Annotated in this window: 87 protein-coding genes, 6 tRNA genes and 3 rRNA genes (2 of these 96 cut by a window edge); 58 read left to right on the forward strand and 38 right to left on the reverse strand. The window is 34.8% G+C overall.

All coding sequences use genetic code 11. The annotated features are described in order from the left end of the window. The 3 genes from HYN56_RS10315 to HYN56_RS10325 form a co-directional block, all read right to left on the reverse strand. A protein-coding gene (locus HYN56_RS10315) for a urocanate hydratase (RefSeq protein ID WP_109192097.1) crosses the window boundary here: on the reverse strand, nucleotides 1–1,040 show its 5' portion. 940 nt of this gene lie to the left of the window's left edge; only the first 1,040 of its 1,980 coding nucleotides appear in the window; the start codon lies at nucleotides 1,038–1,040; the stop codon falls past the left edge of the window. A 564-nt stretch (nucleotides 1,041–1,604) separates the two neighbouring features. Then, nucleotides 1,605–2,582: a 2-hydroxyacid dehydrogenase gene (locus HYN56_RS10320; RefSeq protein ID WP_109192098.1), complete on the reverse strand. Its 978-nt coding sequence runs from the start codon at nucleotides 2,580–2,582 to the stop codon at nucleotides 1,605–1,607. A 15-nt stretch (nucleotides 2,583–2,597) separates the two neighbouring features. Next, nucleotides 2,598–2,780 (reverse strand): DUF5522 domain-containing protein, encoded by a 183-nt coding sequence (locus tag HYN56_RS10325; protein WP_012023986.1) that lies wholly within the window; start codon nucleotides 2,778–2,780, stop codon nucleotides 2,598–2,600. A gap of 114 nt (nucleotides 2,781–2,894) precedes the next feature. Between HYN56_RS10325 and HYN56_RS10330 the strand changes: the two genes are divergently transcribed. The 5 genes from HYN56_RS10330 (at nucleotide 2,895) to HYN56_RS10350 (ending at nucleotide 9,066) form a co-directional block, all read left to right on the forward strand. After that, a complete protein-coding gene (locus HYN56_RS10330; RefSeq protein WP_109192099.1) occupies nucleotides 2,895–3,230 on the forward strand; it encodes a hypothetical protein in 336 nt (111 codons plus the stop codon). Beyond that, on the forward strand, nucleotides 3,227–4,135 hold the full coding sequence (locus tag HYN56_RS10335; RefSeq protein ID WP_109192100.1) for a 1-aminocyclopropane-1-carboxylate deaminase/D-cysteine desulfhydrase: 909 nt from the start codon (nucleotides 3,227–3,229) through the stop codon (nucleotides 4,133–4,135). The genes HYN56_RS10330 and HYN56_RS10335 overlap by 4 nt, the downstream gene beginning before the upstream one ends. Next, complete coding sequence (locus HYN56_RS10340; RefSeq protein WP_109192101.1) at nucleotides 4,128–5,030, forward strand: glucosaminidase domain-containing protein; 903 nt, start codon at nucleotides 4,128–4,130, stop codon at nucleotides 5,028–5,030. The genes HYN56_RS10335 and HYN56_RS10340 overlap by 8 nt, the downstream gene beginning before the upstream one ends. Nucleotides 5,031–5,140: 110 nt before the next feature. Continuing rightward, on the forward strand, nucleotides 5,141–6,427 hold the full coding sequence (gene hemL / locus HYN56_RS10345) for a glutamate-1-semialdehyde 2,1-aminomutase (RefSeq protein WP_109192102.1): 1,287 nt from the start codon (nucleotides 5,141–5,143) through the stop codon (nucleotides 6,425–6,427). A 164-nt stretch (nucleotides 6,428–6,591) separates the two neighbouring features. Continuing rightward, the gene (locus HYN56_RS10350; protein ID WP_109192103.1) at nucleotides 6,592–9,066 is read left to right on the forward strand and encodes a zinc-dependent metalloprotease; all 2,475 of its coding nucleotides are present in this window, start codon (nucleotides 6,592–6,594) and stop codon (nucleotides 9,064–9,066) included. Between the two features lie 47 nt (nucleotides 9,067–9,113). Here HYN56_RS10350 and HYN56_RS10355 read toward each other — a convergent pair whose 3' ends face one another. Next, entirely contained in the window at nucleotides 9,114–9,554 is a 441-nt protein-coding gene (locus HYN56_RS10355) for a hypothetical protein (RefSeq protein ID WP_109192104.1), read from the reverse strand. Between the two features lie 195 nt (nucleotides 9,555–9,749). Here HYN56_RS10355 and HYN56_RS10360 point away from each other — a divergent pair, with 195 nt between their 5' ends. Continuing rightward, on the forward strand, nucleotides 9,750–10,751 hold the full coding sequence (locus tag HYN56_RS10360) for a 2-hydroxyacid dehydrogenase (protein ID WP_109192105.1): 1,002 nt from the start codon (nucleotides 9,750–9,752) through the stop codon (nucleotides 10,749–10,751). A 16-nt stretch (nucleotides 10,752–10,767) separates the two neighbouring features. Beyond that, nucleotides 10,768–11,364 carry a hypothetical protein gene (locus HYN56_RS10365; protein WP_109192106.1) on the forward strand — a complete coding sequence of 199 codons (597 nt, stop codon included), beginning with the start codon at nucleotides 10,768–10,770 and terminating at the stop codon, nucleotides 11,362–11,364. 89 nt (nucleotides 11,365–11,453) lie between these two features. On the opposite strand, the gene lysS is transcribed toward HYN56_RS10365, so the two are convergent. Beyond that, the gene (gene lysS, locus HYN56_RS10370; RefSeq protein ID WP_109192107.1) at nucleotides 11,454–13,157 is read right to left on the reverse strand and encodes a lysine--tRNA ligase; all 1,704 of its coding nucleotides are present in this window, start codon (nucleotides 13,155–13,157) and stop codon (nucleotides 11,454–11,456) included. A 304-nt stretch (nucleotides 13,158–13,461) separates the two neighbouring features. On the opposite strand from lysS, the gene HYN56_RS10375 reads away from it, so the two are divergent. From HYN56_RS10375 to HYN56_RS10390, 4 genes are all read left to right on the forward strand, one after another. After that, complete coding sequence (locus HYN56_RS10375; protein ID WP_109192108.1) at nucleotides 13,462–14,187, forward strand: hypothetical protein; 726 nt, start codon at nucleotides 13,462–13,464, stop codon at nucleotides 14,185–14,187. A 100-nt stretch (nucleotides 14,188–14,287) separates the two neighbouring features. Further along, nucleotides 14,288–15,040: a hypothetical protein gene (locus HYN56_RS10380; RefSeq protein WP_109192109.1), complete on the forward strand. Its 753-nt coding sequence runs from the start codon at nucleotides 14,288–14,290 to the stop codon at nucleotides 15,038–15,040. Between the two features lie 5 nt (nucleotides 15,041–15,045). Then, nucleotides 15,046–15,744 carry a lipoyl(octanoyl) transferase LipB gene (lipB, locus tag HYN56_RS10385; RefSeq protein ID WP_109192110.1) on the forward strand — a complete coding sequence of 233 codons (699 nt, stop codon included), beginning with the start codon at nucleotides 15,046–15,048 and terminating at the stop codon, nucleotides 15,742–15,744. Nucleotides 15,745–16,039: 295 nt separating this feature from the next. After that, a complete protein-coding gene (locus HYN56_RS10390; protein ID WP_167398298.1) occupies nucleotides 16,040–16,891 on the forward strand; it encodes a nuclear transport factor 2 family protein in 852 nt (283 codons plus the stop codon). Nucleotides 16,892–16,935: 44 nt separating this feature from the next. Here the strand turns inward: HYN56_RS10390 and HYN56_RS10395 are convergent, their stop codons facing one another. Next, nucleotides 16,936–17,601: a ribonuclease HII gene (locus tag HYN56_RS10395; protein WP_109192112.1), complete on the reverse strand. Its 666-nt coding sequence runs from the start codon at nucleotides 17,599–17,601 to the stop codon at nucleotides 16,936–16,938. Between the two features lie 169 nt (nucleotides 17,602–17,770). Here HYN56_RS10395 and HYN56_RS10400 point away from each other — a divergent pair, with 169 nt between their 5' ends. The 5 genes from HYN56_RS10400 (at nucleotide 17,771) to HYN56_RS10420 (ending at nucleotide 23,375) form a co-directional block, all read left to right on the forward strand. Then, nucleotides 17,771–19,753 carry a putative porin gene (locus HYN56_RS10400; protein ID WP_109192113.1) on the forward strand — a complete coding sequence of 661 codons (1,983 nt, stop codon included), beginning with the start codon at nucleotides 17,771–17,773 and terminating at the stop codon, nucleotides 19,751–19,753. A 45-nt stretch (nucleotides 19,754–19,798) separates the two neighbouring features. Next, nucleotides 19,799–21,160: a pyridoxal-phosphate dependent enzyme gene (locus HYN56_RS10405; RefSeq protein ID WP_109192114.1), complete on the forward strand. Its 1,362-nt coding sequence runs from the start codon at nucleotides 19,799–19,801 to the stop codon at nucleotides 21,158–21,160. 79 nt (nucleotides 21,161–21,239) lie between these two features. Further along, nucleotides 21,240–21,722: a 3'-5' exonuclease gene (locus tag HYN56_RS10410; protein WP_109192115.1), complete on the forward strand. Its 483-nt coding sequence runs from the start codon at nucleotides 21,240–21,242 to the stop codon at nucleotides 21,720–21,722. Nucleotides 21,723–21,796: 74 nt separating this feature from the next. Further along, entirely contained in the window at nucleotides 21,797–23,068 is a 1,272-nt protein-coding gene (locus tag HYN56_RS10415; RefSeq protein ID WP_109192116.1) for a DUF2851 family protein, read from the forward strand. A 79-nt stretch (nucleotides 23,069–23,147) separates the two neighbouring features. Further along, complete coding sequence (locus tag HYN56_RS10420) at nucleotides 23,148–23,375, forward strand: PspC family transcriptional regulator (RefSeq protein WP_008466940.1); 228 nt, start codon at nucleotides 23,148–23,150, stop codon at nucleotides 23,373–23,375. Nucleotides 23,376–23,427: 52 nt separating this feature from the next. Here the strand turns inward: HYN56_RS10420 and HYN56_RS10425 are convergent, their stop codons facing one another. Next, the gene (locus tag HYN56_RS10425) at nucleotides 23,428–24,900 is read right to left on the reverse strand and encodes an APC family permease (protein ID WP_109192117.1); all 1,473 of its coding nucleotides are present in this window, start codon (nucleotides 24,898–24,900) and stop codon (nucleotides 23,428–23,430) included. A 339-nt stretch (nucleotides 24,901–25,239) separates the two neighbouring features. Here HYN56_RS10425 and HYN56_RS10430 point away from each other — a divergent pair, with 339 nt between their 5' ends. From HYN56_RS10430 to HYN56_RS10525, 20 genes are all read left to right on the forward strand, one after another. Further along, nucleotides 25,240–26,064 carry a ComEA family DNA-binding protein gene (locus HYN56_RS10430; protein WP_317047938.1) on the forward strand — a complete coding sequence of 275 codons (825 nt, stop codon included), beginning with the start codon at nucleotides 25,240–25,242 and terminating at the stop codon, nucleotides 26,062–26,064. Nucleotides 26,065–26,078: 14 nt separating this feature from the next. Beyond that, the gene (locus tag HYN56_RS10435; protein WP_109192119.1) at nucleotides 26,079–27,221 is read left to right on the forward strand and encodes an acyl-CoA dehydrogenase family protein; all 1,143 of its coding nucleotides are present in this window, start codon (nucleotides 26,079–26,081) and stop codon (nucleotides 27,219–27,221) included. Between the two features lie 160 nt (nucleotides 27,222–27,381). Then, nucleotides 27,382–27,576 (forward strand): 30S ribosomal protein S21, encoded by a 195-nt coding sequence (gene rpsU / locus HYN56_RS10440; protein WP_026730435.1) that lies wholly within the window; start codon nucleotides 27,382–27,384, stop codon nucleotides 27,574–27,576. A gap of 91 nt (nucleotides 27,577–27,667) precedes the next feature. After that, complete coding sequence (locus tag HYN56_RS10445; RefSeq protein ID WP_109192120.1) at nucleotides 27,668–28,561, forward strand: tyrosine-type recombinase/integrase; 894 nt, start codon at nucleotides 27,668–27,670, stop codon at nucleotides 28,559–28,561. A 32-nt stretch (nucleotides 28,562–28,593) separates the two neighbouring features. Then, nucleotides 28,594–28,896, forward strand: coding sequence for a ribosome hibernation-promoting factor, HPF/YfiA family (gene hpf, locus HYN56_RS10450; protein WP_008466930.1), 303 nt, complete (start codon nucleotides 28,594–28,596; stop codon nucleotides 28,894–28,896). A gap of 90 nt (nucleotides 28,897–28,986) precedes the next feature. Next, nucleotides 28,987–29,060: transfer RNA gene (locus HYN56_RS10455), tRNA-Thr, on the forward strand. 63 nt (nucleotides 29,061–29,123) lie between these two features. Further along, nucleotides 29,124–29,204 (forward strand) — tRNA-Tyr (locus HYN56_RS10460). A gap of 79 nt (nucleotides 29,205–29,283) precedes the next feature. Beyond that, nucleotides 29,284–29,355 (forward strand) — tRNA-Thr (locus tag HYN56_RS10465). A 55-nt stretch (nucleotides 29,356–29,410) separates the two neighbouring features. Beyond that, nucleotides 29,411–30,598 (forward strand): elongation factor Tu, encoded by a 1,188-nt coding sequence (gene tuf / locus HYN56_RS10470; RefSeq protein ID WP_109192121.1) that lies wholly within the window; start codon nucleotides 29,411–29,413, stop codon nucleotides 30,596–30,598. A gap of 55 nt (nucleotides 30,599–30,653) precedes the next feature. Then, a tRNA-Trp gene (locus tag HYN56_RS10475) sits at nucleotides 30,654–30,724 on the forward strand. Between the two features lie 18 nt (nucleotides 30,725–30,742). Next, a complete protein-coding gene (gene secE / locus HYN56_RS10480) occupies nucleotides 30,743–30,940 on the forward strand; it encodes a preprotein translocase subunit SecE (RefSeq protein ID WP_008466927.1) in 198 nt (65 codons plus the stop codon). 10 nt (nucleotides 30,941–30,950) lie between these two features. Continuing rightward, nucleotides 30,951–31,502, forward strand: coding sequence for a transcription termination/antitermination protein NusG (gene nusG, locus HYN56_RS10485; protein ID WP_008466925.1), 552 nt, complete (start codon nucleotides 30,951–30,953; stop codon nucleotides 31,500–31,502). 67 nt (nucleotides 31,503–31,569) lie between these two features. Next, nucleotides 31,570–32,007, forward strand: a complete 438-nt coding sequence (gene rplK, locus HYN56_RS10490) for a 50S ribosomal protein L11 (RefSeq protein ID WP_008466923.1) — start codon at nucleotides 31,570–31,572, stop codon at nucleotides 32,005–32,007. Nucleotides 32,008–32,020: 13 nt separating this feature from the next. Continuing rightward, the gene (gene rplA, locus HYN56_RS10495) at nucleotides 32,021–32,710 is read left to right on the forward strand and encodes a 50S ribosomal protein L1 (RefSeq protein ID WP_025572415.1); all 690 of its coding nucleotides are present in this window, start codon (nucleotides 32,021–32,023) and stop codon (nucleotides 32,708–32,710) included. Nucleotides 32,711–32,732: 22 nt separating this feature from the next. Further along, a complete protein-coding gene (gene rplJ, locus HYN56_RS10500) occupies nucleotides 32,733–33,236 on the forward strand; it encodes a 50S ribosomal protein L10 (protein ID WP_091492767.1) in 504 nt (167 codons plus the stop codon). Nucleotides 33,237–33,329: 93 nt separating this feature from the next. Then, nucleotides 33,330–33,701 carry a 50S ribosomal protein L7/L12 gene (rplL, locus tag HYN56_RS10505; RefSeq protein WP_008466917.1) on the forward strand — a complete coding sequence of 124 codons (372 nt, stop codon included), beginning with the start codon at nucleotides 33,330–33,332 and terminating at the stop codon, nucleotides 33,699–33,701. Nucleotides 33,702–33,968: 267 nt separating this feature from the next. Continuing rightward, the gene (rpoB, locus tag HYN56_RS10510) at nucleotides 33,969–37,781 is read left to right on the forward strand and encodes a DNA-directed RNA polymerase subunit beta (protein ID WP_026730428.1); all 3,813 of its coding nucleotides are present in this window, start codon (nucleotides 33,969–33,971) and stop codon (nucleotides 37,779–37,781) included. Between the two features lie 287 nt (nucleotides 37,782–38,068). After that, entirely contained in the window at nucleotides 38,069–42,379 is a 4,311-nt protein-coding gene (gene rpoC / locus HYN56_RS10515; protein ID WP_109192122.1) for a DNA-directed RNA polymerase subunit beta', read from the forward strand. Between the two features lie 10 nt (nucleotides 42,380–42,389). Then, on the forward strand, nucleotides 42,390–42,701 hold the full coding sequence (locus tag HYN56_RS10520; protein WP_109192123.1) for a DUF3467 domain-containing protein: 312 nt from the start codon (nucleotides 42,390–42,392) through the stop codon (nucleotides 42,699–42,701). Between the two features lie 359 nt (nucleotides 42,702–43,060). Next, entirely contained in the window at nucleotides 43,061–43,795 is a 735-nt protein-coding gene (locus tag HYN56_RS10525; protein WP_109192124.1) for a hypothetical protein, read from the forward strand. Nucleotides 43,796–43,881: 86 nt separating this feature from the next. Here the strand turns inward: HYN56_RS10525 and HYN56_RS10530 are convergent, their stop codons facing one another. Next, complete coding sequence (locus tag HYN56_RS10530; protein ID WP_091492772.1) at nucleotides 43,882–45,474, reverse strand: peptide chain release factor 3; 1,593 nt, start codon at nucleotides 45,472–45,474, stop codon at nucleotides 43,882–43,884. A gap of 307 nt (nucleotides 45,475–45,781) precedes the next feature. On the opposite strand from HYN56_RS10530, the gene HYN56_RS10535 reads away from it, so the two are divergent. Both HYN56_RS10535 and HYN56_RS10540 read left to right on the forward strand, forming a co-directional pair. Then, nucleotides 45,782–47,215: a peptidylprolyl isomerase gene (locus tag HYN56_RS10535; RefSeq protein WP_109192125.1), complete on the forward strand. Its 1,434-nt coding sequence runs from the start codon at nucleotides 45,782–45,784 to the stop codon at nucleotides 47,213–47,215. Between the two features lie 78 nt (nucleotides 47,216–47,293). Next, on the forward strand, nucleotides 47,294–48,247 hold the full coding sequence (locus HYN56_RS10540; RefSeq protein ID WP_109192126.1) for an AAA family ATPase: 954 nt from the start codon (nucleotides 47,294–47,296) through the stop codon (nucleotides 48,245–48,247). A gap of 34 nt (nucleotides 48,248–48,281) precedes the next feature. Here HYN56_RS10540 and xrtN read toward each other — a convergent pair whose 3' ends face one another. After that, nucleotides 48,282–49,523: an exosortase N gene (xrtN, locus tag HYN56_RS10545; protein ID WP_167398299.1), complete on the reverse strand. Its 1,242-nt coding sequence runs from the start codon at nucleotides 49,521–49,523 to the stop codon at nucleotides 48,282–48,284. Next, nucleotides 49,523–52,021, reverse strand: coding sequence for an XrtN system VIT domain-containing protein (locus tag HYN56_RS10550; RefSeq protein WP_109192128.1), 2,499 nt, complete (start codon nucleotides 52,019–52,021; stop codon nucleotides 49,523–49,525). Before HYN56_RS10550 ends, xrtN begins: the two co-directional genes overlap by 1 nt. A gap of 422 nt (nucleotides 52,022–52,443) precedes the next feature. Here HYN56_RS10550 and HYN56_RS10555 point away from each other — a divergent pair, with 422 nt between their 5' ends. The 3 genes from HYN56_RS10555 (at nucleotide 52,444) to HYN56_RS10565 (ending at nucleotide 59,071) form a co-directional block, all read left to right on the forward strand. Next, on the forward strand, nucleotides 52,444–55,215 hold the full coding sequence (locus tag HYN56_RS10555) for a bifunctional aconitate hydratase 2/2-methylisocitrate dehydratase (RefSeq protein ID WP_109192129.1): 2,772 nt from the start codon (nucleotides 52,444–52,446) through the stop codon (nucleotides 55,213–55,215). A 125-nt stretch (nucleotides 55,216–55,340) separates the two neighbouring features. Continuing rightward, complete coding sequence (locus tag HYN56_RS10560; protein ID WP_109192130.1) at nucleotides 55,341–57,605, forward strand: aconitate hydratase; 2,265 nt, start codon at nucleotides 55,341–55,343, stop codon at nucleotides 57,603–57,605. 299 nt (nucleotides 57,606–57,904) lie between these two features. Then, complete coding sequence (locus HYN56_RS10565) at nucleotides 57,905–59,071, forward strand: C40 family peptidase (RefSeq protein WP_109192131.1); 1,167 nt, start codon at nucleotides 57,905–57,907, stop codon at nucleotides 59,069–59,071. A gap of 3 nt (nucleotides 59,072–59,074) precedes the next feature. On the opposite strand, the gene HYN56_RS10570 is transcribed toward HYN56_RS10565, so the two are convergent. From HYN56_RS10570 to HYN56_RS10585, 4 genes are all read right to left on the reverse strand, one after another. Beyond that, the gene (locus HYN56_RS10570) at nucleotides 59,075–59,458 is read right to left on the reverse strand and encodes a response regulator (protein ID WP_109192132.1); all 384 of its coding nucleotides are present in this window, start codon (nucleotides 59,456–59,458) and stop codon (nucleotides 59,075–59,077) included. Continuing rightward, complete coding sequence (locus tag HYN56_RS10575) at nucleotides 59,448–60,872, reverse strand: sensor histidine kinase (protein WP_109192133.1); 1,425 nt, start codon at nucleotides 60,870–60,872, stop codon at nucleotides 59,448–59,450. Before HYN56_RS10575 ends, HYN56_RS10570 begins: the two co-directional genes overlap by 11 nt. A gap of 379 nt (nucleotides 60,873–61,251) precedes the next feature. Further along, a complete protein-coding gene (locus HYN56_RS10580; protein WP_109192134.1) occupies nucleotides 61,252–62,010 on the reverse strand; it encodes a methyltransferase domain-containing protein in 759 nt (252 codons plus the stop codon). 97 nt (nucleotides 62,011–62,107) lie between these two features. Next, entirely contained in the window at nucleotides 62,108–62,506 is a 399-nt protein-coding gene (locus HYN56_RS10585; RefSeq protein ID WP_109192135.1) for a DUF5958 family protein, read from the reverse strand. Nucleotides 62,507–62,775: 269 nt separating this feature from the next. Here HYN56_RS10585 and HYN56_RS10590 point away from each other — a divergent pair, with 269 nt between their 5' ends. Continuing rightward, entirely contained in the window at nucleotides 62,776–64,185 is a 1,410-nt protein-coding gene (locus HYN56_RS10590; RefSeq protein ID WP_109194774.1) for an APC family permease, read from the forward strand. 253 nt (nucleotides 64,186–64,438) lie between these two features. Here the strand turns inward: HYN56_RS10590 and HYN56_RS10595 are convergent, their stop codons facing one another. The 7 genes from HYN56_RS10595 to dinB form a co-directional block, all read right to left on the reverse strand. Further along, nucleotides 64,439–65,185, reverse strand: coding sequence for a hypothetical protein (locus tag HYN56_RS10595; RefSeq protein ID WP_109192136.1), 747 nt, complete (start codon nucleotides 65,183–65,185; stop codon nucleotides 64,439–64,441). A gap of 166 nt (nucleotides 65,186–65,351) precedes the next feature. Beyond that, nucleotides 65,352–65,753, reverse strand: a complete 402-nt coding sequence (locus HYN56_RS10600; protein WP_109194775.1) for an MFS transporter — start codon at nucleotides 65,751–65,753, stop codon at nucleotides 65,352–65,354. 136 nt (nucleotides 65,754–65,889) lie between these two features. Then, nucleotides 65,890–66,351 (reverse strand): DUF1810 domain-containing protein, encoded by a 462-nt coding sequence (locus HYN56_RS10605; protein WP_109192137.1) that lies wholly within the window; start codon nucleotides 66,349–66,351, stop codon nucleotides 65,890–65,892. Nucleotides 66,352–66,508: 157 nt separating this feature from the next. Next, nucleotides 66,509–67,135 (reverse strand): alpha-ketoglutarate-dependent dioxygenase AlkB family protein, encoded by a 627-nt coding sequence (locus HYN56_RS10610; RefSeq protein ID WP_109192138.1) that lies wholly within the window; start codon nucleotides 67,133–67,135, stop codon nucleotides 66,509–66,511. 40 nt (nucleotides 67,136–67,175) lie between these two features. Continuing rightward, nucleotides 67,176–68,555, reverse strand: coding sequence for an exonuclease domain-containing protein (locus tag HYN56_RS10615; protein WP_109192139.1), 1,380 nt, complete (start codon nucleotides 68,553–68,555; stop codon nucleotides 67,176–67,178). A 109-nt stretch (nucleotides 68,556–68,664) separates the two neighbouring features. Continuing rightward, entirely contained in the window at nucleotides 68,665–71,718 is a 3,054-nt protein-coding gene (locus HYN56_RS10620; RefSeq protein WP_109192140.1) for a DNA polymerase III subunit alpha, read from the reverse strand. After that, nucleotides 71,718–72,899 carry a DNA polymerase IV gene (gene dinB, locus HYN56_RS10625; RefSeq protein ID WP_109192141.1) on the reverse strand — a complete coding sequence of 394 codons (1,182 nt, stop codon included), beginning with the start codon at nucleotides 72,897–72,899 and terminating at the stop codon, nucleotides 71,718–71,720. The genes HYN56_RS10620 and dinB overlap by 1 nt, the downstream gene beginning before the upstream one ends. An 88-nt stretch (nucleotides 72,900–72,987) precedes the next feature. Here dinB and HYN56_RS10630 point away from each other — a divergent pair, with 88 nt between their 5' ends. Continuing rightward, a complete protein-coding gene (locus tag HYN56_RS10630; protein ID WP_109192142.1) occupies nucleotides 72,988–73,761 on the forward strand; it encodes an XRE family transcriptional regulator in 774 nt (257 codons plus the stop codon). 205 nt (nucleotides 73,762–73,966) lie between these two features. On the opposite strand, the gene HYN56_RS10635 is transcribed toward HYN56_RS10630, so the two are convergent. The 11 genes from HYN56_RS10635 to HYN56_RS10685 all read right to left on the reverse strand — a co-directional run bounded on the left by HYN56_RS10635 (nucleotide 73,967) and on the right by HYN56_RS10685 (nucleotide 89,412). After that, nucleotides 73,967–74,728, reverse strand: a complete 762-nt coding sequence (locus HYN56_RS10635; protein ID WP_109192143.1) for a phosphatase PAP2 family protein — start codon at nucleotides 74,726–74,728, stop codon at nucleotides 73,967–73,969. Nucleotides 74,729–75,219: 491 nt separating this feature from the next. Continuing rightward, nucleotides 75,220–76,938 (reverse strand): ATP-binding protein, encoded by a 1,719-nt coding sequence (locus HYN56_RS10640; RefSeq protein WP_109192144.1) that lies wholly within the window; start codon nucleotides 76,936–76,938, stop codon nucleotides 75,220–75,222. Nucleotides 76,939–77,188: 250 nt separating this feature from the next. Beyond that, a complete protein-coding gene (locus HYN56_RS10645; protein ID WP_109192145.1) occupies nucleotides 77,189–78,313 on the reverse strand; it encodes a histidine kinase in 1,125 nt (374 codons plus the stop codon). A 217-nt stretch (nucleotides 78,314–78,530) separates the two neighbouring features. Further along, nucleotides 78,531–79,610 carry a porin gene (locus HYN56_RS10650; protein WP_109192146.1) on the reverse strand — a complete coding sequence of 360 codons (1,080 nt, stop codon included), beginning with the start codon at nucleotides 79,608–79,610 and terminating at the stop codon, nucleotides 78,531–78,533. Nucleotides 79,611–80,051: 441 nt separating this feature from the next. After that, the gene (locus HYN56_RS10655) at nucleotides 80,052–80,603 is read right to left on the reverse strand and encodes a K(+)-transporting ATPase subunit C (RefSeq protein ID WP_109192147.1); all 552 of its coding nucleotides are present in this window, start codon (nucleotides 80,601–80,603) and stop codon (nucleotides 80,052–80,054) included. Nucleotides 80,604–80,673: 70 nt separating this feature from the next. After that, nucleotides 80,674–82,731 (reverse strand): potassium-transporting ATPase subunit KdpB, encoded by a 2,058-nt coding sequence (gene kdpB / locus HYN56_RS10660; RefSeq protein ID WP_109192148.1) that lies wholly within the window; start codon nucleotides 82,729–82,731, stop codon nucleotides 80,674–80,676. A gap of 291 nt (nucleotides 82,732–83,022) precedes the next feature. Further along, nucleotides 83,023–84,744, reverse strand: a complete 1,722-nt coding sequence (kdpA, locus tag HYN56_RS10665) for a potassium-transporting ATPase subunit KdpA (RefSeq protein WP_109192149.1) — start codon at nucleotides 84,742–84,744, stop codon at nucleotides 83,023–83,025. Nucleotides 84,745–84,838: 94 nt separating this feature from the next. Next, nucleotides 84,839–84,916 (reverse strand): K(+)-transporting ATPase subunit F, encoded by a 78-nt coding sequence (gene kdpF / locus HYN56_RS10670; RefSeq protein ID WP_073099479.1) that lies wholly within the window; start codon nucleotides 84,914–84,916, stop codon nucleotides 84,839–84,841. Nucleotides 84,917–85,036: 120 nt separating this feature from the next. After that, complete coding sequence (locus tag HYN56_RS10675; protein WP_109192150.1) at nucleotides 85,037–85,318, reverse strand: DUF7674 family protein; 282 nt, start codon at nucleotides 85,316–85,318, stop codon at nucleotides 85,037–85,039. Between the two features lie 263 nt (nucleotides 85,319–85,581). Continuing rightward, complete coding sequence (locus tag HYN56_RS10680) at nucleotides 85,582–86,922, reverse strand: sigma-54-dependent transcriptional regulator (RefSeq protein WP_109192151.1); 1,341 nt, start codon at nucleotides 86,920–86,922, stop codon at nucleotides 85,582–85,584. A 48-nt stretch (nucleotides 86,923–86,970) separates the two neighbouring features. After that, the gene (locus HYN56_RS10685; protein ID WP_109192152.1) at nucleotides 86,971–89,412 is read right to left on the reverse strand and encodes a sensor histidine kinase; all 2,442 of its coding nucleotides are present in this window, start codon (nucleotides 89,410–89,412) and stop codon (nucleotides 86,971–86,973) included. A gap of 205 nt (nucleotides 89,413–89,617) precedes the next feature. On the opposite strand from HYN56_RS10685, the gene HYN56_RS10690 reads away from it, so the two are divergent. Next, nucleotides 89,618–91,594 carry a sigma 54-interacting response regulator gene (locus tag HYN56_RS10690; RefSeq protein WP_109192153.1) on the forward strand — a complete coding sequence of 659 codons (1,977 nt, stop codon included), beginning with the start codon at nucleotides 89,618–89,620 and terminating at the stop codon, nucleotides 91,592–91,594. Between the two features lie 175 nt (nucleotides 91,595–91,769). Here HYN56_RS10690 and HYN56_RS10695 read toward each other — a convergent pair whose 3' ends face one another. After that, nucleotides 91,770–92,555 (reverse strand): alpha/beta fold hydrolase, encoded by a 786-nt coding sequence (locus tag HYN56_RS10695; protein ID WP_240622689.1) that lies wholly within the window; start codon nucleotides 92,553–92,555, stop codon nucleotides 91,770–91,772. Between the two features lie 363 nt (nucleotides 92,556–92,918). On the opposite strand from HYN56_RS10695, the gene HYN56_RS10700 reads away from it, so the two are divergent. Next, nucleotides 92,919–94,118: a polysaccharide deacetylase family protein gene (locus HYN56_RS10700; protein ID WP_109192154.1), complete on the forward strand. Its 1,200-nt coding sequence runs from the start codon at nucleotides 92,919–92,921 to the stop codon at nucleotides 94,116–94,118. A gap of 188 nt (nucleotides 94,119–94,306) precedes the next feature. Here HYN56_RS10700 and HYN56_RS10705 read toward each other — a convergent pair whose 3' ends face one another. The 4 genes from HYN56_RS10705 to HYN56_RS10720 all read right to left on the reverse strand — a co-directional run bounded on the left by HYN56_RS10705 (nucleotide 94,307) and on the right by HYN56_RS10720 (nucleotide 99,577). Further along, nucleotides 94,307–97,846 (reverse strand): ABC transporter permease/M1 family aminopeptidase, encoded by a 3,540-nt coding sequence (locus tag HYN56_RS10705; protein ID WP_109192155.1) that lies wholly within the window; start codon nucleotides 97,844–97,846, stop codon nucleotides 94,307–94,309. A 4-nt stretch (nucleotides 97,847–97,850) separates the two neighbouring features. Beyond that, the gene (locus tag HYN56_RS10710) at nucleotides 97,851–98,735 is read right to left on the reverse strand and encodes an ABC transporter ATP-binding protein (RefSeq protein ID WP_109194777.1); all 885 of its coding nucleotides are present in this window, start codon (nucleotides 98,733–98,735) and stop codon (nucleotides 97,851–97,853) included. A 117-nt stretch (nucleotides 98,736–98,852) separates the two neighbouring features. Further along, nucleotides 98,853–99,059, reverse strand: a complete 207-nt coding sequence (locus HYN56_RS10715) for a helix-turn-helix domain-containing protein (protein ID WP_012024053.1) — start codon at nucleotides 99,057–99,059, stop codon at nucleotides 98,853–98,855. Between the two features lie 2 nt (nucleotides 99,060–99,061). Then, a complete protein-coding gene (locus HYN56_RS10720; RefSeq protein WP_109192156.1) occupies nucleotides 99,062–99,577 on the reverse strand; it encodes a DUF2975 domain-containing protein in 516 nt (171 codons plus the stop codon). Between the two features lie 176 nt (nucleotides 99,578–99,753). On the opposite strand from HYN56_RS10720, the gene HYN56_RS10725 reads away from it, so the two are divergent. The 6 genes from HYN56_RS10725 to rrf all read left to right on the forward strand — a co-directional run bounded on the left by HYN56_RS10725 (nucleotide 99,754) and on the right by rrf (nucleotide 106,975). Then, the gene (locus HYN56_RS10725; RefSeq protein ID WP_109192157.1) at nucleotides 99,754–100,770 is read left to right on the forward strand and encodes an LLM class flavin-dependent oxidoreductase; all 1,017 of its coding nucleotides are present in this window, start codon (nucleotides 99,754–99,756) and stop codon (nucleotides 100,768–100,770) included. Between the two features lie 1,012 nt (nucleotides 100,771–101,782). Beyond that, nucleotides 101,783–103,296, forward strand: a 16S ribosomal RNA gene (locus tag HYN56_RS10735). Nucleotides 103,297–103,422: 126 nt separating this feature from the next. Next, nucleotides 103,423–103,496 (forward strand) — tRNA-Ile (locus HYN56_RS10740). Between the two features lie 92 nt (nucleotides 103,497–103,588). After that, nucleotides 103,589–103,662 (forward strand) — tRNA-Ala (locus HYN56_RS10745). Nucleotides 103,663–103,797: 135 nt separating this feature from the next. Continuing rightward, nucleotides 103,798–106,678: ribosomal RNA gene (locus HYN56_RS10750) — 23S ribosomal RNA — on the forward strand. 187 nt (nucleotides 106,679–106,865) lie between these two features. Then, nucleotides 106,866–106,975, forward strand: a 5S ribosomal RNA gene (rrf, locus tag HYN56_RS10755). Together the 16S, 23S and 5S rRNA genes with 2 tRNA genes alongside form the textbook arrangement of a ribosomal RNA operon. A 221-nt stretch (nucleotides 106,976–107,196) precedes the next feature. On the opposite strand, the gene HYN56_RS10760 is transcribed toward rrf, so the two are convergent. After that, nucleotides 107,197–108,213: a proline-specific peptidase family protein gene (locus tag HYN56_RS10760; RefSeq protein WP_109192159.1), complete on the reverse strand. Its 1,017-nt coding sequence runs from the start codon at nucleotides 108,211–108,213 to the stop codon at nucleotides 107,197–107,199. A gap of 180 nt (nucleotides 108,214–108,393) precedes the next feature. On the opposite strand from HYN56_RS10760, the gene HYN56_RS10765 reads away from it, so the two are divergent. From HYN56_RS10765 to uxuA, 7 genes are all read left to right on the forward strand, one after another. After that, complete coding sequence (locus HYN56_RS10765; RefSeq protein WP_109192160.1) at nucleotides 108,394–108,840, forward strand: PepSY-like domain-containing protein; 447 nt, start codon at nucleotides 108,394–108,396, stop codon at nucleotides 108,838–108,840. 84 nt (nucleotides 108,841–108,924) lie between these two features. Then, nucleotides 108,925–109,953 (forward strand): LacI family DNA-binding transcriptional regulator, encoded by a 1,029-nt coding sequence (locus HYN56_RS10770; RefSeq protein WP_109192161.1) that lies wholly within the window; start codon nucleotides 108,925–108,927, stop codon nucleotides 109,951–109,953. Between the two features lie 78 nt (nucleotides 109,954–110,031). Beyond that, nucleotides 110,032–110,868: a helix-turn-helix domain-containing protein gene (locus tag HYN56_RS10775; protein WP_109192162.1), complete on the forward strand. Its 837-nt coding sequence runs from the start codon at nucleotides 110,032–110,034 to the stop codon at nucleotides 110,866–110,868. Nucleotides 110,869–110,954: 86 nt separating this feature from the next. Further along, a complete protein-coding gene (locus HYN56_RS10780) occupies nucleotides 110,955–111,497 on the forward strand; it encodes a YbhB/YbcL family Raf kinase inhibitor-like protein (protein WP_109192163.1) in 543 nt (180 codons plus the stop codon). Between the two features lie 276 nt (nucleotides 111,498–111,773). Next, the gene (locus HYN56_RS10785; RefSeq protein WP_109192164.1) at nucleotides 111,774–113,927 is read left to right on the forward strand and encodes an alpha-glucuronidase family glycosyl hydrolase; all 2,154 of its coding nucleotides are present in this window, start codon (nucleotides 111,774–111,776) and stop codon (nucleotides 113,925–113,927) included. A 148-nt stretch (nucleotides 113,928–114,075) separates the two neighbouring features. Further along, nucleotides 114,076–114,813 carry an SDR family NAD(P)-dependent oxidoreductase gene (locus HYN56_RS10790; protein WP_109192165.1) on the forward strand — a complete coding sequence of 246 codons (738 nt, stop codon included), beginning with the start codon at nucleotides 114,076–114,078 and terminating at the stop codon, nucleotides 114,811–114,813. A 184-nt stretch (nucleotides 114,814–114,997) separates the two neighbouring features. Further along, nucleotides 114,998–115,343 carry the 5' portion of a mannonate dehydratase gene (gene uxuA, locus HYN56_RS10795; protein ID WP_109192166.1) on the forward strand. It continues 818 nt past the right edge of the window, so only the first 346 of its 1,164 coding nucleotides appear in the window; its start codon is at nucleotides 114,998–115,000; its stop codon lies off the right edge, out of view.

Consider the following 115,343-nt stretch of genomic DNA (forward strand, 5'->3'; position numbering starts at 1 on the left):
TAATAACCACCAGCCCAAGGATTATGAAGTGAAGTCTGATCTGAACCTAAATCAATTTTAATGTTTTCCTGATCAAAACGTTCCCAAACATCCACTACATTTCCTAAATAAGCAATCGAAACGGTTTCTTTATTCGCTTTCGCTAAAGCTACTCTTGCAACCAATTCGTCTGTAGAAGTTACGACTTCGTTAATCCATCCTTGTTCGTGGCGGATTTTGGTGATTTTCGGATTTACTTCGGCGCAGACCGTAATACAACCCGCAATATTTCCGGCTTTTGGCTGTGCGCCGGACATTCCACCAAGCCCGGAAGTAACAAATAAACTCCCTTCAGGATTTTGTTTTATTTTTCTAAAACCGTTTAAAACAGTAATCGTAGTTCCGTGTACAATTCCCTGCGGTCCAATATACATATAACTTCCTGCAGTCATTTGTCCATATTGAGAAACTCCAAGTGCGTTCATTTTTTCCCAATCGTCCGGTTTTGAATAATTTGGGATTACCATTCCGTTTGTTACCACAACTCTTGGTGCTTCTTTATGAGAAGGAAATAATCCCATTGGATGACCGGAATACATCGTTAGAGTCTGCTCATCTGTCATTTCAGACAAATATTGCATTGTCAATAAATATTGCGCCCAGTTTTGGAAAACCGCTCCGTTTCCACCATACGTAATCAATTCGTGCGGATGTTGCGCCACGGCATAATCCAGATTGTTCTGAATCATGTGCATAATGGCCTTTGCCTGCAATGATTTTCCAGGATATTCTTCGATTGGTCTTGCGTACATTCTGTAATCCGGACGAAGACGATACATATATATACGTCCGTATTTTTCTAATTCTTCTGAAAATTCAGGAATTAGTTCCGCATGATGCTTTGGATCAAAATAACGTAAAGCATTTTTAAGTGCCAGCTTTTTTTCTTCTGCCGAAAGAATTTCTTTTCGTTTCGGAGCATGATTAATCGCCGGATCGTATGTCGCCTTTGGAGGTAATATAGAAGGAATTCCTTGTTGTATTTGTTCTTTGAAAGTCATTTTTTTAGAGATGCTAAGGTTCTAAGATGCTAAGGTATTTTAGCAAGATTAACAACAGATTAATTTTTTTGTTTTTTATTATGTCGCCCCGCTGGGGCTTATATATCGTGAACGAATAAACGATTCCTATAAATATTTCGCTCCTCTGGAGCTAAAATCTGAACGGCTTATTCTTTCTATAAATATTTCGCTCCTCTGGAGCATTATTAAATTTAAATAAATCAAGAAAAGCCTTGGAAAGGCGTAATATTTATAGAAAACAATAATCACCCAATACAAAAGCTCCAGCGGAGCGAAATATTCGTTTAGGCAAAATATCTAATTATCCACTTTGTCACATTTTCTAATTAAAAAAACTAAGGATAACGGATATCCGACCTATGATACGATTTGTGGATCTTGATCCTAAATTTTCGTGAATGGATATCCATATATGATATTTTAGATTGTTGATTTCAGATTTCAGATTGGAATTTGGACCCGAGCGATAGCGAACAGGCGAAGCAATTTAAAAATTTGAGATTTCCTCAATTATCTAATTTTCAAATTATCCCATTATCTCATTTAAGAGTACACTTCTTCGTTAACACAAAAAGGCATTTTTTTGTTTTCAAAAAGCGCTATAATATTTTGTGCAGCACAAACCGCCATTCCGTTTCTCGCTTCGTAAGTTGCTGAACCAATATGCGGTAAAACACAACAATTTGGCAGAGCTAATAACGGATTGTCAGATTTCATAGGCTCTGGATTGGTAACATCCAGTCCGGCTCCCCAAATTATATTATTCGTTAATGCTTCAAATAAATCGGCCTCATTTTGAAATTTTCCTCTTGCTGTATTGATGAAAATCGAATTTGGTTTCATTTTGGCAAAAGTATTTCTATTGAAGAGTTCGTTATTTTCTGCTGTGTAATTTGCGTGAACACTTAAAACATCACTTTCAGCAAGTAAGGTTTCAAAATCTACAAATTTAGCATCCAATTCTTTTTCTGCATCTTCTTTTCGGGAACGATTATGGTAAATAATGTTCATTCCAAATGCGGCTTTGCATTTTTGAGCCATTTCGAAACCAATTCGTCCCAAACCGCATACTCCTAAAGTTTTGCCATACAGTTCCTGTCCTAAATTGGCCAACGGATTAAAACTTCCCCATTGGTCATTTAAAATTCTTTTATGATTAAAAAATGACTTTCTGGCTACGCTTTGCATCAATAAAAAAGCAACGTCAGAAGTGGCTCTGCTTAAAACATCAGGTGTATTTCCAACTGGGATTTTTCTACTGTTTGCCGAAGGAATATGAACCGAATCAAATCCCACAGAAAACAAAGCGATTCCCTTTAAATTAGGACATTGCTGAAAAAAATCTTCATCTAAAAGAGTATTGGTTCCAACACTTAAAAGCGCATCATTTTCCTGACAGATTTTTATAAACTTTTCTCTGGATAATACATTCTCTGTTGGATTTATAGTCAGATTAATCCCTTTTTCCTGAAGCAGTTTTATGCCAGCTTCCGGTATATTTTTATTGATAAAAACGTTCATTTTGTTATTCTAATTTTATGAAGGTTTATTTATTCTTCCTGTTTTTTTATCATATCCGTACGGACAATGACGACATCCGCTCTTGCAGCAATAACCACGTTTTAAATGATGTTTTTCAGTAAAGCATTTATAACCTTCGGGCGTATAGTAAAAATCTTCTCCTTCGATTAATTTATTTTCATTACTTTGCTCTTTCATAAATCTGCTTCGCGTTCTTTTTCGAATAATTAAAATCAAAAATATAAATATTTGATTGTGATTTTGTTGAAATCGAACAATTTTATAGTTACAAATTTATAAATTTTACAGCCAATGTTTCTGATTGTTGTCAAATATTTAATTCCAAAAGGATATAGGGGAATGGCTGTATTTCCTTTCGTAATTGCAAAATATGATTTTGATAAGACCAATGAAGTTTTTGTGAATCATGAAAAAATTCATTTAAGACAACAATTAGAACTTTTAGTGATTCCGTTTTTTGTTTGGTATTTTTTAGAATATCTCATTCGTCTTATTCAATATAAAAATGGTGCTTTGGCCTATCGAAATATTAGTTTTGAAAGAGAAGCTTACGCTAAAGAAAGAGACTTAAATTATTTGAAAAACCGATCTTTTTTTCAGTTTCTACATTATATCAAATCAAAATGAATCCAGTTTTTAATCAACCTATAAATATTGATTTTCCAAATGCTATTTCTTTGACCATAAAACGTGAAGATTTAATTCATCCGTTTGTTTCGGGAAATAAATTTAGAAAATTAAAATACAATTTACTTCAGGCGAAAGCCGAAAACAAAAATACTTTACTGACTTTTGGAGGCGCATTTTCCAATCATATTGCTGCTGTTGCTTATGCAGGAAAAGAGCAAGGTTTTAAAACAATTGGAATCATTCGAGGAGACGAATTGTTGGATAAAATCCAAGAAAACCCAACCTTGAAATTTGCTCAGGAAAACGGAATGCAGTTTGAATTTGTGTCGAGAGAAGACTATCGTTTAAAGAATGAAACCTCTTTTATAGAAAAGCTGAAAAACAAGTTTGGAGATTTCTATTTGGTTCCAGAAGGCGGGACAAATGAATTGGCTGTAAAAGGTTGTGAAGAGATTTTAACAGATGAAGATTCAGTTTTTAATTACGTTTGTTGTGCAGTTGGAACAGGTGGTACGATTTCTGGATTAATTAAGAGTGCATTGCCAAATCAGAAGATTTTGGGTTTTCCGGCGTTAAAAGGTGACTTTTTAAAAGATGAAATTCGTATTTTTGCAAAAAAAGATAACTGGAATTTAATTTCTGACTATCATTTTGGAGGTTACGGCAAGATAAATTTAGAATTAATTGAATTTATTAATTCTTTTTTCGAAAAGACAAAAGTGCCCTTAGATCCAATTTATACAGGAAAGATGGTTTTTGGCGTTATAGATTTAATCAGCAAAAATTATTTTTCCGCACATTCAAAAATTTTACTCATTCATACTGGTGGATTACAGGGAATTGATGGAATGAATATAAAATTGAAGCAGAAAAAATTACCAATACTCAAAACCAATGATTAAAAAAATTGTATTACTTGTCGTAATATTAGCTTTAGCAAGCTGCTCTTCCAGTAAGCCTGCAATCGCGACGACTAAAAAAGCGGCAGCAGTTCAAACCAGAACGGCAGCAGCAAAAAGAACTACTCCAGTAAAACCAATTGGCAAAAATTATCCTTCTACAAATAACACAACTGAGGTTATTCAATCTACATCAAAAACAGTTGTTACCAGCGATTTGATCAATAATTATGTTTTGCAATACAAAGACATTGCAATGGGAAACATGAAAACTTATGGAATTCCGGCGAGTATTATTCTGGCTCAGGGAATTTTAGAATCGGGTGCGGGTAGAGGAGATTTGGCTTTAGAAGCTAATAATCATTTCGGAATAAAATGTCATAAAGACTGGTTAGGCGAAAGTGTTCGTCATGATGATGATGCCGCTCAGGAATGTTTTAGAAAATATCCTCAGGCCTCAGAATCTTACAGAGATCACGCTTTGTTTTTGGTTGGTAAGAAGAGATATGAGTCTTTGTTCACTTATGAAAAAGACGATTACAAAGCCTGGGCAAAAGGACTTAGAGCCTGCGGTTATGCAACAGATCCAAAATATCCGGATAAGTTAATTAGTTATATTGAAAGATACAATCTGCATCAATATGATTGTCAGGTTACAGGAAGAAATTATGTGCCGATTAATACTTCGACGGCTCCCCCTAAAAAATCATCTTATGATGTCGCTTCTGATCCAAAGATCAATATGAATCAATACGATCCGAATCTATATGAGGTTCAAAAAGGAGATACACTATATTCGATTTCAAAGAAATTCAATTTATTGGTTGAAGATTTAAAAAAGAAAAATAATCTAACTGATAATGCCATTTCGATCGGGCAGAGGTTGAAAGTTAAGTAATCAGTGCTCAGTTTTTTTAGTGTTCAGTCTCAGTTTTCAAACAATCTAAAAATCCAAAAAAATAAGTTTTCAGTGAATCTAAAATCTGAAATCTAAAATCAAAAATAAGAATGTTATATAAAAGAAGTAGTCAGCTTTTTGCTGAAGCAGAAAAAGTAATTCCGGGAGGAGTAAATTCACCAGTAAGAGCATTTAAAGCGGTTGGTGGAACTCCAATTTTTGTTAAAAGTGCTAAAGGTGCTTATTTATATGATGAAGACGGAAACAAATTAATAGATTACATCAACTCTTGGGGACCAATGGTTTTAGGTCACGCTTATCAGCCGGTTGTTGATGCTGTAATCGAAAAAGCAAAACTGGGAACTTCATTTGGAATGCCTACAGAACTGGAAACAGAAATTGCAGCTTTGGCAGTTTCTATGGTTCCAAATATTGATAAAATACGTTTTGTAAATTCAGGTACAGAAGCTTGTATGAGTGCGATTCGTTTGGCTCGCGGATTTACAAAAAGAGATAAAATTATCAAATTTGCTGGTTGTTATCACGGACATTCTGATTCATTCCTGATTCAGGCGGGAAGCGGTGCTGTGACTTTTGGTTCGCCAAATAGTCCGGGAGTTACTCAAGGAACTGCAAAAGATACTTTGTTAGCAAAATACAATGATTTAGAAAACGTAAAAACATTGGTGGAAGCGAATAAAGGAGAAATCGCAGCAATTATTATCGAAGCAGTAGCCGGAAATATGGGGTGTATTGTGCCTAAAGAAGGTTTCTTGCAAGGTTTAAGAGACTTGTGTACCGAAAATGGAATCTTATTGATTTTTGATGAGGTAATGACAGGTTTCCGTTTAGCACGCGGAGGAGTTCAGGAATTGTATGGAATTGATGCTGATATTGTGACTTTCGGAAAAGTTATTGGTGGCGGACTTCCAGTTGGAGCTTTTGCGGCGCGCGAAGAAATCATGAACTATTTAGCGCCTCTTGGACCAGTTTATCAGGCAGGGACATTATCAGGGAATCCGTTAGCAATGGCTGCGGGATTAGCAATGTTAAAAGCTTTGGATAGCGATAGAGAAATCTTCACTCGTTTAGAAGAAAAAACAGCTTATTTAGAGGCTGGAATTCACAGAGTTTTAAAAGCGAATAATGTTGTGTTTACAATCAACAGAGTTGGTTCTATGATTTCGGTTCATTTTGACGCAGATCCGGTTACGGATTTCCAAACGGCTGCAAAAGGAGACAATGAAACATTTAAAAAATTCTTCCATGGATTATTGCAGGAAGGTGTTTACATTGCGCCATCGGCTTATGAAACGTGGTTTATTACAGACGCTCTGACTTACGAAGATTTAGATTTTACAATTAATGCTATTGATAAAGTTTCGAAAACATTCTAGAATCAATAAATAATAAATCAGAAAGGCTCACTTTTAATAAGTTGAGCCTTTTTTTAGGTCTGATTTTTTTTAGTTAATAAAAAGTTAATGCAAGCATGCTTTGTTGTACGATTGTAAGTAAAATTTATTTTTGTTTGTCAAATAACTAACTAAACCAACGTTAAATGAAGAAATTTTTCATTTTATCTACGATAGCTGTTTTTGCGCTATTTCCTTCAAAACAATTTGCTCAGAGCAAAAAGAAAAAAGATCAAAAAGAGGTTCCGGCAGCTCCACCAGAAAAGAAACCGGAATCTTCAATCAAAGATTATAATAAAGTAATTACCAAAGATGCCATTTCGGACGACGGTCTTTTTACCGTTCATAAAGTCGATAAAAAGTATTATTTCGAAATTCCGAATAAATATTTAAACAAAGACATGCTTTTGGTAAGCCGACTGGCAAAACTTCCTTCGAATTTAGGAGGAGGTTATGTTAACGCAGGTTCTGAAACCAATGAGCAGTTAATTGTCTGGCAGCGTTTTCAGGATAAAATCTTAATCAAATCAAAATCGTATAATTCGGTTGCTAATGATACTTTGCCGATTAGTATTTCGGTTAAAGCTAATAATTATGAGCCTACTTTATACGCTTTTGATATTGTTGCCTTTAGTAAAGATTCAGCAAATACAGTTATTGACGTTACTAAATTTTACAGTACAGATGTAAAAGCAATAAGTGGAATTTCAGCAGAAATGCGTGACACTTATAAAGTAAGAGGTTTGGATGATTCAAGAACTTTTATTACCGCAATGAAAAGTTTTCCGATGAATATTGAAGTAATTCAAGACATGACATATAATGCTTCAAAACCTTCCATGTTAGAAGAATCGGAATCCATTAGTATACAAATGAATCAGTCGATGATTTTACTGCCTGAAGTTCCAATGAAACCAAGATTAGCGGATCCGCGTGTGGGCTGGTTTACAGTGAGTCAATACGATTACGGAAGCAATGAACTAAAATCTGATTTGAAAACTTATATCAGAAGATGGAGATTAGAACCAAAAGATCCGGAAGCTTATAACAGAGGTGAGTTGGTAGAACCAATAAAACCTATCGTGTATTACTTAGATCCTGCAACCCCTGAAAAACTGAAAAAATACATCAAACAAGGAATTGAAGAATGGCAGAAACCTTTTGAAACGGCAGGATTTAAAAATGCCATAATTGCAAAAGATGCCCCGACAAAAGAAGAAGATCCGGATTTTAGTCCTGAAGATGTGCGTTATTCAGTGATTCGATATGTAGCAAGTACAACCCGAAATGCAGTTGGACCAAGTGTTTCAGATCCAAGAACCGGAGAAATTATAGAAAGCGACGTAATTTGGTATCACAATCATTTGCGTTCTTATAGAAATAGATATTTACTGGAAACCGGAGCAGCAAATCCTTCAGCTAGAACTTTACAGACTAGTGACGAAGAAATGGGCGAAATGATGCGAATGGTTATTGCTCACGAAGTTGGTCATGCTTTAGGGTTTCCGCATAATATGGGAGCAAGCTGTGCTTATGATGTTGAAAGTTACAGAAACGGAGATTTTACGCAGCAAAACGGAATTTCAGCCAGTATAATGGATTATGCCCGTTTCAATTATATTGCGCAGCCTGGAGATAAAAACATTCGTTTTATTCGAAAAATGGGAACTTATGATCATTATGCTTTGAATTGGGGATACAGAGTTATTCCAACTGCAAAATCTCCTGAAGCAGAAATTCCAACTCTGGATAAATGGATTTTAGAAAAAGCAGGAAATCCTGTTTATAAATTCGGGAAACAAAGTAGCGCTTTTGATCCTACTTCGCAGACAGAAGATATTGGAAATAATTCAATGAAAGCAAGTTCGTATGGACTTAAAAATCTGGAATATGTGGCAAGTCATCTTAGCGAATGGACAAGTACAGCCACTAATAATTATGAAGATTTAGATGAACTATATAAAGAATTACTGGATTGCTGGAGTCGTTATGTTGGGCATGTGGTTACGAATGTTGGTGGAATTTACGAAAATACCAAAAAGCCCAATCAGGCAGGAAGCGTTTATGAAGTAGTTCCAAAAGCCAAACAGACCGAAGCAATGAACTGGCTTCAGAAAAATGCTTTTGAATCACCAACCTGGATTGTGAATACGAAAACTTTACAAAATACCGAATTTGCCGGTTATACAGAAAAGTTTAGAAATCTTCAGGTAAGACAGCTTTATAGTTTAATGACTTTAGGAAGAGTTGGAAGATTAATGGACAATGAAATTTTAAGCGGCGATAATTACAAAGCTTTGGATTTCTTTAAAGACATTCGTAAGGGAATCTGGAAAGAAACTGCAATTGTTTCAAATGTAACGGTTTATCGCAGAAACTTACAACGCGCTTACATTGACAGAATGGCCTATTTAATGACGGAAGAAATTAAATCGACCGATAGATCTGCAATATACTATAATGTATCACAATCTGATTTAAGAGCGTTAGTTCGTGGAGAATTAAGTACCTTGAGAAAATCAATTGTTACAGCAAAAGCTGGAGCTGTAAATACGGAAACAAAATACCATTACGAAGATTGTATCAAAAGAATTGATTTGATATTGAATCCGATTAAATAGTAAAAAACAAAAAGAGGCTTATTTAAGCCTCTTTTTTTTAAATCAGATTAGATTTTATCTTTTCTGTGCTCACTCATTTTTTCTCTTGCTTTGTCTTTTTTCTCTTCCTGCAAAGCTTTCCATTTAGTATATTGATCGGCTTTTAAAATTGATTTCATTTTAGCATCATTTGCGGCTACTTCATCTTCCATTTGTTTTTTGAAAGCTGCTTTTTCTTCAGCAGTTGGTTTAGTACTGCTGTCTTTTTTGTCTTTTCGGGCTTCTCTGAATTTTTCAGCTTTAGCACTTCTGTCTGCCAGCAGCTGTTTTACTTGTGCTTGTTGACTTGCATCCAGATTTAGTTCTGTAGTTAACTTTTTAAGTTGTTTTTCATTTCGTTGTTCAGGAGTCATTCTTTCTCTTGGCTCACGAGATGGATTTTGGTCTGCGTCTTGTGCAAAACTTGCTATTCCAATAAATAGCATAGCTGCAATAAATAATTTTTTCATATCTAAGTTTCTTTTATTGTTTATAATGATTAGACTTTATCTAATTCAAATGGTTTAAACTAATATTTAGATTTATAATTTATTTAACAGATTGAAAAGTAGTGGATTAATAGTTTAATTTCTGCTCTATTGAAGATAATTTCTTATTTTTAAGGTATAAACAAATTTGAAACTGAGAATTTAATCTAATCATTTATGAATAAAATAGCCTTCTTTTCTACGCAGCCTTACGATAAAACATTCTTTAATAAATATAATGCAGATTTTGGCTTTCAACTAGATTTCTTTGAAACACAATTAAATCCGCAGACTGTGGCTTTAATTGAAGAATGCGAAATTGTTTGTGTTTTTGTAAATGATATTGTAAACGAAACAGTTATCAAACAATTAGCAGAAAAAAATGTAAAAATCATTGCTTTACGTTGTGCCGGTTTTAATAATGTAGATTTAGAAGCTGCAAAAAAATACAATATAAAAGTCTGCCGTGTTCCTGCATATTCTCCGCAGGCAGTTGCAGAACATGCGATGGCTATGATTTTGACTTTAAACAGAAAAACACATAAAGCGTACAACAGAGTTCGTGAACAAAATTTTTCTTTAAACGGATTATTAGGTTTTGATTTATTCGGAAAAACAATTGGAATTATTGGAACGGGAAATATCGGAAAAGCATTTTCTAAAATTGCATTAGGTTTTGGCTGTAAAGTCCTGGCTTATGATATTGTAGAAAGCGAAGAAATGAAAAAAGACGGCGTTTCTTTTGTTGGTTTAGAAGAGATTTTTAAATCAGGTGATATTATTTCGCTTCATTGTCCATTGAATGATCAAACGAAACATGTGATTAATAAAACTTCCATTTCTTTTATGAAAGATAGTGTTATGATTATCAACACAAGTCGGGGCGGATTAATCGAAACTGCATCAGTTATTGAAGGTTTGAAAGAAGGAAAAATAGGTTATTTAGGAATCGATGTTTACGAACAGGAAGAAAAACTATTCTTCAGAGATTTATCAGCAGATATTATTCAGGATGATGCGATTCAGCGTTTAATGAGTTTTCCAAATGTTTTGGTAACGGCACACCAGGCATTTTTTACCAATGAAGCTTTGACGCAGATTGCTTTAGTGACTTTTAATAATATTAAATCATTGTTGGCGAAAAACGATATCAAAAATAAGGCGGCGTTGTTAGTGTAATTTAAAATATTGGATTATGAAAAATAAAATTCTAATTCTAATCGGAATCCTGACATTGTATTCTTGTCAGGATAAAAAGGATTCAAAAAATATTGTCAAAACGATTGTTCAGGATACTTTATCAAAAACAATAGGAGGAACGGCAGATTTAAGCGATGCACCACCAAGAGACGATAAAGCAGTTGCGTTAATTAGAAAACAATTGAATGTTTTATTGAAAAGTGATTTACCCGCGTTAACAAAAGACGATCGTTACTTTTATTATGAAGAATTTGATTTAAATAACGATAAGAAAAACGAGTATTTTGTTGGTTTCTCCAATTCGTATTTCTGCGGAAGCGGAGGTTGTTCTGGCTATATTTTGAATAATGACGGAAGTGTAATTAACAAATTCACTGTAACCGATTTTCCTATTTATGTAACCACTTCTTCAACTGAAAAATTTTACGATCTTATATTTGAAAGCGGAGGGAAGTTTTATCTTTTAAAAATGAAAAGTGGAAAATATCCGTCCAATCCATCTGTTCAGGAACTTGTGAAAAAAGATGTTTTGAAAGGAAGTACAAAGGTTTTGGATATTAGCGATAAGAAGTTTGAGAAGTATTCTTTTTAAGAAATAAGAAACCCGACAGTCTTTTTTAAGTCTGTCGGGTTTGAATATTAGAAATTTTAAATTGGAATTTGGAATTTAAATTTTGGAATTTACCCCACCAATTCCACAAATTTAAACTCACCGTCAACAACAACTTTAGTTAAACCGTGTTTAGATAAGTTTTTCATGGAAGCATCCCATTTTTTACCGCTTAAGTTAGCTGTAATTTTTAGTTGCGTTAAATCCATTCTATTTTCATTTTTTGTAAGCAAGTCAATGATGAATTTTTCTTCATCAGAAAGTTCGATCTGAGCTTGTTTTTTCTCCGGACGCATTTGAGGAAACAATAAAACTTCCTGAATCGAAGCGTTGTTTGTTAAATACATAATCAAACGATCCATTCCAATTCCCATTCCGGAAGTTGGAGGCATACCGTATTCAAGAGCTCTTAAGAAATCTTCATCGATAATTCCGTTTGCTTCATCATCACCTTTTTCAGAAAGACGCATTTGATCTTCAAAACGCTCTCTTTGATCAATCGGGTCATTTAATTCAGAATAAGCATTTGCGATTTCTTTACCACAAACCATTAATTCAAAACGTTCCGTCAAATCCGGATTATCGCGGTGCTCTTTACAAAGCGGAGACATTTCTTTTGGATAATCTGTAATGAAAGTTGGCTGAATATAATTTCCTTCACATTTTGCTCCAAAAATCTCATCAATCAATTTTCCTTTACCCATTGTTTCGTCAACCTCGATTCCCATTCCTCTTGCAGCTTCAAACAATTCTTGTTCTGTTTTTCCGGAAATATCAAAACCAGTAAAATGTTTGATAGAATCAGTCATTGTTACACGAGCGTAAGGCGCTTTAAAGTTGATTTTGTGTTCGCCAAAAGTAACTTCGCTTGTGCCATTTACAGCAATCGCGCAATGTTCAAGCAAACCTTCAGCAAAATCCATCATCCAGTTGTAGTCTTTGTAGGCTACATATATTTCCATTGCAGTAAATTCAGGATTATGCGTTCTGTCCATACCTTCGTTACGGAAGTTTCGAGAGAACTCATAAACACCTTCAAATCCACCAACAATTAATCTTTTTAAGTATAACTCATTTGCAATACGCATATAAAGCGGAATATCAAGCGAGTTATGATGCGTGATAAATGGTCTTGCCGAAGCACCACCAGGAATGGATTGTAAAACCGGAGTATCTACTTCAAGATATCCAGCATTGTTAAAATACTCTCTCATCGCAGTGAACAATTTAGTTCTCTTAAGGAAAGTTTCTTTAACCTGTGGGTTTACTGTCAAATCTACGTAACGCATTCTGTAACGTAATTCAGCATCGTTGAAAGCATCGTGTACATTTCCTTCTTCGTCAACTTTTGGCAACGGAAGCGGACGTAATGTTTTGCTTAAGAAAGTAAAACCATTAACACGAATACATTTTGCACCAACCTGAGTCGTAAACAATTCACCTTCAATACCAATAAAGTCACCTAAGTCAGTAAGTTTTTTGAATACTTGGTTGTATAATGTTTTATCATCGCCTTCACACAAAACATCGCGATTTACGTACAATTGAATACGTCCTTCACTGTCTTGTAATTCAGCAAAACAAGCTTTACCTTGATCTCTAACACTCATCAAACGACCAGCTACGATAACCTTCTTACCCTCTTCAAAAGATTCCTTTATCTGTTTAGAAGTATGATTTACAGGAAAAAGATTTGCGGGATACGGATTGATTCCTAAGCTTCGTAAGCTTTGAAGTTTTTCTCTTCGGATGATTTCTTGTTCTGATAATGCCATTTTGTGCTATTTTTTTAAGTGTGCAAAGATAAAATTTTTGTTTCAAGTTTCCACTCAAACTGTTAAGGTTTTTTGTAGCAGAAATTTAAGGTTTTTCAGGAACGTTTTGTCCCGCTATCCGCTTGTATCTTTTTCCTGCTAAAGAAGCAGGAAAAAGGATACCGCTTCTATCGGGGCTAGACAAGAGGTTTTTGTTTTCATAAGAGGTTTTAGCCGGAGTGTATTTGTAATGTTTCTGTAAGAAATAAACGAAAAAAAACTTAGTATCTTAGCCTCTCAGAACCTTAGTGTCTTTAAAGAAAAAATGAAACACATATCAATCTTATTGCTGATAATTTTATGTACAGGCTGTCAAATTACAGAAACACTTACAATCCATTCAGACGGAAGCGGCACAATAGAAATAGAGCAACTTAGAGAGGAGAATAGTTATATGCAGTTGGCCGGTGAGGAATATTCTAAGGAAAATGTATTTCAGGACACCACTTATGTTTTTAAAGAATATATTGAAAAATACAAAGAAAACTTTGTGAAATATAAACCAGAAGAACAACAGTTGTTTCAAAAATATGCCAATGTAAAAACACAGATCAAACGAAGTTCTTATGAAAAAGAATTCCGAACTGTTTTTGCGCTTCATTTTAATGAAGTATCCGAAATTCCGGATTTGTTCAAGACAGAAGATTATGCATCAGATATTCAGCATAATTATGCTTTAACAGCAGAGGAACATTATTTTAGAATAGGATATGCATTTGACGGAAAAATATTCAAACGTTCAGTCACAATTATCAATACAGCTGAATTAGAAAAAGCAAAATTGCAAGCCGAAAATTTTGAGAAAAAGTATGGTTCTTCAAAACTGACTCAATTGTATGTTTTGAAATATCATTTCCCAAAAACGATAAAATCGATTTCCAATTCAAAAGCTATAATCAATTCAGATAAAAAATCTTTAACATTAGAATTTAAATTGTCGGATTGTTTACGTGATCCGGAAATAACAAATTTGGAAGTAGTTTTGGAATAGAATAAAAAGAAAGTCGAAAAACCCAGCATCTTATCAACTTACAATCTTAGAATCTCAGAACCTAAAAAACTTCGTATCTTTGATGAAAAATTGTACTCTTATGAAATTATATAAATTACTTAGTTTTTCTTTTTTAATCGCAACTTTAACGAGTTGTACTTTTACCGAAAACATTACAATCAATGAAAACGGAACAGGAAAATTTTCTGTAGATATGGATGGTTCTGCTCTGATGGAAATGGCTGGTGATCAAATTGGAAGCCAAATGGGAGCTGATGCCAAAAAAGATATCGATTCTACTTTTACTTTCAAACAACTATTTGAAGAGAAAAAAGACAGTATTGCCAAAATGACACCCGAAGCTCAAAAAGAATTGAAAAAACTGGAGAATTTTGTGGTTACGACTAAAATGAGTGCAGAGAAAAAACAGTTTTTAATGACAATGGCCACTGATTTTAAAAATGTAAACGAACTACAGGATATTCTACAAACGGCGAGTACGCTTCAAAAGTTAGAAGGAGGAGCTAATGCCGGGCCGTTAGGAAGTGGTTTTGGTAATAACAACAGTAAACTAAGTTATACTTACGACGGAAAGAAATTTACGAGAAAAGCCGTAATTGATAAGCAAAAACTAGCTGAGATCAAAAAAGATTCAACGGCAGATATGTCTAAAATGATGTTTGCTTCGTCTAATTATGTTATCAAATATAATTTCCCTAAAAAGATCAAGAAAGTCTCTAATCCAAATGCATTGTTTAGTGACGATCGAAAATCAATTACAATTCAATATTCTTTTACGGATTATATGGAGAATCCAGACAAACTTAACTTCGATGTTGAGTTTGAAAAATAATTAAAATGAACAAAAAAATCCAACTTCAGGATCTGGGCAATAAAGATTATAAATCAACCTGGGAATATCAGGAAGACCTTTTCAAAGATATAGTCGATTTAAAAATCAGGAACAGAAGAGAAGAACTTGATCTGCCAACTCCAAATTATTTATTGTTTGTAGAGCATCCGCATGTTTATACTTTGGGCAAAAGCGGCGATTTTGAGAATCTGTTATTAAACGAAAAACAGCTCGAAGCCAAAGGAGCAACTTTTTATAAAATCAATCGTGGTGGCGATATTACGTATCACGGACCAGGACAAATTGTAGGTTATCCTATTCTTGATTTGGAAAATTTCTTTACAGATATTCATAAATACTTACGTCTATTGGAAGAATCTATTATTCTGACTTTGGCAGAATACGGTTTAGAATCGGGCAGAAGCGAAGGAGAAACAGGAGTCTGGTTAGGTGTTGGAACTCCGTTTGCACGTAAAATATGCGCTATGGGAGTTCGTGCTTCACGCTGGGTAACCATGCACGGGTTTGCTTTAAATGTCAATGTAGATTTAGGTTATTTTGATAATATAATTCCTTGCGGAATTCGAGGAAAAGGCGTAACATCTTTAAACGTCGAACTTGGAGTAGAAAAGGTAGATGAAGAAGAAGTAAAATCTAAAATTGTCAAACATTTTACTGAGCTTTTCGAAGCAGAATTTGTTTAAAAAATGCCAATAAAGAATTAACCCGTTTCAGATAAACATTTGAAACGGGTTTTTATTTTGAAAAATAAGACTGTTTCCGTGATAAGGATGACATTGTTGATGATGTAATTCTAAAATTATTTTTAGACAGAAAGCGGTTTTTTATGAAAATGTATTCAAAATAAGCAAAAAACATTTTACAAAAGGTAAGATTTTGAGAGGTTGGCAAATTACATAAAGAAGCCGGTTTTATCCTGTATTTACGTTATATTTGACTTTGTTGATTTGTATTTCTAATTATTTAATGAAAATGCTTATGAGAAAAATTTACTTACTCTGTTTCCTTTTTTTACTTAACGGTCTTTCTGCTCAAAAGAAAGATAAATTATATCCAATTACGATTTATGAAAAAGTCTGGTCAGAAAAGAATAGTGAAACTCGATTAAAACTTATAAAATCAATTTGGCTGGAAGACAGCACTTTTGAAGATCCATCTGCATCTGTAAAAGGAATTACAGCATTCAATAATGTTATCAATGAATTCTACAAAAAAAATCCTGATGTTGTTTTGACTTCGGGTTCAAAAGTTATTAAAGATAATTATGTGACCTGGGAATGGAAAATTACCGATTCAAAAAGTAATGTTATTATGACCGGACGTGATTTTGCCAGGTTAAACGGTAAAGGTCAGGTAAGTAAAATAATAGGTTTCTGGGATAAAGAGGTAAGCGTGTCTGAAGCCGATAATTTGAAAAAGCTGGAATCGGATAATTTTAATGTTGTGGCACAATATTTTGAATGCCTTTTTAAAACAAAAGATTTCATTAAAATGTCAACATTAATTGAAGACGGAGCTGTTTACAATCAGGCAGAAGGACTTCCATATGGTGGTACTTACAAAGGATTTAGCGAATGGACAAAAATGTTTACAAAATCAGCCGAATTTTCTAGTTTTGAAATAGAAAAAGAGCCGGTTTATTTTAGTGATGCTTCTAAAAATGAAGTGATTATTTATTTCACAATAAAAAGCACTGCGAAAAAATCCGGAAAAAGCATTTCGATGCCAATTTCAGAACATTTTGATTTAAAGAATGGGAAAATTGTCGCGATAAGAGCATTTTATTTTGATACCAAACAGTTTGCAGAATTCTTAAAGAGTAGAAAATAATATTGAGATTTTAAATGAAAAAAAGACCTTTTAAAGGTCTTTTTTTATTCGAAGAAATTAAGTTCCAGTTGTTCAGGTAAAAGTCTAAAACTCATTCGGTGGTATTTTGTAGTGCCATACTTTTTAATGGCTTCACGATGTTCTTTAGTTGGATAACCTTTATTTTTTTTCCAATTATACATCGGGAATTCCTCATGAATTTGATCCATATATTCGTCTCGATACGTTTTAGCCAAAACAGAAGCGGCTGCAATGCTCAGATATTTTCCGTCACCTTTTATAATACTCTGGTTTGGGATTGATTTTAACAATGCAATTTCATCATCAGAAAATTGTTTGCCAAATGTATTTTTGAGTCCCAGCTTAGCATTTAAGGATCGGTTTCCGTCTACAATAATAAATTCGGGAACGTGTTTGAGTTTTAAAATACATTCCTGCATGCCTTTCATTGAGGCATTTAGAATGTTTATTTCGTCTATTTCATCTGGAAATAAATGAGTTACTGAATAACATAAAGCTTGTTCTTCTATTACTGGTCTTAAAAGCGCTCTTGTTTTTTCAGACAATTGTTTACTGTCATTTAAAATTATATTCTCAAAATTTTCAGGAAGGATTATGGCTGCAGCAGTAACAGGACCTGCAAGACATCCTCTGCCGGCTTCATCTGTTCCGGTTTCTAAAACAAATCCTGAGTAATTTTTTTCGAGCATTTTTTTAATTTTTAAATAACAAATTAGATGAAATTTTCAGCAAAAATATTCGTTTTGACACTGTAAGACAAGGCAATTGTATAAAATGAACTGTTTTTTTATTTATTTGTTTTTATAATTTACCTTTGCTTAGCAAATTTTGTCAAATAAATTTATACAAAGCCATCAAATGAGAATATTCATTTTTTTATATCTATTAGTTGTACCAACTTTATTGTTTTCTCAAGTAAAACCAGCTCCTAAAAATAATTTAGATATGAATACGGAATATTCAAGTATAACGGATACCGTAAAAAAGAAAAAAGCTAAGATTGCAACTATAGATCAATATAAAATTGTAACGCTTGAACACGATACAATTTATGCAGATACTTCGCTTACTCTTAAAAGCGCTTACAGACAAAATCATCTTAGAAAAGATCTGTTTGGTTATCAGGAATTTTCAAATATTGGACAGCCTTTAAATACTTTGCAGTATAGTTTAACGAGTTTTTCTCCATATCCTGAAATTGGTTTTAACGGAAAACATTTTAATTATTTGCAGGCAGATCAAATTAGATATTATTCTGCAGCTACACCTTTTACAGAGTTGTTTTTCAATACAACAATTAATAAAGGTCAAAATGTTGATTCGTTCATTACGTTGAACGTTTCTAAAAATCTTAACTTTTCGATTGCTTATAGAGGTTTGAGGTCTGAGGGTGATTATATTAACCAATTAGTTAGTGCAGGTAATTTCAGGTTTACAACCAGTTATGCTACAACCAGCCGACGTTATTCCTTAAACGCTCATTATACCTTTCAGGATATAATGAACGAAGAAAATGGCGGTATTACGAATGATAATAATTTTGAAAGTGATAATAAAGACTATAAAAACCGACAAAGATTGCAGGTGTATTTAACCGATGCGGAATCTATGTTAAAGGGAAGAAGAATCTTTTTTGATCATGCATTTAGAATAAATCCAACCGATGGAAGTAATAATCTGTATGTAACACATCAGCTTAATTATGAGAATAAAAGTTACGAGTATAAACAACCTACAGTGCTTTCTACGGTAACAGATGATAATAATGTGAGCACCAGAGTGCAACGTTTTGGTGATTCGTATGCGTCCAGTAGTATAAATGATCAGACCAAGTATGAAAGACTTTATAATAAAGCGGGACTTACTTACGAAAATTCTTTATTAGGAAAGTTTAACTTTTTTATAGACGATTACAGATCCAATTATACCTACGAACGAATTATTATTCGTAATGACGGAACAGCTGTGCCGGGAAACTTATTTCTACAGTTTAATAATGTAGGCGGACAATACGAATATCAAAAAAATAAATGGAACGGTAGGTTTTTGTATTCAAGATCGATTACGAATCAGTCATTATCTGATTTAGATGCAAAGTTGAGGTATAATTTAAACGATGATATTAAATTTGATTTTAGATATCGTAATATCAATAAACTGCCAAATAATAATTATAATTTATACCAAAGCAGTTGGGTAGAATACAACTGGTCAAATGATTTTAAAAACGAAAAAATAAATTCTCTTAGTGCTGAGATTCAGACTCCCTGGTTAACAGGACAAGTACAATATACGGTTCTTAAAGATCATTTATATTTTGCTGATGCTGCTACAGATGTGCAAAAAGCATCAAATATTCAAATTGTAAATCCATTTCAATATGCAAACGTGATTAATTATTTGGAAATTAAAGCAAGCCGCGAATTTAAATTTGGACCATTTGCATTAGACAATACACTTTTGTATCAGAAAGTAGATCAGTCCGATTTGATTTTAAATGTTCCTGATTTTGTAACAAGAAATACGTTTTACTATTCTGGCTACTTTTTTAAGAAGGCATTATATTTACAGACAGGGCTTGTATTTAATTATCTTACTAAATATTACGGAGATGATTATAATCCTGTTATTGCTGAATTCTTTGTGCAGCAGGATAAAAAGATTGGCGGTTTTGCAACATTCGATTTTTTCGTAAATGCAAGAATTCGTCAAACGAGATTTTATTTAAAAGCGGAACATTTCAATGCTGCTTTTACACAAAGTAATTATTATGCGACGCCTAATAATCCTTATCGTGATTTTGTGTTGCGTTTTGGTTTAGTTTGGAATTTCTTCCAATAAAAAGACTTACTTTATTTTAAACCACTTATTAAAACTTAAATAAAAATGGACTTTTCAAATAACATTTTAGAAACAATTGGTAACACACCATTGGTAAAACTCAACAAAATTGTTGCTGAAATTGATGCGTTGGTATTGGCAAAAGTCGAAACTTTTAATCCTGGTAATTCTGTAAAGGACAGAATGGCCGTAAAAATGATTGAAGATGCGGAGGCTGATGGAAGATTAAAACCAGGAGGAACTATCATTGAAGGAACTTCCGGAAATACAGGAATGGGACTTGCTCTTGTTGCTATTGTTAAAGGGTATAAACTGATTTGTGTTATCTCAGATAAGCAGTCAAAAGAAAAAATGGATATTCTTCGTGCTGTTGGAGCAAAAGTTGTGGTTTGCCCTACAGATGTGGAACCAACCGATCCCCGATCTTATTATTCGGTTTCAAAACGTTTAGCCGAAGAAACACCAAATTCATGGTATGTAAACCAATATGATAATATGTCAAATTCCTTGGCACATTACGAACAGACAGGGCCGGAAATCTGGAAACAGACAGATGGTAAAATAACTCACTTTGTTGTAGGTGTTGGAACGGGAGGAACTATTTCGGGAGTTGGGAAATATTTAAAAGAAAAAAATCCAAATATTAAAATTTGGGGAATTGATACATATGGTTCTGTTTTTAAAAAGTATCATGAAACCGGAATTTTTGATGAAAACGAAATCTATTCTTATATAACAGAAGGAATTGGTGAAGATATTTTACCTAAAAATGTTGACTTTTCTTTAATTGACGGTTTTACAAAAGTGACCGATAAAGATGCTGCTGTTTACACAAGAAAAATTGCACTGGAAGAAGCCATTTTTGTTGGAAATTCTGCTGGAGCTTGTATAAAAGGTTTATTACAGTTAAAAGAGCATTTTAAACCTGATGATGTTGTGGTGGTTTTATTCCATGATTCCGGAAGCCGTTATGTAGGTAAAATGTTTAATGATGACTGGATGCGTGAACGTGGATTCCTGGAAGAAAACGTTACCAAAGCAGAAGATGTTATTAAAGATCATATTGACAAGGAATTAATTGTTGTTCGTACAGAAGAATTGGTTTCGCATGCAATTGAGCGTATGCGTAAATATAAAATTTCTCAAATTCCGGTTGTAGATATTAATGGTTTTGTAGGCTCTGTAGACGAAACAGACTTATTTAGAAGTTATGTTGCAGATAAAAACGTGGCCGAAAAACCAATAAAAGATGTAATGGGAAAACCTTTTCCAATTGTAAAATTAGGAACTCCAATCGAAGAAGTATCAAAGCTTTTTACCAAAGAAAATGATGCTGTTTTGGTTGATCTAGGAAACGGACATCATCACATTATTACAAAATATGATATTATTGGCTCAATAAAATAAGCTTTTACAAATAAATTTTATCCATAAATCTTGTTACTTTAGTAATTAGATTTATGGATTTTTCTTTTAAAAACACAAAATGAATTTTACTGCTATAGACTTTGAAACGGCTACGGGATATCATCCGTGTTCTGTAGGAATTGTGACGGTTCAAAACGGAATCATTGTCGACGAATTTGTAACGTTAATAAAACCGCCAAATAACGAATACAATCCGTTCACAACTCGTGTACATGGAATTTATCCTAAGGATACTGTTAATTCTAAATCCTTTTTTCAGATTTATCCTGAGATTGAAAAGCGATTAAAAAACCGTGTTGTTGTTGCTCATAATGAAAGTTTTGACCGCAATGTTTTAATGAAATCAATGTTGCTTCATGGTTTGAATTATGAAGATCTTAATATTGCTTCGCAATGGGAATGCACTGTTAAAATATATAAAGCGAAAGGAGTAAAACCAACCAAACTAAGTGACTGCTGTCGTGAAATGAAAATTCAGCTCAATCATCATGAAGCTTTATCAGACGCAAGGGCTTGTGCAAAGTTGTACATGTTACGTTAAATAAATTTTATTTGTAAGAATATTTTTAAATTTTTATTATTTTTAGATTTTGTAAAACAGTATAAAATCTAAAAATGAAAGAAGACTTTCTTCATTATCTCTGGAAATTCAAGAAGTTTAATACTTTGAATTTGAAAAGTGCTCAAGGCGAATTAATTACTATTCTAAAGTCAGGTGATTATTTGGAGCTTTCGGGGCCTGATTTTTTTAACGCTCACATAGAAATTGGAAATCAAAAATGGGCAGGCAATGTCGAAATTCATTTAAAATCTTCAGATTGGTATCTTCACAATCATGAAAAAGATCCTGCTTATCAAAATGTAATTCTCCATGTCGTTTGGGAAAATGATACAGCTATTTTCAGAGAAGATAATACAGAGATTCCGGTTTTAGTTCTCAAAGATTTTGTTGACAAAGAAGTGCTTGCTAATTATACGGCGTTGGTCTCTCCTAAAACTTGGATTTCATGTGAAAAACAAATTAAAGACATTGACAATTTTGTTTTTAAAAGCTGGCAGGAAAGGTTGTTTTTTGAACGTTTAGAGCGTAAATCAAAATTTATTTATGAATTATTGGAAGAAACAAATCAAGACTGGGAAGCGGTTTTGTTTTTTCTTTTGGCAAAGAATTTTGGTTTAAATACAAATGGAGTTTCTTTTCTTCAAATTGCTAAATCAATTCCGTTTTCTATTATCAGAAAAGAAAGTTTTGAAAACGAAAATCTGGAAGCATTATTTTTCGGAACTGCTGGTTTACTTAATTCAGAGAAAGAAGATGTCTATTTTAAAGATTTAAAATTCAGGTATTTTTATTTGTTGAATAAGTACCAATTGGAAAGAACATTTGTGGAACCAGTACAATTTTTTAAATTACGTCCGGATAATTTTCCAACCATACGACTTTCTCAATTAGCAGGGCTTTATCATAAATATCAAAATTTATTTTCTAAGATAAATGAATTAAAGTCTCTTGAGAGCGTATATGATCTTTTTAATGTTTCGGCAAGTAATTATTGGCAGAACCATTATCAGTTTGATAAAGAAAGCCCAAAGAAAGCAAAGCCGCTTTCTAAGTCATTTTTAGATTTGATTGTAATAAATACAATTATCCCAATCCGTTTTGCTTATTCTGTAGGGCTAGGAGAGTCTGTTATAGAAGATTTAATTGATTTTATGAATGAGGTTCAATCTGAGAAAAATACAATAATAGATAAGTTTATTTCTTTTGGAATAAAGCCAAAAAATGCATTTGAAAGTCAAACCTTGTTAGAACTTAAAAATGAATATTGTAATCAAAAAGCTTGTTTGAAATGTACGATAGGAGTAGCGCTTTTGAAAAATAATTAGATAATAGATTAATTAGAAAATTAGGTAATTGTAAAATCAGTACTTTTGTAATCTAAAGTCTGAAATCTAAAATTTAATTATGTCAGCAATTTTAAAACTTAAATTCTTTTTTGAAAAATATGGTTTTCATGTTTCTTCAAGGCTAGCAGATAAACTCGGAATGCGTGTAACAAGTGTTAGATTGTTTTTTATCTACATTTCTTTTGTTACGGCAGGTTTAGGATTTGGAGTTTACCTGACACTGGCATTTTGGATAAGATTGAAAGATTTAATCCGTTCAAAAAGAACATCAGTATTTGATTTATAAAAAAAAGCTCCAAAGTTTAATTTGGAGCTTTTTTTATAACTAGAATTGAAATTTATTCAACATCCGCATCGGTATTATTAAGTCTAGATCTTTTCTTGCTATATCCAAAGTATACAATTATACCAAGAATAAGCCATCCAAAAGATAATAGCTGTGCATCTTTACTTAAATTAAAAATTAAATAAGAGTTGATTGCAATTCCTAATACCGCAATAACTGGTAAAGCAGGAACTTTAAATGTTCTGGTTAATCCAGGTTGTTTTACTCTTAAAATCCAAACAGCGATACAAACCATTGTAAAGGCAAACAAAGTACCAAAACTTGTCATATCTGCCAATTTGTTGATTGGAGTAAAAGCAGCAACAGTTGCGATAATAATACCAAGAATCATTAAGTTCGTTTTGGGAGTTCCGGAAATAGGGTTTACTTTAGAGAAAACTTGTGGAATCAAACCATCTTTAGACATTCCAAGGAAAATTCTGGATTGTCCCATAATCATTACCATTAATACAGAAACTAAACCAATAGTAGCAGCAACTGTAATAATAAATCCTGCCCAACCTTGTCCGGCAATATCAAATGCATAAGCAACAGGAGCTTTAATAGCTTCAGGGTATTTTCCTAGTGGGTTAAAGTCTTGGTAATTCATCATTCCTGTTAATACTAAAGAAACAAGAATATATAAAGTAGTACAGATTAATAAAGAAGCAATGATCGCAAAAGGAACATCTTTTTTAGGATTAATAGCTTCTCCCGCTTGTGTAGAAACAGCATCAAAACCAACATAAGCAAAGAAAATAGCTGCAGCTCCAGAGATAACACCTCCTATTCCGTAAGCATTGTGAGTAGTTTCTTTTTCAATAATCTGAGTTGCTTCAGGAATAAATGGGCTCCAGTTTGCTGTGTTAATGAAGAAAAGACCAGCAATAATTACGAAAATAACTGCAGATACTTTAAGAATTACAATTGCGTTATTTGCTTTAGCAGCGCTTTTTGTTCCTTTAATAAGTAATGAAATAACTAAAAGAACGATCAGGAAAGCGGGAAGATTCATAGAGAAACCTTCTCCAGTATAACTTGCAGGATCTGTTGTAAGCCAATCAGGAAGTTTGATATGAAATAATTTGAGCAATTTATTAAAGTACCCGGACCAGGAAACTGCTACAGTCATTGATCCCATTGCATATTCGAGAATTAGTCCCCATCCAATAATCCAGGCAAAAACTTCTCCAATCGTACCGTAAGCATATGCGTAAGCAGATCCTTCAACAGGTAAAATAGAGGCAAATTCAGAATAGCAAAGTGCCGCAAAAACACAAGCAATACCTGCGATAATAAACGAAATTGCTAATGCCGGACCTGCATGATAATAAGCCCCTGTACCAGTAAGTACAAAAATTCCTCCACCGATAATGGCACCAACACCAATGGCAGTAAGACTCCATTTTCCAAGGACTCTCTTTAAATCACTTTTTTTCATATCGGCCTCAAAAGCTGATATAGGTTTAACTCTCCAAATTGACATACTATTTTATTGGTTTATTTGTTATTAAGTGCCAAATGTATTGTTTTTTATAAAAAATAAAAACAATTATCATGTTTTAAGTTATAAAATATTCATTTTTTTTACAGGACTCTCAAGAAAAAATCTTTAAGTATTGATATTCATTAAATTAATTGAGGTTTTGTGAAATATTTAATAATTTTTTGAAAACTACTTTTCTTACTAATTTTATTGATAAATTTGAAGGTTTTTTCTTTCTTTTAGTATAGATAATAAATTAGAACATCTTTTTGGGTTATGAATTTTAGTTATTTAAAGAAGTATTTGTATTTTACAAAGTATCAAAGAACAGGAATTTTTATGCTGTTCATAATTATAATAATTTTACAGTCTATTTATCTGTTTTCTGATTTTTCAATTACTAAAATAAAAAGTCCTGATGCAGAAAAATGGCTTGCTCTTCAATCGGAAATAGATAACGAAAAAAACTTAGAGAGAAAAAGTAAACCGGTTAATTATCTTTTTAATCCAAATTTTATTTCAGATTATAAAGGTTATAAGCTTGGAATGTCTGTTGAGGAGATTGATAGGCTTTTTGCATTTCGCAAACAGAATAAATATGTAAACTCTGCAATGGAGTTTCAGAAGGTGACCGGAATTTCAGATTCGTTGCTAGATAAAATGGCTCCCCTATTTAAATTTCCGGATTGGGTTCAGCATAATACGAAGCCTGACTTTCAGAAAAATGATTACATTAAAAAGGAGTTTCATAAAAAAGAAAAAATAGAAATAACAGATATAAATCAGGCGACTCAGGAAGATTTAATTAAGATTTACGGAATAGGAGAAGGTTTGTCAACTCGAATATTGAAGCAAAAAGAAATTTTGGGATGTTTTGTTTCAATGGATCAAATGGAGGATGTGTGGGGGCTTTCGCTCGAAGTAATAAATGAATTAAAGACTCATTTTAAAGTAGTAATTCCTGCAACATTAAAAAGAATAAATGTAAATGAGGCTTCATTAAAAGAATTATCTCAGTTCCCTTACTTTAAATATGCACTCGCAAAACAAATCGTAACATATAGAAGTATGAATGGAGATTTTAAAAATATTGAGGATTTAGCAAAAATTAAAGATTTTCCTGTTGAAAAAGCAAAAATAATTAGTTTATATTTGGAGTACTAAAAAGAAAGCAACTAATGAATTTTGAATATAACGAAACACAGTTAATGATTGCGCAATCTATAAAAGATTTTGCAGAGAAAAATATAAGACCCTATATAATGGAGTGGGATGAGTCGCAAATTTTTCCAGTTCCTTTATTTAAGAAATTGGGTGAAATGGGATTTATGGGGGTTTTAGTTCCTGAAGAATATGGAGGTTCTGGTTTAGGTTATCATGAATATGTTACTATAATTGAAGAAATTTCAAAAGTAGATCCGTCAATTGGGTTGTCGGTTGCGGCACATAATTCTTTATGTACAAATCATATTTTAACCTTTGGAAACGAAGAACAAAAGAAAAAGTGGCTTCCTAAACTGGCAACAGCAGAATATATTGGTGCCTGGGGTTTGACAGAACACAACACAGGTTCTGATGCGGGCGGAATGAATACCACTGCCGTAAAAGATGGCGATTATTGGGTAGTAAACGGAGCAAAAAATTTTATAACTCATGCAATTTCCGGAGATATCGCAGTTGTTGTGGTACGTACCGGTGAAAAAGGAGATTCTAAAGGAATGACTGCTTTTATTTTTGAAAAAGGAATGAAGGGTTTTTCATCAGGAAAAAAAGAGAATAAATTAGGAATGCGTGCCAGTGAAACTGCCGAATTGGTTTTTGATAATTGCCGGGTACCTGATCAAAATAGATTAGGAGAAGTTGGGCAAGGGTTTATTCAGGCGATGAAAATTCTGGATGGTGGTAGAATTTCTATAGGAGCTTTGTCTTTAGGAATTTCTAAAGGTGCTTATGAAGCAGCATTGAAGTACTCAAAAGAAAGACATCAGTTTGGGCAGCCAATCAGTAACTTTCAGGGAATCTCATTTAAGCTAGCAGATATGGCTACAGAAATAGAAGCCTCAGAATTATTACTTCATAAAGCCGCTTTTTTAAAACAGCAGCATAGAGAGGTGACAACGTTGGGGGCAATGGCAAAAATGTATGCTTCGGAAGCCTGTGTTAAAATTGCTAACGATGCAGTTCAAATACATGGAGGATATGGTTATACTAAAGATTTTCCTGTAGAAAAGTTTTATAGAGATTCTAAGTTGTGTACAATAGGAGAAGGTACTACTGAAATTCAAAAAGTGGTTATTTCTAGAAATCTGTTAAAAGAGTAGGTTTTGTGAAAAAGTGAAAAGTACGCCATACCAAACATACAAAGTGCATCTCGTTTTTTACATCAAAATATTTTAATTTAAAAATAATTCTCAATTTATAATTCATAATTCAAAATTAATATATACTTTTGCAGCCTTAACGAGAGGAGGTGTCTATATTATGTTAATTATACCAATTAAAGACGGAGAAAATATCGATAGAGCATTAAAGCGCTATAAAAGAAAATTTGATAAAACAGGAACTGTTCGTCAATTAAGAGCACGTACTGCTTTTATTAAGCCTTCTGTTATCAAAAGAGCTCAAATTCAAAAAGCGGCTTACATTCAAGGTTTGAAAGATAGCTTAGAAAGTTAGTATTTAGCTTTTCAAAAATAATTACCGTTAGTGGTCAAAATGTTTTAATTTTGGTGCTAACGGTTTTTTTTATGCTTAATTTTTAGATTTTATGAAAACGAATAAAGAAGCTTTTTCGGATTATCTTTTATTGGAAAAAAAATATTCTACCCATACTGTTGGTGCTTATTTAAATGATATAATATCTTTTGAGTCGTTTGTAAAAGAGTCTTTTGAGCAGGATGGTATTGATTTGGTGAATTATAGTCAGGTGAGGAGTTGGATTGTTTTTTTGGTGGATCAGAATATTTCTAATGTTTCGATTAATAGAAAAATGGCTTCGTTGAAAGCTTTTTATAAGTTTCTTTTAAAGTCAAAACAAATAGAGCTTAATCCGATGCTGAAGCATAAGTCTTTGAAAACGCCTAAAGTGGTTCAGGTTCCTTTTTCGGAAAAAGAACTAAAGGATTTGCTTCATGAGGTGGAGGCGCCTGTGGGTTTTGAGGAAGTTCGGGATAAGCTTATTGTGGAGATGTTTTATGTTACCGGGATGCGTCGTGCGGAGTTGATTCATTTAATGATTAAAAATGTTGATTGTTCTAATAATACAATTAAAGTATTAGGGAAAAGAAATAAGGAGCGAATTATTCCTGTTTTGCCAATTATTGCTGATCAAATTGATTTGTATATAAAGGAACGGGGAGGTTTGGAGGGTTTGGTTGATTTGGACTATTTTTTTGTTTCAAAAAAAGGATTAAAATTGAGCGAATCTTTTGTTTATCGTTTAATAAATTCATACTTTAGTAGGGTCTCAGAAAAGGTAAAGAAAAGTCCGCATGTGCTTCGTCATACTTTTGCAACTCACCTTTTAAACAATGGGGCAGATTTGAATTCAGTTAAGGAATTGCTAGGGCATTCTAGTTTGGCGTCTACACAGGTTTATACTCATAATAGTCTTGCGGAGCTTAAAAAAGTATATGGAGGTGCGCATCCAAGAAGTAAATAGTGGTTCTAAATGTTAATCCTAAAATTTTTATTATGAAGGTAGATGTTCATGCAGTTAATTTTACTGTCGACAGAAAATTGGTCGATTTTATCCAGGAAAGAATGGGTAAGCTAGAAAAATACTACGATCGAGTGGTTTCATCAGATGTTTTTTTAAAAGTTGAAAGAACAAGTGATAAGGAGAATAAGGTGGTGGAGATAAAAATTAATGTTCCTGGTGATGATTTTTTGGTAAAAAAACAGTGTAAAACATTTGAAGAGGCGGTTGAGCTTTCGGCTGAATCGTTAGAACGTTTGCTTGTAAAAAGGAAAGAAAAAATAAGAGCGCATATTTAATTGAAATTTTTTTTGAAAAATGTTTTGATTAAAAGATAAAATACCTACATTTGCAGTCCGTTAGAAATAGCGGACTTTTTTAATGCATTCGCCGATGTAGCTCAGCTGGCTAGAGCAGCTGATTTGTAATCAGCAGGTCGTGGGTTCGAGTCCCTCTATCGGCTCAAAAATGCTTCAAATGCGATTTGAAGTTTAGGTTCTTTAAAATATTAGGATTTTAAAAATTAGGGGAGATACTCAAGCGGCCAACGAGGGCAGACTGTAAATCTGCTGTGTGAACTTCGCAGGTTCGAATCCTGCTCTCCCCACAAAAAAAAGAGGTAAGATTGTGGTTTTTAGATTTTTAAATTATGAAATCTAAATTCGAAAACCTAAAATAAGAACTCTGCCGGTGTAGCTCAGGGGTAGAGTGCTTCCTTGGTAAGGAAGAGGTCTCGGGTTCAAATCCCGACATTGGCTCAAGTAAGTAGGAAATTGAAAATTAATATATAACTAAGATTAAAAATTAAGTAAAATGGCAAAGGAGAATTTTAATCGTTCCAAACCGCACTTAAACATAGGTACAATTGGACACGTAGATCACGGAAAAACTACATTAACTGCTGCAATCACTAAAGTATTGTCAGATGCTGGTTACTGTCAAGCAAAATCGTTTGATCAAATCGATAACGCTCCAGAGGAGAAAGAAAGAGGTATTACTATTAATACATCTCACGTAGAGTACGAAACAGCTAACCGTCACTACGCTCACGTTGACTGTCCAGGTCACGCGGATTACGTAAAGAACATGGTTACTGGAGCTGCTCAAATGGACGGAGCTATCTTAGTAGTTGCTGCTACAGATGGTCCAATGCCACAAACTCGTGAGCACATCCTTTTAGGGCGTCAGGTTGGTATTCCAAGAATCGTTGTTTTCATGAACAAAGTGGATATGGTTGATGATGCTGAGTTATTAGAGCTTGTTGAGATGGAAATTAGAGATTTATTATCTTTCTACGAGTACGATGGAGATAATGGTCCTGTAGTTCAAGGTTCTGCTTTAGGAGGATTAAACAATGATCCAAACTGGGTACCTAAAATTATCGAATTAATGGAAGCTGTTGACAACTGGATCGAAGAGCCAGTACGTGACGTTGCTAAACCATTCTTGATGCCAGTTGAGGACGTATTTACAATTACAGGTCGTGGAACTGTTGCTACAGGTCGTATCGAAACTGGAGTTGCTAACACTGGAGATCCTGTTGAAATCATTGGTATGGGAGCTGAGAAATTAACTTCTACTATCACTGGAGTTGAGATGTTCCGTAAAATCCTTGACAGAGGTGAAGCTGGAGATAACGTAGGTTTATTGTTAAGAGGTATTGATAAAGCTGATATCAAAAGAGGTATGGTTATTATTAAGCCAGGTTCAGTAAAACCACACGCTAAATTCAAAGCTGAGGTTTATATCTTGAAAAAAGAAGAAGGTGGACGTCACACTCCATTCCACAATAACTACCGTCCACAGTTCTACGTACGTACAACTGACGTAACAGGAGTTATTACTTTACCAGCAGGTGTAGAGATGGTAATGCCAGGTGATAACTTAACTATTGAAGTTGCTTTATTAAGCCCAATCGCTATGAACGTAGGTTTACGTTTCGCTATCCGTGAAGGTGGTAGAACAGTTGGTGCTGGTCAGGTTACTGAAATCGTAGAGTAATTCTATTAAAATAAATAAAAAGCCAGTGATTATTTTTTAATCACTGGCTTTAATTACGGGCGTAGTTCAAGGGTAGAATAGCGGTCTCCAAAACCGTTGATGGGGGTTCGAATCCCTCCGCCCGTGCAATAAAAAATATATCAAATGACAAAAGTTACTAATTATTTATCAGAGGCTTTCGAAGAGTTAAAGTCAAATGTTACTTGGCCAGCTTGGGCTGAAGTACAGAAATTGACAATTGTTGTGGCTGTATTTTCGATCTTATTCGCTTTGGCAACTTGGGGAGTAGACGAATTTTTTGCAAAAGCTTTGGCTGGATTTTTTAACTGGTTAAAAGGATAATTTTTTTGTGATGGCAGATAATAATGTGAAAAAATGGTACGTAGTTAGAGCGGTTAGCGGTCAGGAGAATAAAGTGAAAGCTTATATTGAGACTGAGATTGCGAGATTAGGTATGGAGGATTATGTTTCTCAGGTTTTAGTTCCTACTGAAAAAGTAGTTACTGTAAAAGATGGGAAAAAATCATCTAAGGATAAAGTATATTTTCCTGGATATGTTATGATCGAAGCTAACTTAGTTGGTGAGATTCCTCATATTATTAAGTCTATTACTAGTGTTATTGGATTTTTAGGAGAGACTAAAGGCGGAGAACCTGTTCCTTTAAGACTTTCTGAAGTAAACCGTATGTTAGGTAAAGTGGATGAACTAGCTGTAAATACAGATACACGTTCTATTCCATTTAGTGTTGGGGAAACGGTTAAGGTTATTGATGGACCTTTCAACGGATTTAATGGATCTGTTGAGAAAATCAATGAAGAGAAGCGTAAACTTGAAGTAATGGTTAAGATTTTCGGAAGAAAAACTCCGTTAGAATTGAGTTTTATGCAAGTAGAAAAAGTATAATTTTTTGTTACACTATAATAAACCATTGTGATCGCTTCCATTGATCACAGTGTTAAATTTTTTAAAAATGGCTAAAGAAATTAGTAAGGTAGTTAAACTACAAGTTAAGGGAGGTGCTGCGAACCCGTCGCCACCGGTTGGACCTGCTTTAGGAGCTGCTGGGGTTAACATCATGGAGTTCTGTAAGCAATTTAATGCTAGAACTCAGGATAAACCTGGCAAAATTTGTCCAGTGCAAATCACTGTGTACAAAGACAAATCATTTGATTTTGTTGTTAAGACTCCTCCAGCAGCAGTTCAGTTAATGGAAGCTGCAAAGCTAAAATCTGGTTCTGGTGAGCCTAATCGTAAAAAAGTAGCTAGCGTTACTTGGGAACAAATTAGAACTATTGCTGAAGACAAAATGCCAGACTTAAACGCTTTCACAATTGAGAAAGCTATGAGTATGGTTGCTGGAACAGCTAGATCTATGGGTATAACTGTATCAGGAGATGCTCCTTTTTAATTAAGAAAAAGAAATGGCAAAATTAACAAAAAAGCAAAAAGAGGCTGCTTCAAAAATTGAAAAGAACAAATTATACTCTTTAAAAGATGCTGCTGCATTAATTAAAGTTGTTGCTTCTGCAAAATTTGATGAGTCTGTTGATATCGCAGTTCGTTTGGGTGTTGATCCAAGAAAAGCGAATCAAATGGTTAGAGGTGTAGTTACTTTACCTCACGGAACAGGAAAAGACGTTAAAGTATTAGCATTGGTTACTCCAGACAAAGAAGCTGAAGCAAGAGAAGCTGGAGCAGATCACGTTGGTCTTGACGATTACTTACAAAAAATTAAAGACGGTTGGACAGATGTTGATGTGATCATTACTATGCCTGCTGTTATGGGTAAATTAGGTCCATTAGGTCGTATTTTAGGGCCTAGAGGTTTAATGCCAAACCCTAAAACAGGTACTGTAACTATGGATGTTGCTAAAGCTGTTCAAGAAGTTAAAGCTGGTAAAATTGACTTTAAAGTTGATAAAACTGGTATCGTACACGCAGGAATCGGTAAAGTTTCTTTTGGAGCTGAGCAGATTGTTGACAACGCACACGAAATTATTCAAACATTAATAAAACTTAAACCAACTGCTGCTAAAGGTACATACATTAAAGGTATTCACCTTACAAGCACAATGAGTCCTGCTATCGCATTAGACCCAAAAGCAGTATAATTGGTAGTTAAAAATTTTTAGTATGACTAGAGAAGAAAAATCAATCGCGATTGAAAATTTAACTGCGCAGTTAGCTGGTACAAATATCATTTACATTTCTGATATTTCTGGTTTAAACGCAGAGACAACTTCAAACTTACGTAGAGCTTGTTTCAAAGCAGGTATCAAATTAGAAGTTGTAAAGAACACTTTGCTTGCAAAAGCAATGGAAGCTTCTGATAATGATTATGGTGATTTACCTACAGTTTTATCAGGTAACAGTGCTATCTTTATTTCTGATGTTGCTAACGCACCTGGAAAAATCATCAAAGATTTCCGTAAGAAATCTGATAAACCAGTTTTAAAAGGAGCTTACATCAATTCTGAAGTATACATTGGGGATAACCAATTAGATGCATTAGCTACAATTAAATCTAAAGAAGAGCTTATCGGAGAAATCATTGGATTATTACAATCTCCAGCTCAAAGAATTATTTCTGCTTTACAAAACAAATTCGCAGGTAGCGAAGAAGAAGGAGCAGAGTAATTATCAACGTAAGAAAGAATACTTTCTTACTGCTTAATTAGCGCACAATAAATAAATTATATTTTTTACAAATCATTTTAAACGATAGAAAAAATGGCAGATTTGAAACAATTCGCAGAACAATTAGTTAACTTAACAGTTAAAGAAGTTAACGAATTAGCAACAATATTAAAAGACGAGTATGGTATCGAGCCTGCTGCTGCAGCTGTAGTAGTTGCTGCTGGTGGTGGAGACGGTGCTGCTGAAGAAGCACAAACTGAATTTACAGTTGTATTGAAAGATGCAGGAGCTTCTAAATTAGCTGTTGTAAAATTAGTTAAAGAATTAACTGGTTTAGGTCTTAAAGAAGCTAAAGACGTAGTTGACGGTGCACCAAGCAACGTTAAAGAAGGTGTTTCTAAAGAAGAGGCTGAAGGTCTTAAAAAATCTTTAGAAGAGGCTGGAGCTACTGTTGAGCTTAAATAATTAAACTCAGTTTAAGAACTAGGTTTAGGTCTTGAGTTAACACTCAAAGGCCTAAACCATTTTTCGTATAATAAAATATACCAAATTTTATTATCCCATAGTTTAAAATACGAAAAAGTTTTTGATCAATACGAAGAAAGAAAATTAGACTTAATTTATAGAATTAATTTTTAAAGATGTATTGATTATAATAAGAAAGTATAGATTAAACAGTGTGTATTTACACAAAAATAAATTACTTTTTTTTAATCAAAATTTTGTCCATTGATGATAACAAATCAGACTGAAAGATTGAATTTTGCCTCTACAAAAAATATCCCTGACTATCCGGATTTCTTGGATGTTCAGGTTAAATCTTTTAAAGATTTCTTTCAATTAGAAACGAAATCTGACGAAAGAGGCAACGAAGGGTTATACAATACCTTCATGGAAAACTTCCCAATTACAGATACAAGAAACAACTTTGTATTGGAATTCCTGGATTATTTTGTTGACCCACCACGTTATACAATTCAAGAATGTATAGAGAGAGGTCTTACTTATAGTGTGCCTTTAAAAGCCAGGTTAAAACTATACTGTACAGATCCAGAACACGAAGATTTTGAAACTATTGTACAAGATGTTTATCTTGGAACAATTCCTTACATGACTCCTAGTGGTACTTTTGTTATTAATGGTGCCGAGCGTGTTGTAGTATCTCAATTACACCGTTCTCCAGGGGTTTTCTTTGGACAGTCATTCCACGCAAATGGAACTAAACTTTACTCTGCAAGAGTTATTCCTTTTAAAGGATCTTGGATAGAGTTCTCTACTGATATCAACAGCGTAATGTACGCGTATATCGATAGAAAGAAAAAATTACCTGTAACTACTTTATTCCGTGCTATCGGTTTCGAAAGAGATAAGGATATCCTTGAAATTTTCGACTTAGCTGAAGAAATTAAAGTTTCTAAAACTGGTATTAAGAAATATATTGGAAGAAGACTTGCTGCGCGTGTATTGAATACATGGCATGAGGATTTCGTAGATGAGGATACAGGAGAGGTAGTTTCTATCGAACGTAACGAAATTATCCTTGATCGTGATACTATTATCGACAAAGATAATGTTGAAGAAATCATTGATTCTAATGTAAAATCTATTTTGTTACACAAAGAGGATAATAACCAAGCAGATTATGCTATTATCCACAACACGTTACAAAAAGACCCTACAAACTCTGAAAAAGAAGCTGTAGAGCACATTTACCGTCAGTTGCGTAACGCTGAACCGCCTGATGAGGAAACTGCTCGTGGTATTATAGATAAATTGTTCTTCTCTGATCAACGTTATAACTTAGGTGAAGTTGGTCGTTACAGAATGAACAAAAAATTAGATTTAGATATCCCTATGGATAAGCAAGTGCTTACGAAAGAGGATATCATTACAATCGTTAAATATTTGATCGAGTTGATCAACTCTAAAGCAGAGATTGATGATATCGATCACTTATCAAACCGTCGTGTTAGAACAGTTGGTGAACAATTGTCTCAACAATTCGGTGTTGGTTTAGCACGTATGGCTAGAACTATTCGTGAGAGAATGAACGTTAGAGATAACGAGGTGTTTACACCAATTGATTTGATTAATGCTAAAACATTATCATCAGTTATCAACTCTTTCTTTGGTACTAACCAGTTATCTCAATTTATGGATCAAACGAATCCATTAGCTGAGATTACGCACAAAAGAAGACTTTCTGCACTTGGACCTGGTGGACTTTCGAGAGAGAGAGCTGGTTTCGAGGTTCGTGACGTTCACTATACTCACTATGGTCGTTTATGTCCGATTGAAACTCCAGAGGGACCAAACATTGGATTGATTTCATCTCTTGGTGTTTATGCAAAAGTAAACGGAATGGGATTCATCGAAACTCCATACCGTAAAGTAACAAATGGTGTAGTTGATTTAGAAAGTACTCCAGTTTACTTAAGTGCTGAAGAAGAAGAAGGTAAAATGATTGCTCAGGCAAACATTGAAATGGACGCTTCTGGTAAAATTACGGCTAGCAATGTTATTGCTCGTGAGGAAGGTGACTTCCCAGTTGTTGAGCCATCAGTAGTTCATTATACAGACGTTGCTCCTAACCAGATCGCTTCGATTTCTGCATCTTTGATTCCTTTCTTGGAGCATGATGATGCGAACCGTGCGTTGATGGGATCAAACATGATGCGTCAGGCAGTTCCTTTGATCCGTCCTGAAGCACCGATTGTTGGTACAGGTTTAGAGCGTCAGGTAGCTTCAGATTCAAGAGTATTGATCAATGCTGAAGGGCATGGAACTGTTGAATACGTAGATGCTAACATCATTACTATTAAATACGATCGTACTGAAGACGAGAGAATGGTTAGTTTTGATGCTGATGAGAAAACGTACAACCTTATTAAATTTAGAAAAACCAATCAAGGTACAAGTATCAACTTGAAACCAATCGTAAGAAGAGGTGACAGAGTTGTTCCTGGCCAAGTATTGTCTGAAGGATATGCTACTCAAAATGGAGAATTAGCTTTAGGTAGAAACTTAAAAGTTGCGTTCATGCCATGGAAAGGGTACAACTTCGAGGATGCGATTGTAATTTCTGAAAAAGTAGTTCGTGATGATATTTTTACTTCTATCCACGTTGATGATTATTCATTAGAGGTTAGAGATACTAAGTTAGGAAACGAAGAGTTAACAAACGATATTCCTAACGTTTCTGAAGAAGCTACTAAAGATTTAGATGAAAACGGTATGATTAGAATTGGAGCAGAGGTTAAACCTGGCGACATTTTGATCGGAAAAATTACACCAAAAGGAGAATCAGATCCAACTCCAGAAGAGAAATTGCTTCGTGCAATCTTCGGGGATAAAGCAGGTGATGTAAAAGATGCTTCATTAAAAGCTTCTCCATCTTTACATGGTGTAGTTCTTGACAAAAAATTATTTGCAAGAGCCGTAAAAGATAAACGTAAACGTACTCAGGATAAAGATGCTTTAGGCGCTTTAGAAATGGAATTCGAAACTAAATTTGTCGAATTAAAAGACAGATTGGTTGAAAAATTATTCTTGATCGTTAACGGAAAAACATCTCAAGGTGTAATGAACGATTTGGGTGAAGAAGTTTTACCAAAAGGTAAAAAATATACTCAAAAAATGCTTTACGCAGTAGAAGATTTTGCTCACTTAAGTAAAGGTCAGTGGGTTGCTGATGACGCTACAAATAAAATGGTTAATGATTTAATTCATAACTATAAAATTAAGCTGAACGACTTACAAGGAGCTTTAAGAAGAGAGAAATTCACTATTACAGTTGGAGATGAATTACCATCTGGAATCTTGAAATTGGCTAAAATCTATATCGCTAAAAAACGTAAGTTAAAAGTTGGTGATAAAATGGCGGGACGTCACGGTAACAAAGGTATTGTTGCTAGAATCGTTCGTCACGAAGATATGCCTTTCTTAGAAGATGGAACACCAGTAGATATCGTATTGAATCCACTTGGGGTACCTTCACGTATGAACATTGGTCAGATTTATGAAACTGTTCTTGGATGGGCTGGTATGAACTTGGGTAGAAAATTTGCTACTCCAATTTTCGACGGTGCTTCTCTAGACGAAATCAATGCTTTGACTGATGAAGCTAATGTACCACGTTTCGGACATACCTATCTTTATGATGGTGGAACTGGAGAGCGTTTTGCACAAAAAGCAACTGTGGGTGTAATTTACATGCTTAAATTAGGACACATGGTTGATGATAAGATGCACGCACGTTCTATCGGACCATACTCATTGATTACGCAACAGCCACTTGGAGGTAAGGCTCAATTTGGAGGTCAGCGTTTTGGAGAGATGGAGGTTTGGGCACTTGAGGCTTATGGAGCTTCTAGTACGTTACGTGAAATCTTAACTGTTAAGTCTGATGACGTTATTGGTAGAGCTAAAACTTACGAGGCTATCGTTAAGGGTGAGACTATGCCGGAACCAGGTTTACCAGAATCATTCAACGTATTAATGCACGAATTGAAAGGTCTAGGTTTAGATCTTCGTTTGGAAGAATAATGTTTTAGTATTCAGTGTTCAGTATTTAGTAATCAGTGATAAACTGAACACTAAATTCTGAATACTGAACACTTTTTTATAAAGTTTTTAAAGATTTATACCCGTAACCCGTTCCGATTTTTTATAATAATGCGAGGCATTTTATAACTAGCACTTCAAATAAGAATTTGAGGTTTAGAGAAGTAACCCGAGGTAGTAGCTGAATGATTAACTCTTTAATTTTTAAAGAGTAGATTATAAATCTAAATTCAATTTTTTAATTGCAAAATAAATCAATAGTAAAAACTATGATGAATAACAGAAACAATAATAAAGATAAGAATCCAGTAAAAAGATTTAACAAAATTTCTATTGGATTGGCTTCACCAGAATCTATCTTGAAAGAATCAAGAGGAGAGGTTTTAAAGCCAGAAACAATCAACTATAGAACGCACAAACCAGAGCGTGACGGACTTTTCTGCGAAAGAATCTTCGGACCAGTAAAAGATTTCGAATGTGCTTGTGGTAAGTATAAAAGAATTCGTTACAAAGGTATCATCTGTGACCGTTGTGGTGTTGAAGTTACTGAGAAAAAAGTACGTCGTGATAGAGTAGGACACATCAACCTTGTTGTGCCAATCGCTCACATCTGGTACTTCCGTTCTCTTCCAAACAAAATTGGTTATATCCTTGGTCTTCCATCTAAGAAATTAGATATGATCATTTACTACGAAAGATACGTAGTAATTCAGCCAGGTATCGCTAAAAATGCAGATGGAGAATCATTACAAAGATTAGATTTCTTAACTGAAGAAGAATACTTAAATATTTTAGATACTCTTCCACAGGAAAACCAATATTTAGATGATTTAGATCCTAATAAATTTGTTGCCAAAATGGGAGCAGAGTGTATTATGGATTTATTAGCTCGTATTGACCTAGATGCTTTATCTTATGAATTAAGACACAGCGCTAACAACGAGACTTCAAAACAAAGAAAAACTGAGGCTTTAAAAAGATTACAAGTTGTGGAGTCTTTCCGTGAGTCTAACGAAAACCGCGAAAACCGTCCAGAATGGATGATTATGAAAGTGGTTCCAGTTATCCCGCCAGAATTACGTCCGCTTGTGCCACTTGATGGAGGTCGTTTTGCAACTTCAGATTTGAACGATTTATATCGTCGTGTAATCATCCGTAACAACCGTTTGAAAAGATTAATGGAGATTAAAGCTCCAGAAGTTATCTTAAGAAACGAGAAACGTATGTTACAAGAATCTGTAGATTCATTATTTGATAACACTCGTAAAGCTTCTGCTGTTAAAACAGAATCTAACAGACCATTAAAATCATTATCTGACTCATTAAAAGGTAAGCAAGGACGTTTCCGTCAAAACTTACTTGGTAAACGTGTGGATTATTCTGCTCGTTCGGTAATTGTCGTTGGTCCTGAGTTAAAATTATACGAATGCGGATTGCCAAAAGATATGGCTTCTGAGTTATACAAACCTTTCGTTATCCGTAAGTTGATCGAAAGAGGTATTGTAAAAACAGTAAAATCTGCTAAGAAAATCATTGACAAAAAAGAGCCTGTAGTTTGGGATATCCTTGAAAACGTAATTAAAGGACACCCAGTATTACTAAACCGTGCTCCTACTTTGCACAGACTTGGTATTCAGGCTTTCCAGCCAAAATTAATTGAAGGAAAAGCGATCCAGTTACACCCATTAGTATGTACGGCATTCAACGCCGATTTCGATGGTGACCAGATGGCGGTTCACTTACCATTAGGGCCAGAGGCTATTTTAGAGGCACAATTATTAATGTTGGCTTCTCACAATATCTTGAACCCTGCAAATGGTGCTCCAATTACTGTACCTTCTCAGGACATGGTCTTGGGTCTATATTATATGACCAAAGAGCGTATCTCAACAGAAGATCACAAAATTATTGGTCAGGATTTAACTTTCTATTCTGCTGAAGAAGTAAATATTGCATTAAACGAAGGAAGATTAGAATTGAATGCTCGTGTGAAAATTAGAGCAAAAGATTTTAATGACGCTGGAGAATTAGTGTACAAAATCATTCAAACAACTGCAGGACGTGTATTATTTAACGAAGTAGTACCTGAAGCAGCTGGATATATCAACGACGTATTGACTAAGAAAAACCTTAGAGATATTATCGGACACATTTTAAGTGTGACTGATGTACCTACAACGGCAGCTTTCTTGGATAATATGAAAGATATGGGTTATAAATTTGCATTTAGAGGAGGTTTATCATTCTCTTTAGGTGATATTAGAATTCCAGAACAAAAAACGAAGTTAATTGCAGATGCCAGAGAGCAAGTTGAAGGTATCTCAACTAACTATAACATGGGTCTTATCACAAATAACGAGCGTTACAACCAAGTTATTGACGTATGGACTTCGGCAAATGCTCAGTTAACAGAGTTAGCAATGAAAAATATTAGAGAAGACCAACAAGGTTTCAACTCTGTATATATGATGCTTGACTCTGGGGCGAGGGGTTCTAAGGAGCAGATTCGTCAGTTAACTGGTATGCGTGGTTTGATGGCTAAGCCTAAAAAATCTACTGCTGGTGGTGGTGAGATTATTGAAAACCCGATTCTTTCTAACTTTAAGGAAGGTCTTTCGATCCTTGAGTACTTCATTTCTACTCACGGTGCTCGTAAAGGTCTTGCGGATACGGCTCTTAAAACGGCCGATGCTGGTTACTTGACAAGAAGGCTTCATGACGTTTCTCAAGATGTTATTGTTAACATCGAAGATTGTGGAACTTTAAGAGGTGTTGAAGTTGCTGCATTGAAGAAAAATGAGGAAATCGTTGAATCTTTAGGAGAGAGAATTTTAGGACGTGTTGCATTACAAGACGTTATTAATCCTCTTACTAACGAAGTAATGGTTAAATCTGGAGAACAAATTACTGAAGCAATTATGAGAACTATCGAAGCTTCTCCAATTGAAAAAGTAGAAGTTAGATCTCCATTAACTTGTGAAGCTTTAAAAGGTATTTGTGCGAAATGTTACGGTAGAAACTTAGCTACTGGTAAGATGACACAAAGAGGTGAAGCTGTCGGAGTTATTGCAGCTCAGTCTATTGGAGAGCCAGGTACACAGTTGACACTTCGTACGTTCCACGTTGGAGGGGTTGCCGGAGGTATTTCTGAAGAATCTAGTATTGTTACAAGATTCGCAGGTAGACTTGAAATTGAAGATTTAAAAACAGTTAAAGGAGAAGACGGAGAAGGTAACTCTGTTGATATCGTAGTTTCACGTTCAACGGAATTAAAATTAGTTGACGAGAAAACTGGAATTGTTTTAAATACACATAACATTCCTTACGGTTCTAGTATCTTCGTTGGAGATGGAGAAACTGTAGCTAAAGGAACTGTAATCTGTAAATGGGATCCATATAACGGTGTAATTGTTTCTGAATTTACTGGTAAGATTGCTTACGAGGATTTAGAGCAAGGACAATCGTTCATGGTGGAGATTGATGAGCAGACTGGTTTCCAGGAAAAAGTAATTTCTGAGGCTAGAAACAAAAAATTAATCCCAACTTTATTAGTTTATGGTAAAGAAGGTGAATTGATTCGTTCTTACAACTTGCCAGTAGGTGCACACTTAATGGTTGAAAACGGTGAGAAAATTAAAGCAGGTAAAGTATTAGTAAAAATCCCACGTCGTTCTTCTAAAGCAGGAGATATCACGGGAGGTTTACCAAGAATTACTGAGCTTTTAGAGGCTCGTAACCCTTCAAACCCAGCAGTTGTATCTGAAATTGATGGAGTTGTATCTTTCGGTAAAATCAAAAGAGGTAACCGTGAGATCGTTATCGAATCTAAATTTGGTGAGATTAAAAAGTATTTAGTTAAACTTTCAAGCCAAATCTTAGTGCAAGAAAATGACTTCGTAAGAGCGGGAGTTCCATTGTCTGATGGTGCAATTACACCAGATGATATCTTGAGAATTCAAGGACCAGCAGCTGTTCAACAGTACCTGGTAAATGAAATTCAAGAGGTTTACCGTCTACAAGGGGTAAAAATTAATGACAAACACTTTGAGGTTGTAATTCGTCAAATGATGCGTAAAGTTAAGGTTGAAGATCCAGGAGATACTCTATTCTTAGAAGATCAATTGATCCACACTAAAGACTTTATCCTTCAAAATGATAAATTATACGGAATGAAAGTGGTTGAAGATGCCGGAGATTCTTCAGTATTGAAACCAGGTCAGATTATTACGCCTCGTGAATTACGTGATGAAAATTCATTATTGAAACGTACAGATAAAAATCTTGTTGTAGCAAGAGATGTAATTACTGCAACTGCTACGCCAGTTCTTCAAGGTATTACAAGAGCTTCGTTACAAACTAAATCATTCATTTCTGCGGCTTCATTCCAGGAGACAACGAAAGTACTTAACGAAGCTGCAGTAGCTGGTAAAGTAGATGACTTAGAAGGATTAAAAGAAAATGTAATTGTTGGACACAGAATTCCTGCGGGAACTGGTATGAGAGAATACGATAACACTATCGTAGGATCTAAAGACGATTACAACGAAATGATGGCTAATAAAGAAGAATACATTTATTAATTAGGAAACTATGAGTAATCCGAAACAACAACAAGAGCAAATTAATATTGAGTTAGACGAAACTATTGCAGAAGGAATTTATTCTAATCTTGCAATTATTAATCACTCATCATCAGAGTTTGTTTTAGATTTTGTAAGTATTATGCCGGGGATTCCTAAAGCCAAGGTAAAGTCAAGAATTGTTTTGACACCACAACATGCTAAAAGATTATTAAGAGCAATAGGTGAAAATATCCATCGATTTGAAGCCGCTCATGGCGAAATAAAAGAAACGGAACAAGCACCAATTCCGCTTAATTTTGGTCCGACAGGACAAGCATAAATTTTAAAGCCCCATTTTCAAATGGGGCTTTTTTTTGGTTGAATGTTTTGTAATAATGTATTTCATCCGATTTAATTTACTTTAATCGACAAAATTTCTTCTGGTTCTGACATTAAATTATTTTAGTAGTTCCTATGAAAGATTATTTTTTGAAATATAATGACTTAGTAAGGTTGATTTAATTCAAATTAAAGGAAAGCGCTAATTAGCTATTAGCGCTTTTTTTATGCTTAAAAATGAGATTATTATAAGAAGAAGTAAAAATATTTTCTTTGTTTCCCAACCTTTTTATAAAATGGATACTCTATGTAAGTAAGAAAGCATCTTGAAAGTTTTTTAACTTATAAATAAAGTAGAGTATGAAAAAGAAATTCACCTTAGAAATAGCAGATCCCTGTTCTGAAAATTTTGATAAAATGATTCCAAATGCACAGGGCTCATTTTGTAATACGTGTATGAAGAATGTGATCGATTTAAGTAGAAAAACGAATTCTGAAATGGCTAAATTTATTGCAGAAAATAAGGATAAAAGTATATGTGCAAGATTGAGAACGAATCAATTGGAAGAAGAATTTGTATACAATGAAACGTCAAAAATCAATAATTTAAAATATGCAGCGGTTGCAGCATCTGTTTTACTCGCATCGAATCTTTCAGCGCAAGAGAAAGAAGTTGTTAAAACAGAAGTAAACTGCCCAAAACCAAATCCTTACAAAGTAGGTAAGATAGCTTATAATCAAACTCGAAATCAAGAAGTTTCATTAATCATAAAAGGAAAACTATTTGAAGCAAAAACAAACAAGCCATTTGATAAAGAAACATATTCTAACTTGATGATTGCCTTTAATAACTCACAAAATCCTGTGAAAGTAAATCCTAAAACTGGTGAATTTTCAATAGAAACTAAAGTTTTAAAGAGTAGTAAAACGATAATGGTTACAATTAGAGCCAATGATTATTATCTTTCAAAAGAAATAGCTTTTGATGTAAAATCAGCTAAAAATAATGTTTTGCAAAAAAATATAATTATTGCTTCAGAAGAATTATCTAGAATTTATATTGCAGGCGGATTAGGAATTAATTATACGCGATAATAATCAAATTTGCATTTTGGGGAATGTAAATGAAAAAGGCTGTCATAATAAAATTGACAGCCTTTGTATTTTTTCTTTCAAAAGTATTAATCAAACTCCGAAGTAAAGTATAATTTCACAGTTGGATATTTACTTTGTGTCATTTGAATGGTAAAATCAGAATCAGCTAAAAATACTAATTGTCCGTATTTATCATGAGCTAAGAATTTTTGTTTGATACGTTTAAATTCTTTGAATTCTTCATTTTTGGCATCATCAGGTTTTACCCAGCAAGCTTTATGTACAGGGAAGTTCTCGTAAGTACATTTTGCCCCATATTCATGCTCTAAACGATATTGAATAACCTCATACTGAAGTGCTCCAACTGTTCCAATAACTTTACGATTATTCATCTCTAAAGTAAATAACTGAGCAACACCTTCATCCATTAACTGATCGACTCCTTTTTCTAATTGTTTAGCTTTCATCGGATCGGCATTGTTAATGTATCTAAAGTGTTCTGGAGAGAAACTTGGGATACCTTTAAAGCTCATGATTTCGCCTTCAGTTAATGTATCTCCAATTTTAAAGTTTCCAGTATCATGAAGACCAACAATATCTCCAGGGTAAGAAATATCAACAATCTCTTTTTTCTCTGCAAAGAATGCGTTTGGACTAGAAAATTTTAGATTTTTCTTTTGACGAACATGATAATAAGGTTTGTTTCTTTCGAAAGTTCCGGAAACAATTTTGATAAATGCTAAACGATCGCGGTGTTTTGGATCCATATTGGCGTGGATTTTGAAAACAAATCCGGACATTTTTTCTTCTGTAGGCTCAACTGTTCTAGTTTCAGAATCTTTTGCTCTTGGAGATGGAGCAATTGTAATAAAACAATCTAATAATTCGCGAACTCCAAAGTTATTTAAGGCTGAACCAAAGAAAACTGGCTGAATTTTTCCATCCAAATAATCCTGACGCTCAAATTTTGGGTAAACTTCATCAATCAATTCTAGTTCTTCACGAAGTTTATTAGCTGCTTTTTCTCCAACAATTTTATCTAATTCAGGATTGTTTTGTACGTCAGAAAAAGCAATTGTTTCTTCAATATTTTTACGACTGTCCCCGCTGAAAAGATTGATGTTTTCTTCCCAAAGATTATAAATTCCCTGGAAATCGTAACCCATTCCAATTGGGAAACTTAGAGGGGTTACTTTCAAACCTAACTTTTGTTCTACTTCATCCATTAGATCAAAAGCATCTTTACCTTCACGGTCTAATTTGTTGATGAAAACAATCATCGGAATGTTACGCATTCTACAAACAGCAACCAGTTTTTCTGTTTGTTCCTCAACCCCTTTTGCAACGTCGATTACAACAATTACACTGTCAACAGCAGTTAAAGTTCTGAATGTATCCTCAGCAAAATCCTTGTGCCCGGGAGTATCAAGGATATTAATTTTTTTATCTTTATAATTAAAAGCAAGCACAGAAGTAGAAACCGAGATACCTCTTTGGCGTTCGATTTCCATAAAGTCACTCGTTGCTCCTTTTTTAATTTTGTTATTCTTTACCGCTCCCGCTTCCTGAATAGCCCCTCCAAATAACAGTAATTTTTCAGTTAATGTAGTTTTACCGGCATCGGGGTGCGAGATAATTCCAAATGTTCTTCTGCGTTGTATTTCTTTTAAAAAGCTCATATTTCGTATAAATAGGTTGCAAAAGTACTATTAAATACGGCTTTATAAAAATATTCAGTTCTTAAATTTGGGAAGTCTTAATTTGAGAAGCTTTTATCTGAAAAAATAGGCTTGATTTATTTGATGAACTCCTTATCCCATAATTTTTTGTTAATAGTATATCAGATAGTTGTATTATGTAATTGAATTGTTATTTTTGTTCGTTATAAGTTACAAAAGAACTATACTTTAATTATATGTGTTTAAAACATAATAATTTGGGAAGATTATCTAAAAGCAGGCTTACATTCAAATAAAATTTAAAATAATGTCATTAAAAAAATTACAGCTAAAAACAATTGATTACAAGTTCGTATTAACAGTTTGTTTTTTTCTTTTTTTTGCTCCAATTATTACAGCACAAGAAATAATTCCGGATGTGGTTGCTCAAAAACCGGCTGAAACGCCTACAGGTGGAAAATTAAAAGTAGATGGAATTATAGCAACTGTAGGAGACTATATTGTTTTAGATTCAGATATCGACAAAGGATTTTTAGAAATTACTGCACAGGGAGGATCTGTAAAAGACATTACAAGATGTCAAATGCTTGGAAAACTTCTTGAAGATAAATTATATGCTCACCAGGCAATTCAGGATAGTATTATTGTAAGTGATGCCGAAGTTAGAGGTATGATGGAAGAGCGTTTAAATTATATGACGCAGCAAGTAGGAGGGGATATCAGCAAAGTTGTTGAATACTATAAAAAGAGCTCTGTAGAAGAATTCAAAACTTATTTTGCAGACATCTTAAAAGAGCAGAAGCTTGCCTCAGAAATGAGAGATAAAATCATTAAAGATGTAGAAATTACTCCGGAAGAGGTTCGTAATTTCTTTAAGAAAATACCAAAAGATGACTTGCCAACTTTTGGAGCTGAAATGGAAGTAGCACAGATTGTTGTAGAACCTAAAATCTCAGCTGAGGACAAGAAAAAAGTTATTGATAGATTAAATTCGATAAGACAAGATGTATTGGATGGTTCTAGTTTTGCTACAAAAGCAGTATTATATTCTCAGGATCCCGGATCTTCTCCAAACGGAGGTTATTACAAAATGACAAGAAAAACTCCTTTTGTGAAAGAATTTAAGGATGTTGCTTTTAGCTTGCAGGCAGGAGAGATTTCTCAACCATTTGAAACAACTTTTGGATTCCATATTATTATGGTAGAGAAAATTAAAGGACAAGAAGTTGAATTGCGTCATATTTTGATTGCCCCAACTGTTTCTGAAGCAGCCTTAAAAGAAGCAAAAGAAAGAATTACTAATATCAGAAATAAAATTGTTGGTAACGAAATAACATTTGCAGATGCTGCAAGAACAGAATCTGATGAGAAGGAAACAAGAGCAAACGGAGGAACTTTGGTGAATCCTACCACTCAGGATACACGTTTTGAATTAACAAAAATGGATCCAACTTTATACAGTCAAGTTTCTAATTTAAAAGGGAATGAAGTTTCTCAACCGATTTTAAATACAGATGATAAAGGTAAAAAGACATATAAGTTGATTACAGTTACAAATCGTATTGATGAGCACACTGCAGATTATGCTAAAGATTATACCAAAATCAAAGAATTAGCATTGAAAGAAAAACAGATTAATGCAATTGCAAAATGGTTTGATAATAAGATTAAAGACACTTACATTAAAATTATTGGCGAATACAAACAATGTGAATTCGCAAACAACTGGTTGAAAAAATAATTTTTATTAAATAAATAAAAAGAGTTAGTTTTATGAATTCATAGAATTAACTCTTTTTAATTTTAAATACATTCATAAATGTCTGACGTAACAGCAATTCACAATTTAGTTCAAAAAAGAAACGAATTAAAAAAAGAGATAGCGAAAATAATTGTAGGGCAGGACGCCGTTGTAGATCAAATTTTACTTTGTATATTTTCAGGAGGACATGCACTTTTGATTGGAGTTCCGGGCTTGGCAAAAACCTTAATGATAAATACATTATCTCAAGCTTTAGGTTTAGATTTTAAAAGAATTCAGTTTACTCCCGATTTAATGCCTTCTGATATTTTAGGAAGTGAGATTTTGGATGAAAATAGAAATTTCAAATTCATAAAAGGGCCAATTTTTTCTAATATTATTTTAGCAGACGAGATCAACAGAACGCCGCCTAAAACGCAAGCTGCTTTACTTGAGGCTATGCAGGAAAGATCGGTAACTATTGCCGGACAACACCATAAATTAGATTTGCCTTATTTTGTTTTGGCAACTCAAAATCCAATTGAACAAGAAGGAACATACCCGTTGCCTGAAGCACAATTAGATCGTTTTATGTTTGCTATAAAACTAGAGTATCCAACTTTCGAAGAAGAAGTTCAGGTAGTAAAAAGAACAACATCTGATGCAAAAACTGTAATTAATCCATTGTTTACAGCGCAGGAAATTATCGATTTTCAACACTTAATCCGTAGAATTCCTGTAGCAGATAATGTTATTGAATATGCTGTTACTTTAGTAAGTAAAACCCGTCCTGATAATGCTTTGACAAATGATTTTGTTAAGAATTATTTAGATTGGGGCGCAGGACCAAGAGCTTCGCAAAACTTAATTTTGGCAGCAAAAGCACATGCGGCTTTTAACGGTAAATTCTCACCAGATATTGAAGATGTTCAGGCTGTGGCAACTGGAATTTTGCGTCATAGAATTATTAAAAATTATAAAGCAGATGCTGAAGGAATAACAGAAGAAGTTATTATCAAGAAGTTGATGTAAGATATTGTAAGCCTGATTTTTGATCAGGCTTTTTTTATTCCAGTTCTTTAATACTCGTTTCGTTTATTAAACGTAACGTTTTGTTATTAAAGAGTTTTAATAGCAAAACCTTGGTGAGTGATGTATATTTTTTATGATCATATTCGTACCACCAGTAAGAGAAATATAGAACATTGTCCTTTTCCATTTTTGTCAGCCATATTTTCTCATTTTTTATGCTGATTTCCTTAGATTCTATAATTTTATATCCATTTCCAGTCCAGCAAATTAACGGTTTGTGAATTGGGGTTTTTATATAGGTTAAAGTTTCGGGAGTTGTGATTTTAAAAACTTCATTGTTTATCCAAACACCATTTTTGACATTATAAGATGGATTTAGATTTTCTAATAAAGAATAATTTTGTTGTTTTTTAATTTCGAAAGAGGTAATGAATAAAATTCCAGTCGCAAATAGTATCGTTGTAAATTTTTGCTGAATCTTGATGCTGCTTATTTCATCTTTTTTTGGAATAAAAAATCGAATGAGGAATAAAATGGGAGCAATTTGATAAAAGACAAAGCACACAATTCCGATGGTATGGTGCAGAATATTTTCTTCGGTACAATTGAATAAAACTAATGTGATAATCCTGAAATAATTAGAAACAATATTCAGAATAACTAAAACACTGCAAAAAACTAAAATTTGCAGTATGCTAAAATATTTTTGTTGTTTTCGTTCTTCTAAAGTCAGTAAAAAAGCTCCCGAAAGTAATCCGGTTTTAAACATCGACAAACCCATGCAAGCCGTATCAATAGAAATTTTTGCATCATTAATATAAAAATTGACACCCTCGATTTTTGTTATCGGAAGAAAGTTCTTTAATGTATGATAGACTCCATAACAAAGTGTTTGTTTTATTTCGACAGTAAGATAATTAAATAATTGGTCAAAAATTGAAGAAAACAAAAAGAGACAGATAAAAGCAATAAAAGAAAATCTTCTGGTAAAACTGTAATAAATAAAACATATCAGTAATAGTAAAGCATAAAAATGTAGTGACTTTGTATGTAGTCTATAGCTGATAAATTCCAATAAAAAAATCACTCCAAGAAGAGGGTAACTCAATTTCAGAGTCGTTTTTCTTCCTGCATAAAGAAACAGCAAAATGGAAAAAATGATTCCAAAGAAATTATTGTCTAGTCCGGCTAATACAATAGTATAGTTTATGACTAACAGTATTGTAATAGCCAGAATAGCAATTGATTTTTGATAAGATTGCAGCAATAAAGTCATTATGCTTTTTGAGTTTTGTTTTTGCGATAATAAACAAATAGTGTAGTTAAGCCAATAATTATAAGTACCCATTCATGTGGTTCCGGAACAGCACCGTCATTTTTAATAGAAGCATTTCCTAAAGTGTCTACATTTTTCTCAATTCCGTTCTTTTTGTAATCTTCATCCGTTTCCAAGACGATTAAAGATGAAATTGGAGTTACAATATTGGCATCTTTTGCCAGACTAACATATTTGTTTACAGCCAAAGTATCGTTCTGAATTTTCACTTGTTCTTCCAAAACTTTTCCAAAAGCATACATTCTGTAAATATGATTTGGTCCGTCGGCTTTTAAAGTACTGTCTTTTGCAGTTTCCTGAATTGAAATACCTGCAGGTTCAATATTTACTGTATTTTCTTCTGTTTTATACACTGCAAACTGATTCTGCTGTATCATTTTTAAACTATTTTGAAGCGTAGTCTGATAATATTCAACATATTTTTGCTCCTTTATGGTCTGCCAAAACGGATTAATTTCTGGCGAAAGATTAATTACTTTTAAGTTTTGTTGTTGCGTTCCAATTCTTATTTTATTTAAATACTCAGATCCATTCAATTCTTCGAAATTGGCAGAAAACGCAGTTAATTTTGTTATGATTAAACTGTTTTTACTAATCTTGTAAAGAGGTAATAAGGAATAATGAAGATTTTTAAACTCTGAATGAATGGTTTTGAAATTATCTCGGTTAAGGGTTATTTTTTCTTTGTCTCTATAGACATAAATAGATTTTTCATGTAAATTGATAAATGATGCTACTTCATCTACATTCCAATTACTGTTTAGATCTAGAATAATTTCGGATGGTTTGAATGGAATAATTGTTCTTTGGATTTTTTTCGTCTGGTATGTTTTATCTTTCCAGGTAAAAGAACTTGAGCGGAATGTTTTATCGGAATATACAATGGCTTCCCAATCATCCAATCCTTTTGATGTATTTACATAGAAATTGTTTTTTAATTCAAAATTTTTGCTGGTTCTCACTTTTGTTTCATCTGGAATCTGGATTCTTGAAGAAGTAGAAGCATATGAAATATTGGGACCTTTTATTGAAATGCTTTGGTATTTCATTTCCTTTTCGCCGGCTTGCAAAGGTGTAGTAAAGCCACATTTAAAGGTTCTTGGCGTTTTGTAATTTACAGGAAAAACACTAACCACGATTTTATTTCCTTCTCTCCATTGCATTAACGATGGGTCACGACTTTCTACGCCAACAATTTGTTTGTATGCTTTTTGGGCTTTTTCCTTTGTGGTTAAAACTCCTTTACGTTCAATTCCGTTTACCCATAAAGAAAGTGAAGTAGCCACAGAGCCTTCAGGAAGCTGAAAAGAATAGATAGCCTCTTCATCACGCCAAGATTCTTTTTCGCAGGCAATTTTCATCGTAATTTCGGTATAAGCTAATCTTGACTCAGGATAAATTTTTACGTCTTCCTTGATTTCTTTGGTAAACAAATCTTCACCGCTCCATAATTGTTCTTCCGTTTCTAGTCTTTTATCAAAATTTGATTTCAGAATATTAATGCGGTCTTCTGTACTCAGATTAAGATCTTCGCAAAAAGAATAAGCAACTGTGATAAATGGATTATGAATTTTTCTTTCATTAAATTGACTACCTCCAAATGAATCGAAACCTCTAAAATTGAAGAAGTCTCTATTTTCTTTATAGACGATGCCTTTTTTTAGTAAAATTTCATTAAAAAAGTTCGGTTCTAAATGTTGTGAAATTCTAATATAAGCAGGAAGATCTTCATTGTAATCAAATGATTTTGAAATTTCGTTCTGATTGATTAATCTGCTTTCGCTATTCAATCGAAAGGCAAAAGCCAATAAAGCGATTATTATGCTCAAAAAACCGCTGGCAAATGAGACAAAGTATTGCCTGTCTTCTTGAAATAAATTTATAAGCTTTAACAAATGAACTAGAGAAATTATAAAAGGAACTAATCCATAAAAACCTACTCCTAAAACTAAAATTGTGACAACTGAAATTATCGAAATTGGTATGAGGTATAAGGTGTAATAAAGTATTAATGTATAAGATAATCCGTTAACAAATAAAAGAATCAATGAGGTAATACTCTTGTTTTGTATGTTGTAGATAAAGAAATTCGAAATACAAAAAATCAAAGTCATGAAATAAACCCAAATAGGAAGATATTCAAAAATGGGAATAAAAATGTTTAAAGAAAAACATCCAATAAGCCAGTTTAAAAACAGAAAAGGAAGTAAATGAATGTATTGTTCTCTTTTTCGCAGGATCATAAAAGAGACTGTCACGCCATATATAAATTCAAAAATCAAATTTATTTGGCATAAAGGTTCTGCACTGCGTGAACCGGAAGCCGATATGGTTAAAATAATGCAAAGTAAAAGAAAGCAAAATGACGTTATGCTTAAGCTAAGTGTTACTCCATCTTTTTGAGTAAATTCTTTAAATTTTTCAGATTTGTACTTCATAGTGTTATGTTTTTAAAAGAACTTTGAATCGCAAAGTTAAAATAAAAAATGAATTGCAGGCATCTTGGGAGATTTTTTTTAATGAAAGATTTCTGTAAAAAATGAAGAACAAAAATGGAGAAACCTGTCGGTTAAAATCGCAACTATAACGTTATAAATTATTATTTAGAACGTTTCTTTGTGAAAACAGAGGTAAAATCTTACTTGGTTTATAACATCAAATTTCGACTTTGTTAAAGAAAAGATTTTAAAATATCAAAAAATCAATTTTGTATTAAAAAAATGATTTTTTATCAAAAACAAGCATTGAAAATCGTTTTTTAACAATAATATTTTTTGAAAAGGCGACTTCTATTATATTTTTTTTAATTCTCAGCTTTAATCTTTAAATTTGCGTACAAAAAAAATACTTCTACTTAATTATGAATACTTACAAAGATTACATTCAAGAAATTGAAGAAAGAAAAGCCTTAGGTCTTCATCCGAAGCCAATTGATGGCGCTGAATTAGTAAGCGAAATCATTTCACAAATCAAAGATTTAGATAACGAATACAGAGAAGATTCTCTTAAGTTTTTTATTTACAATACATTGCCAGGTACTACTAGTGCGGCTGGTGAAAAAGCAAAATTTTTAAAAGAGATTATTCTTGGGCAATCTGTGGTAAAAGAAATTACTCCAGCTTTTGCTTTCGAATTATTATCACATATGAAAGGTGGACCTTCTATCGAAGTTTTACTGGATTTAGCTTTAGGTAATGATGTGGCTATTGCAAAAGAAGCTGCGAAAGTACTTAAAACACAAGTTTTCCTTTACGAAGCAGATACAGATCGTTTGGTAGAGGCATTCAAAAACAATAATGAAATTGCTAAAGATATTCTTGAAAGCTATGCTCAGGCAGAATTCTTTACAAAATTACCGGAAGTAGCTGACGAAATTAAAGTAGTTACTTTTATCGCTGGTGAAGGAGATATCTCAACAGATTTACTTTCTCCTGGAAATCAGGCGCACTCTCGTTCAGATCGTGAACTTCACGGGCAATGTATGATTACGCCTCAGGCACAACAGGAAATTAGAGATCTACAAGCACAACATCCTGATAAAAGTGTGATGTTAATCGCTGAAAAAGGAACAATGGGTGTTGGTTCTTCCAGAATGTCAGGTGTAAATAACGTGGCGCTTTGGACAGGAAAACAAGCAAGTCCTTATATTCCATTCGTAAATATTGCTCCAATTGTTGGAGGAACAAACGGAATCTCTCCAATTTTCTTAACAACAGTTGATGTAACTGGAGGTATTGGATTAGATCTTAAAAACTGGGTTAAAAAAGTAGATGCTAATGGTAATGTTGTTCGTAACGAAAATGACGAGCCAATTTTAGAGCAAGCTTATTCTGTTGCTACAGGAACAGTTTTGACTATCAATATTAAAGAGAAAAAATTATATAATGGCGATCAGGAATTAATCGACATTTCTAAAGCTTTTACTCCTCAAAAAATGGAATTTATCAAAGCTGGTGGGTCTTACGCTATCGTATTTGGTAAAAAATTACAAACATTTGCAGCAAAAACTTTAGGAGTTACAGCTCCAGTTGTATTTGCTCCATCAAAAGAAGTTTCTATAGAAGGACAAGGTCTTACTGCGGTTGAGAAAATCTTTAACAGAAATGCAGTAGGAACAACTCCGGGAAAAGTATTGCATGCAGGTTCTGACGTTCGTGTTGAAGTAAACATTGTAGGTTCTCAGGATACTACAGGTCTGATGACGGCTCAGGAATTAGAATCAATGGCGGCTACAGTAATTTCGCCAATTGTTGACGGTGCTTATCAATCAGGTTGTCACACTGCTTCGGTTTGGGATAAAAAAGCGCAGGCTAACATTCCTAAATTGATGAAATTCATGAACGATTTCGGTTTGATTACAGCTCGTGACCCGAAAGGCGTTTATCATTCAATGACTGACGTAATCCACAAAGTACTTAACGATATTACTATCGATGAGTGGGCTATCATTATTGGTGGTGACTCTCATACAAGAATGTCAAAAGGAGTTGCTTTTGGTGCTGACTCTGGAACTGTTGCTCTTGCATTGGCTACTGGAGAGGCTTCTATGCCAATTCCGGAATCTGTAAAAGTGACTTTCAAAGGAGATATGAAAGGATACATGGACTTCCGTGATGTGGTTCATGCTACTCAGGCTCAAATGCTTCACCAATTTGGAGGAGAAAATGTATTCCAGGGAAGAATTATCGAGGTTCATATTGGAACGCTAACTGCTGATCAGGCGTTTACATTTACAGACTGGACTGCAGAGATGAAAGCTAAGGCTTCTATCTGTATTTCTGAAGATGATACTTTGATCGAATCATTGGAAATTGCAAAAGGCAGAATCCAGATTATGATCGACAAAGGAATGGATAACGATAAACACGTTCTTCAGGGACTAATCAACAAAGCAGATAAGAGAATTACAGAAATTAAAACTTCTGAAAAACCTGCATTAACTCCAGATGCAAATGCTAAATATTATGCTGAAGTTGTTGTTGATTTAGATCAAATCGCTGAACCAATGATTGCCGATCCAGACGTAAACAATGCTGACGTTTCTAAACGATATACTCACGATACCATTAGACCATTATCTTTCTACGGAGGAGATAAAAAAGTAGATCTTGGATTTATTGGTTCTTGTATGGTTCACAAAGGAGATATGAAAATCCTTGCACAAATGTTGAAAAATGTTGAAGCACAAACAGGAAAAGTAGAGTTTAAAGCGCCGCTTGTAGTAGCTCCTCCAACATACAATATTGTTGATGAGCTTAAAGCTGAAGGCGACTGGGAAGTTTTACAAAAATATTCTGGTTTCGAATTTAACGATGACGCTCCAAAAGGTGCAGCACGTACTGAATACGAAAACATGTTGTATTTAGAGCGTCCGGGTTGTAACCTTTGTATGGGGAACCAGGAAAAAGCTGCAAAAGGAGATACAGTAATGGCAACTTCTACTCGTCTTTTCCAGGGAAGAGTTGTAGAAGACAAAGAAGGTAAAAAAGGAGAGTCTCTTCTTTCTTCTACTCCGGTTGTGGTATTGTCTACAATTTTAGGAAGAACTCCTACTATTGAAGAGTATACAGCTGCAGTTGATGGTATTAACTTAACTAAGTTTGCGCCTTCGAACAAATCATTGGTAATGTAATCTTACGATTATTAATATATCAAAAGCCCGAGCGATAAACTCGGGCTTTTTCTTTTATAGCTCCTCTATTTTTTGTAACTTAGAAAGTTCAAAAAAAAACAGAAAACAAACAAATTACAGGACTTATGGCTTTTGATATTGAAATGATTAAAAAAGTGTATGAGAACATGCCGTCTCGTGTGGATAAAGCGCGAGAGCTTGTTGGTCGTCCGCTTACCCTAACAGAGAAAATTTTATACAATCACCTTTGGAACGGAACACCGTCTCAGGTATTTAAAAGAGGTGTAGATTATGTTGATTTTGCACCAGACCGTGTTGCATGTCAGGATGCAACGGCTCAAATGGCATTATTGCAGTTTATGCACGCCGGAAAGTCAAAAGTTGCCGTTCCAACAACAGTGCACTGTGATCACTTAATTCAGGCAAAAATTGATGCTGCAACCGATTTGGCAAGAGCAAAAACACAGAGTAATGAAGTTTTTGATTTTCTTTCGTCTGTTTCTAATAAATACGGAATTGGTTTCTGGAAACCGGGAGCCGGAATTATCCATCAGGTAGTACTTGAAAATTACGCTTTCCCTGGCGGAATGATGATTGGTACCGATTCACATACTGTAAATGCAGGAGGTTTAGGAATGGTTGCAATTGGAGTTGGTGGTGCCGATGCCGTAGACGTAATGTCCGGAATGGCATGGGAACTTAAATTTCCTAAATTAATTGGAGTTAAATTAACGGGTAAATTATCAGGCTGGACAGCTCCTAAAGATGTTATTCTTAAAGTTGCCGGTATTCTTACTGTAAAAGGTGGTACTGGAGCTATTGTTGAATATTTTGGAGAAGGTGCTACAGCAATGTCTTGTACCGGAAAAGGAACAATTTGTAATATGGGTGCTGAAATTGGAGCTACAACTTCAACTTTTGGTTATGATGCTTCTATGGGACGTTACCTGCGTTCTACAAATAGGGCAGATGTTGCAGATGCTGCCGATAAAATTGCTCCATATTTGACAGGAGATCCGGAAGTCTATGCAAATCCGGAACAATATTTTGATCAGGTTATTGAGATTAACTTATCTGAATTAGAACCGCATTTAAACGGACCTTTTACTCCGGATTTAGCTACTCCGATTTCTAAAATGAAAGACGAGGCAATCAAAAATAACTGGCCATTACAAATTCAGGTAGGATTAATTGGTTCTTGTACTAATTCATCTTACGAAGATATTTCTCGTGCAGCTTCTTTGGCAAGACAAGTTGCGGCTAAAAATTTAAAAACAAAAGCAGAATTCACTATTACGCCAGGTTCTGAAGTAGTTCGTTCTACAATTGAAAGAGACGGATTTATTGATACATTCCATAAAATTGGGGCAACCGTTTTTGCTAATGCCTGCGGACCGTGTATTGGTATGTGGGATAGAGAAGGGGCAGAAAAAGAGGAGAGAAATACAATCGTTCACTCTTTTAACCGTAATTTCTCAAAACGTGCAGATGGTAACCCTAATACATTAGCTTTTGTTGGTTCTCCGGAATTAGTAACAGCGATGGCAATTGCGGGTGATTTAGGTTTTAATCCATTAACAGATAAATTAATCAATGAAGATGGAGAAGAAGTAATGCTGGATGCGCCAACGGGAGACGAACTTCCTGAAAAAGGTTTCTATGCCGAAGATCCGGGATTCCAGGCTCCGGCAGAAGACGGTTCAGGAGTTCAGGTAGTGGTAAATCCAACATCAGAGCGTTTGCAGTTATTAGCTCCATTTGATGCTTGGGATGGTAAAAACATTACTGGCGCTAAATTATTAATCAAGGCATTTGGAAAATGTACAACCGATCATATTTCTATGGCTGGGCCTTGGTTGCGTTTCCGTGGACATTTAGATAATATTTCAAATAATATGCTGATTGGTGCCGTGAATGCTTATAACCAAAAAACAAATTCTGTTAAAAATCAATTGACAGGTCAATACGATGCTGTTCCTGCTGTGGCTCGTGCTTACAAAGCAGCCGGAGTTCCTTCTATTGTTGTGGGAGATCATAACTATGGTGAAGGTTCTTCTCGTGAACATGCGGCTATGGAACCTCGTTTCTTAGGAGTGAAAGCGGTATTGGTGAAATCTTTCGCCCGTATCCATGAAACCAACCTTAAAAAACAAGGTCTTTTAGGATTAACTTTTGCAAATGAAGCAGATTATGATAAAATTCAGGAAGATGATACAATCAATTTCTTAGATTTAACTGAATTCGCTCCGGGAAAACCATTAACATTAGAGTTTGTTCATGCAAATGGTACAAAAGATATTATCTTGGCAAACCATACTTATAATGCCGGACAAATCGGATGGTTTGTTGCAGGTTCTGCATTAAACTTAATTGCAGCAGGAAAAGCTTAATTTTAAAATTTAATGATACTAAAAACGCTCTGTGGAAACAGGGCGTTTTTTTGTTTTAGAGCAATTTTGAGAGAAAATTTACCTTTAATTATAAGCTTTTGAATTTCAGTTCAAAAGCTTTTTTGGATATTAACTAAGCTTTAAATTTGAGCTTTTGAGGAAAATTTGTTGTTAAAAATCGAGGTTTTTTTACTTTAAAAAGTTAAATTCGCCATGCACGTAATAAAAATGATTTTTTCGAGTTTAAAAATTAATGTTTTGAGCTCTTGAAATAGTAATAAAAATGTAATTCAGGAAATATGGTTTATCGGTTAATAATAGTATTGTTTTTTTTTAGTTTTGGAGCTTTTGCACAAGAGAATTTCGTAAAACACAAAATTTCACAAGGAGAAAACCTTTCTGTTATTGCTAAAAAATACGGAGTAAAAGTAAAAGATATTGCAGATGCGAATCCAAACGCTCCAAAAATCCTGAAATTAAATTCTGTACTTTTAATTCCTAATAAAAACAAAAGCACTTCAAAAGCAAAAACTAAATCGGCAGAACTTGCTGTAAATAGTAATCCTTCTAATGCTATTTCTTCCGGAACACACGAAGTAGCTGCCAAAGAAACGCTTTGGGGAATTTCAAAAAAATATAATGTTTCTGTTGATGATTTAAAGAAAGCAAATCCGCTTTTAGAAACAGAAGGATTAAAAATAGGACAACAAATTGCAATTCCTTCTAAAGATGTTTCTATTGCTGACAAATCAAATCAACAAAGTGTGCCGGAAATTGTTCCAACCGATGTAGAGTTGTTTAGAGAAGTTAAAGCAAAAGAAACAAAATATGGAATTTCTAAGGAATATGGAGTTTCTGTTGCAGAATTAGAACGTCAGAATCCTTCAATTAAAAGAAAAATGCCTATTGGATATCTTTTGAAAATTCGTGTTCCAAAAGAAAAAGCCGATGCAATTCAAGCGGCGCAAACAGGAAAAATAAATACTGAAACAGCTATTTCTTCTTCAACTCAAATAGCAGAAATGGCACCGGAAATAAAAAAAGATTCTACTTCTGTGAGAATACCAACAGGAGCTCACTCAGATTTAATAGATCAGCTTATAGCAAGTGCAACTGAAAATATTGGAACGCGTTACCGTTCCGGTGGAACTACAAAAGCAGGTTTTGACTGTTCAGGATTAATGTTTTGTACTTTTGGTAACTTCGACATTAAATTACCAAGAAGTTCAATTGAACAATCCCGAATAGGAACAAAAGTAGCTTCAGATGAAGCTCAAAAAGGCGATTTAATTTTCTTTAAAACCAATGGAAGACGCCATATAAACCATGTTGGTATGGTGGTTGAAAATATCGATGGCGAAATTAAATTCGTACATTCATCTACACACGGAGGCGTAATGATTTCTTCTACAAAAGAGCCGTATTATACCAGATCATTTTCTCAGGTAAATCGTGTTTTAGAATAATTTTTAAACAAAAGTTTTTTGCAATAATTCCAGTCTAAAAGGCTTGTTCCAGAAATCAGAGACATATTTGTTTTCTCTTATTTTCTTAATTTCATCACTATCCAAAGTAGAAGAGAGTACAAAAATTTCAATTCTGTTTTTTACATTTTCCGGAAGCCTGTCGAATTCATCTAAAAACTCAAAACCATTCATAATGGGCATTTGAATGTCTAAAAGAATGATCAGGGAATGATGATTGGGATTCTTTACCAGCCAGTCTATGCCTTCTTTTCCGTTATTGGCAATATAAAGCGGATTAATGTCTAATCCTTTTTTAAGTAATTTTTTAGTAACAAACTGATCAATCAGGTTGTCTTCTATTATGATGAATTGAGATCTAAACGGCATGTGAGTTTGGTATGGTTACAATAAATTTACTTCCGATATTACTTTCTGAAAAAACAGTAATATCGCCTTTAATGTTTTCAACAGCTTCTTTTACAATATATAATCCTAATCCCGAACCTTTATTTTTGTTAGTTCCAAAATACATGTCAAAAATGTTTTCTTTATGTTCGTCGTGAATTCCAATTCCATTATCAGTGACTTCAATTTTATTTGAACCTTCACTCAAATAGGTTTTTATGGTTATGAACATTTCTTGTTTGCTGCTGTCTGCATATTTTATGGCATTTGAAATCAGGTTGTTAATGATAATTTTTAGGCGAAGACCATCGCTTTTAATTTGATCTATCTGAAGCTCCTGAGTGAATTTTATTTTATTTGCATTTTCAATGTGCATCAATTGTAGAATAGCTTCGTTAAACAGTTCTTTAAGACTAACGGGTTCCATGATCACTTCTTTTCTTTTGTTTTTAGAATAATCAATGATGTCACTGATAAATTGATCCTGACGAGCCAGACTATGATGCATCATTTGCAAATAATTGCGAACCTGATTTACATCATCTTCTAGTGCTGTAATTTCAATCAGACCTTTTAGGGAAGTGATTGGAGATCTTAAATCGTGTGATGCACTGTAAACAAAACGATCCAGCTCTTTGTTTACAATTATTAAATTTTCGTTCTTAACTTCAGTTTCTTTTTTGGAAACAAGAAGTCTCTTAACCATAATAGAATAATACAAACAGACACTGCAGATTATAACCAAAATAAAGAAGATGTTGGTAATGATTAGTAGGTCTTTAATTTTTCGGGTTCCTTCTCCTAACGTATTCGAAAAATTTCTTTCATTGATAGTTAGCCGGTCACTAATTACACTAATTTCTTTCATGAATCTTTTCTGATCTGTGCCGGTTAAGATTTCACGTTTTATTTTAGCATCAATTTGCTGACCAATAACAAAAAGTTTAAAAATCAGTTTGTCGCCTTTTCCCCATTCGTCAATTGCCTTAGATAAAAAAGAAACATTTTTGAAGTTGTCAAAAAGCCAGATTACATCATCGAGATCGTCTTCATGATTTCGGCCAGTTAAAAATCCATTTCTGGCCACTTGATTATCTCCTGCTTTTAGCAGTGTTATACGTGCAATTCCATCTCCCTGAGGTACTTTTATTTCCTCAAGAAATGATTTCCACTGATTTGGATTTTGAGTATATAAATAACTTATTAGATGTCTTGAAGCATCTTTTTGACCTTTAGAATAATGAGATTCTCCATTAACATAAGCTCTGTTTGCCGATAGAATTTTAATGGTAAAAAAATTGATGCAGATGAGTAGTGCGCAGGAAATAAAAACGATTAGAATAAGAATGAAAACATTCGGAAAACGAAAGTTTTTTAAAGCTTGTAACTTAGACATAATCTTATAATTAGTAGGTTAATAATAAAGTGTCTTTACGTGTTTTTTACAATTTGAAAACAATCTTATTTGGGAAAGACTATTTCGTGTTAAATTAAACACTTGTTAAAATTATCGGCGCTTAAAAAATAGATTTGGAATGATTCTCTCAAATATAGTGAAATTTATCTTATAAGTTTTACAAAAAAATAAGTTGAAATTGAAAATTTTTCAAACGGATTCTTTTTTGTTTAACGTGTTGTCTGGTAGTTATTTATGTTTTTTATGCCTTTTATTTGAGTGAAATTAGATTTTGAATTCCTCAATTTAAAAGTGAATAAGAGAGAAAAAACGGAAAGTAAAGAAAAGAAGATCAGCTTCCTGTATATCAATTAACACATTAAAATTTGGCATAAATAATCAATCTTCTAAAAGCATAAATAGCAGGGATATTTGGGAAATAAGTGTTTATTCTTTTTTTGAATTCAGTAGTTAATTCTTCAAATTCGTTTTCTTTTAAGCGCTCTTGATAAACGGTTAAAGCGGAGCCGGAAATAAAATCAAAAAAGTCATTTTGAGCGGTAGAAATAATAGGATATACTTTTTCGTATATAACTAAATCCTTTCCGCCATTTTCAAAAAGGATTTTAGCATATTCATCCAAAGTCAGAACTGGTGAAGGTCTTGTCCAATTATTTAGATACGAAGCAAAAGGTTGCTCCTGTACTAAGTTTAAAAGTATTTTATTGAGGATATTTTCATTTTGCTGAGGCATTTGAACTGCCAATTGTCCACCTGAATTAAGACAGGAAATAATTTTAGGAAAAAGTTCATAATGATTATCGATCCACTGTAAAGCTGCATTAGAAAAAATAAGATCCCATTTGGTTGAATCATTCAATTGTTCCAAAATAGGTTTTTCTTCAAAAAGGAGATTTTTTTGGATAGGAGCTTTGGCCAGCATTTCAGCTGAGTTATCGATGCCAAGAACACTTGGATTGGTTAATTTTTCGGATAATTTTTGGGTGAGTTCACCAGTTCCACAACCCAAGTCAATAACTTTTAGGTTGGGTTTGTCGATAATATGACTTGATAAATCTTCAAAAGGTTTTGAACGTTCATCTTTAAATTCGTTGTATTTTTTTGGATCCCAGGTCATAGTATTGTTTTTATTTAAAGTTAAAAAAAACTTTAACGTTTAAAAAATAATAAAAATTATTGTTTTATTGCATGAAAGTTTCTGTTACAATACAATCTTAATCAAGTTCATGCCAAAAGTGATCACAGCCATTTTTACATTCGGTATTTCTTCTTTCTGTGTCAGTAATTTTAAAAATCCAAAGCAATGAAATTATTATTTTTTGACTTTCATTTGAAGGAAGAGAAGCTAATTTCTTGAATGCAATTTTTGTTGGAAAACGTTGAAGAATTACAATAGGAGTATAAGTTGGTTTTAATGGGATTGTATTTAATGCCGTTTGATAAGTTTCTGAATTATAATCTATTTTGTCTGGAATAGAATTGAGAATATAAAAATGAAGCGTTTTGAAAAGTTGTTCGAAAGAATGATTTTTATCTAATAATAATTGAGCTCCAAAATCGAAGTCAATTTTGTCTTGTGCAATTTGATTGATTAATAATTCGTGCTTTTCCATTGGATAAAAATAAAACTTTAGATTAAATGATTTCTTGAAAACTTCTTATGAAAACGGATTTGCGTAAGGGATAGAAACGGCATCCTTTTATGGCGGGGTTCGCCATAAAAGATATAGTGGATAGCCCGACCCGGAGGGATACGCCCATATTGTTTTTATTGTTTGTTTAAAAAGAGATTAGACATTCTTGCTGCCAATTGGAATTTGGAATTTCAAGATTTGAAGTTTCTAAAAAAAGTATATCTTTAACCAACCCTAAACCAATAAAAATGCAAGAAAACGACCAGGAACATTTTAAAAGAGAACTCGGATTATTAGACGGAACCATGCTTGTAGTAGGTTCTATGATTGGATCCGGGATATTCATTGTGAGTGCCGACATAGCACGGCAAGTAGGATCGGCTGGATGGCTGACGCTCATTTGGCTAATTTCAGGATTAATTACCATTATCGCCGCAGTGAGTTATGGCGAGTTGAGCGCTATGTTTCCAAAAGCTGGAGGACAGTATGTTTATTTAAAAGAAGCGTATAACAAACTCATTGCGTTTTTGTACGGATGGAGCTTTTTTGCCGTAATCCAAACCGGAACAATTGCAGCTGTTGGAGTGGCTTTTTCAAAGTTTGCAGCCTACTTGTATGAACCTTTTAGTGATGAAAATATATTATACGAATTAGGTTCTTTTAAGCTCAATGCAGCACAGTTAGTCTCTATTTTTACCATTATTTTATTGAGTTATATTAATAGTCGCGGTGTAAAGGATGGTAAAATTTTACAGACGGTTTTAACAATCATTAAAATTTTGTCTTTGCTTGGACTTGTAGTTTTTGGATTAACGCTTGGCGCAAAAGCTTCTATCTGGGATGCTAATTGGGCGGACGGATGGAGCACTCGTGCATTTGATAAAGAAAGTGGTTCCTGGCTTCCAATTGGTGGAACGGCTCTGATTTCCGGAATTTCGGCAGCGATGGTAGGATCCTTGTTCTCAAGTGATGCCTGGAATGGTGTTACTTTTATTGCCGGTGAAATTAAAAATCCAAAACGTAATGTTGGTTTGAGTCTGTTTTTGGGAACTTTTATTGTAACCATAATTTATGTTTTAACGAATATTATGTATTTGGCAGTTGTTCCTTTTGATGAAATAGCGACAGCAAAATCTGATCGTATTGCTGTGGTGGCGGCACAATATATTTTTGGAAATATTGGAACACTAATTATCGCCATAATGATTATGATTTCGACTTTTGCCTGCAATAACGGATTAATTATGGCAGGAGCGAGAGTTTATTACACAATGGCAAAAGATGGGTTGTTCTTTAAAAAAGCAGCAGTTTTAAACGAATCAAGTGTCCCTGCATGGGCACTTTGGGCACAATGTATCTGGGCTTCGGCTTTATGTCTTACAGGGAAATATGGTGATTTGCTAGACTTTGTCATCATAATAGTTCTGATTTTCTACATTTTGACGATTTACGGAATTTTTATTTTACGCAAAAAAATGCCAGATGTTGAAAGACCTTATAAAGCTTTTGGCTATCCGTTTTTACCAATGCTTTATATTATTACGGCTTCAGCAATTTGTATTTCTTTATTAATCACAAAATTCTCAACCTGCGGATGGGGAGTTTTAATTATGCTGACAGGTATTCCGGTTTATTATGTAACGAAACCTAAAGAATAGTTTTTTGTTTCATGTTGAAGTCTAAGAACTTTATGAAATAAAAAAAGCGCCTTGATTATTTTTCAAGGCGCTTTTTTTGAAACAAATGTCTAACCAAAATTAATTATTATATCTCAGGGAAACTTAAGGAAATATTTTAAAAATAGCCCGCAGATTAAACTAATTAAAAAGGATTGTGCTGATTTTTTTAACTACGCGAATTAGTTAAATTGCCTAAATAATCCGTTAATCTTTGGGCTTATATAATATGTTTTTAATTTTTAACAGAATAAGGAAGTGAAAGATTGCCACTGGCAACGTTGTAAACCTTGTAAACCCCTAACATTGGTTTGGTACCTTCGCCATCATGTGAACCTCCTGTTCCTGTATTGACTTCCATATAACAGGTTACAGCATCAAATTTGAAATTGGTTTTGTTATTAATTCGGAAATTTGGAACAATAACTTTTATAGAGTTTCCTTTGGTAGCGATATTAAAACCCGGACTGTCCATATACATTGTCATTCCTGGATTTGTTGGAGGAAGCACAACATTTGGATCTTCTTTTGCAAATTCTTTAACCGATAGTCCGCCGCCAACACGTTTGTCTTCTACCAGTAGAACCCAGTGGGCATGCCAGACTAAACCATCATTAAGGTAATTTCCGTCCAGATTTTCATCCCACAATGGCGTGTCTTCAAAATCGGGATGTGAGGTTAATCCCAAAGCTACAATTCCTTCGACCTGCCCGAAACCAATATCAGACGATTTTAAAGTTGTGGGAAAAACATAAGCCAAAACGGGAGCTCCGTTTAGCTGTCCCACGGGTTTTGGTGTAGTATTTCCTGCCGTTCCTTCAACTTTTATATCCCAGACTGTAATTCCCAAATCGGCTTTGTGAGTTATAGAGGCAGATTTTATTTTAAAGTCACTGTTGTTATAAGTACCGCATTTATCACAGGCTTTTGAAATAGTGCAGTTAACAAAGATGATGCATAAAATGAATATTGATTTTTTCATAATTCGTATGGTTTAATGTTAATTGCCTTTAAGAAAACAATAGACATGCCACATACGAAAACAGCCCTAAAAACAAGGGTTTTAGAGCTTTTTTAAATTTAAACAAGATGTTATATATCGTAAATTGAATTTTATTTATTGAAATTTCGCTGATGTAATTAGTGTATCATAAGCTTAAATCATTATTAATTCTTTCTTCCGTTGGTCTTAAAAAAATAAGATAAATTATGATTAGAATTCCAAATAATACGAAGTCTGGTTTTACAAATAAAATTAAAAACGCGGCTCCTTCCAAAACGGCCCAGCGCATAATAGAAGCAGCCTGATAAACAGGCATTTTTTCTTCTAATTTTAATTTAGGGTCAATTTGTTTTAGCTGAGATTTAAATAAAAATGTACTCAGGATATAAGCTGATACAGGTATTAGTATATAAATAGCTGAAGATGAATCTATATTTGGGATGTCTAATGTTTTTATAGAAAATTCTACCAGAAAAAAATAAGCGGCCAGAGTTCCTGCGCAAATGGCAAGATGAATAATTTGTAAGGTCTTGATTTTTTCACTCATAATTTTATTGTTTTTTTTGATAATTAAGATCAAACTTATACAAATATAAAGGTTTACATTCGGGCAGCTGAGTTTTAAAACAAAAAAACACTGCGGTTAGGCAGTGTTAGAATGTTAAAATCGATGAGACTGTAATTTATACAATAGCAGGCTCAAGAGATGATTCTATAGTTGAATTAATAATTGATATGGTAAGTGGATCTGATTCTCCAGAGAAAAAAGCTTCCAAAACTTCCAGAAATATTGGATTTGCATTTTCTACTAAAGAAAACAAAGTCATACAGGAACGTAATTTTCGGGCATCTAAGTCGCCAAAAATTCCGTCAGCCGATTTCATTTTAAAGGTTAATAACAATTCTGAAATTTCAATTAAATGTTTTCCTAAAATTGGATGTTCTAAATAATCTGAAGCTTCTTTTAAATCGTTAATGGCATAAAGATTTGCTGTATCGCTTTTTCCTAAACCTTTAATTTGAGGAAAAATAAACCACATCCAATGCGTCTCTTTTTTGCCTTTTCCGATTTCAGAAAGGGCAGTAAGATAAAGTTTGTTTTGGGCATCTAAGAAGCGTGCTAAATCGTTGTTTGAATAAGCCATTATGGTATTATATTTTTTTAAAAGTTTGCAAAAATAGTAAAAAAGGAGGGTTCAGCCTAATAAAACGTTCATACAATCAGTAATTTAACTTTTTTCGACAGAATTTTCCTCGTCGGGATTGAGCTAATAAATCAGCTAGTTTTTAGTTCCTAATGACTTACGCATTACGTTGCGTTTGTCTAAAAGTTAAATTTATTCTGGGCAAAACTTTGCGAGCGGTTTTGGGAACATGATGTTGCCAAAAACTATTTGTAGTTCCCGCCATTAGTAAGAAAGAGCCGTGATGAAGAGGTATTTCGACCAACGGAATATCTTTTCTAAACTTATGACGAAGTTTAAACATTCTGGTTTCTCCGAAAGTCACTGAAGCGATAATTGGATCTTTCCCAGACTTGTCTTCCCGGTCGCTGTGCCAGCCTACACCATCTTTGCCGTTTCGGTATAAATTTAACAGAAGGCTGTTAAAATCAAGCTGGGTTTCTTTCTCCACACGACTTCTGATTTTTAATAATTCATACGTCCAGTCTGGACCTTTTGGATCTGCTCCTTCATTGTCTTTATCTTCATACCAGGCAATCATTCGGGGAACGGTATAAGTTTTATCGTAAACCTCCATTTCATATTCTCTCCATTTGGTTTTGCGAAGGATTCTTTCATAGAAAGTATCAGATTCTTCTTTACTAAAGAAATTTTCGATTAAAATCAATTCGCAGTCTGGCAGGTCAAATATTTTTTTGCCAGCTTGTCCGGTAGTAAATAATTCGGTGTCGCTAAATAGTGTCATAATTTTAATTTTTACAGCTCTATTTTTCTCAAATTTAATTTTAGTCTAAAAACTGCTTTTTAAAGAATACTTTTCGAGGATGTTTTTCTGCATAAGAAAAAATCAGCTGCTCGATGTATTGATTGCTTTTATAAGGCGTCACATAATTTTTTACGTCTGAAGGTTCGTGAATCGAAACATCGGAAGGAAGATATCCCATTCCATAAAAATGCCCATTTTCGATCCAGACACAGCTGCGTTCTTCTTTTGATTTTCCTTTATCGATAATGGCAAAAGTGGGTCTGTTGTTTAACAAATAATCAATCGCATTGTCGACTTGTGCATTATGCATGATAGCATCAGGCAGGCTTTGTGGATTATTATTCTGGAAAAATTCTCCTTCTTCTGGTCTTGTATATTTACAGAAACGATGATCGATTTCAAATCGTTCAGCCAAACTTCTAAGAATATTAGTACCTTCATATAAACTGCTGAATTCATGAAGACAGACCTGAAATTTACTCACTTTCCCAATGGCAAGATATTTATAACCATTTCGAGCTTCGTATTGATAAATGCCAAATTTAGCTTCAAAACGTTTTAAAGCTCTGTTGTAAGTCGGCCAGAGTTTTTTGATTTCGGTGCATTCTAAAAGAAGTGCCATTAGCTCGGTAGCGCAGACTTCAAAGGAAATTCCGTGAATATCCCTTAAAAAATGCTGTCTTTGCGGATTAATATTATTTCCGCTAAAATGAGAAGCCACACGTTTTTTCAGATTAATCGCTTTTCCGACATAAATCACTTTTTTCGCCTGATTATAAAAATAATATACACCTGGTTTGTCGGGTAAATTATTGAAATCATCTGGCGGAAGGTTAGGAGGAAGACGTTGATCTTGTGACGTTTTTTTGATCATTTTTTCAATTTCTCCTGCATCATCCCATTCCATTAAAAGAGAAAAAAGTAGGGCAGTAGCATCGGCATCTCCGCCGGCGCGGTGTCGATTTTCTAAACCAATATTTAAAGAGTTACAAAGATTTCCTAAACTATAAGAACCCAATCCAGGTTTGATTTTTCGCGCAGCGCGAACAGTACAAAGCTTTTTAGCCGACCATTTAAAACCAGCCTGTTCCAATTGATGATGCACAAACGAATAATCGAAATTAACATTATGAGCTACGAATATACGATCTGTCAGCATTTCGAGAACTTTCTCTGAAATATCATCAAAGATTGGCGCATTGGCTACCATTTCGTTATTAATTCCTGTTAATCCAAAAATAGAAGGAGGAATGTCCTGTTGAGGATTTACAAGGGTTTCATAACGATCCAGCACATTTTTACCATCATGAATAATGATCGCAATTTCAGTAATGCGACTTCCACTGGCATTTCCGCCTGTGGTTTCAATATCGACTATAGCATATTCCGTATTTTTCATCTTTATATAACGTAAGTTGTTCTTTAGTTATTTTTTTTAGTGTTCAGTGTTCAGTATTTAGTGTTCAGCCACAGTGTTTACCTGAACACTAAATACTGAACACTGAGTACTAAAACTTCATTCTATGTCTCGGCAGATTAATTTCATGCCCCTGCGGATAAGGCTTTCGATGTGTTAGGCTTATATCTTCTTTAATCTGGTTTTGTGTTCGGTATTGATCTTTAGCATCCATATAACGCGGATCTGGAATAAAAGGCATTTTGGCCATTTTGGTTATGGTAATGGTTGGAAAATGATAATCGACTTCGACATTTCCTAACAACAAATAGCAGCCTCCGCCCTGAAAAGGATGTTTTTCTAAACTATCCGGAAAGTGTGCCGTATCAAAATAAGTGCCTTCATGATCGATCCAAGTTCCAAAATACATCGTTCCTTTTTTGGTCGGAACGTGTTTTCTGGAAATCAAATAAGCCAGCATTCTGACTTGCTTTTTATGATATTGAACCAAATCTTTCGCCATCACATCACCGCGATGTTTGGTTTGAAGAAGATCAAAAACAGTGCATGAAACGGGAAAACTTAAAAGCTCGATTTCGTCAAAAGCATCTTCAAAAACAGAACGTTCCAGCGTTGGAAGTTTGTATTCTTTAACGGGTTCTTGCAGTAATTTCAAATCTCTGTTTTCAGGCTTAAAATTATTCAACAGGAGACTGGCAGTTACCAAAAGCTGATTTTTGGTTTTTCCTGTAAAACGAAAAGCATCAATAAAAATCAGAGTTTTAACGCCTTCAATTCCAATTGGAATTCGGTTGATAAAATCTTCCAGAGAACTAAAATCGCCTTTTTTATTTCGATCTTCTTCAATCAAGTGAGCGATTTTAAATTCCAGACTTTGAATGTGCATAAAACCTAAATAAATATCGGTACCATATAAAGTCGTTTGATATTCGCTTTTATTCACACACGGATTATGAATCGTTCCGCCAGACATTCGCGCTTCGTGTACATACACTTCGGTTCTGTAAAATCCACCCTGATTGTTGATTACCGCTGTCATAAATTCCACAGGATAATTGACTTTCAAATACAAACTCTGATAACTTTCAACCGCATAAGAAGCCGAGTGCGCTTTACAAAAAGAATATCCTGCAAACGATTCAATCTGGCGATAAATTTCCTGACTCAACTGTAACGGATGTCCTTTTTGAGCACAGCTCGCAAAGAAATTATCCTTTACTTTTTGCAAAGCTTCCAAAGATCTTCCTTTTCCTGACATGGCACGACGCAGAATATCACCATCAGGAGCGGGAAGTCCGCCGTAATGCTGAGCAATTTTAATTACATCTTCCTGATAAACCATAATGCCGTAGGTTTCGCCAAGATGTTCTCTGAAAACCTCATGAAAATATTCAAACTGAGTTGGATTATTATGACGAAAAATATACTCTTTCATCATTCCCGATTGTGCTACTCCGGGACGAATAATAGACGACGCGGCGACCAAAATTTTATAATTATCACAATTTAAACGACGCAGTAAACCACGCATAGCAGGACTTTCGATATAAAAACAGCCAATCGTATGGCCTTTGGCCAAATAAGAATTGCAAACAGCCTCGTCTTTAGAAATTGAAGTATCGCGAATATCCACTTTTATACCTCGGTTTTTGGCAATCAGTTTTACGCTGTCATCGATGTGACCAATACCGCGTTGGCTTAGAATATCAAACTTGTCAAAACCAATATCTTCGGCAATATGCATATCAAAAAGTACGATTGGAAAACCTTTTGGAGGCATTTCCAGAGGCGTGTAATTGGTAATGGGTTCTTCAGAAATTAGAATTCCACACGCATGCATGCTTCGTTGATTGGGATATTTTCCCATCATTTTTCCGTATTCCTGAACCAATTTTACAATTTTATTGGTTGGATGAAGTTCTTCCGGATTTTTTGCCAAAAGATCTAATTCATCTTTAGGAAGACCAAAAACCTTTCCGACTTCTCTAAAAATAGAACGGTATTTAAACTCGACGTTCGTTCCGCAAAACGCAACATGATCTTTGCCGTATTTCTCAAAAATATATTCTAAAATTGTGTTACGTTCCTGCCAACTCCAATCAATATCAAAATCGGGTGGTGTTTTTCGGTTTAAGTTTAGAAAACGTTCAAAATAGAGATCGAGTTCAATAGGGCAGATATCGGTAATTCCGAGACAATAGGCAATGATGCTGTTGGCACCGCTTCCGCGACCAATATGCATAAAACCTTGGCTGTTGCTATATTGAATAATATCCCAAGTAATTAAAAAATAACCGCTGAATTCTAATTCGTCAATTACTTTTAATTCTTTTTCCACGCGGGCTTTTGCCTCAGTATTTTCGTTTCCGTAACGTTTTTCAAATCCTTCCCAAGCTAATTCCGTCAGTTTTTCTAAATCTTCCTGACGATTTTGAGTATAGAATTTTTTATTTCTTTTAGCCGAAAAATCATATTGAAAATTACAATCGTCAATGATACGTTGTGTATTCAAAATGATTTCAGGATATTTTTCATAGAAAGGTAGAATCGATTCTACAGGTTTCATCACATCAGAAACTTTGCAATAATCAGCTTCTGTAAGTTTCGATAAAATAATATTCGTATCAATAGCACGAAGCACTTTATGCAGGTTGTATTCTTTTTTATTTCTAAAAGTTACAGGCTGTAAAATCACCATTTTGGAGATTTTATTTTTATGTTTTGAAGTCAGAAGACTAGAAACTTCTTCAGGGCGAACTCCGATAAATTCATTTTCATAAAGTGTTTCAGGAGCATTTTCTAAAGTATAAATCACAAAAACCGATTCGAATTTTGGAGCACGCAAAGGCAAAGTTTCTCCGCTGAAATTATAATCCGTTAAAAAACGATTCATTTCTGCTAAACCTTCTGCATTTTTAGCGAGGCCAATATATCGGAATTCATGATTGCATCGAAATTCCATTCCAATCAAAGGTTTGATTTCTTTTTCCTGACACGCTTTTATAAAATCGTAAATTCCGGTAACGGTATTAATATCGGTCAATGCCATTGCTTTTATACCATGCAAAACGGCTTCGGCAATCAAATCCTTAAGCGGAATTGTGCCGTAACGCAGAGAATGATAAGAATGACAATTGAGATACATTATTTCTTGCGTTTTAAAATTTCGTCTTTAGTGTTGGGTTTAAAGTGAGCTCCGGCGCAACGCATTACGGCATCAAAACCATAACGGCTTTTCATTTTGTCCATCGCTTCATAAAGTGAAAGCATTTCCTGAGTGTCTTCAAAAAGATCAATTTGATAGGTTCCGCGCACGAGTCCGCTAAAGCGAACACCAATCAAGCGCAGACGCATACGACGCTGATATACTTTCTCAAAAAGTTCTATTACATTTTTCGTCAGCACATGATCGGCAGAGGTATAAGCTACCCGGCATTGTTTGGTTTCGGTATCAAAATTGGCGTAACGTATTTTGACTGTAACAGTCGAAGTCAGCCATTGTTCAGCACGAAGCTGAAACGCTAGTTTTTCGACCATTCCTAATAATATTCTTCTCAGTTTGGCAAGATCGATAGTATCTTGAGAGAAAGTCGTTTCGGTCGAAATTGATTTTCTTTCGGTATAAGGTTCAACTGGCGTATGGTCAATTCCGTGCGCTTTTTTCCAAAGTTCCAGACCATTTTTACCAATCATTTGTTGTAAAACCTCAGCAGGCATTTCGGCCAAAGTCTGAATTTTACGAACGCCAATTCGGGACAAAAGCTGAAAAGTAACAGCTCCCACCATCGGGATTTTCTGAATAGAAAGCGGATTTAAAAAATCTTGTACTTCTTGTTCCGGAATTTGAAGATTCCCTACAGGTTTGCCTTCTCCAGTCGCAATTTTAGAAACGGTTTTATTGATGGATAATGAAAAACTAATTGGAAGTCCGGTTTCTTTAATAACTTTCTGCGCCAATTCATTTGTCCATTTATAACTACCGTGAAATTTATCCATTCCGGTAATATCCAGATAAAATTCATCGACACTGGCTTTTTCTAAAACAGGCGCTTTTTCCTGAAGAATTTCAGTAACATCATGAGAAAGTTGTGAATACAGTTCCATGTCGCCTTTCATCACTTTTGCGTCTGGGCAAAGTTTTAACGCCATACGAATTGGCATTGCAGAGCGAACACCATATTTACGGGCTTCATAAGAACAAGATGCCACAACGCCACGATCTCCGCCACCTATAATAAGCGGAATTCCGTTAAGTTCTGAGTTGGTGCGTCTTTCGCAGGATACAAAAAAGGTATCCAGATCCATATGTACAATTGCCCGTGCCATTTTCCTTTTGTTTTTGTATGGAACAAAATTAGTACAGGTGATAACAATTTTTTGTATATTTGCTGTTCCAAATTATAACAAATTAATTATGTCCTTATTTTCAGACAACATCAGAGCACTAAGGGTTAAGCATAAAATATCACAAGAAAAATTAGCTGAAAACCTAAGTATTACAAGAGGAAGATACGTGAAATACGAAGACGGAACTTCGGAAGCACCGTATGACATTTTAAAGAAAATTGCATTATATTTTCACATGAGTATTGATTTGATATTATCTGTCGATATACGCAAAATTGATGTGCAAAATTTGATAAAACTGGAAGGCAACCGACTTATTTTACCAATCCAGGTAGATAGTTTTGGAGAAAATTATATCGAAATTGTATCTCAAAAAGCAAAAGCAGGTTACCTCAACGGATATGCTGATCCGGAATATATTGAAAGTTTACAGCAGATTACACTTCCGTTTTTAGGCCCAGGAAAACACCGTGGATTTCCCGTTGAAGGAGATTCAATGCCTCCGCATGAAGATGGTTCTATTATTATTGGCCGTTATGTGGAAAAACTGGGAGAGGTGATGGACGGTAAAACTTATATTCTGATTACTAAGACTGAAGGAATGGTTTACAAACGTCTCAATAAAAACAAAAAGAATAGTTTGGTTTTAGAATCAGATAATAGTTTTTATCCGAATTATGAAGTGAAAGCGTCTGATATTCTCGAGATTTGGGAATACGAATGTAATATCGGACGTTCTGATAAAAAACAAGAAACGACGGAAACTGGAGCAATGAAAGATTTGCTTTTAGAATTAAAGCGTGAAGTTCGAGAAATTAAGAATAATACTTCGAATACCTAAAAAAAGTTTTGCCACAGATTTCACAGATTAAAAGGATTTTTGAATTACTTTGTCTAGATTTTCCACCACGAATTCACGAATTTTTATTTGAAATAATTCGTGAATTCGTGGCGAATAAATTAGCACAAAGAAAAATCCTTTTAATCTGTGAAATCTGTGGCTTTAAAAATAAACTTTGTGCCTTAGTACCTTCGTGGCAAAAAAACTAAAAGATCTTCGCAAATCCCAATCCATATTGCTGTCCATTATAAAAAGGCATTATCATAGAAGTTGATTTATTTTCGGCTGATGATTTGAATAACTTTTTAGTAATATACGGATTGATCCAATAAGCAATTTTGGTACTCAAAATCCCAATTCCCGCTCCAGCAGCGACATCAGTTAACCAATGACGATTATTGTAGATTCTAAAAAGTCCCGTTCCAGTAGCAACGGCATAACCTGCAATTCCATACCAAATTGATTTGTCTTTATATTCTTGATATAAAAATTCGGCGCCCATAAATGCAGTTGCAGTATGTCCAGAAGGAAAGGAGTTGTTCGAACTTCCGTCAGGCCTTTCAACATGTGAAATCGATTTTAAGCCTAAAACCGTTGTCGCCATTATGGCGTATGAAGTCACCAATATGACCGAGCGATCGCGCATATTGTTTTTGCCTTTTACACCGAAAGCATTCAGCGCATAAACAGATACGGCAGGTGCGTACTGAGAGAAGTCATCAATGGTAACTTTCTCGTCAATATCTTCAGTAACTTCATCTTTAATTTGGTGATTGAAACTCAAAAGCTGATCACTTTCTAAACCAATTACGCCATAACCAATTAAAACCGACGGAATGATTAATTGTTTGTAATTGAATTTTAGTTGATGAGAAGTACTGTCAATTTTAGTAATCGAATCATTTTGCTGTGCATTCGCAGAAAATAATCCGAATAGAAATACCAGAGAAACCGCTTTGTGGAACATTGTTTTTGTCGTTATATTTTGCAATAGTAACGAATGTTTAAAGCTGGTATTTTGGTCTTAATTGAACCTTAAGCGAACTTTAATTTGTTGGGTTTAAATAGAGTAATTGGATTAAGATTGGCTAAATTTATTTAAAAATTCCATAAGAATAATTGATATTGTAGCAACGGATTTCAATCCATTGAAAATTAGATGTAGATGATTAAAAGTCCCATAGGGAAGATTAATATTTGCGATCAATATGTACCGAACCTACGGTTCTTTTGTATTGCAGAATCTCTGTGTCAACCGGATTGAAATCCGGCCCTACAAAATGACTCGAGCCTACGGCTCTTTTGATAAATTTTATTAAAATATAATTTGTGAAAATTTGTGTAATTTGTGGCGAAAACACACACACAAAGTTATTCAAAAATCTGTTTAATCCTTTTAATCTGTGGCTGAAAAATAAAACTTAGCGTCTTAGTGCCTTTGTGGCAAAACAAAAAAAATTAAGTTTTCAACGAAAACCAAAACGTACTTCCCAAACCTAAATTACTTTCAACACCAACACTTCCATTCTGAGCTTCAATAAATTCTTTGCTAATCGCTAAGCCCAATCCCGTTCCAGATTTCTGACTTCCCGGAACCTGAAAATATTTATCGAAAACCCGGTCTTTATATCGTGTGTCAATTCCTTTTCCGGTATCGATCACCTGAAATACGATTTGATTTAATTCTTTTTTAAGTTTGATGTGAATGGTACTTTTTTCAGACGAATATCTGATGGCATTCGATAAATAATTGATCAAAACCCAGCCTGTTTTTTCGCTGTCAGCTTTTACTTCGGTTAGGTTTTCATCGGCATCAACAATTAACTGAATCTGTTTTTGATCAGCTTGAACTTTAACTGCTTCAACAGCATAATTTACAATTTGAAGCGGATTGCTTTTTTCGATATTCAGCTGAATGTTTCCAGTTTCTAGTTGTGATAAATTAAGTAATTCGCCTGTAATTTTCAGCAGTCGCTGACTATCATCTTTAATGCTTTCAACCAATTGTTTCTGATCGTCGTTCATATCGCCAGTTTTGGTATTTTGAAGCAATTGAAGACTTAATTTTATAGACGCAATAGGAGTTTTTAATTCGTGCGAAACTGTGGCAATAAAATTGGTTTTAGCAAAATCCAGTTCTTTAAAAAGCGTAATATTTCGAAGAATAATAACATCACCAATATTGATTTCCTTTTCCTCTCCAGTTGGAACTATGGTAATATTTAGGATTTCTTTTTCGAAATAACTTTCTTTTCCGTGAGCAAAAATCTTCAAAGGTTGTTTTTTAGGAGTATTCGAATCTTCTTTTAAAATTAAAGAACGAATCAAATCATTCGACAAGGCTAGATTAGAAGCCGATTTCCCGATAACATCTTCCAGTTTCAGACCAATAATTTTCAACGCTTCATCATTAGCAAACAAAACAACTCCTTCATTATCCAAACCAATAATAGGATCGTTCATATTATTGATAAGCGTTTCGAGGCGTTTCTTTTCAAAAAAGAGTTTATACAAATTACTGTCGTTATATTCCTGAAGTTTCTGCGCCATCGTATTGAACGATTTTGCCAAATCACCAAATTCGCTATGACTTGTAAAATGAACTCTTTCAGAATAATTTTTATTCGCAATTTCCTTAATACTCAGCGTTAATTCTTTTATCGGATTAGCAATATTATTTGGCAGATTAACCAACAGATTAAAAGCAATCAAAAAGCATAAAGTACCAACAATAGCAATCCATAAATTAGCATTTTCGGCAGTATGTTTGGCAATGTCGCTTTTCTGTTTTATGGCGTCGAGATTCAACTTCATAATCGCAAAAATATCCTGTCTGATCTGTGCTTTTAAAGTATCCTTAGAACCATTTTTTTCTAAAAGAGCAAAGTTTTTTTCAAGATTCGCTGTAGCTTCTTTTTCTCCTGGTTCAGTAACATTTTGAGTTTGTTTTTCAAGATATTCTTTAAAAATATGAATTTTGTTATCCTTATTCATTTTGATTTCATCCAAAGACAAAATCATATTTCTGGAATATTCAAGCGTATTATAATTTGCTTTTAGAATATTCTCTGTATCTGCTTTGATCAAAAAAACAGAATATCCGCTGACCAGCGAAAGTATAATGATCATTAAAAATAATAATCCAACTCCCAGATTCAATTTGGTTTTAATTCTCATTTTATAAAACATTTAGTTTTTTTGAACCATATAAGTAATATAAGGAAATATTAGTGTTGCTTTTTTTAACCGCAAAGAGCGCTAAGGTTTCGCAAAGCACACAAAGATTGGACAAAAAACTTTGCGCCCTTGCGACTTGGCGAGCAAAAACTCTAGCGAACTTTGCGCAAATCATTGCGCTCTTTGCGGTTAAAAACTCAACATCCCGTATTAAATGAACTTATATAACTTATATGGTTTAAAAATTTTTTCACGACAGTATTACAAGATCAACATTTGATAAAGACAATTTGTTCAGCAAACGTCTGAAAATTGTTGTAGACAAAATTACTTTAAACAAATTAAAATGCGGTTTCCCGATGCATACCGTTGTAATTTGTTTTTCTTCTACCGTTTTTAAAATAGCATCCGTAATATTTGAATTTTCCAATTTAATAACTTCCGCACCCAATTGCACAGCGAGTTTAAAGTTATTAATTAAATGCCTTTGTTTGTCAAGTGCGATTCTGGTACTGCTTTCTTTTGGCGTTTCGACATACAAAACATACCATGAACCATTATAATAGCTCGCTAAACGTGCCGCTTTTCTAATTATAATTTTGGCTGTTTTTTCATTACTGCTAATACAGGCCAGTAATTTTTCATGTCGTAAAGCATGAAGATTCGGAACTTCACTTTCTACTTTTCGAACTACTTGACTCGCTACTTCTTTCAATGCCAGCTCGCGCAATTGAAGAATCTGTTCCGATTTAAAAAAGTTAGCTAAAGCCGTCTGAATTTTATCAGCCGTATAAATTTTTCCTTCTTTCAAACGGGCAATCAAATCTTCCGATGTCAAATCGATATTCACGACTTCATCTGCTAATCGTAAAACATTGTCTGGAATTCGTTCCTGAACATCAATATTCGTAATCCGTTTTACATCTTCATTTAAACTCTCAATATGCTGAATATTGACAGCCGAAATTACATTAATTCCCGCGTCAAGAATTTCGAGAACATCTTGCCAGCGTTTTTCGTTTTTGCTTCCTTCGATGTTGGTATGCGCCAATTCATCTACAATAACAACTTCCGGACGAAGGTTTATAATCGCCTGAACATCGAGTTCTTCAAGTTGTTTTCCTTTATAAAAAATAGTTCGCCTCGGAATAATCGGAAGACCAGTCAAAAGTTCATGCGTTTCCTTCCGCATATGTGTTTCGATGTAACCGATTTTCACATCGATTCCGTTTTTCAATAACGAATGTGCTTCCTGAAGCATACGAAAAGTCTTGCCCACACCGGCGCTCATTCCAATGTAGATTTTAAACTTTCCCTTCCGTGATTTCTGAATCAAATCCAGAAAATGCTGTGCGTTATTATTTTCGTTTTCCATATTTTTTGCCACGAAGGCGCTAAGTCACAAAGTTTTTTTTAAGCCACAGATTACACAGATTAGAAGGATTATTTGAATGGCTCTGTGTTGATTTATCCGCCACGAATTACACAAATTTTCACGAATTATATTTAAAAAAAAATTAGCGAAAATTTGTGTAATTCGTGGCGAAAAAAAATCCTTTTAATCTGTGTAATCTGTGGCAAGAAATATTCCCCTAAAAACTAATCGCCAAGGAAGTCGTTACAAACGTATTCGTATCCGTTGGAAGATTGTCTTTATTTGTGAAGATTTCGTCTTTACTTGAAAGGTTTCTTGCTTCAATTCTAAACATAACATTATCAGTAACTAAGTAATCAAAGTTAGCCGAAAATCCGTAAGTTTTAAAACCATTTGGCGTTTCAGTTGCGATGATTACACCTTTTTCGTCGCTGTAATATTCACCTCTTGCCGATAGCTGAATTTTATCAACCGGTTTGTATTGCAGAATCACAACAGGCGAAAACCAAACATCATATTTGTCGCTTCCTTTAGCCGATTGCTGTGAACCAATATCAAAACCAGTCGTTAAGTTTACTTTTTCAGCCACTTTAAATTGTCCGTAGAAATTATTGAAATAACGCCATTTTTTATCAATATCCGGCTGTTCGTTTCCAACATACGTACTCCAGTTTAAAGTTACATTATCCGATGGTTTAAAAGTAACTTGCGTTCCAAAAGCAGGAGTTTGATTGCCTTCTACTTTCTCAATTCTCTGCCAGCCGTTCAAATATATTCCGGCCAAATACCATTTTCCAGATTCAGAGGTATAGCCAATTTTCACTCCAGCTTCATAATAAGGAGAATTCTCTGCTAAAATGCTTCGTGTCAAGTTTGCGCAATCTTTTCCAATTGCACTTTCAAAACCAATGTGCGAAGGCATAATTCCAGCATCAAGCCATAAATTATGGTTTTTCGAAATCCTTACTCCCACATTCGCTTCATAAACATTTTGCAGTAAACCCTGCTCTGCCGACATATTATACTGCGGATAAGTTCCTGCCATAAGTGCAAAATTTCCACGGACATTTTCTGTCGAATAATTCACTTTTGCCATTCCCAAATTCAGGTTAACTTCATTGCTTTTATTATAACTGTAAAAAAATCCTGGACGAGTATGATTTTCAGGTTTCCCAAAATCATAACTGTAATAAACGTCTACATATCCTGAAAACGTAAACGGACTTTTGGATTCTTCTTGTGCTTGTAAATTGCTGTAACCAAAAGCGATTAAAGCGGTAAGTAGTATTTTTTTCATTTTTGTGGTATTCAATTATTTATTTAGTAGATTTTTTAGGAGCTAATCCCGCTATCCGTTTCAATCTTTTCCTGGCTAAAGAAGCCAGAAAAAGGATTTCCACTACTATCGGGGCTAGGGCAATTGGGGTAAAAAAGGTGTTTTCGTATTATAATATTTTCATATCCTAACAGGTTTCCAAAACCTGTTAGGTATTATTGTAGTTTAGTTTTTCGATTCCAATTCTCGCCATTTTTTGTCATCCTGAGGAACGAAGGATCACACTAGAAGCTCGACAAAGATTGGCGATCATGCGGACGGAGTTTCTCGTGTGATCCTTCGTTCCTCAGGATGACAAACTAAACGGTTACTTCATGATAAAACTTGATGCAGATTTTTCATACCTAACAGGTTTCTAAAACCTGTTAGGATAAAAACTTAGAACCTTAGCATCTTAGAGTCTTAGCGAAGCGCATCAAGCGCCACATTCAACTCCAAAACATTAACCGTTTCAGGTCCAACAATGGCCGAATTAATTTTAGATTCCACCAAAGCTTTTACTTTAGCTTCGTCCAATTTTCTTTCTTTAGCAATTCGTTTTACCTGAATCAGCGCCCCTTGAGGAGAAATATTAGGATCTAATCCACTTCCTGAAGCCGTCACCATATCTGAAGGAATATCAGATTTTTTTAAATAAGGATGAACCAATAAAAGCGTATCGATTCTTTTTTGAACCAAAGCCAGATAATCAGCATTGCTTGGACCTTTATTACTTCCGGCACTTCCGGCGGCATTATAATCTACAGCCGAAGGTCTTCCCCAGAAATAATTTGATTTATCGAACTTTTGTCCTATTTTTTGATAACCGACAACTTTGTCGTTAACGGTGATAGTTTCTCCTTTTCCTTGATTTGGAGCTAGCTGACCTATCCCGTAAATGGCTAAAGGGTAAATAACAATAAATAGCAATAGTAGTGCTACTGTAAGTTTTATGAGTGAGAATATGTTTTTCATTTTTTTTTATTTTAGAGGTTCTAAGGAACTAAGGTTCTAAGAGACTAAGAAAAAAACTTAGCACCTTTTTTTACATAAATAGTGCAACAATCAAGTCAATAATTTTAATCCCAATAAATGGAACAATAATTCCTCCTAAACCATAAATTAAAAGGTTTCTTTTTAAGATGGCACTCGCTCCAATTGGTCGGTAATCAACACCTTTTAACGCAAGCGGAATTAATATCGGAATAATGATCGCATTAAAAATCACAGCTGATAAAATCGCACTTTCAGGACTATGTAGATGCATAATATTCAAACCTTGAAGCGCTGGAATCGCCGTAATAAACAAGGCAGGAACAATCGCAAAATACTTAGCAACATCGTTGGCAATAGAAAATGTTGTCAAAGTTCCGCGAGTCATTAAAAGCTGTTTTCCAATTTCAACAATCTCGATTAGTTTCGTTGGATCATTGTCAAGATCGACCATGTTTCCGGCTTCTTTAGCCGCTTGAGTTCCACTGTTCATGGCAACTCCAACATTGGCTTGCGCAAGGGCAGGAGCATCATTTGTCCCGTCACCCATCATGGCAACCAGACGACCTTCAGCTTGTTCTTTGCGGATGTAATTCATTTTATCTTCAGGTTTTGCTTCCGCGATAAAATCATCAACGCCAGCTTTCTCAGCAATAAATTTAGCTGTCAAAGGATTATCACCGGTAACCATAACCGTTTTGATTCCCATTCGGCGTAAGCGCTCAAAACGTTCTTTCATTCCGGTTTTGATAATATCTTGAAGTTCGATAACACCTTGAACTTCATTGTTTTTTATAACAACTAGCGGCGTTCCTCCGTTAGACGAAATGGTAATAACTTGTTGAGCAGTATCTTCAGGAAAAGAATTACCAGCTTGCTGCGCAATGTTTTTTGCAGCATCTTGCGCCCCTTTTCTTATGTTGGTTCCGTCTTTTAATACGACTCCAGAAGTTCTGGTTTCGGCAGTAAATTTGATGGTGTGAGCAATGTCAGAAGTAGTTTGTAAAAAGCTGGCTTTCGTTTCACTTTTTACATCAATCATCTCACTTAATTCCAAAATACTTTTTCCTTCAGGAGTATCATCAGCAAGTGAACTCAAAACCGCCGATTTAACGAAATCATCAAAAGAGATTCCTTTTGTTGGATAAAAATTGGTTGCTTTTCTGTTTCCAATGGTAATTGTTCCGGTTTTATCCAAAAGCAATACGTCAATATCTCCAGCAGTTTCAACCGCTTTTCCCGATTTTGTAATTACGTTAGCTCGCAAAGCTCTATCCATTCCCGCAATACCAATCGCAGAAAGCAGACCTCCAATTGTAGTTGGAATCAAACAGACGAACAAAGCAATGAAAGCCGCAATCGTAATAGGAGCGTTGGCATAATCTGCAAAAGGTTTTAAGGTTACGCAGACAATGATGAAAATTAGAGTGAAAGCGGCTAACAGAATTGTCAAAGCAATTTCGTTTGGTGTTTTCTGACGGCTTGCACCTTCAACCAAAGCAATCATTTTGTCTAAAAAGCTTTCTCCAGGTTCAGAAGTTACCCGTACTTTAATCTTATCAGACAGTACTTTTGTTCCTCCCGTAACCGAAGATTTGTCACCGCCCGCTTCCCGAATTACTGGAGCACTTTCTCCCGTAATGGCACTTTCGTCGATTGTTGCCAGACCTTCAATGATTTCTCCGTCGGCAGCAATTAAATCGCCTGCTTCACAAATGAAGATATCGTCTTTTTTTAATGTTGAAGAACTTACGTTTTTGATTTCGCCATTTGATAAAATCTGTCTTGCAGGAGTTTCTTCACGAGTTTTTCTTAAGCTGTCAGCTTGTGCTTTTCCTCGGGCTTCGGCAATAGCTTCGGCGAAATTTCCAAACAAAAGAGTAGCGAATAAAATTAAGAATACAATTATATTATAAGCTAAACTTCCCTGATCGGTTGCGCCCATTAAGATCGAAATACAGACTGCAAACATAATGGCAGTTCCGATTTCTACGGTAAACATTACCGGATTTTTGATCATCATTTTTGGATTAAGCTTCACAAAAGACTGCACGAACGCTTCTTTTACCTGCTGGCTTTCAAATAATGATGCGGATTTATTAGTTGTCATTTTCTTGTAAAAAGTTAAATGTTATTTGTTAAATGTTATGCATTAAAAAACACATAGAATGGAAAACATAGCCAGCGGTTTCAACCGCTGGAACACAACGTATATCATAATCTGTGTTCTCGCAATCCGTTTCCCGTGGTTTCAACCACGGGCTATATTTAAAATAAGAATGAACAATTTGTTGTTCAACTATGTGTTAGAAACAAGTTTCTTTTTATTCATCTTTTTTAGGAAAAGAAAGAACTATGTTTCTATGTGTTTAAAATAATTTAAGCATTGAAAAATGAGTTATTATTTTAGTGTAAAGTATTCAGCCAAAGGCCCAAGTGCCAATGCTGGGAAGAATGATAAGGCTGCAATAATTGCGATAACAGCAAAAGTCATAATTCCGAAAATTGTCGTATCTGTTTTAAGAGTCCCGGCACTTTCAGGAATGTATTTTTTATTGGCTAACAAACCTGCAATTGCAAGCGGTCCGATAATCGGGATGAATCGGCTCAACAGTAAAACAATTCCAGTTGTGATATTCCAGAACGGATTATTATCTCCCAAACCTTCAAAACCAGAACCGTTGTTAGCGGCGCTTGAAGTATATTCATATAACATTTCTGAGAATCCGTGATTTCCTGGATTGTTTAACCAGCCTGTTGCATTTCCGCTAAACCAATAACCCATTGCAGTATCATGTGCGGCAAAGTAAGAAGCTAAAGCAGTTCCGGCCAAAATCAATAAAGGATGAATGATGGCAATAAAAGCAGCAATTTTTACTTCCCGGGCTTCGATTTTCTTTCCTAAAAATTCAGGAGTTCGACCAACCATTAAACCAGAGATAAATACGGCCAGAATAATAAAGATGTAAAAGTTGAGGTAACCGACACCGCATCCGCCATAAAAGGCATTGACCATCATAGCTAATAATTGCATAGCACCAGAAACCGGCATTGAACTATCATGCATACTGTTTACAGAACCTGTAGAAATCACTGTAGTTGCAATACTCCAGAAACCTGAAACGGCTGGGCCAAACCGAACTTCTTTTCCTTCCATTGCCCCGGTTAATTGTGAAACTCCCATTTTTTCAATAGCAGGGTTTCCATTCATTTCGGAAGACATTGTCGGAATTACCAAGAGTAGGAATCCAACGGTCATTACACCAAAAATTACATAGGATAATTTCTGTTTATTTAGGAAAAAACCAAGTGCAAAAATCATTGCAAACGGAACAATTAATTGTGCCCAAAGTTCAACAGCATTGGTAAAATAAGTTGGGTTCTCTAATGGATGTGCTGAGTTGGCTCCAAAAAATCCGCCTCCGTTTGTACCTATATGTTTAATAGCTATAAAAGCTGCTGCTGGTCCTCTTGATACTTCAACTTGATCGCCTTGTAAAGTGGTAATCGCATCTTTTCCTTCAAAAGTCATAGGAGTTCCGCTAAAAACTAATGCAATTGCTACAATCGTAGAAAGAGGAAGTAAGATACGAGTACAGCTCTTAACTAAATTAGTATAAAAATTTCCTAGTTTATTTGTAGTTCTTTCGCGCATTGCGGTAAAAACCATCACGGCAGCAGCGATTCCGACACCAGCCGAAACGAATTGAAGAAACATTAAAACCATTTGCGATAAGTACGAAACGCCGCTTTCGCCTGAATAATGTTGTAAATCGCAATTGACTAAAAATGAAATGGCAGTATTAAAAGCCAAATCGGGAGTCATTGATGGATTGTTATCTGGATTTAAAGGTAAAGAACTCTGAAAAAGCAAAACAAAAAAGCAGAGAAAGAACCAAAGCATATTGATACTTAAAAGTGCTTTTAAATGCTGTTTCCAGTTCATTTCTTCAGCAGGATTGATTCCGCTGATTTTAAAAATAAATTTTTCAATTGGATTGAAAATCGGGTCAAGAAGTGTTTTATTTCCCAAGAAAACTTTAGCAATATATTTTCCTAACGGAATGGCTAAAATGACAGTGAGGATAAAAATACCTATGACGCCTATTAATTCTGTATTCATAATTTTGAGATTATTTTTTTAAGATGTGAATGAGATTGAAAATTGAAACAGTAAGAGAAGAAACGCTTAACTTATAACTCTTAACTTTCTCAAATCAGAATTTTTCAGGTTTGATTAATACGTAAATCAAATACACGAAAACGGCGATTGAAATAATAAATAGTGCAGTCATGATTTAGATTTTTTCAAAGAATTCAACTGACAGAAAACAAATCGCAAACAGTAAAACTGCCAAAGCGAGAAGAAGAATGGTAATCATAATTATTTTAGATTTTAGAATGTAGATTTTAGATTAAACACCAGAGGTATTAACCTGTTTGATATATTCTGCTTTAAGTGTTTGTGGAAAAAGATGCGAGATATTGCAGTGACGCATTTCCATAAAAGATGAAACCGAGAAAACGTACACATTCGAAATGGCGTTTTTAGTTTCAATGCTTCCGGTGATAAATAACCGTTCAGCAAGGGCTAAACATTTTTTAGCCCGAACGATATTACCGCAGATAATTGATTTTTTAGTAATCTCAGCAAACCGTTCAGCTTGTTTATAGATTGAGGTAACTTGATTTTTCATGAGAAGGATTTTTTAATGTTCTTTCCCCCTTTATGCCAAAAGATGTTCCGAAAAAGTCAAGCTGTGTCTAAAGTGTTGTGAATAAAAGGAATGTAGTTTTGTGCCAAAAATTAGCCATAAAAAAAGCCTATCAAAATGATAAGCTTTTATTGAAATGATAAGGTTGTTACGTTTCCTGCAAGATTTCCAAAACCTTGTAGGTATTTTGTGTTATAGAGGAATTGAAATTTAAACCTACAAGGTTTTGGAAACCTTGCAGGAGATCACAAGTTATATTCCTCAATTTTTCGATACAAAGTCGCAATTCCAATTTCCAGTAATCTAGCTGTTTCCGCTTTATTGCCTTTCGTATAATTTAAAACCTTTTGAATATGTAGTTTCTCAACACTCTGCATCGAAAAAGCCGACATTGGTTTCGAATTATTTTCAGCCTGATGTTGCATTTCGTAAGGCAGAACATCTGAAGTCAAAATGTCGCCATTACTCAAAATAACAGATCTTTCGATGACATTTTTAAGTTCGCGGATATTTCCCGGCCAGGAATAATTTTCAAGTTTCTGAAGAAAATCATCACCAATCTGCAAGGCTTTTTTATTTGTTTTTTCTGAAAATTGTTTAACGTAATAATTCGCCAAAAGCGGAATATCTTTAACTCGTTCTCGTAAAGAAGGCAATTTAATTTCGAAGATATTCAAACGGAAATACAAATCAGAACGGAAACGATGTTCGTCGCTTTCTGTTTTTAAATCACGATTTGTAGCGGCAATTAATCTGAAATTTGATTTTTTTGGAGTCGTGTCTCCAACGGGAATATATTCGGAAGTTTCTAAAACACGCAATAATTTTGCCTGAAGATCAATTGGCATTTCGCCAATTTCATCCAGAAACAAAGTTCCGCCGTTCGCTTCTTCAATAAAACCTTTTTTGTCTTTTAAAGCTCCTGTAAAAGCTCCTTGTTTATGACCGAAAAGTTCGCTCTCTAAAATTTCCTTGCTGAATGTACTACAGTTTAAAGCCACAAAAGATTTCCCGACACGATTACTGTTTTCATGAATGGCTTGTGCAAAAACTTCTTTTCCGGTTCCGGTTTCGCCAGTCAATAAAACAGTCGAATCGGTTTTGGCCACTTTTTGCGCCAAATCAATAACTTGTTCGATTCCTTTTGATTTTCCAATAATAGTCGAAAAAGAGTATTTATCATTAATTCGTTTTTCTAACTGCTGTACTTTTTTCTGCAATTGTACTTTTTCGACAGCTTTATAAAGAAGCGGAATAATTTTATCGTTATCATCGCCTTTTACAATATAATCGAAAGCGCCGTTTTTCATGGCCTGAACACCATCCGGAATATTTCCGAAAGCCGTCAGCAGAATTACTTCTGTTAAAGGAAAACTGTTTTTTATGTTTTGAAGAAAATCGACACCGTTTCCATCAGGCAGTTTTACATCACACAAAACCACATCAATTTCGGTTTGTTCCAGTTTTTTGAAACCCGATTTTAAATCTTTTGCTTCAAAAATTTCAAATCCTTCCGATTTTATAATTCGCGCCAATAGACTTCTCAGTTTTTCTTCGTCGTCTATAATTAAAATTTTGTGTGTCATTTGCAGATAAGCTAAAACCGAATGAGTTTTTGATGTACAAATTTAGCTTTAAATCGATTTCCTTTTTGGATTCAGCGGAAATTCTTGCGAAAATTCAATTTTCAGAATCGTTCCGTTATCATTTTCCATCATTAATTTTCCATCAATATCATCACTTAATCCTCTTATTAAACTCATTCCGAAAGAGTTTGCTTTTTTATCGTTGAGGTTTGGATCAAAGCCAATGCCGTTATCAGAAATTGTCAAAACATATTGTTTTTCATCTTTCGCTTCAAGCGTAATATAAATCATTCCGGTTCGATCATCTGGAAAGGCATATTTGATAGAGTTTGTAATCGCTTCATTCAAAATCAATCCAAGCGGAACAGCCTGCGCCACATCTAATTCTAAAGGATCAATTTTTACTTCAAAACGAATTCGCTGTCCAAGCGAAAAAGATTCACGTAAATATTCGACTAATTCTTTAATATAATTCGGCATATTAATAGTCGAAATATTCTCAGAATTATACAATTTCTGATGAATCAAAGACATTGAATGAATTCGGTGCTGACTGTTTTTAATTGCCGACAAAGCCATATCATTTTCCAGATAAGCCGATTGTGAGTTAAGAAGACTAATTACCGTCTGCAGATTATTTTTTACACGATGATGAATTTCTTTCAACAGCCATTCTTTTTCGTCCAGTAAATGTCTTAATTCTGAATTGGCCTTGCTGATTTCTTTTTCTTTTATTTCTAATTTGACATTGTTTCGCTGTTTCAAACGATAACGATTGTACAATAATCCAACAGTAGCCAGAAGTAAAACCAAACTCCAGATCGAAACGCTATTCAGCATTTTTGATTTCTTTAAAGCAACTCCTTTTAAATTAGATTCCTGATTTAATAACTTGATTTCGTGTTCTTGATTTTGTGTTTCGTACTGAATTTTTAATTCTTCAATTTGTTTGTTTTTCGAAATACTATAAAGAGAATCACTTAACTTTTTAAATATCTTATAATTAGAAAGAGCTGAACGAAAATCGCCTTTTAAAGAATCAATTCGATACAAGGCCGTCATCAAAGTTTGCGAGTTGTAACTTTTGTCATATTTATTAGAAAGCCCTATAACTTTATTAGAATAGTAGGTAGCTTTTTCAAGATTTTTTCTACCGGCATAGAAAGCGGCAATAGCAGAATAGCAATTGGCAACATCCCTAAAAGTCTCGGGAGAATCTAATTTGGAAGCGTAAGAATCCATTTCTAGGAAATATTTTTCGGCTTTAGCATAATCTTTTAATTCCCAATTGCAGTTTCCGAGTGCAAAAGCAACCAGCATTTGATCAAAAGTATTTTTAGGTGGATACGTTTTAATAATCGAATTGATATAAGTAATAGCTTCTTTATTTTGCCCACGAATAGATAGCGAAGCAGCAGAAGTTATAAAACTTTTATACCAGCTTCCGCTGTTTACAATATTGTCTTTGCCATATTCAATGCTTTTCTGAGCCAGTTTCATCGCATCATCAAAATGTCCAGTACCCAGATATACCATTGCTAAACGCATATAAAAGATATCTGCAAAAGTATAATCTTTTGTGTCTTCTATTCTTTGAACGCTTTTTTGAGCGTAGTAAAGAGAACTTTTTAAATTGAACTGATTCGCTTCAATATAAGAGATAGTGGTTTCTGCATATTGTTGGTGTTCAAAACCTATTTTTCGTAAATCAATTAAATTTTGATATAGTCTTTTTTTGGCTTCATTTATTTTACCTCCCCAAAAATAGATAGTAGTAATCTTCATATAATTTTCAATCCTTTTTTCTTCTAGTTTTAAGGATGCATATAGTGAAATAACTTCCTGAAGTATTTTTTCTTTTTCAGGATCCAGATTAAATAACAGCGTTCCGTAAGCATCAAGAGCTTCTGCAAGAGCTTTTTTATCATTCTGTTTTCTGCATTCAGCTATGACTTGTAAAAATACTTTTTTGCCTTCCGGTTGGTTGTTGGCCTGAAAATAATATTTTCCTAAAAGAATTAAACTCTGCTGTTGCCATCTTTTATTTTTGAGCTGTTTGCTTGTGCGAACGGCATCAACAATATAGTTTTTTGCATTCTGAAGATCTTCGGGTTTGGTGCCTGGTTTAAAAAGATAGAAGTTTCCTAATTGAAGTAATAATAAGATTCGATTTTCATTTATTGCTTTTGGGAGCAGTTTTTTGACAGAATTAATGTCTTCTTTTTCAATTAAATCTTTTCCAATAAAATAGAAACCATTGTTAAAACCTTCATCGTATGCCAAAGAAAGGGGAAACTTGTATGCTTTACAAGCTAAAACTACAGAACTGTCTACATCAATAGCACCTTGGTTGGCATTAAACAAATACATAGAGCAAGCTTGTATGAGTAATCTTTTTTTAGGAAGATCATATTTGGCAACTGCCGGAGATAATTGTCCAAATGAAATATAACTTATAAGCAAAATCAAACAAGAAATGATTCGTTTCATAACAGGTTAAAAATTAGTTTTTGGATTGTTTTTGGTACACAAATATAGAAAGAAAGAGGTTTGGCTTTTTAAAAAAATATCAGGAAAATTCACATTAAATATGATTTTTTTATACAAATTTTTCAAAACACTGAATTTACTGGCGTTATTTAACTAATTTTATGTCAAGTAATTATAAAGTTATAACATTACAAATACTACATTTATGAGTACGGTTTCTGAGAGAAGCTCCCAATCTGATGATAATGATTTTCAAAAGCAGATTTTAATCGTTGAAGATCAGTTTATTGAAGCGCATGATCTGCAGTTAATTTTAGAAAAAGCAAATTATAAAGTCATTGGAATTGCACGTTCTGTTGATCAGGCTTTGGAAGTAATTCAGACCCAGAAACCAGATTTGGTATTTGTTGATATTATGCTGAAAGGAAGCCAAACCGGAATTGATCTTGCTCATATTTTAAAAGAAAAAAACATTGGTTTTATTTTTGTCTCGGCCAATTCGAGTAAAAGAATTTTAGATCAGGCGAAGACAACTCATCCATACGGATTTATCGTAAAACCGTTTCGGGAACAAGATATTTTAACAACATTAGAAATTGCTTTTTATAGACAAAAATACAGTCTGGAATCGCAGTTGATGCAACAATTGGATTTGAAAAATGAGGTAACAGAGTTGATCAATTCCAATCTGAAACTCGAAGATGCTTTGCTGTCTTTCGCCAAAATCATTCAGACTTTTATTTCTTTTGATTATCTGGAAGCTGGATTTGTAAATGCAGAACAATATTCGAACCTCGGAATCATCCGAAAAAATATCAATCAATATCAAATTATCAATGTAGAAAAGCTTTCGCAGATTGCCGAAATATCCATTCGGGAATTGAACGAAACCTATATCAAATCTCAAATTGATATTAAACCAATTATTTACAGTGAAGAATCTCTGATAAATAATTTTCAGGCTGCGCCGATAAAAGGAATTATTTCGCATAATTTCGGAATTAAATCGTATTTGGTTTTCCCACTTTCTATTGCTGTTTCGCAGCGTTTTTGTTTTACTTTTTACAGCCGTAATTTTAATGTGTATTCAGATGAAAATCTAAAATTACTATCGAATCTTGAAAATACTTTTTCTCAGTTTATTTCCCGTTTTTATCTGACTGAGCCAATAATTCGTACTGAACCTAAAGAGATTCCTGCAAAAAAAGAAAAACCGGAAAATATAAAATCAGGTTTTGAAGGCATCATTGGAAACAGTTCGCAAATGGTAACGGTTTTTAATTACATCAAAAAAGTGGCACCATCGGATACTTCTGTTTTGATTTTAGGCGAAAACGGAACAGGAAAAGAAAAAATTGCCAAAAGCATTCACGATTTATCCCCAAGAAAAGATAAACCGCTTATTATAATAAACTGTGGAGCGATTCCTGAAAATCTGGCTGAATCTTTACTTTTTGGACATGAAAAAGGCGCGTTTACAGGAGCAACCGAAAAAAGAATCGGGAAATTTGAATTGGCAAACGGCGGAACAATTTTCTTAGATGAAATAGGAGAGATGCCTCTGGAACTCCAGGTAAAATTATTGCGTGTACTTCAGGAAAGAGAAATTGAACGTGTCGGCGGATTAATGCCAATAAAAATTGATGTCCGAATTATCGCGGCAACCAATAAAAATCTGGAAGAAGAAGTCGCAGCAGGACGCTTTAGAATGGATTTGTATTATCGTTTACATGTTTTTCCAATAATGGTTCCGTCCTTAAAAAAGAGAAAAGAAGATATTCCCGAACTGACAGACCATTTCATAAATATATACAGCGAAAGAATGAACCGAAAAGCTCCTGTACTTTCAGAAAATGCGTTACAGCAGATTATGAATTACGACTGGCCGGGAAATATCAGAGAGCTGGAGCATCTTATTCAAAGAACAATTTTACTTACGGAAGGCAATACGATTAAAAATATAGAGTTTTCGCCTTCATCCAAAATACACGCACAGCAAAACACCGATTCATTTTCAATCAAAACAATCATGGAAAATGAACGTGACTACATATTATATATACTCAAAAAATGTAATGGAAAAATCTCAGGTGCTGGCGGAGCAGCCGAAATTCTGGATATTCATCCTTCGACTTTAAATTCAAAAATCAAGAAACTCGAAATTAAGAGAGAAATTAGTTAATTTGTTTTTAGTGTAAACAGTAAAATAATTTAAACACATAGAAACATAGCTTTTGTTACTGCTGAAAGGCATTTCACTTTTAATAAAACACATAGCTATGTGTTAGAAACTAGTTTCTTTTAGTTATCTTTTCACTGTAAAGAAATATCTATGTTTCTATGTGTTTAAAGAATAATCAACTAACTTTTTCAATCCATTTTGCAATACATGTTGCAACTTCCTGCCATTCAGGCTGTAGAATTACAAAATGATTTTTGTTTTTAAATTCCTTATAACAAGTTATAGAATGCACATTTCTATGTTTTTTGAAATTCCACAAGACGAGTTTTGGAGGAATTATTTCGTCTTTTGAACAGGATATAAAAAAGAGCGGAACATGTTTTTTCCTGAAATTGATTTGAGCATTTTTTGAGAATAGATTTCGAAGCGCTTTTTTAGATTCCGGAATAATTAATTTCTCGTATTCTTTTTTCTGTTCTTCGACAGATACATTTGTAAAGAAGTTATTCTGCCAGTCTTTATAAGTTAGAATCAATGTTTTTTTAGAAGAGAAAATCTTCCAAGTATAACCTAAAATAGTTTTATAAAACGAAAATTTGAAAATTGTAAAACCTTTTGGAGGAAAAGAATTGATGCATATTCCAGCTTCGGCCAAATCTTTCTGAAGCAGCAATTGTACTAAAAGTCCGCCATAAGAATGTCCTATTAAAATGGGTTTTTCAGGAAGTTTTTCAATGATTTCGGTATAATAACACAAAAGATCAAATAAAGTAATCGATCCAATTTTTGTACACGGATTCTGTTTTTTTAAATTCTCTACCGAATCATTTTTATGAAGCCAGGGCGGAGCGACCACTCTGTATCCTTTGTTTTCAAAAAAAGCAAGCCATGCTTTCCAATAAAAATGACTCACAAAAGCTCCCGAAATAAACACAATTGTTTTTGTATTAGAAAGATACATAGCAGGATTTTTAAGGTTATATTTTAAAATACAATCTATATGCCTGTTTAAGAAAACCTTATTATTACTGAGCTGATGAGGTTTCGACTCAATTGCGATTATTATATTTCGTTAAATACTTTTTTAGATATTGAAATATCATTTTTTTAGAATGTTCACAATCGAAAATTAGACGCGGATGAGACGAATTGGCTTTGCGAAAACGTGGATAAAAACGGATTTTTCATTCGTATCTTAAAAAAAATCCGTGTAAATCCGTGTCTTTGCGATAGCAAATCCGCTTCATCCGCGTGCGATTCTACAGCATTTAGTAGTTTGTTTTTAAAGAAAATGTACCTTTAAAAAATCTAACTAACCTAAAAAATGAAAATATCACATTTCAGAATACAAACACTTTTATTCATTTTGATTCTTTTACTTCAATGTTCTTTCAATACCGTTTATTCACAAAATATTTCCTTTAAAATAAAACTAAAATCAGAAAGCAAATTCGATTTAAAAGCTTCACCATTAAAATTCAACAAACATTTTGCTTACTGTTTTACGTTAGATGACGGTTATCGTTCCGCTTATTTAACCGCTTTTCCATTATTAAATGGTGGGAAAATAAGTAATCCCGATAAAAACGAATGGAAAGTCGATCAGGGCGGAGACGGAACAACTTCAGAAGGGCTTTTTTATTCTGACGGATTCGGAAATAAAATTCCGTTTAAACTGGCTTTAGCAATCAATGGCGCATCTATTCATGATTCTCCGGAAAAGCGTGGAAATCTTTCATGGTCTGAAATCAAAGAAATGTACAACGCAGGATGGGATATTTTGAATCATAGTTTTCATCATGCGACCAAACACGGAACAAATTATAAAACGGAAGTAACAGAAAATACAACTTCAATTAAACAAAATCTAGATTTTACGATGTCGCATTTTGTAGTTCCTGGCGGAGAAGGCGATCCTGATTATCATTTAGAATATGAAAAAGAAGCTTTGGCTAACGGATTTCTGTCTGTTGCTTCTTATAAAGGTAGAGGTCCGGTTTATAAGGTAAATTCAAAAGTTGATTTAGATAAAATGATTTCAGCCAGAACTTTTGTCTTGAGTTCAAAAGATACAACTAGTTTTAAAACAATGGATCGTTATTTAAAAACTATAGATTCAATTGTAAAACAGCCAGAACCAGTTTGGTTTAATGATTTCACCCACGGAACAGGAAATGGAAATCTTTGGAACTTAAGCATGCGTTTTCCCGATTTCAAATATTATATGACAACCCTTGCCAACAAATATGGTACAAAAGGAAACGATTCCATCTGGATGGCGCCGTGGCAGGAAGTTTACGAATACATTTGGTTAAGAGATCGCATCAAAATTGAATACAAACAAAGTAAAAAAGAAGTAGAAGTAACGATTATACTTCCCGAAATTCCAGAAGTGTTTCGACATAAAGACATTTCATTAAACATAGAAACACCATCCAAATTTGAAATCGAATCACCTAAAGATTTGAATATAAAAGAGGATGGAAGAACAAGTCACAAGCAGATTTTGATTCAGTTGAAATAAAAAGTTTAGCCACAGATTAAAAGGATTAAAATGATTTTTTGGCTTTCGCAAAAGATCATCGCAAAGATTTATATCTCAAAATAGATAATCTTTCTAATCCTTTTAATCTGTGGCTAAAAAAATAATTCGCGGAAATTCGTGGAATTGCTTCGCCTGTTTGCTATCGCTCGGGTCGTTGCAAAAAAAAATCAATCAATCTCCTTCTCGTTGTCCTTTATAAAAGTATCGATATTCATTAAATACGGATCAATCACAATTCGCTGCGGTTTTGTTTTCAGTTTAATTTTTCCTTCAATTTTATTGTTTTTTACATTGAAAGGATAACGAAAAAGTTTATCATTTTCATCATAAATTCCAATATCTAAAGTTGGATCATTTGTTATTAAAGTACGTTTTCCAGTAGCATTTTCTCTGAATTTTTCTGAAACAGCTTTAAAAGAAACTTCATAAAAACTATTTTTTCTCTGACTTTCAACCGAATTTATTTTTGACGAATACGTAATAATCTGCTTAAACATTTCATCCAGTTTTGGATAAAGTTTAGTATCAGCTACAGCATAAATTTCCTTTAATAAACTTTCAGCATCAGGAATCGGATTTGGATATTTAGAATGATTTAGAAAATTTCGCAAAGCCAGATTCACTTTTTCTTCCCCAATTAGAATTCTCAACTGATGCATAACCAGCATTCCTTTATCATACGGTAAATGCGGAGTTTCATAATTTGTTTTATACAAAGGCGTTTCAGGCTCGTAACTGCGGCTGCTCAAATATAAATCGAGATGAATTTTTAAAGTTTCCAAAGCTTTTTCTAAACCATGTTCTTTTTCATAAAGCATAAGTTCTGTGTATTGCGCAAGAGTCTCAGTCAAAATCCAGCTTCCTTCTTTTTGTTCCGGACTGATCTGCGCATTTCCCCACCATTCGTGCGACAATTCATGAGCTGTTAATTGATTAATTACATCTTCTTTGTCCTTGTTGTTGAGGTTGCTGTAAAATCCGAAATTCTCTTTCATATAAACCGTAGACGGATAAGAAGTCGCGGCAAATCCATCAGCGAAAGCGGAAACTTCGGCATAACGAATAGTTTTATACGGATATTTCCCAAAATTACTTTGACAGTAATCCAGCGTATTTTTTACGTCCTGAATTAGTTTTTCAATATTTCTGTAATGCCTTTTATCATAATAAACCTCAATAGAAATGCCTTTGTAATTCGTTTTTTTGATTTCATATTCGGCAGAAGAAAAAGCAAATCGGAACGGAATTTTACCATTTGATTGATAATGAAAATAATTACGCCCGTCTTTTTTCCACTTTCTAATTAAATTCCCAACGCCAATTACGGTTTGATTTCCAGAAGTCGAAACCACAGCATCGTAATCAATAAAATCATTTGCAACATTGGATTTCTCTTCAAGTTTTTTCAATGGAGTCTGAGGTTTCAAATGCCTTTTCGAACGCTCTTTTTCACTGCTAATTTCATTAGAATCCTGATAACCGAAAAGAGGAAAATAACGACTTATTCGCATAAAAGATCCATTTTCGATTATAGAATTAAAAGCAGTATGTCCTTTAAAAGGAGACCACGAAGATTCAAAAGTGAAACTCATTTTCATTTTCTGTTGAGGTTCTAAAGGTTTCTCCAATCGATACCAATAATGATGAAATTTGGAAACGTCGTCTAAGTTTTTTGCATTCGGAATTTCAACAGAAACAAGTTTAGCATTTCGATCTATATATAGGAGTAAACTATCAATAGGTTTTTCGGCGTTATTGATTAATTCATAACTGCCTTTTACTGCATAACGGTTTTCTTCAGGAAATAAATCGACTTTACTTTTTACAGCAATAATCGTTGGCTGAGCCAGATTCGTATATTTTTTAAACTGATGTTCGTATTGTTCGCTCCAATTATTCTGATCGTCTACGGTCAAATATGGATATTCAATATTAGTCTTATAAAAAAGATAACTTCCAAAACCAATAAAAAGAAGAATTCCCAAACCAAAAGTTGTTTTTTGAATTGTATTGAATGAATTTCTGCGAAAGGTTTTTACAATTGATGCATTTCGTTTCCATAAAATACCGGTCAAAGTCAAAAGAATTAAAGCCAATCCAAAATTGTAAAACATCGAAATATGAAAAGGGAAAGTGTAAGCCCCGAAACCATTCAAATCAAGATATTCTCTTTTAAATGAATCTCCAAATCGTAGTAATGGATGCGAAATTCCCAGTTGTTCGCCAATTCCCGTACAAAACAAAATACAGATAAAGGCAGAAACGGCCAATCCTAAATATTTGTTTTTGACGAAAGTCTGAATCGCAATTATTAAAATCGAAATCAACAACAACGGAAATCCGAGATAATAAAACAGAGAAAGATAAAGACCAATTTCGATTGGAGCATTTGCATGAACAAGTTGAAATCCACATCCAATCAAAATACTGATGCTGATTATGAATATTGGAATGATAAAAAGTGCCGTTAATTTTACCATTAAAACAGCAAATTGAGAATAAGGAGCAGTATTTTCCAGCATTTCAAATTTTGAATTCTCACTTCGGTTGACTAATTCATTGCTGTAAAACAGAAGAATTAAAATCAGGATAAACGGAAGACGATCCATTAGAGTAGAAACTATCAAAGCTGTATCGGTAATTTTTTCCGCTAATCGGATTCCACCGTCAATTTCATCTGAAATTTCAATCATCAATAAACCCGAAAATAAAAGTACAATCAATAAAAACGGAATTCCTTTTAAAACCAGAAAAACATCCATTTTAAGATTACTCATAAAAACGGTTAAATTATGCTTGAAGGTTTTGAATTCAGTGTTTTGTGGAATTTCGGAAGAAAGGACTTTTGTTTCTTTTTGAATGACTTTTGTCGTTTTTACTTTTTTAGGTTTCGTTTTTCGGAAAGAAAATAATCGATACGAAATGAAAACCAAGAGAAATGAAATACAAATCCAAAGAATTCGGTTGAATAAAAAATTTCCCGAAAGCGAAACCATTTGAGTGTTTTTTTCAATAGAAGTCCAATATCTCGTTTGTTCTAAAAAAGCAGCCAATCCAAACGGATCAATCTTTGCTGCCCAGGACATGGCTTTCGCCGAAGACGGAGAAGCATTGGCAAATATCGGTGAATTCGAAAAAATCGAACCTGCTATATATAAGATATAAATTAATAAACCTCCAACATAGATGAAAAGTTTACTTCTGGTAAGCCAAGCCAAAGCTGTCAATATCGAAAGACACAGAAAAATATTCGGAATCACAATGACCAAATAAGGCCAGAGATAATAGAGAATTTTGAAAGGGCCAATTTCACTTTCAGAAAGCCACGACATTTGATGACCAATGATCATTCCCAGAATAAACATTCCAAACGAAACCACAGCAATACTAAAAGCTGTTATAAATTTGCTTCCCAAATAATGAAACTTTGAAACTGGAGAAGAAAAGATAATCGAATCGAATTTGGTTTCGTATTCTCTTAAAAAACTTTGCGCCGCTTGAAGCGTAATCGAAAATATCGTCATCAGCGAAATCAAACCAATCGCATACGTAAGCACATAAGGACTATTTTTGTAAGCACCCGAAAAAGAGAAATTCGCAAAAGCGCTCACAAAAAATCCTAAAACCAGATAAAGAATAAATGTGGTATAAAATGTCCAGCTTCTGGTATTGTTATGCCATTCAAATCGAATTAATTTAGAAAGCATAACTTTAATTTTTAAATTGATTTTGGGCTAAAACGTTGAAATATACATCACTTAAATCTGGTGAGATTAATTCAAAACCAGAATCAGGCTGATATTCTGAGAAAACATGAATATTAATTTTTCCTGAATTTAAATGAGAAGAAATAATATCAAAGTTCAATTTATGATCTTCTAATTCCGCTTTCTGAATTGCCTTCGTCCAGATTTGACCTTTTAATGTTTCAATTTTTTCATTGGGTTTTCCTTCGAGAATCAATTTTCCGTTAGAGATAATAGCCATTTTGGGGCACAAGTCGCGAACGTCTTCTACAATATGAGTAGATAAAACCACAATTATGCTTTCGCCAATTTCACTTAAAAGATTATTAAATCGGTTTCTTTCTTCTGGATCCAATCCAGCCGTTGGTTCATCCACAATAATAATCTTCGGATTTCCTAACAAAGCCTGAGCAATTCCAAAACGCTGACGCATTCCGCCTGAAAAGGAATGAACCGCCTTGTCTTTATGCTGTAGCAAATTCGTCTGTTGTAATGAATACAAAATCTGATCGTGTCGTTCTTTTTTATTGACTATTCCTTTTAAAATAGCCAAATGATCGAGCAAACGATAAGCAGAAACCTTTGGATAAACACCAAATTCCTGTGGCAGATAACCCAAATTTTGCCTGATAAACATTGGGTTTTCAATAATATTAATTCCGTTAAATTCAATAGAGCCAGAAGTTGGTTCCTGCAAAGCGGCAATAGTTCGCATTAAACTAGATTTTCCTGCGCCGTTTGGTCCAAGCAGGCCAAACATGCCGTTTGTAATTTCAAGTGATAAATGGTCAATCGCTTTTGTACCGTTCTCGTACGTTTTGCTGAGATTTTTGATTGATAAACTGTTCATTTTCTGATTGATTTTTGATGATTGAATAAATAATAATTTGAAAAATTCAGGCAATAGAAGTCCTGTCGGCTTCAAAAACCGATTTTTTATAAAGAAAAAATAAGATTTAAAAGAGAGCTATTCGGCTACATATTCTAAAATATCACCTGGTTGGCAGTCTAATATTTTGCAAATAGCTTCGAGCGTATCAAATCGGATTCCTTTTGCTTTTCCAGTTTTTAAAATGGATAAATTGGCGGGTGTGATATCTAGTTTCTCTGCCAATTCTTTACTCTGCATCTTACGCTTGGCAAGCATTACATCTACATTTACAATTATTGGCATAGTTATATAAATAAGTCTTGTTCGTTCTGAAGGTTTAAACCCTGTTTAAAAATGGCTGCTAAAAAGTAAGCGAAAACACCCAGCATTCCGTGCAATAGAATAAAAAGCGAAACTTCATTATCCAGCGGAACAAAAAAGAAAGCCACAAAAATTACAATACCCGGAATTAATAAATTGGATAAGTAGAAACGCCTTAAATGACAAATTCCGTTTTGCGTAAATAATTTAGGCTGAAAAAATACTTTAAAAACATTACTGCTCAATAAAAAGAAAAGTCCGTACAAACTTAATGGCGCCAGAAAATCAAATAAAATATAAGGCAGATTATAATCTCCAAGCATTAACGGGTGGGAAGTGAATGGATAGCAAACCTGAAAATACTTTCCGTTATCTTTAAAAGTCAAAAACAATCCTGTTACCAAAGTAAAAACAGAATAGAAAGCCAAAAAGAAATAAACTACAGCTAAAAATCTGGTGAAGTAAAATAGTATTCTGGATACAATATGAGTTGTCTTCATATATTTTAAAAGTTAGATTGATATTGCAAATATATAATTAATTATTGTAAAACGATAATTAATTATCAAAAAATAGTTATTTGAAAGTATAAGTTGAATATTATAATTCTCTTAACATTAGAAAACAAAAGGCATCCGAATAAATGAGTTAATTTTGCATATTAGCATTTTTTTATATGAAAAACCCAATTTCAGTCTCATTATTAGACCTCGCTATCATTACTCAGGATAGCAATGCCACAGAAACATTTCAAAAAACAAAAGACATAGCGCAATTAGCAGATACTTTAGGATATAAGCGATTTTGGCTTGCAGAACATCATAATATGGCACATGTTGCCAGTACAGCAACAGTTGTTTTAATTGGATATATAGCAAGTCAGACCAAAAATATCCGTGTAGGTTCTGGCGGAATTATGTTGCCGAATCACTCTCCTTTAGTAGTTGCCGAGCAATTTGGAACTTTAGAAACACTTTATCCAAACCGAATAGATTTAGGTTTAGGAAGAGCGCCGGGAACGGATCAGCCAACAGCCGAAGCCATTCGAAAAGACTTTTTTGAGCAGGCACAGCGATTTCCGCAAAACGTGAGCAAGCTTCAGGAATACTTTTCAAGCGAAAATGCCACTGGAAAAGTCCGTGCCTTTCCGGCGGAAGGCTTAAAAGTGCCAATATGGATTCTAGGATCAAGTATGGATAGTGCAGCTTTGGCAGCAGCTTACGGATTACCTTATGCATTTGCCGGACACTTTGCACCAAAGTTGATGATTCAGGCATTTGAATTTTACAGGGAAAATTTCCAGCCTTCTGAGTTTTTAGATAAACCCAAAACAATGTCTTGTGTAAATATAATCGCAGCAGACACTAATGAAGAAGCCGAGTTATTGTCTACTAGTTTGTATCAAATGTTTTTGAACCTAATTAGGAACGACCGCAAAGGTTTACAGCCGCCGGTTCCGTCATTAGACGATATTATGAACGAAGCAGAACGTTTCCACGTCAATCAAATGACAGCAGGAACTTTCACAGGAAACAAAGAGCAACTAATTACTGACCTGAAAAAGTTTATTGACTACGCGAGAATCGATGAATTGATGATAACAAGTCCAATATACGATCATCAGGCAAAACTAAAAAGCATTCAAATCACAAAAGAAGTAATTGATAGTTTAAACGATAGTATACATATATAGGTATACTATTATAATAAGAGCATCTCACATTTGCAACCCGCCAGATTTTCAAAACCTGTCGGGTTTGTTTTTTTATACATATATATAATGGTGTAATTCCAATTTTCGGTAGAGACGCACTGCAGTGCGTCTAATGCGTATAAAGGACATGAAAGACAGATGGGATTTGAGACCTTGTAAATTGGAATTTGGAATTTGGAATTTGGAATTTGGAATTTGGAATTTGGAATTTGGAATTTGGAGTTTCAGGATTTGGGATTTAAATTTTGAGTAGCAATTTCCCGCTATCCGCTTCAATCTTTTTGTGGTGAACCCCACCACAAAAAGGATTTCCGCTTCTATCGGGGCTAGTGGAGCCGTTTTTATAAGAAGGTTTATCTTCAAAAAGCGGCATCAAAGTTTGAAAATTCCATAAAAACAGAAATCCGAAAAGAGCAATAAGCATCAAACCAATGGATTGTCGAGGAAAAATCCTACTTATTATTAAGAAATTTTGTTTTGTAAAGTAGGGGTTATGAGTAAGTTAAGAAATAAGTCTAAAAAAGATTAAAAATAGTTCGGTAAAAAGCTTGCGAAAGCGGAAAAAGGTGCTACTTTTGCACCCGCAACAGCGAAAACGTTCACAGAAATACTGACAGGAAAGAAGGATCAAATGGGAAGAGATTTTCAAAAAAAAAGATTCGGAAAAGCTTGTGAGATTTGAAAAATGCTTTTACATTTGCACCCCGCAAATACGGGAAGTTCATTGAGGGATTGGGAGGAAAGGTTGAAAAACTGAGACGAAAAAAAAGTTTCAATTTTTTTTAAATTTTTCTTGCAGGAAACAAAAAGAATTTCTAGTTTTGCACCCGCTTTGAGAAACAAGCGAAGGAAACAAAATTACGTTCGTAGACATATTGAATTGACAGCCGTCTCGTCACAAGACGAGACAAAATAGAATAAGAGTAATAGAATCGAGAGATTCGAGACAAACCGACTGGAATAAGGCATCGACTATATAATATTAAAATATACGATGAAGAGTTTGATCCTGGCTCAGGATGAACGCTAGCGGCAGGCTTAACACATGCAAGTCGAGGGGTATATTTCTTCGGAGATAGAGACCGGCGCACGGGTGCGTAACGCGTATGCAATCTACCTTTCACAGAGGGATAGCCCAGAGAAATTTGGATTAATACCTCATGGTATTATAGGGTGGCATCACTTTATAATTAAAGTCACAACGGTGAAAGATGAGCATGCGTCCCATTAGCTAGTTGGTAAGGTAACGGCTTACCAAGGCAACGATGGGTAGGGGTCCTGAGAGGGAGATCCCCCACACTGGTACTGAGACACGGACCAGACTCCTACGGGAGGCAGCAGTGAGGAATATTGGTCAATGGGCGCAAGCCTGAACCAGCCATGCCGCGTGCAGGATGACGGTCCTATGGATTGTAAACTGCTTTTGTACGAGAAGAAACACTCCTTCGTGAAGGAGCTTGACGGTATCGTAAGAATAAGGATCGGCTAACTCCGTGCCAGCAGCCGCGGTAATACGGAGGATCCAAGCGTTATCCGGAATCATTGGGTTTAAAGGGTCCGTAGGCGGTCCTGTAAGTCAGTGGTGAAAGCCCATCGCTCAACGATGGAACGGCCATTGATACTGCAGGACTTGAATTACCAGGAAGTAACTAGAATATGTAGTGTAGCGGTGAAATGCTTAGAGATTACATGGAATACCAATTGCGAAGGCAGGTTACTACTGGTTGATTGACGCTGATGGACGAAAGCGTGGGTAGCGAACAGGATTAGATACCCTGGTAGTCCACGCCGTAAACGATGGATACTAGCTGTTGGGGGCAACTTCAGTGGCTAAGCGAAAGTGATAAGTATCCCACCTGGGGAGTACGAACGCAAGTTTGAAACTCAAAGGAATTGACGGGGGCCCGCACAAGCGGTGGAGCATGTGGTTTAATTCGATGATACGCGAGGAACCTTACCAAGGCTTAAATGCAGACTGACCGATTTGGAAACAGATCTTTCGCAAGACAGTTTACAAGGTGCTGCATGGTTGTCGTCAGCTCGTGCCGTGAGGTGTCAGGTTAAGTCCTATAACGAGCGCAACCCCTGTTGTTAGTTGCCAGCGAGTAGTGTCGGGAACTCTAACAAGACTGCCAGTGCAAACTGTGAGGAAGGTGGGGATGACGTCAAATCATCACGGCCCTTACGCCTTGGGCTACACACGTGCTACAATGGCCGGTACAGAGAGCAGCCACCTCGCGAGGGGGAGCGAATCTATAAAGCCGGTCACAGTTCGGATCGGAGTCTGCAACTCGACTCCGTGAAGCTGGAATCGCTAGTAATCGGATATCAGCCATGATCCGGTGAATACGTTCCCGGGCCTTGTACACACCGCCCGTCAAGCCATGGAAGCTGGGGGTGCCTGAAGTCGGTGACCGCAAGGAGCTGCCTAGGGTAAAACTGGTAACTAGGGCTAAGTCGTAACAAGGTAGCCGTACCGGAAGGTGCGGCTGGAACACCTCCTTTCTAGAGCCCATTTTGTTAGCCTCAGGGCACGAATGGGAAACAAGATGCCACTCTACAGGTTTGGAATTTTAGATTGTATTACTCTTGCTGTTGATTTAAAAAATGATAAACAATTAAGTAAAACAGAGTCTCGTAGCTCAGCTGGTTAGAGTACTACACTGATAATGTAGGGGTCGGCAGTTCGAGTCTGCCCGGGACTACTATTTGACTTAATTAAAAGGAAATTTTAGGGGTTGAGACCTTATGAGCAATAATTCATAACTCATAACTAATAACTCATCACTAAAGAAATGGGGGATTAGCTCAGCTGGCTAGAGCGCCTGCCTTGCACGCAGGAGGTCAACGGTTCGACTCCGTTATTCTCCACTGATTTGCTCCAAGGAGTAGATAAAAGTTCATTGACATATTGAGATAAGAAAATAATAAGAAAGTAGAAAGCGTTTTTGTTATAAGTAACAAAAACAAAAAAAAACGGTCTTGTTTTAAGTAACAAGATTGGTACAATAAGCAAAATAAGGGCGTATGGGGAATGCCTAGGCTCTCAGAGGCGAAGAAGGACGTGATAAGCTGCGAAAAGCTGCGGGGACGAGCACACATCGATCGATCCGCAGATATCCGAATGGGGCAACCCACTATGTTGAAGACATAGTACACCGATAGGTGGGCAAACCCGCTGAACTGAAACATCTAAGTAGGCGGAGGAGAAGAAAACAAAAGTGATTCCGTAAGTAGTGGCGAGCGAACGCGGATTAGCCCAAACCAATTATGTTACGGCATAGTTGGGGTTGTAGGACCACGACATTTTATGCATGCAGAACCGGAACCGGCTGGAAAGTCGGGCCACAGAGGGTGATAGCCCCGTATGGGTAATAAATGTAATGAATAGTGGTATCCTGAGTAGGGCGGGGCACGTGAAACCCTGTCTGAATTTGGCGGGACCATCCGCTAAGGCTAAATACTCCTGAGAGACCGATAGTGAACCAGTACCGTGAGGGAAAGGTGAAAAGAACCGTGAATAACGGAGTGAAATAGATCCTGAAACCATACGCCTACAAGCGGTCGGAGCCCTTAAGTGGGGTGACGGCGTGCCTTTTGCATAATGAGCCTACGAGTTAACGTTGCTGGCAAGGATAAGTGTTTAAGACATGGATCCGTAGCGAAAGCGAGTCTGAATAGGGCGCTTTAGTCAGTAGTGTTAGACGCGAAACCGTGTGATCTACCCATGGGCAGGTTGAAGCTGTGGTAACACACAGTGGAGGACCGAACCGGTTGACGTTGAAAAGTCTTCGGATGACCTGTGGGTAGGGGTGAAAGGCCAATCAAACTCGGAAATAGCTCGTACTCCCCGAAATGCATTTAGGTGCAGCGTTATTTTAGTTATATAGAGGTAGAGCTACTGATTGGATGCGGGGGCTTCACCGCCTACCAATTCCTGACAAACTCCGAATGCTATATAATGATTGATAACAGTGAGGGCTTGGGTGCTAAGGTCCAAGTCCGAGAGGGAAAGAACCCAGACCATCAGCTAAGGTCCCCAAATATATGTTAAGTTGAAAGAACGAGGTTTGTCTGCCCAGACAGCTAGGATGTTGGCTTGGAAGCAGCCATTCATTTAAAGAGTGCGTAACAGCTCACTAGTCGAGCGGACGAGCATGGATAATAATCGGGCATAAACATATTACCGAAGCTATGGATTTGCAAGCAATTGTAAGTGGTAGGGGAGCATTCCAGCAGGGTTGAAGGTGTATCGTAAGGTATTCTGGACCGGCTGGAAAAGAAAATGTAGGCATAAGTAACGATAATGCGGGCGAGAAACCCGCACACCGAAAAACTAAGGTTTCCACAGCTATGCTAATCAGCTGTGGGTTAGTCTGGTCCTAAGGCGAACCCGAAAGGGACAGTCGATGGCCAACGGGTTAATATTCCCGTACTACTTATTGCTGTGATGGGGTGACGGAGTGATGAAAGCGCCGCGAACTGACGGAATAGTTCGTTGAAGTACCTAGCTATAGGTCCTGTAGTGAAATGCGCAGGAACTGGTGAAATACGATAGTACTCGGAGTCTTCGGACAAAGAGATAGTGCGCCTAAGGGCTTCCAAGAAAAACCTCTAAACTTCAGGCAATAAGTACCAGTACCGTAAACCGACACAGGTAGTTGAGGAGAGAATCCTAAGGTGCTCGAGAGATTCATGGCTAAGGAATTAGGCAAAATAGACCTGTAACTTCGGGAGAAAGGTCGCCCTGAGCAATCAGGGCCGCAGTGAAGAGGTCCAGGCGACTGTTTATCAAAAACACAGGGCTCTGCAAAATCGTAAGATGAAGTATAGGGCCTGACACCTGCCCGGTGCTGGAAGGTTAAGAGGAGATGTTATCTTCGGAGAAGCATTGAATTGAAGCCCCAGTAAACGGCGGCCGTAACTATAACGGTCCTAAGGTAGCGAAATTCCTTGTCGGGTAAGTTCCGACCTGCACGAATGGTGTAACGATCTGGACACTGTCTCAGCCATGAGCTCGGTGAAATTGTAGTAACGGTGAAGATGCCGTTTACCCGCAGTGGGACGAAAAGACCCTGTGCACCTTTACTATAGCTTAGTATTGACCTTGGATAAATGATGTGTAGGATAGGTTGGAGACTGTGAAGCGGCGTCGCCAGGCGTTGTGGAGTCATTGTTGAAATACAACCCTTTGTTTATCTGAGGCCTAACCCCGCGTTGCGGGGGACATTGCTTGGTGGGTAGTTTGACTGGGGTGGTCGCCTCCAAAAGAGTAACGGAGGCTTCTAAAGGTTCCCTCAGTACGCTTGGTAACCGTGCGTAGAGTGCAATGGCATAAGGGAGCTTGACTGAGAGACATACAGGTCGATCAGGTACGAAAGTAGAGCATAGTGATCCGGTGGTTCCGCATGGAAGGGCCATCGCTCAAAGGATAAAAGGTACGCCGGGGATAACAGGCTGATCTCCCCCAAGAGCTCATATCGACGGGGGGGTTTGGCACCTCGATGTCGGCTCGTCACATCCTGGGGCTGGAGAAGGTCCCAAGGGTTGGGCTGTTCGCCCATTAAAGTGGCACGCGAGCTGGGTTCAGAACGTCGTGAGACAGTTCGGTCTCTATCTACTGCGGGCGTTAGAAATTTGAGTGGATCTGATTCTAGTACGAGAGGACCGAATTGGACAAACCTCTAGTGTATCTGTTGTCCCGCCAGGGGCACCGCAGAGTAGCTACGTTTGGAAGGGATAAGCGCTGAAAGCATATAAGCGCGAAACCCACCACAAGATGAGATTTCTTTTAAGGATCGTGGAAGATGACCACGTTGATAGGCTATAGATGTAAAGGCAGTAATGTCATAGTCGAGTAGTACTAATAATCCGTAAGCTTATGTACGAACTTTTCCCTCTCTGGTCCCAGACCAGGGAGGGAGGAAACTTTCTTAAACTTAATAAAACTTATTTGTTTCTTTATCTCAGTATGTTAAAATATTGTCCGCACCGCGGAAGGTTAAAGGTTATATGTTATGAGTCAAGCGTTTAAAACGAGAAACTATAAACAACAAACCAATAACCAACAACCTTAAGGTGGTTATTGCGGCGGGGCTCACCTCTTCCCATCCCGAACAGAGAAGTTAAGCCCGCCTGCGCAGATGGTACTGCAGTTTTGTGGGAGAGTATGTCGTCGCCTTTCTTTTAAGAATCCTCATCATGTTTTTGATGAGGATTTTTTGTTTTGCAGCACTTTTGCTTTTTTATAAAGAAGCCTAAAATCGTTCTTAAAGTACGATTGCGTTAGGGATGGGAGCGGCATCCTTTTGCTTTTTTCTTTAAAAAGCAAAAGATACAGCGGACAGCCCGGCCCGGAGGGAAACGCCATGATTATTAGTGTGTTGTTTTTTAATTATTTACTATTTATATTTTTTGATTGTCAACATCATTAATGAATTTAATTACTCCATTCATGAATACTTTTTGGTCGTCCCACATGGCTAAATGGCTTCCATTGGGACAGTATAAATAACGACCTTTTTTGACTAATTTACTCTGTTGTTCCATCGCTTTTGGATCCATAGTATCATATTTTGCGCCAATCATTAGTGTTGGAATTGTAATTTCGTGGAGTCTGTTTTTAATATCCCATTTTGCTAATCTTCCGCTGATGCCAAATTCACTTGGACCTTGCATTAAAGTATAGATTTCTCCATTTACATGTTTGCTGGCTCGATTTAAGCCGTCGGGCCATTCTTCTAAACGGCATAAATGTTCTTTATAGAAATTTGGAATTAATAATTCCATGTATCTTGGATTGCTAAAATCTTTTTTAGCTTCTAAATCTCGAATTTCTTTTAGAATTTCTGGTTTCATTTGTTTCGCTAAAACCTCATCGGCGTATTTGCCATATTCAGGAGCACTTGCCATCATATTTGCCACTAATAATCCTTTTATATTTTGCTGATATTTTAAAGCATATTCCATTGCCAGAATTCCGCCCCAAGAATTGCCTAAGACATAAAAATTGTCTTTGTCAGCATTAATAGCTTTACGAACTTGTTCAACTTCATCAACAAATCGATCAATTGTCCAAAGGCTGCTGTCTTTTGGCTGATCGCTATAATAGGAACCCAATTGATCGTATTCGTAAAATTCGAACCCTTCACGCTGGAAAAAGGGTTCAAAGCATTCCATGTATTCATGTGTCATTGCAGGACCTCCATGTAAGAGTAAAACTTTAATTTTCGGATTATTGCCAAAACGTTTTGTCCAGACTTTAAATTCGCCAACAGGTGTTTTTATTGGAATCATTTTTACTCCGGCTGTTTCTACTTTATCTTTATCATAAGTAAAATAATCTGATAAAATATTGGTGTTACTTTCATTTTTACAAGAGGTTAAAAGAAAAAAAGCCAAGAGAGCAATAATTGTCCGCATAGGTTTAGTTTTAAGGATTTTTACTAATTTACGAATTATAGTTATATGTGAAATATTAATTTAAGTATTTATGAATTAGTTGTTTGTGATGTTTGTGAAACACTAAAAGTTTCTTAAATTAATTTGAAAACATTTTTTGAAGTGGTAAATTAGTAATACTACACTCTAAAGAAATGAATTATGAAAACGAAGATATTTTTAGCCATGACGTTGTTAATCTTGACAATTTCGGCCAGTGCGCAGAAAAAAATTGAAGTAACCGAACTGCCAAAACCGGCACAGGAATTTTTAAAGAAACATTTTAGCTATACTTCAGTAGAAAAAGCTCAAAAAGATCCAGAACATGGAGAAAAAGGCTATGAAGTGAAACTGAAAGACGGAACAGAAGTGGAGTTTTGGAAAGACGGTTCCTATCGAGAGGTTGACGGTGGCGACAATCCAATACCGACAGATTTTATACCTGATAATATTAAGGCTTACGTAGCGAAAAATCATCCAAACGAGAAAATAACGCACATCGACTATGGACACAAAGATCTGGATGTTGATTTGACCAATAAAATTGATTTAGAATTTACAAAAGACGGTAAAATTCTAAAGGACAAAAAGAATAATGTCAAAAATTAGATAGCAAATTTTATTTTGTATGAAATCTTGCAGAGAACATCTTGAGAGAAAATAGTTTATATTTACATCTTTATTTTTTATTTCATGGAAGAAAATAAACATGTAACGATTTATGATATTGCAGAGAGATTGAATTTGGCAACATCTACCATTTCACGAGCTTTAAAAGATCATCATACCATAAGTGATAAAACGATTAAGAAAGTGAAAAAAACTGCTGAAGAAATGGGATTTGTTCCCAATACTTTAGCGGCAGGTTTGCGCGGAAACAAAACCCGAACAATTGGTGTTTTAATCCCAACCGTTACACAGCCTTTCTTATCTTCATTAATCAGTGGAATTGAAATTACAGCTCAAAAATCGGATTATACCGTAATCATTATGCAGTCGCATGACTCGTATGAAGAAGAAGTTAATATGGCGAAATCTTTGTACAGCAATCGTGTAAGCGGTGTTATTTGCTCTCTGGCAATGGAAACCAGAGACACAGCGCATTTTCATCAGTTTTCAAACAATAATATTCCATTAGTTTTTGTCGACAGGGTTCCCAAGGATTACAATACTTTTAGAGTTGTTATTGATAATTACTCTGCAGGCTACAAAGCAACTAAACACCTTATTGAACAAGGCTGTATTCGCATTGCGCATTTAACGGCCGGCTCAGAATTAGGGAATTTATATAACGAAAGAAAAAGAGGGTATATAGAGGCCTTAAAAGATCATAATATCGAGGTTGAAGAAGAGTTGATTATCAATCTTAATTCTGTTACTTACGAAGATGGTGTGAAAGCCAGCAACGCTTTATTTGACTTAAATCCAATTCCTGACGGATTGTTTGCTCCGGGAGATATTCTGGCGGTAAGTGCGATTCAGACGGCTAAAAAAAGAGGTATTAAAGTTCCAGAAGAATTTAAAGTGATTGGTTTTAATAATGACCCGATTTCACAGATTATAGATCCTAATTTATCGACTATCACACATCCTGCTGAAAAAATGGGAAAAGCTTCTGCAGAAATTATTATCAAAAATCTAAAGTCTTCTAAGAGTGATGATGCCAAAGAAATTACCTTCTTAAATACGGAAGTATTGGCAAGAGAATCTTCAGAAAAATAAATCAGACTCAATTTGAATTAGGGCTTATCAGTTTATTTATAGCTGAATAAGCCATCAACGTTTATATTATTTTTTGGAATGAAAACCATTACACTTCCAGACGAAATGAATTTAGAAATAGCACAGCCAGTGCATGTTGTAGAATACAGCAGTTCTAAAGATGTCTCTAAACAGCAGATTATTCTCAATCAAAATATCATTAGTTTTCTCATTGAAGGAACCAAAGAAGTAATTTTTGATAATGTAGCGTTATCAATTGATCCTTCTAAATTCATCATAATGCGTTCCGGAAATTGTCTGATGACTGAAAAAAGGATTTCAGAAACTTCCAATTATAAAAGCATTCTTTTGTTTTTTTCTAATGAAATGGTTCATAATTTCATTAGAAAAATGGAATCAGAAAAATCAGAATCTATTGAGCCTAAGTCGGTTTATGATTTTGGTTATGATGATTTCTTAAAACGTTTTGTAGAGAGTTTAGCGGATATTGCTAAACTTTCAAAAACTGTTCAGATAAAACTTTTAGAAGTTAAGTTTGAAGAAATTATGCTTTATCTGACAGCTCAATATGGAACTGATTTTCTATATTCACTAATAACCAACAGTAATCAAACGGCTCAAAAATTCATTCGTACGATCGAAAACAGTCATCTTGATAAATTGACTGTAAAAGAACTGGCATTTTTGTGTAATATGAGTGTTTCGACTTTTAAAAGAGAATTCGAAAAGCACTACTCGGCTTCTCCAATGAAATGGTTTCAAAACAAACGATTAGAACATGCACATTCTTTGTTAAGTCAGGAAAAAAGCCCTTCTGAAGTATATTTTGAAGCCGGTTACGAAAACCTTTCCAGTTTTAGCCAGGCTTATAAACTCAAATATGGCGTTACGCCAAGAGAGCACAAAAAAGTTTGAGCTTTTAGCAACAGTTTTTGATCTTTTACCTAAAATGATTCAGCTGTTCCAAATCTAACTTTGCTTAAAATTTTAAAACAGATAAAATGAAAAAGCTAAGTATGATTTTGGCAATATCAGCCATTTTTTCAACATCAATTTTTGCGCAAAAAACATTTACTTTAACCAGTAAAGATTTAGGAGGAGAAACGACTAAAGTTCAGGAATTCAACGGATTTGGATGTTCTGGAGAGAATCAGTCTCCACAGTTATCATGGAAAAATGCTCCAGAAGGAACTAAAAGTTTTGCCGTAACCATGTACGATCCCGACGCACCTACAGGAAGCGGATTCTGGCATTGGGTTGTAGTGGATATTCCTGCCAATGTAAACGAATTGGTTACCAATGCAGGAACTAAAAATTTGGTTCCAAAAGGGGCGATTCAAAGTGTAACCGATTATGGAATCAAAGGATTTGGAGGGCCATGTCCGCCAGTTGGTCACGGATACCATCAATATATCATTACAGTTTATGCTTTAAAAACTGAAAAATTAGGAACAGATGAAAATACAAATCCGGCTGTAGTTGGGTTTAATCTTTGGAACCAGACTTTGGCAAAAGCCAGTATTGTAGCGTATTACAAACGATAATAATTTTAAGGTTTAAGTCTTAAATTCAACCCCGTTAAAGCAGGATAGTTTTTATAATTATCCTGCTTTAATTTGTTATAGGAATAATTTTTTCGAAAAAAAGAGAGTCAAAATTTTTTTCTTAAACAACAATCTTATATTTTTACGCAACCGATTGCGATTGTTGTTTTATTTAGGATAACGTATTTTTTGAATTAAAATTTTATCAAATACTTTTAAAAGGAAATAAAATATTGATGTTGTAAAAATGAAAGTGTAAAGAATAAATTAAAGCCAATGACTTCATTAAGATTTGTTTTCCTGTTTCTTCTGATCTCCTTTTCAGCTTCGGCACAAAAGGATTATAAATTGTGGCTTCAGTATAATTCAGTAACTAACTCAGCTGTGGCTTCAGAATACAAAAACAATCTTAAAGGCATTGTTGTTTTGGGAAATTCAGAAACCATTAAAATTGCTGAAAAAGAACTCAAAACAGGATTTTTGGATATGTTGGGAAGTATTCCAGAAATCAAACAAAATATAGAAGGAGAAAACAATCTTATCGTTGGTTCACAATTGGATTTGAGTACTGAAATCAAATCTGAACTGAAAGCGGATTTCGAAAAAATCAATAATGAGGGTTTTATTATCAAATCGATTTCTCTTCAAAAGAAAAAGCAAATCGTTATTAGTGGAAAAAATGATATTGCAGTTTTATACGGAGTTTTTAATTTTCTGAGAATACTACAAACCAATAAATCAGTTAAAAATTTAAATATTGTTGATTCTCCAAAAACAAATATCAGAATTCTGAATCATTGGGACAATCTTGACAGAACTGTAGAACGTGGTTATGCCGGATTTTCACTTTGGAACTGGCAAAAATTGCCTGATTTTATAGATCAGCGTTATATTGATTATGCCAGAGCAAATGCCTCAATCGGAATTAATGGAACGGTTTTAACCAATGTAAATGCAAATGCTTTAATTCTGACTCCTCAATATTTAGAAAAAGTGGAAGCCTTAGCGAATGTTTTCAGACCTTACGGAATAAAAGTTTATTTAACCGCAAGATTTTCGGCACCAATCGAAATTGGAAATCTAAAAACTGCCGATCCAAAAGATCCAGAAGTGATCAATTGGTGGAAAACTAAGTCGGCTGAGATTTATAAACGAATCCCGGATTTTGGCGGATTTTTGGTTAAAGCCAATTCTGAAGGTCAGCCTGGACCTCAAAATTATGGAAGAAATCATGTTGACGGGGCGAATATGCTTGCCGATGCTGTTGCGCCTTTTGGCGGGGTAATTATGTGGAGAGCCTTTGTATATTCTGAACATGATGCCAATGATCGAGCGAAACAAGCTTATGCCGAATTTCAGCCGTACGACGGGAAATTTAAAGAGAATGTAATCGTTCAGGTAAAAAACGGGGCGATTGATTTTCAGCCTAGAGAACCATTTCATCCATTATTTGGAGCGATGCCAAAAACGCCTCTCATGATGGAATTTCAAATTACGCAGGAATATTTAGGTTTCAGCACACATTTGGTTTTTCTGCCTAAATTATTTCAGGAAGTTTTAGAATCAGATACGCATCAAAAAGGAAAAGGTTCGACAGTTGCCAAAGTCGTTGACGGCACTTTATATCAAAATAAACTAACAGGAATTGCCGGTGTTGCTAATATCGGAAACGATTTAAACTGGACAGGACATCCTTTTGCGCAGGCGAATTGGTATGGTTTCGGAAGATTGGCTTGGAATCCGTATTTAGATTCTGAAATTATTGCAGAGGAGTGGTTGAGAAGCACATTTTCTAACGATGAAAATTTTATAAAACCAGTCAAAAATATCATGATTGAATCGCGTGAAGCTGTTGTTAATTATATGACGCCGCTTGGTTTACATCATATTATGGATACGGGACATCATTACGGGCCAGGACCTTGGGTTTCTAATTTATCAAGACCCGAATGGAATCCGACTTATTATCATAAAGCAGACAAAAACGGGATTGGTTTCGATAGATCGAAATCAGGTACAAATGCCGTTTCGCAATATGCTCCGGAAGTTGCCAAACTTTTTGATAATTTAGAAACCTGTCCGGAAAAAGATCTGCTATGGTTTCATCATGTTTCCTGGGATTATAAACTGAAAAACGGACAAACACTTTGGAATGGTCTGGCGCTAAAATATCAGGAAGGTGTAAATCAGGTTAGAGAAATGCAAAACGTTTGGAACAAAGCTGAAAAATATGTGGACAGTGAGCGTTTTAATGAAGTGAAAATGTTATTGGAAATTCAGCTTAAAGAAGCAAAATGGTGGCGTGATGCGTGTTTGCTGTATTTTCAGCAGTTTTCAGGGAAAGAGCTTCCGGCTGGAGTAGAAAAATCAACACAAACTTTAGAGTATTTTAAATCATTAAAATTCCCTTTTGCGCCGGGGAATGGGTAAATAAATAATTGTAACGCAGATAAAACGGATTCGTTATCGCGAAGACACGGAAAAAAAAGATTTTTAAATAAAAAATCCGTGTAAATCAGCGTTTTCGCGATAGCGAATCCGTCTAATCCGCGTACTAAAAAAATAGACATTAAAAATTATGAGCAAAAAATCGGCAATAGTAACCGGAGGAAATTCGGGATTAGGTTTTGCAACGGCAAAAAAACTTTGTGATAACGGAATCACAACTTATATAATCGGTAGATCAAAAGAAAAAACAGAAGAAGCCTGCAAGGAAATTGGAGAAAATGCCATTCCGGTGATCTTTGATTTAAATGATTTGAAAAGAATTCCGGCAATGATTGAAAGTATTACCAAAAACGGTTCAATTGATATTTTGGTTAACAATGCCGGAATCAATATGAAAAAAGAAATTCCTGATGTAACCGATGAAGATTTTCTTTCGATAATTCACACCAATTTATTAAGTGTTTTTGCTGTGAGTAGAGAAGTTGTGAAAAATATGAAAGAAAACGGAGGCGGAAGCATTATTAACATCAGCTCGATGGCATCGCAATACGGAATCCCAAAAGTAATTGCGTATTCGTCAAGCAAAGGTGCCATAGAAGCCATGACACGTGCAATGGCAACAGAATTAGCACCTTCAGGAATACGTGTAAATTGCATTGCTCCTGGATTCATTAAAACAAAAATGTCATCAACGGCATTAGATAATGATCCGGAAAGAAAAAATAAAGTATTGGGAAGAACACCAATGGGATATTTGGGAGAGCCTTCAGATATTGCAGATGCGGTTTATTATTTCGCTTTAAGCGAATCAAAATATACTACGGGTACAGTTTTGCCTGTTGATGGAGGAAATAGTATAGGGTTTTAATTTTTAAATATTTTAAACACATAGAAACATAGTTTTTTCTTTGTCTATAAAGGCGTTTCACTAGCATTAATGCACATAGCTATGTGTGAGAAACTAGTTTCTTTCTCTAATCTTTTTTGAGTTAAATATGAATCTATGTTTCTATGTGTTTAATTAATTTTTACAGAAAGGAAGTATGATAAAAATGCAGCAAACCATGCGTTGGTTTGGACCTCAAGACAACGTAAAACTTATCGATATTAAGCAAGCGGGCGCAACGGGAATTGTAACCGCATTGCATCAAATTCCTGTTGGTGAAACCTGGAGCATTGAAGCAATAAAAGAAAGACAGGAAATCATTCGCAATTATGGATTGGAATGGACTGTGGTTGAAAGTCTTCCTGTTCATGAAGAAATCAAACGAGCTTCGGGAGATTATTTGCAATATGTTGAAAATTACAAAATCAGTTTGCAAAATCTGGCGGAGTGTGGCATCAAAATCATAACCTACAATTTCATGCCGATTCTGGATTGGGTGCGAACGAATCATG

Source organism: Flavobacterium crocinum, assembly GCF_003122385.1.
GTDB lineage: Bacteria > Bacteroidota > Bacteroidia > Flavobacteriales > Flavobacteriaceae > Flavobacterium > Flavobacterium crocinum.

Coding starts and splice junctions, on each gene's coding strand:
- HYN56_RS10405 (WP_109192114.1), top strand. CDS start 19,799: ATGGACTTTTCAAATAACATTTTAGAAACAATTGGTAACACACCATTG.
- HYN56_RS10360 (WP_109192105.1), top strand. CDS start 9,750: ATGAATAAAATAGCCTTCTTTTCTACGCAGCCTTACGATAAAACATTC.
- rplL (WP_008466917.1), top strand. CDS start 33,330: ATGGCAGATTTGAAACAATTCGCAGAACAATTAGTTAACTTAACAGTT.
- HYN56_RS10570 (WP_109192132.1), bottom strand. CDS start 59,458: ATGCCGTTTAGATCTCAATTCATCATAATAGAAGACAACCTGATTGAT.
- kdpA (WP_109192149.1), bottom strand. CDS start 84,744: ATGAATACAGAATTAATAGGCGTCATAGGTATTTTTATCCTCACTGTC.
- HYN56_RS10680 (WP_109192151.1), bottom strand. CDS start 86,922: ATGACACACAAAATTTTAATTATAGACGACGAAGAAAAACTGAGAAGT.
- hpf (WP_008466930.1), top strand. CDS start 28,594: ATGAAGGTAGATGTTCATGCAGTTAATTTTACTGTCGACAGAAAATTG.
- HYN56_RS10675 (WP_109192150.1), bottom strand. CDS start 85,318: ATGAAAAATCAAGTTACCTCAATCTATAAACAAGCTGAACGGTTTGCT.
- HYN56_RS10705 (WP_109192155.1), bottom strand. CDS start 97,846: ATGCTTTCTAAATTAATTCGATTTGAATGGCATAACAATACCAGAAGC.
- HYN56_RS10375 (WP_109192108.1), top strand. CDS start 13,462: ATGAAACACATATCAATCTTATTGCTGATAATTTTATGTACAGGCTGT.
- HYN56_RS10585 (WP_109192135.1), bottom strand. CDS start 62,506: ATGGAAAAGCACGAATTATTAATCAATCAAATTGCACAAGACAAAATT.
- HYN56_RS10555 (WP_109192129.1), top strand. CDS start 52,444: ATGAATACTTACAAAGATTACATTCAAGAAATTGAAGAAAGAAAAGCC.
- HYN56_RS10700 (WP_109192154.1), top strand. CDS start 92,919: ATGAAAATATCACATTTCAGAATACAAACACTTTTATTCATTTTGATT.
- lipB (WP_109192110.1), top strand. CDS start 15,046: ATGAACAAAAAAATCCAACTTCAGGATCTGGGCAATAAAGATTATAAA.
- HYN56_RS10330 (WP_109192099.1), top strand. CDS start 2,895: ATGTTTCTGATTGTTGTCAAATATTTAATTCCAAAAGGATATAGGGGA.
- HYN56_RS10790 (WP_109192165.1), top strand. CDS start 114,076: ATGAGCAAAAAATCGGCAATAGTAACCGGAGGAAATTCGGGATTAGGT.
- HYN56_RS10595 (WP_109192136.1), bottom strand. CDS start 65,185: ATGAAAAAATCAATATTCATTTTATGCATCATCTTTGTTAACTGCACT.
- HYN56_RS10435 (WP_109192119.1), top strand. CDS start 26,079: ATGAATTTTGAATATAACGAAACACAGTTAATGATTGCGCAATCTATA.
- HYN56_RS10530 (WP_091492772.1), bottom strand. CDS start 45,474: ATGAGCTTTTTAAAAGAAATACAACGCAGAAGAACATTTGGAATTATC.
- HYN56_RS10355 (WP_109192104.1), bottom strand. CDS start 9,554: ATGAAAAAATTATTTATTGCAGCTATGCTATTTATTGGAATAGCAAGT.
- HYN56_RS10525 (WP_109192124.1), top strand. CDS start 43,061: ATGAAAAAGAAATTCACCTTAGAAATAGCAGATCCCTGTTCTGAAAAT.
- hemL (WP_109192102.1), top strand. CDS start 5,141: ATGTTATATAAAAGAAGTAGTCAGCTTTTTGCTGAAGCAGAAAAAGTA.
- kdpF (WP_073099479.1), bottom strand. CDS start 84,916: ATGACTGCACTATTTATTATTTCAATCGCCGTTTTCGTGTATTTGATT.
- rpoB (WP_026730428.1), top strand. CDS start 33,969: ATGATAACAAATCAGACTGAAAGATTGAATTTTGCCTCTACAAAAAAT.
- HYN56_RS10445 (WP_109192120.1), top strand. CDS start 27,668: ATGAAAACGAATAAAGAAGCTTTTTCGGATTATCTTTTATTGGAAAAA.
- HYN56_RS10635 (WP_109192143.1), bottom strand. CDS start 74,728: ATGTTCCACAAAGCGGTTTCTCTGGTATTTCTATTCGGATTATTTTCT.
- HYN56_RS10365 (WP_109192106.1), top strand. CDS start 10,768: ATGAAAAATAAAATTCTAATTCTAATCGGAATCCTGACATTGTATTCT.
- HYN56_RS10350 (WP_109192103.1), top strand. CDS start 6,592: ATGAAGAAATTTTTCATTTTATCTACGATAGCTGTTTTTGCGCTATTT.
- HYN56_RS10715 (WP_012024053.1), bottom strand. CDS start 99,059: ATGCCAATAATTGTAAATGTAGATGTAATGCTTGCCAAGCGTAAGATG.
- rplA (WP_025572415.1), top strand. CDS start 32,021: ATGGCAAAATTAACAAAAAAGCAAAAAGAGGCTGCTTCAAAAATTGAA.
- HYN56_RS10580 (WP_109192134.1), bottom strand. CDS start 62,010: ATGACCTGGGATCCAAAAAAATACAACGAATTTAAAGATGAACGTTCA.
- HYN56_RS10615 (WP_109192139.1), bottom strand. CDS start 68,555: ATGAAAAATACGGAATATGCTATAGTCGATATTGAAACCACAGGCGGA.
- HYN56_RS10575 (WP_109192133.1), bottom strand. CDS start 60,872: ATGTCTAAGTTACAAGCTTTAAAAAACTTTCGTTTTCCGAATGTTTTC.
- rplJ (WP_091492767.1), top strand. CDS start 32,733: ATGACTAGAGAAGAAAAATCAATCGCGATTGAAAATTTAACTGCGCAG.
- HYN56_RS10390 (WP_167398298.1), top strand. CDS start 16,040: ATGAGAAAAATTTACTTACTCTGTTTCCTTTTTTTACTTAACGGTCTT.
- HYN56_RS10430 (WP_317047938.1), top strand. CDS start 25,240: ATGCTGTTCATAATTATAATAATTTTACAGTCTATTTATCTGTTTTCT.
- HYN56_RS10610 (WP_109192138.1), bottom strand. CDS start 67,135: ATGACACTATTTAGCGACACCGAATTATTTACTACCGGACAAGCTGGC.
- HYN56_RS10690 (WP_109192153.1), top strand. CDS start 89,618: ATGAGTACGGTTTCTGAGAGAAGCTCCCAATCTGATGATAATGATTTT.
- HYN56_RS10565 (WP_109192131.1), top strand. CDS start 57,905: ATGGTTTATCGGTTAATAATAGTATTGTTTTTTTTTAGTTTTGGAGCT.
- HYN56_RS10785 (WP_109192164.1), top strand. CDS start 111,774: ATGACTTCATTAAGATTTGTTTTCCTGTTTCTTCTGATCTCCTTTTCA.
- HYN56_RS10400 (WP_109192113.1), top strand. CDS start 17,771: ATGAGAATATTCATTTTTTTATATCTATTAGTTGTACCAACTTTATTG.
- HYN56_RS10710 (WP_109194777.1), bottom strand. CDS start 98,735: ATGAACAGTTTATCAATCAAAAATCTCAGCAAAACGTACGAGAACGGT.
- dinB (WP_109192141.1), bottom strand. CDS start 72,899: ATGGCACGGGCAATTGTACATATGGATCTGGATACCTTTTTTGTATCC.
- HYN56_RS10325 (WP_012023986.1), bottom strand. CDS start 2,780: ATGAAAGAGCAAAGTAATGAAAATAAATTAATCGAAGGAGAAGATTTT.
- HYN56_RS10590 (WP_109194774.1), top strand. CDS start 62,776: ATGCAAGAAAACGACCAGGAACATTTTAAAAGAGAACTCGGATTATTA.
- HYN56_RS10630 (WP_109192142.1), top strand. CDS start 72,988: ATGTCCTTATTTTCAGACAACATCAGAGCACTAAGGGTTAAGCATAAA.
- HYN56_RS10620 (WP_109192140.1), bottom strand. CDS start 71,718: ATGTATCTCAATTGTCATTCTTATCATTCTCTGCGTTACGGCACAATT.
- HYN56_RS10695 (WP_240622689.1), bottom strand. CDS start 92,555: ATGTATCTTTCTAATACAAAAACAATTGTGTTTATTTCGGGAGCTTTT.
- HYN56_RS10540 (WP_109192126.1), top strand. CDS start 47,294: ATGTCTGACGTAACAGCAATTCACAATTTAGTTCAAAAAAGAAACGAA.
- HYN56_RS10770 (WP_109192161.1), top strand. CDS start 108,925: ATGGAAGAAAATAAACATGTAACGATTTATGATATTGCAGAGAGATTG.
- HYN56_RS10560 (WP_109192130.1), top strand. CDS start 55,341: ATGGCTTTTGATATTGAAATGATTAAAAAAGTGTATGAGAACATGCCG.
- lysS (WP_109192107.1), bottom strand. CDS start 13,157: ATGGCATTATCAGAACAAGAAATCATCCGAAGAGAAAAACTTCAAAGC.
- HYN56_RS10605 (WP_109192137.1), bottom strand. CDS start 66,351: ATGGCTTATTCAAACAACGATTTAGCACGCTTCTTAGATGCCCAAAAC.
- HYN56_RS10395 (WP_109192112.1), bottom strand. CDS start 17,601: ATGCTCGAAAAAAATTACTCAGGATTTGTTTTAGAAACCGGAACAGAT.
- HYN56_RS10640 (WP_109192144.1), bottom strand. CDS start 76,938: ATGAGAATTAAAACCAAATTGAATCTGGGAGTTGGATTATTATTTTTA.
- HYN56_RS10685 (WP_109192152.1), bottom strand. CDS start 89,412: ATGAAACGAATCATTTCTTGTTTGATTTTGCTTATAAGTTATATTTCA.
- HYN56_RS10415 (WP_109192116.1), top strand. CDS start 21,797: ATGAAAGAAGACTTTCTTCATTATCTCTGGAAATTCAAGAAGTTTAAT.
- HYN56_RS10600 (WP_109194775.1), bottom strand. CDS start 65,753: ATGAGTGAAAAAATCAAGACCTTACAAATTATTCATCTTGCCATTTGC.
- kdpB (WP_109192148.1), bottom strand. CDS start 82,731: ATGACAACTAATAAATCCGCATCATTATTTGAAAGCCAGCAGGTAAAA.
- HYN56_RS10780 (WP_109192163.1), top strand. CDS start 110,955: ATGAAAAAGCTAAGTATGATTTTGGCAATATCAGCCATTTTTTCAACA.
- HYN56_RS10725 (WP_109192157.1), top strand. CDS start 99,754: ATGAAAAACCCAATTTCAGTCTCATTATTAGACCTCGCTATCATTACT.
- HYN56_RS10535 (WP_109192125.1), top strand. CDS start 45,782: ATGTCATTAAAAAAATTACAGCTAAAAACAATTGATTACAAGTTCGTA.
- rpoC (WP_109192122.1), top strand. CDS start 38,069: ATGATGAATAACAGAAACAATAATAAAGATAAGAATCCAGTAAAAAGA.
- HYN56_RS10340 (WP_109192101.1), top strand. CDS start 4,128: ATGATTAAAAAAATTGTATTACTTGTCGTAATATTAGCTTTAGCAAGC.
- HYN56_RS10410 (WP_109192115.1), top strand. CDS start 21,240: ATGAATTTTACTGCTATAGACTTTGAAACGGCTACGGGATATCATCCG.
- HYN56_RS10775 (WP_109192162.1), top strand. CDS start 110,032: ATGAAAACCATTACACTTCCAGACGAAATGAATTTAGAAATAGCACAG.
- HYN56_RS10425 (WP_109192117.1), bottom strand. CDS start 24,900: ATGTCAATTTGGAGAGTTAAACCTATATCAGCTTTTGAGGCCGATATG.
- HYN56_RS10760 (WP_109192159.1), bottom strand. CDS start 108,213: ATGCGGACAATTATTGCTCTCTTGGCTTTTTTTCTTTTAACCTCTTGT.
- HYN56_RS10655 (WP_109192147.1), bottom strand. CDS start 80,603: ATGAAAAACATATTCTCACTCATAAAACTTACAGTAGCACTACTATTG.
- rpsU (WP_026730435.1), top strand. CDS start 27,382: ATGTTAATTATACCAATTAAAGACGGAGAAAATATCGATAGAGCATTA.
- HYN56_RS10720 (WP_109192156.1), bottom strand. CDS start 99,577: ATGAAGACAACTCATATTGTATCCAGAATACTATTTTACTTCACCAGA.
- HYN56_RS10520 (WP_109192123.1), top strand. CDS start 42,390: ATGAGTAATCCGAAACAACAACAAGAGCAAATTAATATTGAGTTAGAC.
- HYN56_RS10380 (WP_109192109.1), top strand. CDS start 14,288: ATGAAATTATATAAATTACTTAGTTTTTCTTTTTTAATCGCAACTTTA.
- xrtN (WP_167398299.1), bottom strand. CDS start 49,523: ATGACTTTATTGCTGCAATCTTATCAAAAATCAATTGCTATTCTGGCT.
- HYN56_RS10650 (WP_109192146.1), bottom strand. CDS start 79,610: ATGAAAAAAATACTACTTACCGCTTTAATCGCTTTTGGTTACAGCAAT.
- HYN56_RS10550 (WP_109192128.1), bottom strand. CDS start 52,021: ATGAAGTACAAATCTGAAAAATTTAAAGAATTTACTCAAAAAGATGGA.
- rplK (WP_008466923.1), top strand. CDS start 31,570: ATGGCTAAAGAAATTAGTAAGGTAGTTAAACTACAAGTTAAGGGAGGT.
- HYN56_RS10420 (WP_008466940.1), top strand. CDS start 23,148: ATGTCAGCAATTTTAAAACTTAAATTCTTTTTTGAAAAATATGGTTTT.
- nusG (WP_008466925.1), top strand. CDS start 30,951: ATGGCAGATAATAATGTGAAAAAATGGTACGTAGTTAGAGCGGTTAGC.
- HYN56_RS10645 (WP_109192145.1), bottom strand. CDS start 78,313: ATGGAAAACGAAAATAATAACGCACAGCATTTTCTGGATTTGATTCAG.
- tuf (WP_109192121.1), top strand. CDS start 29,411: ATGGCAAAGGAGAATTTTAATCGTTCCAAACCGCACTTAAACATAGGT.
- HYN56_RS10335 (WP_109192100.1), top strand. CDS start 3,227: ATGAATCCAGTTTTTAATCAACCTATAAATATTGATTTTCCAAATGCT.
- HYN56_RS10765 (WP_109192160.1), top strand. CDS start 108,394: ATGAAAACGAAGATATTTTTAGCCATGACGTTGTTAATCTTGACAATT.
- HYN56_RS10320 (WP_109192098.1), bottom strand. CDS start 2,582: ATGAACGTTTTTATCAATAAAAATATACCGGAAGCTGGCATAAAACTG.
- secE (WP_008466927.1), top strand. CDS start 30,743: ATGACAAAAGTTACTAATTATTTATCAGAGGCTTTCGAAGAGTTAAAG.